Origin of the sequence: Candidatus Pantoea rara (assembly GCF_051136265.1) — a bacterium.
In the GTDB taxonomy this organism is placed as follows: Bacteria; Pseudomonadota; Gammaproteobacteria; order Enterobacterales; family Enterobacteriaceae; genus Pantoea; species Pantoea rara.
The window spans coordinates 342,272-456,324 of sequence record NZ_CP194943.1 but is presented as its reverse complement, the minus strand read 5'-3'; the positions used below and the strand labels follow the sequence as shown (position 1 = coordinate 456,324).

108 protein-coding genes, 5 pseudogenes and 1 riboswitch (2 of these 114 running past the window's edge) are annotated in these 114,053 nt (G+C 53.1%); of the genes and pseudogenes, 60 read left to right on the top strand and 53 right to left on the bottom strand.

From position 1 onward, the window contains the following. Nucleotides 1–1,004: the 3' portion of an alcohol dehydrogenase catalytic domain-containing protein gene (locus tag ACR8BF_RS20605; RefSeq protein WP_179898113.1), read on the top strand. 76 nt of this gene lie to the left of the window's left edge; 1,004 of the gene's 1,080 nt are visible here — the last part of the coding sequence; its start codon lies off the left edge, out of view; it ends in the stop codon at nucleotides 1,002–1,004. A 240-nt stretch (nucleotides 1,005–1,244) separates the two neighbouring features. On the opposite strand, the gene ACR8BF_RS20600 is transcribed toward ACR8BF_RS20605, so the two are convergent. Further along, complete coding sequence (locus ACR8BF_RS20600; RefSeq protein WP_434746063.1) at nucleotides 1,245–1,745, bottom strand: anti-virulence regulator CigR family protein; 501 nt, start codon at nucleotides 1,743–1,745, stop codon at nucleotides 1,245–1,247. A gap of 1,116 nt (nucleotides 1,746–2,861) precedes the next feature. On the opposite strand from ACR8BF_RS20600, the gene ACR8BF_RS20595 reads away from it, so the two are divergent. After that, nucleotides 2,862–3,431: a DUF4142 domain-containing protein gene (locus ACR8BF_RS20595; RefSeq protein WP_434746062.1), complete on the top strand. Its 570-nt coding sequence runs from the start codon at nucleotides 2,862–2,864 to the stop codon at nucleotides 3,429–3,431. Between the two features lie 281 nt (nucleotides 3,432–3,712). Here ACR8BF_RS20595 and eptA read toward each other — a convergent pair whose 3' ends face one another. From eptA to ACR8BF_RS20565, 6 genes are all read right to left on the bottom strand, one after another. Further along, on the bottom strand, nucleotides 3,713–5,362 hold the full coding sequence (gene eptA / locus ACR8BF_RS20590; RefSeq protein ID WP_434746061.1) for a phosphoethanolamine transferase EptA: 1,650 nt from the start codon (nucleotides 5,360–5,362) through the stop codon (nucleotides 3,713–3,715). 510 nt (nucleotides 5,363–5,872) lie between these two features. Next, entirely contained in the window at nucleotides 5,873–7,186 is a 1,314-nt protein-coding gene (locus tag ACR8BF_RS20585) for an NAD(P)/FAD-dependent oxidoreductase (protein ID WP_434746060.1), read from the bottom strand. Then, complete coding sequence (locus tag ACR8BF_RS20580; protein WP_434746222.1) at nucleotides 7,131–7,280, bottom strand: hypothetical protein; 150 nt, start codon at nucleotides 7,278–7,280, stop codon at nucleotides 7,131–7,133. The genes ACR8BF_RS20585 and ACR8BF_RS20580 overlap by 56 nt, the downstream gene beginning before the upstream one ends. Before the next feature lie 71 nt (nucleotides 7,281–7,351). Continuing rightward, entirely contained in the window at nucleotides 7,352–7,960 is a 609-nt protein-coding gene (locus tag ACR8BF_RS20575; RefSeq protein ID WP_434746059.1) for a dTMP kinase, read from the bottom strand. Nucleotides 7,961–8,652: 692 nt separating this feature from the next. Continuing rightward, entirely contained in the window at nucleotides 8,653–9,183 is a 531-nt protein-coding gene (locus tag ACR8BF_RS20570; RefSeq protein ID WP_434746058.1) for a GDYXXLXY domain-containing protein, read from the bottom strand. After that, nucleotides 9,176–11,383, bottom strand: a complete 2,208-nt coding sequence (locus ACR8BF_RS20565; protein ID WP_434746057.1) for a DUF4401 domain-containing protein — start codon at nucleotides 11,381–11,383, stop codon at nucleotides 9,176–9,178. The genes ACR8BF_RS20570 and ACR8BF_RS20565 overlap by 8 nt, the downstream gene beginning before the upstream one ends. Nucleotides 11,384–11,773: 390 nt before the next feature. Here ACR8BF_RS20565 and ACR8BF_RS20560 point away from each other — a divergent pair, with 390 nt between their 5' ends. The 4 genes from ACR8BF_RS20560 (at nucleotide 11,774) to ACR8BF_RS20545 (ending at nucleotide 18,392) form a co-directional block, all read left to right on the top strand. Further along, on the top strand, nucleotides 11,774–13,132 hold the full coding sequence (locus ACR8BF_RS20560; RefSeq protein ID WP_434746056.1) for an esterase-like activity of phytase family protein: 1,359 nt from the start codon (nucleotides 11,774–11,776) through the stop codon (nucleotides 13,130–13,132). A 604-nt stretch (nucleotides 13,133–13,736) separates the two neighbouring features. Then, nucleotides 13,737–15,395 (top strand): kdo(2)-lipid A phosphoethanolamine 7''-transferase, encoded by a 1,659-nt coding sequence (gene eptB / locus ACR8BF_RS20555; RefSeq protein WP_434746055.1) that lies wholly within the window; start codon nucleotides 13,737–13,739, stop codon nucleotides 15,393–15,395. Between the two features lie 326 nt (nucleotides 15,396–15,721). Beyond that, nucleotides 15,722–16,855 (top strand): glutathione-independent formaldehyde dehydrogenase, encoded by a 1,134-nt coding sequence (locus tag ACR8BF_RS20550; RefSeq protein ID WP_179898093.1) that lies wholly within the window; start codon nucleotides 15,722–15,724, stop codon nucleotides 16,853–16,855. Nucleotides 16,856–17,225: 370 nt separating this feature from the next. After that, a complete protein-coding gene (locus tag ACR8BF_RS20545; protein ID WP_179898091.1) occupies nucleotides 17,226–18,392 on the top strand; it encodes a PAS domain-containing protein in 1,167 nt (388 codons plus the stop codon). Nucleotides 18,393–18,632: 240 nt separating this feature from the next. Here the strand turns inward: ACR8BF_RS20545 and ACR8BF_RS20540 are convergent, their stop codons facing one another. The 3 genes from ACR8BF_RS20540 to ACR8BF_RS20530 all read right to left on the bottom strand — a co-directional run bounded on the left by ACR8BF_RS20540 (nucleotide 18,633) and on the right by ACR8BF_RS20530 (nucleotide 22,111). Then, nucleotides 18,633–19,259 (bottom strand): LysE family translocator, encoded by a 627-nt coding sequence (locus ACR8BF_RS20540; protein WP_292986051.1) that lies wholly within the window; start codon nucleotides 19,257–19,259, stop codon nucleotides 18,633–18,635. Between the two features lie 151 nt (nucleotides 19,260–19,410). Continuing rightward, nucleotides 19,411–20,655, bottom strand: a complete 1,245-nt coding sequence (locus tag ACR8BF_RS20535) for an aromatic amino acid transporter (RefSeq protein WP_434746054.1) — start codon at nucleotides 20,653–20,655, stop codon at nucleotides 19,411–19,413. Nucleotides 20,656–21,724: 1,069 nt separating this feature from the next. Then, a complete protein-coding gene (locus ACR8BF_RS20530; protein ID WP_179898378.1) occupies nucleotides 21,725–22,111 on the bottom strand; it encodes a nuclear transport factor 2 family protein in 387 nt (128 codons plus the stop codon). A gap of 27 nt (nucleotides 22,112–22,138) precedes the next feature. Between ACR8BF_RS20530 and ACR8BF_RS20525 the strand changes: the two genes are divergently transcribed. After that, nucleotides 22,139–22,981, top strand: a complete 843-nt coding sequence (locus ACR8BF_RS20525) for an AraC family transcriptional regulator (protein WP_179898085.1) — start codon at nucleotides 22,139–22,141, stop codon at nucleotides 22,979–22,981. Between the two features lie 148 nt (nucleotides 22,982–23,129). On the opposite strand, the gene ACR8BF_RS20520 is transcribed toward ACR8BF_RS20525, so the two are convergent. Together ACR8BF_RS20520 and ACR8BF_RS20515 are read right to left on the bottom strand one after the other, a co-directional pair. Next, complete coding sequence (locus tag ACR8BF_RS20520) at nucleotides 23,130–23,750, bottom strand: protein phosphatase CheZ (RefSeq protein ID WP_434746053.1); 621 nt, start codon at nucleotides 23,748–23,750, stop codon at nucleotides 23,130–23,132. A 166-nt stretch (nucleotides 23,751–23,916) separates the two neighbouring features. Beyond that, the gene (locus tag ACR8BF_RS20515; protein ID WP_434746052.1) at nucleotides 23,917–24,600 is read right to left on the bottom strand and encodes a hypothetical protein; all 684 of its coding nucleotides are present in this window, start codon (nucleotides 24,598–24,600) and stop codon (nucleotides 23,917–23,919) included. A gap of 209 nt (nucleotides 24,601–24,809) precedes the next feature. On the opposite strand from ACR8BF_RS20515, the gene ACR8BF_RS20510 reads away from it, so the two are divergent. Together ACR8BF_RS20510 and ACR8BF_RS20505 are read left to right on the top strand one after the other, a co-directional pair. Next, entirely contained in the window at nucleotides 24,810–25,121 is a 312-nt protein-coding gene (locus tag ACR8BF_RS20510) for a cupin (protein ID WP_179898079.1), read from the top strand. Between the two features lie 62 nt (nucleotides 25,122–25,183). Continuing rightward, nucleotides 25,184–25,309, top strand: a pseudogene (locus ACR8BF_RS20505) (LysR family transcriptional regulator); the annotation flags it as partial. A 35-nt stretch (nucleotides 25,310–25,344) separates the two neighbouring features. On the opposite strand, the gene ACR8BF_RS20500 reads toward ACR8BF_RS20505, so the two are convergent. From ACR8BF_RS20500 to ACR8BF_RS20485, 4 genes are all read right to left on the bottom strand, one after another. Continuing rightward, entirely contained in the window at nucleotides 25,345–26,862 is a 1,518-nt protein-coding gene (locus tag ACR8BF_RS20500; RefSeq protein WP_434746051.1) for a hypothetical protein, read from the bottom strand. A gap of 98 nt (nucleotides 26,863–26,960) precedes the next feature. Beyond that, on the bottom strand, nucleotides 26,961–27,965 hold the full coding sequence (locus ACR8BF_RS20495; RefSeq protein WP_370463474.1) for a YiiG family protein: 1,005 nt from the start codon (nucleotides 27,963–27,965) through the stop codon (nucleotides 26,961–26,963). Nucleotides 27,966–28,064: 99 nt separating this feature from the next. After that, the gene (locus ACR8BF_RS20490; protein ID WP_434746215.1) at nucleotides 28,065–29,942 is read right to left on the bottom strand and encodes a M48 family metallopeptidase; all 1,878 of its coding nucleotides are present in this window, start codon (nucleotides 29,940–29,942) and stop codon (nucleotides 28,065–28,067) included. 342 nt (nucleotides 29,943–30,284) lie between these two features. After that, nucleotides 30,285–30,722 carry a DUF2628 domain-containing protein gene (locus ACR8BF_RS20485; RefSeq protein WP_434746050.1) on the bottom strand — a complete coding sequence of 146 codons (438 nt, stop codon included), beginning with the start codon at nucleotides 30,720–30,722 and terminating at the stop codon, nucleotides 30,285–30,287. Between the two features lie 395 nt (nucleotides 30,723–31,117). Between ACR8BF_RS20485 and ACR8BF_RS20480 the strand changes: the two genes are divergently transcribed. Next, nucleotides 31,118–31,459, top strand: coding sequence for a hypothetical protein (locus ACR8BF_RS20480; protein WP_434746049.1), 342 nt, complete (start codon nucleotides 31,118–31,120; stop codon nucleotides 31,457–31,459). 71 nt (nucleotides 31,460–31,530) lie between these two features. Beyond that, nucleotides 31,531–32,088 carry a hypothetical protein gene (locus ACR8BF_RS20475; protein ID WP_179898072.1) on the top strand — a complete coding sequence of 186 codons (558 nt, stop codon included), beginning with the start codon at nucleotides 31,531–31,533 and terminating at the stop codon, nucleotides 32,086–32,088. A gap of 158 nt (nucleotides 32,089–32,246) precedes the next feature. Here ACR8BF_RS20475 and ACR8BF_RS20470 read toward each other — a convergent pair whose 3' ends face one another. Beyond that, complete coding sequence (locus tag ACR8BF_RS20470; RefSeq protein WP_434746048.1) at nucleotides 32,247–33,365, bottom strand: ABC transporter ATP-binding protein; 1,119 nt, start codon at nucleotides 33,363–33,365, stop codon at nucleotides 32,247–32,249. Between the two features lie 325 nt (nucleotides 33,366–33,690). Here ACR8BF_RS20470 and ACR8BF_RS20465 point away from each other — a divergent pair, with 325 nt between their 5' ends. From ACR8BF_RS20465 to ACR8BF_RS20440, 6 genes are all read left to right on the top strand, one after another. Continuing rightward, the gene (locus ACR8BF_RS20465; protein WP_292986042.1) at nucleotides 33,691–34,911 is read left to right on the top strand and encodes an extracellular solute-binding protein; all 1,221 of its coding nucleotides are present in this window, start codon (nucleotides 33,691–33,693) and stop codon (nucleotides 34,909–34,911) included. Next, nucleotides 34,911–36,260 (top strand): carbohydrate ABC transporter permease, encoded by a 1,350-nt coding sequence (locus ACR8BF_RS20460; protein ID WP_434746047.1) that lies wholly within the window; start codon nucleotides 34,911–34,913, stop codon nucleotides 36,258–36,260. Before ACR8BF_RS20465 ends, ACR8BF_RS20460 begins: the two co-directional genes overlap by 1 nt. Before the next feature lie 10 nt (nucleotides 36,261–36,270). After that, the gene (locus ACR8BF_RS20455) at nucleotides 36,271–37,122 is read left to right on the top strand and encodes a sugar ABC transporter permease (protein WP_140033818.1); all 852 of its coding nucleotides are present in this window, start codon (nucleotides 36,271–36,273) and stop codon (nucleotides 37,120–37,122) included. A gap of 3 nt (nucleotides 37,123–37,125) precedes the next feature. Continuing rightward, nucleotides 37,126–38,319, top strand: a complete 1,194-nt coding sequence (locus tag ACR8BF_RS20450) for a glycoside hydrolase family 53 protein (protein ID WP_434746046.1) — start codon at nucleotides 37,126–37,128, stop codon at nucleotides 38,317–38,319. Between the two features lie 41 nt (nucleotides 38,320–38,360). Beyond that, nucleotides 38,361–40,421: a beta-galactosidase gene (locus ACR8BF_RS20445; protein ID WP_434746045.1), complete on the top strand. Its 2,061-nt coding sequence runs from the start codon at nucleotides 38,361–38,363 to the stop codon at nucleotides 40,419–40,421. A gap of 234 nt (nucleotides 40,422–40,655) precedes the next feature. After that, complete coding sequence (locus ACR8BF_RS20440) at nucleotides 40,656–40,970, top strand: glucose PTS transporter subunit EIIB (protein WP_136198973.1); 315 nt, start codon at nucleotides 40,656–40,658, stop codon at nucleotides 40,968–40,970. A gap of 110 nt (nucleotides 40,971–41,080) precedes the next feature. Here ACR8BF_RS20440 and ACR8BF_RS20435 read toward each other — a convergent pair whose 3' ends face one another. Next, nucleotides 41,081–42,343 (bottom strand): maltoporin, encoded by a 1,263-nt coding sequence (locus ACR8BF_RS20435; protein WP_292986037.1) that lies wholly within the window; start codon nucleotides 42,341–42,343, stop codon nucleotides 41,081–41,083. A 265-nt stretch (nucleotides 42,344–42,608) separates the two neighbouring features. Here ACR8BF_RS20435 and ACR8BF_RS20430 point away from each other — a divergent pair, with 265 nt between their 5' ends. Then, nucleotides 42,609–43,679 carry a LacI family DNA-binding transcriptional regulator gene (locus ACR8BF_RS20430; protein WP_434746044.1) on the top strand — a complete coding sequence of 357 codons (1,071 nt, stop codon included), beginning with the start codon at nucleotides 42,609–42,611 and terminating at the stop codon, nucleotides 43,677–43,679. A 182-nt stretch (nucleotides 43,680–43,861) separates the two neighbouring features. Continuing rightward, the gene (locus ACR8BF_RS20425) at nucleotides 43,862–44,188 is read left to right on the top strand and encodes a hypothetical protein (RefSeq protein ID WP_179898056.1); all 327 of its coding nucleotides are present in this window, start codon (nucleotides 43,862–43,864) and stop codon (nucleotides 44,186–44,188) included. Nucleotides 44,189–44,298: 110 nt separating this feature from the next. Here the strand turns inward: ACR8BF_RS20425 and ACR8BF_RS20420 are convergent, their stop codons facing one another. After that, on the bottom strand, nucleotides 44,299–45,072 hold the full coding sequence (locus tag ACR8BF_RS20420; protein WP_292986035.1) for a COG4705 family protein: 774 nt from the start codon (nucleotides 45,070–45,072) through the stop codon (nucleotides 44,299–44,301). A 772-nt stretch (nucleotides 45,073–45,844) separates the two neighbouring features. On the opposite strand from ACR8BF_RS20420, the gene ACR8BF_RS20415 reads away from it, so the two are divergent. Further along, nucleotides 45,845–47,101, top strand: coding sequence for a diguanylate cyclase domain-containing protein (locus ACR8BF_RS20415; protein ID WP_434746043.1), 1,257 nt, complete (start codon nucleotides 45,845–45,847; stop codon nucleotides 47,099–47,101). Nucleotides 47,102–47,198: 97 nt separating this feature from the next. Here ACR8BF_RS20415 and ACR8BF_RS20410 read toward each other — a convergent pair whose 3' ends face one another. Further along, entirely contained in the window at nucleotides 47,199–47,579 is a 381-nt protein-coding gene (locus tag ACR8BF_RS20410) for a winged helix-turn-helix transcriptional regulator (RefSeq protein ID WP_434746042.1), read from the bottom strand. Between the two features lie 98 nt (nucleotides 47,580–47,677). On the opposite strand from ACR8BF_RS20410, the gene ACR8BF_RS20405 reads away from it, so the two are divergent. Further along, nucleotides 47,678–48,406, top strand: a complete 729-nt coding sequence (locus ACR8BF_RS20405; protein ID WP_434746041.1) for an SDR family NAD(P)-dependent oxidoreductase — start codon at nucleotides 47,678–47,680, stop codon at nucleotides 48,404–48,406. 148 nt (nucleotides 48,407–48,554) lie between these two features. On the opposite strand, the gene ACR8BF_RS20400 is transcribed toward ACR8BF_RS20405, so the two are convergent. After that, on the bottom strand, nucleotides 48,555–48,941 hold the full coding sequence (locus ACR8BF_RS20400) for a hypothetical protein (protein ID WP_434746214.1): 387 nt from the start codon (nucleotides 48,939–48,941) through the stop codon (nucleotides 48,555–48,557). Between the two features lie 346 nt (nucleotides 48,942–49,287). Continuing rightward, nucleotides 49,288–50,718, bottom strand: coding sequence for an amidase (locus ACR8BF_RS20395; protein ID WP_434746040.1), 1,431 nt, complete (start codon nucleotides 50,716–50,718; stop codon nucleotides 49,288–49,290). A 119-nt stretch (nucleotides 50,719–50,837) separates the two neighbouring features. Here ACR8BF_RS20395 and ACR8BF_RS20390 point away from each other — a divergent pair, with 119 nt between their 5' ends. Continuing rightward, nucleotides 50,838–51,416 carry a TetR/AcrR family transcriptional regulator gene (locus ACR8BF_RS20390; RefSeq protein ID WP_434746039.1) on the top strand — a complete coding sequence of 193 codons (579 nt, stop codon included), beginning with the start codon at nucleotides 50,838–50,840 and terminating at the stop codon, nucleotides 51,414–51,416. Between the two features lie 107 nt (nucleotides 51,417–51,523). Here the strand turns inward: ACR8BF_RS20390 and ACR8BF_RS20385 are convergent, their stop codons facing one another. From ACR8BF_RS20385 to ACR8BF_RS20360, 6 genes and pseudogenes are all read right to left on the bottom strand, one after another. Beyond that, the gene (locus ACR8BF_RS20385) at nucleotides 51,524–51,748 is read right to left on the bottom strand and encodes a hypothetical protein (RefSeq protein WP_434746038.1); all 225 of its coding nucleotides are present in this window, start codon (nucleotides 51,746–51,748) and stop codon (nucleotides 51,524–51,526) included. A gap of 261 nt (nucleotides 51,749–52,009) precedes the next feature. Continuing rightward, nucleotides 52,010–52,486, bottom strand: a complete 477-nt coding sequence (locus ACR8BF_RS20380; RefSeq protein WP_434746037.1) for a glutathione peroxidase — start codon at nucleotides 52,484–52,486, stop codon at nucleotides 52,010–52,012. 165 nt (nucleotides 52,487–52,651) lie between these two features. Beyond that, nucleotides 52,652–53,674 carry an NADP-dependent oxidoreductase gene (locus ACR8BF_RS20375; RefSeq protein WP_434746036.1) on the bottom strand — a complete coding sequence of 341 codons (1,023 nt, stop codon included), beginning with the start codon at nucleotides 53,672–53,674 and terminating at the stop codon, nucleotides 52,652–52,654. 2 nt (nucleotides 53,675–53,676) lie between these two features. Continuing rightward, a pseudogene (locus ACR8BF_RS20370) lies at nucleotides 53,677–53,799 on the bottom strand (oxidoreductase); the annotation flags it as partial. A 55-nt stretch (nucleotides 53,800–53,854) separates the two neighbouring features. Next, a complete protein-coding gene (locus ACR8BF_RS20365) occupies nucleotides 53,855–54,637 on the bottom strand; it encodes an SDR family NAD(P)-dependent oxidoreductase (RefSeq protein WP_434746035.1) in 783 nt (260 codons plus the stop codon). Nucleotides 54,638–54,712: 75 nt separating this feature from the next. After that, nucleotides 54,713–55,801 carry an alkene reductase gene (locus ACR8BF_RS20360; protein ID WP_434746034.1) on the bottom strand — a complete coding sequence of 363 codons (1,089 nt, stop codon included), beginning with the start codon at nucleotides 55,799–55,801 and terminating at the stop codon, nucleotides 54,713–54,715. 128 nt (nucleotides 55,802–55,929) lie between these two features. On the opposite strand from ACR8BF_RS20360, the gene ACR8BF_RS20355 reads away from it, so the two are divergent. Beyond that, entirely contained in the window at nucleotides 55,930–56,478 is a 549-nt protein-coding gene (locus tag ACR8BF_RS20355; protein WP_434746033.1) for a TetR/AcrR family transcriptional regulator, read from the top strand. Nucleotides 56,479–56,661: 183 nt separating this feature from the next. On the opposite strand, the gene ACR8BF_RS20350 is transcribed toward ACR8BF_RS20355, so the two are convergent. Continuing rightward, nucleotides 56,662–57,462 (bottom strand): SDR family oxidoreductase, encoded by an 801-nt coding sequence (locus tag ACR8BF_RS20350; RefSeq protein WP_434746032.1) that lies wholly within the window; start codon nucleotides 57,460–57,462, stop codon nucleotides 56,662–56,664. 272 nt (nucleotides 57,463–57,734) lie between these two features. Between ACR8BF_RS20350 and ACR8BF_RS20345 the strand changes: the two genes are divergently transcribed. From ACR8BF_RS20345 to ACR8BF_RS20330, 4 genes are all read left to right on the top strand, one after another. Then, complete coding sequence (locus tag ACR8BF_RS20345) at nucleotides 57,735–58,184, top strand: GNAT family N-acetyltransferase (RefSeq protein WP_434746213.1); 450 nt, start codon at nucleotides 57,735–57,737, stop codon at nucleotides 58,182–58,184. A 358-nt stretch (nucleotides 58,185–58,542) separates the two neighbouring features. Then, nucleotides 58,543–59,523, top strand: a complete 981-nt coding sequence (locus ACR8BF_RS20340) for a DUF1852 domain-containing protein (protein ID WP_179898018.1) — start codon at nucleotides 58,543–58,545, stop codon at nucleotides 59,521–59,523. A 26-nt stretch (nucleotides 59,524–59,549) separates the two neighbouring features. Continuing rightward, entirely contained in the window at nucleotides 59,550–60,581 is a 1,032-nt protein-coding gene (locus ACR8BF_RS20335; RefSeq protein ID WP_434746031.1) for a methionine synthase, read from the top strand. A 305-nt stretch (nucleotides 60,582–60,886) separates the two neighbouring features. After that, the gene (locus ACR8BF_RS20330; protein WP_434746212.1) at nucleotides 60,887–61,342 is read left to right on the top strand and encodes a GNAT family N-acetyltransferase; all 456 of its coding nucleotides are present in this window, start codon (nucleotides 60,887–60,889) and stop codon (nucleotides 61,340–61,342) included. A 94-nt stretch (nucleotides 61,343–61,436) separates the two neighbouring features. Here the strand turns inward: ACR8BF_RS20330 and ACR8BF_RS20325 are convergent, their stop codons facing one another. Continuing rightward, nucleotides 61,437–62,015, bottom strand: coding sequence for a helix-turn-helix domain-containing protein (locus ACR8BF_RS20325; RefSeq protein ID WP_434746030.1), 579 nt, complete (start codon nucleotides 62,013–62,015; stop codon nucleotides 61,437–61,439). 63 nt (nucleotides 62,016–62,078) lie between these two features. Here ACR8BF_RS20325 and ACR8BF_RS20320 point away from each other — a divergent pair, with 63 nt between their 5' ends. Then, on the top strand, nucleotides 62,079–62,588 hold the full coding sequence (locus ACR8BF_RS20320) for a GNAT family N-acetyltransferase (RefSeq protein ID WP_434746029.1): 510 nt from the start codon (nucleotides 62,079–62,081) through the stop codon (nucleotides 62,586–62,588). A gap of 137 nt (nucleotides 62,589–62,725) precedes the next feature. Then, nucleotides 62,726–63,355, top strand: a complete 630-nt coding sequence (locus tag ACR8BF_RS20315; RefSeq protein ID WP_434746211.1) for a LysE family translocator — start codon at nucleotides 62,726–62,728, stop codon at nucleotides 63,353–63,355. Between the two features lie 86 nt (nucleotides 63,356–63,441). On the opposite strand, the gene ACR8BF_RS20310 is transcribed toward ACR8BF_RS20315, so the two are convergent. Continuing rightward, nucleotides 63,442–63,975: an AAA family ATPase gene (locus ACR8BF_RS20310; RefSeq protein ID WP_434746028.1), complete on the bottom strand. Its 534-nt coding sequence runs from the start codon at nucleotides 63,973–63,975 to the stop codon at nucleotides 63,442–63,444. Nucleotides 63,976–64,124: 149 nt separating this feature from the next. Here ACR8BF_RS20310 and ACR8BF_RS20305 point away from each other — a divergent pair, with 149 nt between their 5' ends. From ACR8BF_RS20305 to ACR8BF_RS20270, 8 genes are all read left to right on the top strand, one after another. Continuing rightward, nucleotides 64,125–65,078, top strand: coding sequence for a hypothetical protein (locus tag ACR8BF_RS20305; RefSeq protein ID WP_255434230.1), 954 nt, complete (start codon nucleotides 64,125–64,127; stop codon nucleotides 65,076–65,078). Nucleotides 65,079–65,231: 153 nt separating this feature from the next. Continuing rightward, nucleotides 65,232–66,350 carry an alkene reductase gene (locus tag ACR8BF_RS20300; protein ID WP_434746027.1) on the top strand — a complete coding sequence of 373 codons (1,119 nt, stop codon included), beginning with the start codon at nucleotides 65,232–65,234 and terminating at the stop codon, nucleotides 66,348–66,350. 16 nt (nucleotides 66,351–66,366) lie between these two features. Next, on the top strand, nucleotides 66,367–66,681 hold the full coding sequence (locus ACR8BF_RS20295) for an ArsR/SmtB family transcription factor (RefSeq protein ID WP_010247494.1): 315 nt from the start codon (nucleotides 66,367–66,369) through the stop codon (nucleotides 66,679–66,681). A 245-nt stretch (nucleotides 66,682–66,926) separates the two neighbouring features. Then, complete coding sequence (locus tag ACR8BF_RS20290) at nucleotides 66,927–67,472, top strand: cysteine hydrolase family protein (protein ID WP_434746026.1); 546 nt, start codon at nucleotides 66,927–66,929, stop codon at nucleotides 67,470–67,472. A gap of 63 nt (nucleotides 67,473–67,535) precedes the next feature. Next, nucleotides 67,536–67,655, top strand: a riboswitch (TPP riboswitch). A 131-nt stretch (nucleotides 67,656–67,786) separates the two neighbouring features. Further along, nucleotides 67,787–68,731 (top strand): FAD-dependent oxidoreductase, encoded by a 945-nt coding sequence (locus tag ACR8BF_RS20285; protein ID WP_434746025.1) that lies wholly within the window; start codon nucleotides 67,787–67,789, stop codon nucleotides 68,729–68,731. Then, nucleotides 68,715–68,912, top strand: coding sequence for a sulfur carrier protein ThiS (thiS, locus tag ACR8BF_RS20280; protein ID WP_090964665.1), 198 nt, complete (start codon nucleotides 68,715–68,717; stop codon nucleotides 68,910–68,912). The genes ACR8BF_RS20285 and thiS overlap by 17 nt, the downstream gene beginning before the upstream one ends. Before the next feature lie 2 nt (nucleotides 68,913–68,914). Continuing rightward, entirely contained in the window at nucleotides 68,915–69,670 is a 756-nt protein-coding gene (locus ACR8BF_RS20275) for a thiazole synthase (RefSeq protein ID WP_434746024.1), read from the top strand. Nucleotides 69,671–69,679: 9 nt separating this feature from the next. Beyond that, a complete protein-coding gene (locus tag ACR8BF_RS20270) occupies nucleotides 69,680–70,648 on the top strand; it encodes a HesA/MoeB/ThiF family protein (protein ID WP_434746023.1) in 969 nt (322 codons plus the stop codon). A 9-nt stretch (nucleotides 70,649–70,657) separates the two neighbouring features. Here ACR8BF_RS20270 and ACR8BF_RS20265 read toward each other — a convergent pair whose 3' ends face one another. Together ACR8BF_RS20265 and ACR8BF_RS20260 are read right to left on the bottom strand one after the other, a co-directional pair. Beyond that, entirely contained in the window at nucleotides 70,658–71,071 is a 414-nt protein-coding gene (locus ACR8BF_RS20265) for an ASCH domain-containing protein (protein WP_434746022.1), read from the bottom strand. 222 nt (nucleotides 71,072–71,293) lie between these two features. After that, nucleotides 71,294–71,836: pseudogene (locus ACR8BF_RS20260) on the bottom strand (DsbA family protein). Nucleotides 71,837–72,152: 316 nt separating this feature from the next. Here ACR8BF_RS20260 and ACR8BF_RS20255 point away from each other — a divergent pair. Both ACR8BF_RS20255 and ACR8BF_RS20250 read left to right on the top strand, forming a co-directional pair. Then, complete coding sequence (locus ACR8BF_RS20255) at nucleotides 72,153–72,422, top strand: hypothetical protein (protein WP_292986013.1); 270 nt, start codon at nucleotides 72,153–72,155, stop codon at nucleotides 72,420–72,422. Nucleotides 72,423–72,569: 147 nt separating this feature from the next. Further along, entirely contained in the window at nucleotides 72,570–73,097 is a 528-nt protein-coding gene (locus ACR8BF_RS20250; protein ID WP_292986012.1) for a sterol desaturase family protein, read from the top strand. Here ACR8BF_RS20250 and crtB read toward each other — a convergent pair. The 6 genes from crtB to ACR8BF_RS20220 form a co-directional block, all read right to left on the bottom strand. Further along, nucleotides 73,036–73,965, bottom strand: a complete 930-nt coding sequence (gene crtB / locus ACR8BF_RS20245; RefSeq protein ID WP_179897994.1) for a 15-cis-phytoene synthase CrtB — start codon at nucleotides 73,963–73,965, stop codon at nucleotides 73,036–73,038. The genes ACR8BF_RS20250 and crtB overlap by 62 nt on opposite strands. Next, nucleotides 73,962–75,440 carry a phytoene desaturase gene (locus ACR8BF_RS20240; RefSeq protein WP_292986011.1) on the bottom strand — a complete coding sequence of 493 codons (1,479 nt, stop codon included), beginning with the start codon at nucleotides 75,438–75,440 and terminating at the stop codon, nucleotides 73,962–73,964. Before ACR8BF_RS20240 ends, crtB begins: the two co-directional genes overlap by 4 nt. Then, the gene (crtY, locus tag ACR8BF_RS20235) at nucleotides 75,437–76,597 is read right to left on the bottom strand and encodes a lycopene beta-cyclase CrtY (RefSeq protein ID WP_313698361.1); all 1,161 of its coding nucleotides are present in this window, start codon (nucleotides 76,595–76,597) and stop codon (nucleotides 75,437–75,439) included. Before crtY ends, ACR8BF_RS20240 begins: the two co-directional genes overlap by 4 nt. Further along, the gene (locus ACR8BF_RS20230; RefSeq protein ID WP_434746021.1) at nucleotides 76,584–77,879 is read right to left on the bottom strand and encodes a glycosyltransferase; all 1,296 of its coding nucleotides are present in this window, start codon (nucleotides 77,877–77,879) and stop codon (nucleotides 76,584–76,586) included. Before ACR8BF_RS20230 ends, crtY begins: the two co-directional genes overlap by 14 nt. 9 nt (nucleotides 77,880–77,888) lie before the next feature. Next, nucleotides 77,889–78,797, bottom strand: a complete 909-nt coding sequence (locus tag ACR8BF_RS20225) for a polyprenyl synthetase family protein (RefSeq protein ID WP_179898370.1) — start codon at nucleotides 78,795–78,797, stop codon at nucleotides 77,889–77,891. A gap of 209 nt (nucleotides 78,798–79,006) precedes the next feature. Further along, nucleotides 79,007–79,537, bottom strand: a complete 531-nt coding sequence (locus ACR8BF_RS20220; RefSeq protein WP_179898369.1) for a YtfJ family protein — start codon at nucleotides 79,535–79,537, stop codon at nucleotides 79,007–79,009. Between the two features lie 173 nt (nucleotides 79,538–79,710). Here ACR8BF_RS20220 and ACR8BF_RS20215 point away from each other — a divergent pair, with 173 nt between their 5' ends. Then, on the top strand, nucleotides 79,711–79,938 hold the full coding sequence (locus tag ACR8BF_RS20215) for a hypothetical protein (RefSeq protein WP_179897987.1): 228 nt from the start codon (nucleotides 79,711–79,713) through the stop codon (nucleotides 79,936–79,938). A gap of 42 nt (nucleotides 79,939–79,980) precedes the next feature. On the opposite strand, the gene ACR8BF_RS20210 is transcribed toward ACR8BF_RS20215, so the two are convergent. From ACR8BF_RS20210 to ACR8BF_RS20200, 3 genes are all read right to left on the bottom strand, one after another. Then, nucleotides 79,981–80,658 carry a pirin family protein gene (locus ACR8BF_RS20210; protein ID WP_434746020.1) on the bottom strand — a complete coding sequence of 226 codons (678 nt, stop codon included), beginning with the start codon at nucleotides 80,656–80,658 and terminating at the stop codon, nucleotides 79,981–79,983. A gap of 126 nt (nucleotides 80,659–80,784) precedes the next feature. Further along, complete coding sequence (locus ACR8BF_RS20205) at nucleotides 80,785–82,515, bottom strand: DUF2534 family protein (protein WP_434746019.1); 1,731 nt, start codon at nucleotides 82,513–82,515, stop codon at nucleotides 80,785–80,787. Nucleotides 82,516–82,572: 57 nt separating this feature from the next. After that, nucleotides 82,573–82,980, bottom strand: a complete 408-nt coding sequence (locus ACR8BF_RS20200; protein WP_434746018.1) for a DUF2946 domain-containing protein — start codon at nucleotides 82,978–82,980, stop codon at nucleotides 82,573–82,575. A 219-nt stretch (nucleotides 82,981–83,199) separates the two neighbouring features. Between ACR8BF_RS20200 and ACR8BF_RS20195 the strand changes: the two genes are divergently transcribed. From ACR8BF_RS20195 to ACR8BF_RS20180, 4 genes and pseudogenes are all read left to right on the top strand, one after another. Beyond that, nucleotides 83,200–84,138 (top strand): D-2-hydroxyacid dehydrogenase, encoded by a 939-nt coding sequence (locus ACR8BF_RS20195; RefSeq protein WP_434746017.1) that lies wholly within the window; start codon nucleotides 83,200–83,202, stop codon nucleotides 84,136–84,138. Between the two features lie 160 nt (nucleotides 84,139–84,298). Then, a pseudogene (locus ACR8BF_RS20190) lies at nucleotides 84,299–84,768 on the top strand (recombinase family protein); the annotation flags it as partial. A gap of 55 nt (nucleotides 84,769–84,823) precedes the next feature. Continuing rightward, nucleotides 84,824–86,704 carry a phospholipase effector Tle1 domain-containing protein gene (locus ACR8BF_RS20185; protein WP_434746016.1) on the top strand — a complete coding sequence of 627 codons (1,881 nt, stop codon included), beginning with the start codon at nucleotides 84,824–84,826 and terminating at the stop codon, nucleotides 86,702–86,704. Then, on the top strand, nucleotides 86,695–87,339 hold the full coding sequence (locus tag ACR8BF_RS20180; protein WP_434746015.1) for a DUF2931 family protein: 645 nt from the start codon (nucleotides 86,695–86,697) through the stop codon (nucleotides 87,337–87,339). Before ACR8BF_RS20185 ends, ACR8BF_RS20180 begins: the two co-directional genes overlap by 10 nt. Nucleotides 87,340–87,528: 189 nt before the next feature. Here ACR8BF_RS20180 and glsB read toward each other — a convergent pair whose 3' ends face one another. From glsB to fucO, 5 genes are all read right to left on the bottom strand, one after another. After that, nucleotides 87,529–88,482 (bottom strand): glutaminase B, encoded by a 954-nt coding sequence (gene glsB, locus ACR8BF_RS20175; protein ID WP_434746014.1) that lies wholly within the window; start codon nucleotides 88,480–88,482, stop codon nucleotides 87,529–87,531. A gap of 44 nt (nucleotides 88,483–88,526) precedes the next feature. Next, nucleotides 88,527–89,726: a CynX/NimT family MFS transporter gene (locus tag ACR8BF_RS20170; protein WP_434746013.1), complete on the bottom strand. Its 1,200-nt coding sequence runs from the start codon at nucleotides 89,724–89,726 to the stop codon at nucleotides 88,527–88,529. 174 nt (nucleotides 89,727–89,900) lie between these two features. Next, on the bottom strand, nucleotides 89,901–90,071 hold the full coding sequence (locus ACR8BF_RS20165) for a hypothetical protein (protein ID WP_434746012.1): 171 nt from the start codon (nucleotides 90,069–90,071) through the stop codon (nucleotides 89,901–89,903). Nucleotides 90,072–90,175: 104 nt separating this feature from the next. Continuing rightward, complete coding sequence (locus tag ACR8BF_RS20160; RefSeq protein ID WP_008924737.1) at nucleotides 90,176–90,349, bottom strand: GhoT/OrtT family toxin; 174 nt, start codon at nucleotides 90,347–90,349, stop codon at nucleotides 90,176–90,178. Nucleotides 90,350–90,657: 308 nt separating this feature from the next. Then, nucleotides 90,658–91,806 (bottom strand): lactaldehyde reductase, encoded by a 1,149-nt coding sequence (gene fucO / locus ACR8BF_RS20155; protein WP_179897969.1) that lies wholly within the window; start codon nucleotides 91,804–91,806, stop codon nucleotides 90,658–90,660. Nucleotides 91,807–92,063: 257 nt separating this feature from the next. On the opposite strand from fucO, the gene ACR8BF_RS20150 reads away from it, so the two are divergent. After that, nucleotides 92,064–93,701, top strand: a complete 1,638-nt coding sequence (locus ACR8BF_RS20150; protein ID WP_434746011.1) for a dihydroxyacetone kinase subunit DhaK — start codon at nucleotides 92,064–92,066, stop codon at nucleotides 93,699–93,701. Between the two features lie 14 nt (nucleotides 93,702–93,715). Here ACR8BF_RS20150 and ACR8BF_RS20145 read toward each other — a convergent pair whose 3' ends face one another. Beyond that, on the bottom strand, nucleotides 93,716–94,594 hold the full coding sequence (locus tag ACR8BF_RS20145; protein ID WP_313701923.1) for a LysR family transcriptional regulator: 879 nt from the start codon (nucleotides 94,592–94,594) through the stop codon (nucleotides 93,716–93,718). A 256-nt stretch (nucleotides 94,595–94,850) separates the two neighbouring features. Here ACR8BF_RS20145 and ACR8BF_RS20140 point away from each other — a divergent pair, with 256 nt between their 5' ends. The 5 genes and pseudogenes from ACR8BF_RS20140 to ACR8BF_RS20120 all read left to right on the top strand — a co-directional run bounded on the left by ACR8BF_RS20140 (nucleotide 94,851) and on the right by ACR8BF_RS20120 (nucleotide 98,797). Continuing rightward, complete coding sequence (locus tag ACR8BF_RS20140; RefSeq protein WP_434746010.1) at nucleotides 94,851–95,399, top strand: YbhB/YbcL family Raf kinase inhibitor-like protein; 549 nt, start codon at nucleotides 94,851–94,853, stop codon at nucleotides 95,397–95,399. Nucleotides 95,400–95,564: 165 nt separating this feature from the next. After that, entirely contained in the window at nucleotides 95,565–96,236 is a 672-nt protein-coding gene (locus tag ACR8BF_RS20135) for a class I SAM-dependent methyltransferase (RefSeq protein WP_434746009.1), read from the top strand. A gap of 1,059 nt (nucleotides 96,237–97,295) precedes the next feature. Beyond that, nucleotides 97,296–97,583: pseudogene (locus tag ACR8BF_RS20130) on the top strand (NAD(P)-dependent alcohol dehydrogenase); the annotation flags it as partial. A gap of 175 nt (nucleotides 97,584–97,758) precedes the next feature. After that, nucleotides 97,759–98,229, top strand: coding sequence for a cyclophilin-like fold protein (locus ACR8BF_RS20125; protein ID WP_434746008.1), 471 nt, complete (start codon nucleotides 97,759–97,761; stop codon nucleotides 98,227–98,229). A gap of 124 nt (nucleotides 98,230–98,353) precedes the next feature. Further along, nucleotides 98,354–98,797, top strand: a complete 444-nt coding sequence (locus ACR8BF_RS20120) for a cupin domain-containing protein (RefSeq protein WP_434746007.1) — start codon at nucleotides 98,354–98,356, stop codon at nucleotides 98,795–98,797. Nucleotides 98,798–99,228: 431 nt separating this feature from the next. On the opposite strand, the gene proP is transcribed toward ACR8BF_RS20120, so the two are convergent. Next, on the bottom strand, nucleotides 99,229–100,695 hold the full coding sequence (gene proP, locus ACR8BF_RS20115; RefSeq protein ID WP_179897960.1) for a glycine betaine/L-proline transporter ProP: 1,467 nt from the start codon (nucleotides 100,693–100,695) through the stop codon (nucleotides 99,229–99,231). Nucleotides 100,696–100,714: 19 nt separating this feature from the next. Here proP and ACR8BF_RS20110 point away from each other — a divergent pair, with 19 nt between their 5' ends. The 7 genes from ACR8BF_RS20110 (at nucleotide 100,715) to ACR8BF_RS20080 (ending at nucleotide 105,792) form a co-directional block, all read left to right on the top strand. Beyond that, nucleotides 100,715–100,837 (top strand): hypothetical protein, encoded by a 123-nt coding sequence (locus tag ACR8BF_RS20110; protein WP_255434225.1) that lies wholly within the window; start codon nucleotides 100,715–100,717, stop codon nucleotides 100,835–100,837. 335 nt (nucleotides 100,838–101,172) lie between these two features. Beyond that, entirely contained in the window at nucleotides 101,173–102,192 is a 1,020-nt protein-coding gene (locus ACR8BF_RS20105) for an isopenicillin N synthase family dioxygenase (RefSeq protein ID WP_434746210.1), read from the top strand. 22 nt (nucleotides 102,193–102,214) lie between these two features. Then, nucleotides 102,215–103,018: a MetQ/NlpA family ABC transporter substrate-binding protein gene (locus ACR8BF_RS20100; protein ID WP_434746209.1), complete on the top strand. Its 804-nt coding sequence runs from the start codon at nucleotides 102,215–102,217 to the stop codon at nucleotides 103,016–103,018. Further along, complete coding sequence (locus ACR8BF_RS20095) at nucleotides 103,011–103,799, top strand: methionine ABC transporter ATP-binding protein (RefSeq protein ID WP_434746006.1); 789 nt, start codon at nucleotides 103,011–103,013, stop codon at nucleotides 103,797–103,799. The genes ACR8BF_RS20100 and ACR8BF_RS20095 overlap by 8 nt, the downstream gene beginning before the upstream one ends. After that, a complete protein-coding gene (locus ACR8BF_RS20090) occupies nucleotides 103,787–104,455 on the top strand; it encodes a methionine ABC transporter permease (protein WP_313701901.1) in 669 nt (222 codons plus the stop codon). The genes ACR8BF_RS20095 and ACR8BF_RS20090 overlap by 13 nt, the downstream gene beginning before the upstream one ends. A 136-nt stretch (nucleotides 104,456–104,591) precedes the next feature. Further along, nucleotides 104,592–105,182, top strand: coding sequence for an NAD(P)H-dependent oxidoreductase (locus tag ACR8BF_RS20085; RefSeq protein WP_434746005.1), 591 nt, complete (start codon nucleotides 104,592–104,594; stop codon nucleotides 105,180–105,182). 1 nt (nucleotide 105,183) lies between these two features. After that, nucleotides 105,184–105,792 carry a TetR/AcrR family transcriptional regulator gene (locus ACR8BF_RS20080; protein ID WP_179897952.1) on the top strand — a complete coding sequence of 203 codons (609 nt, stop codon included), beginning with the start codon at nucleotides 105,184–105,186 and terminating at the stop codon, nucleotides 105,790–105,792. Between the two features lie 85 nt (nucleotides 105,793–105,877). Here ACR8BF_RS20080 and malG read toward each other — a convergent pair whose 3' ends face one another. From malG to malE, 3 genes are read right to left on the bottom strand one after another with little or no spacing between them, the layout of a single operon-like run. Next, nucleotides 105,878–106,768 (bottom strand): maltose ABC transporter permease MalG, encoded by an 891-nt coding sequence (malG, locus tag ACR8BF_RS20075; protein ID WP_090964585.1) that lies wholly within the window; start codon nucleotides 106,766–106,768, stop codon nucleotides 105,878–105,880. A gap of 9 nt (nucleotides 106,769–106,777) precedes the next feature. After that, the gene (gene malF / locus ACR8BF_RS20070) at nucleotides 106,778–108,304 is read right to left on the bottom strand and encodes a maltose ABC transporter permease MalF (protein WP_434746004.1); all 1,527 of its coding nucleotides are present in this window, start codon (nucleotides 108,302–108,304) and stop codon (nucleotides 106,778–106,780) included. 55 nt (nucleotides 108,305–108,359) lie between these two features. Then, nucleotides 108,360–109,550 (bottom strand): maltose/maltodextrin ABC transporter substrate-binding protein MalE, encoded by a 1,191-nt coding sequence (malE, locus tag ACR8BF_RS20065; protein ID WP_434746003.1) that lies wholly within the window; start codon nucleotides 109,548–109,550, stop codon nucleotides 108,360–108,362. Nucleotides 109,551–109,912: 362 nt separating this feature from the next. Between malE and malK the strand changes: the two genes are divergently transcribed. The 3 genes from malK (at nucleotide 109,913) to malM (ending at nucleotide 113,405) form a co-directional block, all read left to right on the top strand. Then, nucleotides 109,913–111,022: a maltose/maltodextrin ABC transporter ATP-binding protein MalK gene (malK, locus tag ACR8BF_RS20060; RefSeq protein WP_179897946.1), complete on the top strand. Its 1,110-nt coding sequence runs from the start codon at nucleotides 109,913–109,915 to the stop codon at nucleotides 111,020–111,022. 44 nt (nucleotides 111,023–111,066) lie between these two features. Continuing rightward, nucleotides 111,067–112,368, top strand: coding sequence for a maltoporin (locus ACR8BF_RS20055; RefSeq protein WP_313701891.1), 1,302 nt, complete (start codon nucleotides 111,067–111,069; stop codon nucleotides 112,366–112,368). A gap of 104 nt (nucleotides 112,369–112,472) precedes the next feature. Beyond that, nucleotides 112,473–113,405: a maltose operon protein MalM gene (gene malM, locus ACR8BF_RS20050; protein ID WP_434746002.1), complete on the top strand. Its 933-nt coding sequence runs from the start codon at nucleotides 112,473–112,475 to the stop codon at nucleotides 113,403–113,405. Nucleotides 113,406–113,636: 231 nt separating this feature from the next. On the opposite strand, the gene malQ is transcribed toward malM, so the two are convergent. Continuing rightward, on the bottom strand, nucleotides 113,637–114,053 hold the 3' end of the coding sequence (gene malQ / locus ACR8BF_RS20045; protein WP_434746001.1) for a 4-alpha-glucanotransferase. Its footprint extends 1,659 nt past the window's final position; the window shows 417 of its 2,076 coding nt (coding positions 1,660–2,076); its start codon lies off the right edge, out of view; its stop codon occupies nucleotides 113,637–113,639.

Genomic DNA, 114,053 nt, shown 5'->3' with positions numbered 1-114,053 from the left:
GGGAGGTGATCGTGGATGTTGTAGCCGCTCCCGTTCTTTCCTACGCCAGCGAAGTATTCAGTGGCGCCAGAAGATATCTTTTACCGCCACCGGTTATTCCTGGGTGTGGGGCCATTGGCCGGGTGCGCGAAACAGGGCCCGATGCTGCATGGCTTAAACCGGGTGACTGGGTTTTTTGCGATCCCACCGTCCGATCAAGAGATAACGCGCAGTCGCCTGAAATCGTGTTGCAGGGCTGGAGTGCACGGGGTGAAGGCGGACAAAAAATCCAGCAATACCATCTGAATGGCAGCTTCGCTGAACAGATTCGTGTGCCCACTGAAAATGCTGTGGCAATGGGTAATATCGATCCTGCTCAAGCCGCTGCATGGTGCGCCATCAATACGCTACTGGTGGCCTATGGTGGTTTGCTGGCAATGGAACTTAAAGCCGGTGAGAACTTACTGGTTAGTGGGGCCACCGGTAATTTTGGCAGTTCAGCCGTGCTGGCTGCCCTCGCCATGGGAGTCAATAAAGTCATCGCGCCCGGACGCAACCCGCGGGTTTTGCAGGAGCTCAGGAAACGGTTTGGCTCGCGGATTGAAACCGTCACGCTCAGCGGTGTCGCTGATGAAGATATTCCTGCAATGAAAAGTGCTGCGGAGGGTCCCATTGACGCCATGCTGGACTTGCTCCCGCCTTCAGCTCCGGCATCCGCGGCGCGCAATGCCATTATGTCGGTGAGGCCCTATGGTCGCGCGGTGCTGATGGGGGGCGTCGGCATGCTGGGTGGGGATGATCTGGCGCTGCCTTATCCGTGGATCATGCGCAATCTCATCACGATTAAAGGACAGTGGATGTATGAACCTCAGGCTGTGTACACGCTCGTGGGGCTGATCCGGGCAGGATTACTGGATCTCAGCCATTACGCGGTAACGGAATTTGCACTGAGTGATATTAATCGCGCCATCACGCATGCCGCTGAAAATAGCGGTCCCTTTAAGCTGACGGTGATCCGCCCGTAACGGTTTCAGAGAAAGCCTGTTGCTTACTTTTAGCTGCGCTATTCATTTACGCTCAATAACGACGCCTCATGGACTAACCCATTAAATGTCGAGTGATTTATAATTTCTGCGCAACTGAATGCGACAGGCAATCCCGGTAAATAACAGAGTTGTAATCGTGACTACCCATGGCAGCTAAATAACAGGAACAGGACATTCAGTCAGGTTCAGGCTTAATTACACTGAATCACTAAAATGTGGTTAGTCGAAGACACCATTGATGACGGCGGTTACGATAGCGGTGCTTAGAGCAATAAGCACCAGGTCATCTCCTACGGCTCGCCACTCGTAGCCAGGATAATAGGGCAGTTCATTTATCATTGATGGAGGCAACGTTTTTTTGGCAATACCCGGAGGCAAAGGTTTACCACGAGCAACTTTTTTTGCTATTCCTGGCGGAAGGGACTGATAGCCAACCAGTCCATGATTGACGGCAAGATTACGCGCAAGAGAGAAGTTGATATCTGACTCAACGTGATCGGGTTGCCCATCGTGCTTACGATTTCCGTGTTTGTCTTTTGCGCCGGGATTACCCTGTTCTTTATTTCCATGCTCTCTGTTTTTACCGCTATTGCCCTGGTTGCCATTGCCCTGGCCGCCATTACCGTTGCCGTTTCCAGGGGTTGCATAAACGGGCTCAGCAAAAATTGTAAAAAATATAACCAACGCGATTGCTGATTTTAAAACAAGAGGTTTTAGCATGCTCTCTTTCCTTAGTTTTTTTCAGTGCGTGTATGAAATAAAAAACGAGGCGGCGATATTAACAGTTTTGTCTTTTTTAGATAAAAAGATCGTCACTATGTTAACTGTGCTTCCACTCTACTGTTTCTGTAGCAGTAGGGAAGTGTAATCTTATACTTTTGTTGCCACGGAATGAACGCGGAGTTAAGCAGCATTGCATTGATTAAATTCTCATTTCTTCATAGACATAATCATTCATTTGAATAACTTTGATACAGTAAGCCACTTTAGCGATATCGCGGTCCACAGAACGTTAATGAAAGCTCTGAAGCGCTACTGCACGCACGCTGTAGCGGATTCCAGTCGTGTTCATCCAACTGCGAAGAAAAACCTGGGCTGAACTTTGTTGTATGAGTTTACTGTAGATAAACGCATTACAAAAAATTTAGCGGTCGAAAAACACAACCTTATTAAGAATAATCTTAAAAGGGTGCAAAGGCAAGCTGTACGATATTTTCATATTCTGCATAAATTTCGCCCTCAACTCTTTGCTTATCAAAGAAAAAAATTGCTCATTAAACGAGCCGAAAGGTTTGGGTCATTATTGGTGTGCAGCTGCAGTTTATTGTTTATATTTGCGATTATCTGACATTGCTACGACGCTTATCTGTAATGTAAGGATGCGTTAAACAAGCTATAAAACATGACCCGTCATCAAAGCGGAACGGGTATTTTTGCGGAAAACCCACGACGTGTTGCGCAAGCGGAAAGTAGCGTGAAGTAAAGGAGGGAAGTGCAGCAGCGTGAATTTCACAAACAATCCAGAAAGACAGGTTTAAGCCGGTCGTAAAAGCGTATCAGGCCGTAGCGGAGGCAAAGCGCACGAAGGGAATGTGTGAAACCCGTTATTCATGCACGGCATCATGTTTAATTGAAAGTTGCGCTGCCCAATATGTGGCGCCTGCAATTTTCATTTCTTTGTTACCCAAATTTCTGCCACCTTTTTTGGTATTGCAATCTGAGTGGCTGGTTCAATACGTTGAGTGATCAAATAGATTATTTCGTTTCTGAGTTCTATCTGAGGCCGGTCAGATTTTTTCTGATATGCGCCTTATCCATGACATTCAGGAGTACAAAATGCAAATGAATAAAACCTTGAAAGGGCTGCTGGCTCTGTCAGCCGTCGTCACTGTATTTAGCACTTTCAGCGTACAGGCCCAGACCCAGACAAGCGCCCCACAGGGCGGTAACGCAGAGCAGACCATAGCGAATAATAAGCTCAGCGCGGGCGACGAAAAAGCGCTGAAAGATATGGCTCAGGCTAATATCAATGAAATTGCTGCCGCTAAAATTGCGTTAAATAAGGCTCAAAGCGCTGAAGTCAAAACGTTTGCACAAAAAATGGCCGGAGACCATGGTGACGCTTTGACGAAAGTTAAGGCAGTCGCTAAGCAAAAAGGCGTGACGCTCCCTACCGAGCCGGACACCAAACACAAAGCCATGGCCACTAAACTTGAAAAACAGAGCGGCGGCGCTTTTGACCGGATGTATATGGAAAACGCCGGCGTCAAGGACCATAAAATGGTGCTATCGACGCTGAAGAGTGACGCGATGAAAATCAAAGATCCGGATGTCAGGGCGCTGGCTGAAGCGCACACCCCTGTTGTAGAGCAACACCTTAAGTCTGCCGAACATATGGCGATGTAAGGCAGTTCGCCAGTTGTTAAATGAAGAGGTTTTCCGGTTAACACCCAACCCTGCTGACCGGACCCCTTTTGTTCTGCCTGGCTCAACACACTGTTTCGCCTGACTTACGTGGCTTTCAGGCTCGATTGTGATGGTCTGCCTGATACACTGATCGATTCTTTTATAGCGTTAAGGCAAATTAAACGGCAACAGATCGTGGATCGCTTAGCGCAATGTCTGTGCTTAACGGTCAGACTCTGACAGGCGTTGCCGGTATTTAGCCACTGTGGGTTTTATCACGCTTATTTTTGACCAGGCTTATTCCTGCATGTCGCCAGTATATCGTCCGACGCAACATATTCCCGGGTCTGAACGCCGGTGATACCCAGCAGGGTTGAAAACAGATTGTCCTGAGAATATTTTTGCGTGGTTGCTTGCTGGTTCAGACATCCATAGTCCACCGCATAACGCTGTTGGTAGTCGGGCGACAGCCAGATCAGCAGCGGCACACGGGTCTGGAATTCTGGTGCGATAGCATAGGGCAGGCCATGCAGATAAATACCTTTCTCGCCAAGTGACTCACCATGATCCGAAAGGTAAACCAGGCTGGTGGTAAACTTCTCCTGATGGGCTTTGAGTAACTCAATCGCTTTATCGACGATGTAATCCGCATACAGGATAGTATTGTCATAGGTATTAATCAGCTGGTCCTGCGAACACTCCTGAATCTGATTGGTTTCACAGGTGGGCGTATATTTGCCGAATGTCGGGGGATACCGATGATTGTAGGTCGGGCCGTGACTGCCAATTGTGTGCAGTACGATAACGCCATTGCCCTGAAGCTGGTTGATATACGCCTCCAGGCCATGGAAAAGCACTTCGTCATAGCACTCGCCCTTAATGCACATTCCCGGAAGATTCAGGGCAGTCATATCCTGATTAGGTACCCGATCACAGGCCCCTTTGCATCCCGCATCATTTTCATGCCACAAAACGCTCAGACCTGCCCGCTGAATCACATCCAGCAATCCTTCCTGATGGCTGGCCAGAGCATCATCATAATGTCTGCGCGGCATGTTGGAGAACATGCAGGGAACAGAGACAGCCGTAGAGGTACCACAGGAGGAGACGTCATGAAAATAAACAACGTCTTCTTCTGCCAGTAAGGGGTTGGTCGGTCGTGGATATCCGCCCAGAGAAAAATTGGCGGCACGAGATGTTTCACCCACCACCAGAATGGTCAGATTCTTTTTGGGGCCATTAAGCATGATCGGAAGTTGACGGGCATCTTCGCCTATTTTCACCAGCGGAAGATTGGCCCGCTCGCGGTGATTGTAGTAAGAGAGCGAGGCGGCAATGAAATTCGACGGACTCAGGGATTTCACCAGCTCGTGATTGTTACGAAACAGTGAGGCGTAATCCTTATAAAACAACATGGCTATGATGGCTATCAGTGCAACAGAAATCAACAGACTCACCGCGCGCTGAATCACGCCTTTCCATACCGGAACCGACTTTTTAAACGCAGGCCAGAAGGCCAGAGCAGCCATAAAAATACCGGTAAAAAATATCACCGCAATCATCTTTGGTGTCAGCAGCGCCATACTTTCTGCTGGCGTGGTATCCACCATATTGGTGATCATTGAGCGATCAAGGACGATGCCATAATGCTGAATAAAGTACTGAGCCGCAGCGGAGACAATGACAAACAGTGCAATGGTTATCCTGTCCAGCCACAAAAATGAGGCAAGCGTCAGCACAATATTAATGACGCAGAAAGCGACGATTGGCATGGAGAGGAAAAAAAGATATTTGCTAAGCCCGTTTATCTCTATAAGCGAGTAAGCCTGGCGGTAAAAGGCGAAATTGAGAAAAACAGAAATATAGAGTGAGAATAACAGGATGAATGTAATGCGGGGCAATACAGGCTGACTCATTCTGAAGCGTACCATAAAGGTATTCCGTAACCTTGAAGAAGTGGATCCAAAAAGATTGTTTTTAAAATTGATTAGTAAAAATTAATAAAAACTATGTGCCATATACCACAGATAGATGAAGCTCAGCACAGTAAATACTGAAATAGCCAAAGAAAAACATTCGCTTAATGAAAATTTGAGCATGGCGGGTGCCTGAAAGTTTGCGTATTCACATTAGCTAATGTGAAGCTAAAATGAACTTATTGCTACAGTTTGTGCGGTATATCTTGGGTTTTTGTGATCTTTATCTCATTAATTAAACTGAGGTCCTGAAATTGATTAGTGTGGCTGGGGGATTACAGAACAATTTGAGAGACGCTGAACGTCTGGTATCTGACAGGAATCTATAAAATAAAAAGAGTCAGCGCCCGTTCAGTCTATCCTCTGTAATATTAGCCCTGCGTCATACGCAATCGGCTTCATCAGAAAAGACTCAATCCGGGTAGAAAGCGAACGGGTCTCCCCGTCTGTTTTTACCAGGAACAGTTACACCTCTTTTCGTCCAGAAAAACGCTCTTTCATCAGAGAAAACGCAATGCCGATATCCAGCGCCGGTGAGGGTGGCATAAAACTGGCTTTTCCCAGCGACAACATATCCGCAATATGCGGGTTATCCTGCTTCATAATGAAATCTGCCAGCAGACTGCCTGCTACGGTCTGTTTAGAAACGCCAGCACCGTTACAGCCACCCGCCGTGCAAACAAATTTGTTCAGCATGCCCCATTCAGGCGCGCCGTTCCGCGTAACGCTGATGGTACCGGACCATGTGTGAGATAGCTTGACACTGCTCAGGGTCGGATAGACTTTATTAAATAAACGCTGATGCAGTTGAGTCGCCTGGTAAGTCTCGGCGTTACTCACCTGACCTTTAAGCGCGGGTATTACATGCTGGCGAATCAGGAAGCGGCGATCTGTTGTGAAACGGAAGGTTGCTCCGGCAATGGCATTGACAGGCGTCAGCCCCCAACTCTGCATAGGAGGAAGGGTCGCGAGTTGTTCATCTGTCAGTGGATCGGTCATGCTGGCAAACGTGGCCATAGCGGCCTGACGCGAGAGTCCCGGACGCAGCTCTGGCGAGAGTGCATTGGTAGCCAGCATCACTTTTGGTGTTTTGATCACGCCAAATGGCGTCAGCACTTCAGCCACGCTGCCATAACGAATACCCAGTACTGGCGTATTATCGTAACGTTGAACATTTTCAGGTAAATAATGGTTCAGGCCGGCAATCAGCTGCGCCGGATTAACCAATACGCAACCTGGCGTGAATATTCCTTTGCTGTAAAAGCGCGTGCCGAGTTTAGGGTACAGCTCTTCGCTGCTTAACATCTGCCACGACTCATTCATTAAATCGAGATGGCTGGCGTACGCTTTCAAAACACGATCGTTGCTATTCGCGGCCTGACAGTGATATTTACCGACCTGTTCCCAGTCGCACTGAAGATCATGCTGTGAAATAATCTGCTCCAGCTGACGAATGCCTTCCTGTAGCAAATTCCGGTAGGCGTTAGCCTTTTTTAATTCAGCGGTAGAGCTGCCAATATTATGAGGCAGGCCGATAACGAAACCAGAATTCCGTGCCGATGCGCTTTCCCGCATGCAGTGCGCCTCTACGATGATGATTTTCAGGGTGGGATTAATTTCAGCCAGGCGGCGGGCAAAGGCAACACCGGCAAATCCCGCACCGACAATGACCCAGTCGGCAGTAATATCCCCCCGCAACATGGGCTGCGGCGGAAAACACCGCTCACCCGCAGGCCAGCCCAGTTGATTTTGATTGAATGGTATTGATGCGTAGCGCAATTCCCTGTGCCTTATCTGAAAAATAAAGCCATTTTATAAATGAAAGCAGGATGGCTTTACCAGCGGTAACCTGACCATTGTTGATTTCAGACAAGTATAATTCTGGTGGAGAATTATTACTCAACAGGTAAAGAGGGGCGGACGCGTAAAGATCTTTGCAGGGCGTCAAAGCATTCTGTTGATTTCAGGCACTATCTGCATTGTTGCTTCTTCGATACTTCCTTCATTGCGACATAAAAACCAGCCATGGCTGACAACTTCCTGCTCAAAAGCACGGGTACAGGCGACATGTTCTTCCAGGCGGTGGATCACCGTACTTCCCAGCCCCCGCGAACGTACTGCGGCTCGTTCCCATGAAACCTCTGGTGCCGTGACCACCCCGACATGCAGATCTGGTGCTCGCACGTTGTGCTCTATATTTAGCTGCACTATCTCCGCGAAAGGCACCATTCGTCGAAATGCGGCATCCGACGGATACCAGCGATCCATCAGAATAATGCAGTTCTCGGGCTGCTTAGTGAGTACGTTCTGTGAAATCCAGGCACGGCTTAAAGCAAAGCGTTCACAAATCTCCCGTTCCAGATCGACGGAGGGATCTCTGGCAAGTCGGTTGACCAGCGTCATGGATTCCGCCCTGAAGGGATCGCTTTTTTGCTCGCTAATTCGGATCACCTTCCTGTTATCTGCTCTTAGCACTTGCGTAATGGACTCCAGCAGGGTGGTTTTACCGGTTCCCTTGGGCCCATCCAGAGTCACAAAAAGCTGACGACTCATGATCCCGATGACAAGGGAGTCGGGGAGTTTATATAGCGGGTACTTGCCAAAAGCATGTTTTTTACCTGATAAAGCTGAGCTTACGTCGTTCGCTGAGGCCGTATAAGCGCATGGATTGAGATCAGTACGGTGTAGTTTAAGGGACGCGTCAATAAAACGGAAAAAATCCCGCGAGTGTCTGTCTCTGTTTTATCTATTCAAATCCACGCCTTCATTTGAAGTAACGCGATGTTAAAGGAAACCTCCAGCACAGGCTGGAGTCTGGTGAGCAATACACGTCTCGATTATGCTCATAGCGCCTCTTTAGATTGCTTCTATTAATCCTGTGAAAGGTGGCTTTGATGTCTGACGAAAAGTAAACCAAACTGGAGACCGCTTTAAAACTGGCGGCCGATCATCCAGCAGAACGACCTGAATTTTACCGGGTACTTTTGGCGTCATCGCTTTACCTCCCTTGTACTTCTGGACGGGAAGTGGGTGAGGGTAGGCCGAACTGAAGGCGGGTGAGAATATATCAATTCAGCGTTGGGAAAAACCTGATGGCACGCCAGTCAGTCCGGTATTCAGTTCGCAGCGAAGAGAGCCGGGGGTTTGGACTTCTGGTTAATGAATTGCCAGCGACGTACAGGATTTTAAATACCGCGCGCGGAACAAAGCAAAAATTCATTCAGACCCTTAAGCATCCCGTACCCTTAAGGCTGAATCACCTTACCCTGCTCATCAAGCAGATCCGTCAGGAGTGCCGTGCCATCGCTCCCCACCCGGAATGCTCCAAAACGGGCCTGCGCAAAACGCTCGCCATGACCTTCCTGAAAGAAATACGCGTTAGTGCCGACGGTCAGCGAACCATTATGTTGATGGTATTTCACCCGCAGCTGATTTGGTTGCAGAGGTTCACCCTGATCAAATCGGGCCTGAGTCGCATGACGCTGTGCATCGAGATCAACAATCAGTGTTCCGCTGGTGGGCAGGCATGGCGCTGACAGTATCGCACCGCAGGCCTCAGCCTGTTGATACAACGTCAACTCCAGAGGGCGGGTAAGGGCATAATTCAGTGCCATGTAGTCGCCCTGCATCAGGGATCGTGGGTCAACCGGGGCAAGAGGTAAAATCATGACCGCGCCTTGCTTCAGCAGCTGCTCTTTTTGCCAGATGCTGACATTGACGGCTATCAGCGCCAGCACTATTACCGCGGCTGCCAGCCATCGGCTCTGTTTACGCATTCTCACGGGCACCTCCAATCTGTGCAGGTAATACTTTTTTGACTTCCCATGCCAGCCCCAGTAAAACCAGACCGCCCACCAGCAGCAGCAGGGATTTCTGCAACAGCGTCACTTCCAGGAAGTAATACCAGCCAATGACATACAGCACCATAAAACCGCTACTGACCACCAGCAATCCCGGACTTCCCTGATAACGCGCCATCAGAATCAGCCACAAGCCCAGCCCGATACCCGGTGCGAAAAGAGCGGCAGCACCGCAGATCAGGGCCGCGGGCAGTGTGATTATCGAAAACAGCGGCTGGCCGTTCCTTCTCTGACTGAGCACACTCAGCATTAAACCTGCCGCGATCCCTGTGCCCATAGCAGACTGAAGCGTAGCAAACTGCGCAGCGGACCAGAACAAATCCGTGATAAACGCCGCGTTTATTCCCAGGAAACTCAGCATCATCAGACCAGCCGGAATGCCATACAGCAGGGGAGGTACCGCGTCAGCATACGGCCCAGCCTGTAACCTCAGTTGATGGCTGACAATCCCTAGCCACAGAAATATGACCGCCGCCACCAGTATGGAAACAGCAAGGTGACCCGCCGTCGGCGACAGGGTCAGCCGGGCCAGTGAATAGCCCGCCAGAACCAGAAAAAAGGTCATGGCCGTGATGGCCATAAAACGGTAGGTGCGGTCAGGCATCGACACGGCCATCACGGCAAGAATCGGCAAGGCACACAATGAACCTAGCATCATAAAGCTGAAGTCACTGCTCTGGATTTGCAGCAGAACGCCGAAGATTAGCCCGCACGTTGCCGCAATAGCCCACGCCAGCCCGAGGTGATGTTTACCATCACGCTCATTGCGTAACAGGCCTCGCGCAATGACGGCGAGCAGCAGTGAAGGAAGAATAAGTGTGGCAGAATTCGGATCGTCGAGTAAGTCAGCGGCATAGAGCACCAGCGCCATCAGTAACAGAATGATGATGGCTGCGATCCAGCCTCCGACACTCAGCGCGAGCCTCAGATACCAGGGCAGATCCGATGCGTGACCGCGTTGCTTAATTTCCTCAATCTGTGAGGCGCTCAGCAAACCCTGCTGACGCAAGGTGCTTGTCAGTGAGGTCAGCCTGGCAGAAACCAGATCGATTGGCCCCTTTTCAGCCAGTTTGCGTTGCCAGTTCAGCAGGATAGAACCATTTACCAATACCCAGAAAATCATCAGTGCACCGGTCAGAAACAGGTCACCCGTATCATAGACCAGCAGGAATAGCTGCATGATCAGCGCGCAGCCCACAACGGTCAGACTGGCAACACCCAGCGTCAGCATGCAAAGGTCCACGTAGCGATAACGGTACAGGTAATAGCCTGCCAGCAGGGTGATCATCCAGCTGACCGTAACAGACGTAACGTGGTTAGCCCCTTCCCAGTCAGAAAGATTTCCGGCCACGATGGTGGTCATCAGCAACAGTAAAAATCCTGCCATGACGCGTGAGAACCAGCGGCTTGCCAGCCAGTTCTCAGGGTGATGCGTAATCGCCCGCCAGGCCAGCGCTTCCCGGACAATCAGGCAGGCTGCCAGCAGCGCCAGATAGCTGTGAAGCACAGCCGTCGGGATCCGGGTAACGTTGTCAGAGACAGCGAGATCCAGCAGTGACGCGGGTAACGTGGTGTAATAGAGCTGAAACCCCAGGTTAGCGACCAGCCAGCTGCAAAACCACAGGCTGTTTTGCCGGGCAATCAGCGCCAGCGGCAAAAGAACGCATAACCAGGCCCTGAAGAGCTCCCAGCTGTCAGCTCCGGTCTGGTAAATCTGCCCGTAGAGTGCAAACAGGGCGCCGAACCCTAAACCTGCCGCCAGCAATGCGCTGCGAGCCAGCGTGCTATACCATCGCCACCAGACCAATACCGAGAGCGCGACGATCAGCAGTTCAGCCAGGGCAAATTTCGCCATCTTCGGCAGCCAGACCCAGTTCCAGGCAATAAAGAACACCGCGCCAGCAACCAGTGACAGTAAGCCCAGAAAGCAAAGCACCGGGATAAGAAACTGACGCCACTGATTATCTGACGGCCTGATACCACAGAAAGTATAGATACGCTGGCATGTCTCCGGTGTAAGGCTTCCGGCTTTCACCAGTTCAGCGATCTGACGGCAAAGATACGCTGCCGTCCGTGACGGCATTCCGGTTATGCCATCGGGTGCAATCTCCCTCATACTTTCCCTGCCTCTGTTTGCGGTGTGACTTTGATGATGACGTTAACCACTGCTTTTCCCTGTGATCAATCCATGAGTTGCTCTGCTGAGCAGCAGATAAGTTTGCTGCACAAATGTAAACATCTTTTCCGGGATATAACAGCGTAAATCAAAGGAGAGGGGGAACTCTGCGAGATCCATTGCATGCTTATGATCATGAGTATCGCTGACCAGAAACATCTGCGTTTACCGATGTAAGAATCCGGACCGTTGTGTCTGAACAGACTGTTTCACCCTGCTTCAGTCATGGCGAATTAATCCATCTCGTAGCAGCCCATGTTTCCCAAAGATTTCATTTTTCTGTCATTTTTATTCTTTACGCTCGTAGCTTCTCTTTATGGATATAAAAATATGAAAATAAAAACTATTTCTCTGGTTATTGGTTGCGCGCTCTCTTCATCAGCATTAGCGGCACAGCCAAAGGTCGAACACTATATCGTCAGTTTTCCAGAAGGAACGCACGTAAGCTACAACGGTGCCTTCGCCAGCGCGTTTCCCCAGGGTTTGCCAGTGGGTATTGGCTCGGGTTTGCTGTTTACCGGCAGGCAGGGAAATGCGCTGACCTTCGCGACTGTCACCGATCGCGGACCGAATGCCGACTCGCCTGGCGTTGGTAAACAGGAATCAAAAATCTTCGTCACGCCAGATTTCGCGCCACTGTTGATGAACATTCGGGTGCAGAACGGCAAAGCCGAGGCCACGGATGCCCGACCGTTGCATGACGATAAGGGCAACATTAACGGATTGCCGTTGCAGGATGGCGTCATTGGAGCAACCAATGAAATCGCATTAAGCGATACGCTGAAAGTCCTGCAGGGTGATAACCGCGGTCTGGATACAGAAGGTATTGCGCCGGATGGGAAGGGCGGATACTGGCTGTGCGATGAGTATGGCCCGTTCCTGATTAACGTTGATGAGCACGGTAAAATTCTGGCGATGCATGGGCCTCAGGCAGCCGACGGTGAAAAATCTATCGCGGGCGGTCTGCCGAACATACTTAAATGGCGTCAGCCTAATCGTGGCTTTGAGGGGATCACCCGGATGCCGGATGGGCGTATCATCGCTGCGGTGCAGAGCACGCTGGATATCGACGGTAAAAGTAAAAAGCAGGCGCGCTTTACACGGCTGGTTAGCTTCGATCCAGCGACCGGAAAAACCGCGATGTATGGCTATCCTGTTGACAGCGAGGCTTACAGTAAAAACAGTGACGCAAAAATTGGCGATATCGTGGCGCTCGACAATCAGCAACTCCTGCTGATAGAGCAGGGCACCGACAAAAACGACGCGATGCGCAACCTTATCTATAAGGTGAATCTGAGCGAGGCTACCGAGCTTTCCGCATTTGATAAGCCTGGCGAGTATCCGGAGTTTGACGACGAGAAAACGCTGGCGAAGCGCGGTATTAAGCTCGCAGCGAAATCGCTGGTGGTCGATTTACGTCAACTCGGCTGGCAGCAGGAAAAGGCCGAAGGGCTGGCATTGATCGACAATAAAATGCTGGCGGTCACCAATGATAACGACTTCGGTGTGAAAGCAGTCATTCAAAATCCGGTTGAAGGTAAGAAGCGCAAGGATTATCGGGTGACGGATCACGGAACACTGACGATAGATGATAAGCCAGTCCCAACGACTATTGGCCTGAAGCCGCTGAAGAAACCTGAGGTGGACAGCGAGTTGTGGGTAATAACACTGGCGGAACCGCTTAAATAAACGATCTCCCTAAACCGGGCTGTGTCCCTTAATTGCATCACCTGCTGTTAAAGAGCCGGATGCAGCAGCCCGAGTTTAACACCGGCAGATATTTCCCGGCTGTTTTGTCAAAGGTGTGGCAGTCCGCTACTCCTTTTACCCTCCAAACGTTTCTCTGATGCTTTACGGTGTTAATCTTCACGGGCGAATCCTGAGCGCTGGCCTAAACAGAGTAAGTTGCAATTGCGAGCGCACTACGGCCATCCGTGAACCTGATGGCACCAGAAAAGTGGTCGTTTGCTGATCGTGCATTTAGTCAGCTCAATTTCTCCTGTTAATGATGCTTCCTTCGTTATGTATCCCCCCGCTTATCAGCGTATGAAGATGAAAAATTTTGAAAACGGCGTTCGTTCAGAAATTTTCAAAAGGGTAATGCCTGCAATTGCCATTCTGGAAATAATGTTATTTTTCATTGAGTTGAACTGTAATCGTGATGGCTATTATTTATTGTTACATTATAACGTAACTAAAAATGTCGCATATTTGAACCCTTTCTTTAATCTGTCGTCTCAGGACCAGTGGGTAACTGACTGATTTTAAGAATTTAAGGACGAGGTGCATCATAATGTTTCAAAGGCAGTGGCTAAAGCAATTTTACATGCCAGCATTCATTTCTTTTTATATTGGTGTCTTATTAAACACGCCTGTTTTTATCCGCCGTTATAATCAACTGCATTTTGATAATAAACTTGCGTTAACTTTCGAAGTTATAGCCGCCTTCTTTTTTGTTATGTCATTAACGCTGCTGATTTCCCTGACAGGAAAAATTCTGACACGCGTACTCCTGACGTTACTTGTTATTTTTTCAAGTGCTGCCAGTTACTACATGATATTTTATAACGTTGATATTGGTTATGGCATTATTGCTGCCGTTTTAGCAACTGACTCCTTAGATCTTTCAAAAGAGTCTGTTGGATGGCATTTTATTATCTGGTTAATCTTAGTTAGCATCCCGCCCCTGTGGGCAGTCTGGCGCGGATCGCGTACGCTTCCTGCTTCAAAAAATACAAAAAAGCGCAACTGGTATTGCAGAAGTGCAGTATTTTTCATCGCCGCTTTATGCTTCTGGTTGCCCTTAAATGTCATGGGGAAACTTCAGAATGAACAGGATAAAAAAACCAATCGAATGATGGCGAGTTATGGCGGCATTGTTGCAGGTACTTATTCTCCCTCTAACTGGTTGTCAGGCATCGGATTGCTGGCATACAGCTCGATCAGTCAGGCTGAAGATAATCATAATCTTTTCGATCCTTCCGAACATTTTCGATATGTTGCACCCAAAAAATCAGATGACTTATATATTGTGTTCATTATTGGTGAGAGCGCACGGCGTGATCATATGGGGTTATACGGTTATGCCCGCGATAATACGCCTTATCTCGATCGTGAAAAAAATCTGGTTCACCTGCAGGGTTACTCATGTGATACCTCGACCAAGCTCTCGCTCCGCTGCATGTTTGTCAGAATGGGAGGCGCATCCGAAGCACCACAGCGCACCTTAAAAGAGATGAACGTATTTACGGTAATGAAAAAGCAAGGTTTCACTGAAGACTTATACTCTATGCAAAGTGAGGCATGGTTTTATAACAAGGTTATGGCGGACAGTTACTCGCTCAGGGAATCTATTCAGGCCGAGAAACGTCACACCGGTCAGCCGGTGGATGATATGGCTCTGGTGAGTGAATTAAAAGATTCAATACAGCAGCATCCCAAAGGAAAACATATCGTCATTCTGCATACGAAAGGCTCACACTACATGTATACAGAGCGTTATCCGCGCGAATTTGCACGTTTTAAACCTGAATGTCAGGGGATCGATGATGCCTGCAGTACACAGGAGATGGTGAATTCCTATGATAATAGTCTGCTATATATGGACTACTTTATTAAACAGACACTCGACACCCTGAGAGATAAAAATGCTATCGTTTTCTACGCATCGGACCACGGTGAGTCGATTTCTGAGAATATGCATTTTCATGGTACACCGCGCGATCACGCGCCCTTAGCCCAGCGCACTATTCCTGTGATGGTCTGGGCTTCTGACAAATTCCTTGAGGATAAAGATAACAACGCCTCTTTTGAAAAATTAAGACAATTGCAGAACAATAAAACACCGGTATTTCATGAAAAGCTATTTGACAGCATTTTAGGTTGCTCTGGATTTACATCACCTGATGGCGGTATTAATCCCTTAAGAAACTGGTGTTCCCATTCGCAGTAAAAGGGTGGTCAGCGCTTATAAGATTTGACTAGAAATGAAATCATCAGGAAAAGGTGAACTGAATACTTTCATTTCACCTTTTTTTTTACCTGCACTCACACTGTTCGGACTCCCGGTAATCACCGACTCCACCAGGATTCAGAAGCGTCATCTTTCTCAGACTGCCTTTGTCCGTCATCCCTGCATCAGCATGCTTCAACACAGCCAGCCAGGAAATATCCCGATTACTGTGCTGCCGATCGCGTTATCAGCCATGGCAGCTAAGCTTAGTTGACAATCACCCGGCCGGAAGAGAGTCCACTTCCGGACGCAAGCAGGAGAAGATCATGAAAGCAGTAATCTACAACGGTCCCTATGACGTAAAAGTTAAAGACGTACCTGATGCGAAAATTGTTCGTCCTACAGATGTCCTTGTCCGCATTACCACCACTAACATCTGTGGGTCTGACCTGCACATGTATGAGGGCCGGACCAGCTTTGAGCAGGGACGTATTCTGGGGCACGAAAACATGGGTGAGGTGGTTGAAATTGGCTCGGGTGTTGAGCGTATTAAGGTCGGTGACTATGTCTGTCTGCCGTTCAATATCGGATGCGGTTTTTGCGAGAATTGTGAAAAAGGTCTGACGGGATATTGCCTTACCGCCAATCCAGGTACCGCGGGAGCGGCCTATGGGTTTGCTGAAATGGGCTCCTGGGAAGGCGGCCAGGCGGAACTGCTTCGGGTTCCTTTTGCAGACTTTAACTGCCTCGTGCTACCGCCTGACGCAGCAGAAAAAGAAGATGACTATGTGATGCTCTCGGACATTTTCCCTACCGGCTGGCATGCAACAGAACTTGCCGGATTAAAGCCTGGCGAAAGCGTTGCCATTTATGGCGCGGGGCCGGTGGGTTTGATGGCTGCACACTCAGCCATCATAAAAGGGGCTTCACAGGTATTTGTTGTGGATACACATAAAGACCGTTTAGCGCTGGCAGAGAAACTGGGGGCAACGGCCATCAATGCCGTTGGTGATGAAGCCGTACAAAAAATTCTCGACCTGACGGACGGGCGTGGCACCGACTGTGGCTGTGAATGTGTAGGTTATCAGTGCTGTAACAAACATGGCCATGAAGACAATTCAGTCACCATGAACAGTCTCGTTACGTCAACGAAAGCAACCGGGGGAATCGGTGTCGTTGGCGTATTTGTCCCTCAGGATCCGGGAGCTTCTTCGGACCTTGCCAAAGAAGGTAAGATGCCCTTTGATTTCGGGAGTTTCTGGTTTAAAGGACAGGCAATCCGCACCGGTCAGGCTAATGTCAAAGCCTATAATCGTCAGTTGTCACGTCTGATTCATCAAGGTAAAGCCAGCCCGGGAGACATAATCTCACACCGTCTTTCGCTTGCAGAAGCGCCTGCGGGATATAAGCATTTTGACGACCGCGATGAAGGATGGACGAAGGTTATCCTGAAGCCATAACATAAGTTGGCCGGTAAGCAAAAACCGTAAAAATGCTCAAGTGCCGACGGGATACCATTGCGTATCCCGTCATTATATTTTTCTGCAGCAATCAGCCGCTCTGACTCTCGTAAGCCACTTATTAAACAGGCATTCCGTTCTGTTTTTTTATCATCACATCACATCGTGTAGCCCTGGAATGCTTCTGTTCTCTGTTTTAAAAGAGACCGGCTTCCCATAACCGCGTGCAGCGCCGGGCCTTGCATTAAATCATCTGCAGCCCATGCCGCTAAAACAAACAATAGAAAATTTAACGATTTATCTCGCTTATATAAGCTGTGATATGGCCGATAACATGACTGTTATTTATTTTTTCTCACCGGGAGCCGTCATGTTAGGTAAATTATTCAAAAAATCACCCTCCGCCGCAGAGGTCATTTCATCCACAGTGCCTGAAGTGTTAATTGAAGAGTTCCAGCCACGTAGTCAGCTACCCGAACGTCTGGACAGCTTTTTGGCCCTGCTGCCAGAAGTGTTATGGATATGTGAGGGTAAAGACATTAACGAGAGCACGCCGCTATGGATTTCATCGGCAGCGTCGTTAGGTTTGTCACGTGGAAGCAGTAATACCACGACGCTCTCAGCGCTCTGTTCCCTTGTTCATGAAGAAGATAAAAGCCATTTCAGGCATCTTTTACGAAACACGCAGGCCCCTGTTTCTCGCGACGTAAAGCAAAAATGCCGTTTTAAGACAGCGGGCGGAAGTTATGAGTGGTTTCAGGTGGCTGTAAAACGTGAGCGCAACCCGGACAGCCAGAGTCAAAGACTGACAGGAATGTTGCTGAACATTAACGATGATGTTGCGCACGAAAGTGAATACGACATTGCCATGACCCGTTTCAACCTGTCACGTGAAATGCTGAATGACGGCCTCTGGGATCTTCAGATTATTAATGGTGACCCCTTACATCCGAAAAATGTGTTCTGGTGGTCTCCACAGTTCAGGAAACTGCTCGGATTCGAAACTGTTGAAGAGTTTCCTGATGTGATAGACAGCTGGGCTTCGCGTCTACACCCGGACGACAGCCATCACACGCTGGATGCCTTTATAAAACACCTTAACGATCATTCAGGCGCAACAGGTTATGACGTTGACTACCGCGTTAAACTCAAAAACGGCAATTATCGATGGTTCCGGGCCCGCGGTCAGACCCGACGCGACAAAGACGGCGTACCTTTGCGGGCGGTCGGGGCCCTGATTGATATCCAGACACTGAAAGACCGGGAAGCCCAGGCTGAGCATGAACGTCAGCGAAGGCATGAGGCTGCGGCCTCTGTCAGTGAAATTGCTGATTTGGTCTCCGAAAATGCAAATATCGCTGCTCAAATCAAACTCATCTCATTGAACGCCAGCATTGAAGCCGCAAGAGCAGGGGTACAGGGGCGGGGCTTTTCCGTCATTGCCAGTGAAATTCGCGAACTGGCGGACAGAACCGCTGAGATAACTGAAAACATAAGCCGTCTGCAGGTCCGGCTGGATGCCTCCTCGCGCCTTTAACGATCATTATTGCGCTAGTCGGTTTAATAGCACATTGACTGGTCTGGTCCCGGAAGTGTGCTCTTTAATTAAACAGAAACCGAATTGTTGATGTGCAAAGCTCGCATCAGATCTGACCGCGTTTACCACATCAGCTTCTGGCAAACCGCTGACAGACACGCAGGGTTATCTGCGCTAAGAGTGATAAGCCGGCACAGGGCGAAAAAGCCGCCTGATGGCGGCTTTTATCTCGACAGAAGCTTAGGTGCCACTTTTACGATACAAAGCAACAGACCCGGCGAGGACTAACAGAAACGACCCGCTGATGCGGTTCATCCATCTGATGCCACGGGCTTTCAGAAGATGAAGGGATTTTTTACCCAGCATGGCATAACCCAGCATTACTGCCACATCAATTGAAACGATCACTGCCGCCAGGCTTGCATACTGCGGCAACGCTGGCTGTGCCGTACTGACGAACTGAGGAAGCAGTGCAGTCATGAAGATGTAATATTTAGGGTTGCTCATAGCGACAAAAAAGCTTTTAAAAAAAAGCCGTCTCCGCGCCGGAGCCGTGGCTTCCGAACCGTCTGGCAAAGCCGTTTCCGAAGAAAGCAACATCCGCAGGCCGATATAAGCAAGCCATGCAGCACCGACCCACTTCAGAGTGACAAAAAGCGTTTCCGAAGCCGCTAAAACAACACCAAGCCCCAGTCCGACCAGCGCAACCAGAAGGATATCCGCTGCTGCAGCGCCAATAATGCCCCAGCAGGCCCGCCTGATGCCAAAACGAGCCGCATTATTGAGAGCCAGCAGTACGGTTGGGCCGGGAGTTACGATACCGGCAGACATTATCAGGGCAAACGCCATGAGGGCAGATAAAGACATACAGTAAACCTCGCCAAAAATATCATTATACCAGGAGCAGCAGGTGAGGACTACACGCGACCTGACCGGCTGTTCAGAGGGTTCATATTAAACAGCATCCCCGGCTACTCTATATGCGAATTGATGATGCCAGTAATACATTCTGATGACGTCAAAACACAGGCAGTAAATCAAATTCACTAAGTGTCCATGACAGGGTATTCAGGGCTGCGAATGTCATTATCATGCCAAACTGTAGCCCATCCCATTGGCTGCTTTGATAGCCGGAAGAAAGGCGGGATTTCATTTTCAGATGTAGCAGCCCCGGCACAATGACTGCCCATATTGTTGCGAGTAACCCGGCATACCCAATTGCCGCGACAAACCCAGCGGGAAAAAGCAAAGATAAACTCAAGGGCGGCAGGAAGGTGATCGCTATGGCTTTGAGGCGTCCCATTCGGGTCGGGGCAATACCGAAGCGGTCGCTGATGTAGTCCACAAGGCCCGCCGTGACACCCACAAATGAACAGATAACGGCAAAATGTGAGAACGTCGAGAACAGCAGTGACATCCCGGGCGTATAACCACGCAGACTAAACGCGTGCATCAGCGCGGCAATGTCGCCACCCTGACTGGCAATCTCCGGAAAGGCTGAGCGGGGAAGGTTACCCATGGTGCATATTATCCAGAAGAGGTAGATAACAAGCGCCATAGCTGTGCCTGTGCACAGGCATCTTTTGACACGCTGGTGATTGCCACTGTAATAGCTAATCAGCCCGGAAATGTTTCCATGATAGCCGAATGACGCGAGGCAGAATGGCACGATGCCGAGCATATAGGGCCAGTACGATCCCGAAGAATTTTGACTGTCTGACAGGTAGTCCACATTCACGGTGGTTAATAATCCACCAAACAAAGTCAGCAACAAAATAATTTTTGTGACAAGCAGAACAGACATTATCCGGCCGATGCTGCTGGTACCTGACCAGACGATCGCGGCCACCGTCACGCTTAAAATAACTTTGGCTTCGGAAGATGACACCGTTTTGCCGGTCAGCTTGCTCAGAGAGTGGTCATAAACGGGTCCGATCGCTGATATATAAGCATACGTCAAAATGCCCAGTACAAAAATAAGGCTCAGGCCATTCACTTCAGCCCAGCTGCGGCCTAATAAATCACGTACGATTTTGTCGTAACCGGTTTCCAGAGGGAAATGCTGGCTCACGCGGTGAAACATCAGGCCACTAATCAACATACAGATCCAGCTGAAAGCCAGTATCAGTAACGACCAGCCAAACCATGCTCCCGCCATCACAACTGGCAGGATGAACATGCCAGCGCCAACCACCGTGCCGCAAATGATGGTCGCTCCCCAAAATACCGAGGGGGAACGTCTCAAAATTGCTGTTTCTGACATAGGGGTTTCCTGAAGGGTGAAATTTAGCGGTGAAGGATAGCGTTTATAGCAAGGGCGTGGCTAATTAACTGATGATTTTCTTTTGGTTAATCAGGGTCAAAGCCTCAAGCCAGATAAGACACGACATCTACTCAAGCGTTTATGGCAACGACACGAGGAGCTCGCTCTGACCTCCCTTAATCCTGCTGACAACACAGAACAACCGCTATCGCTTGTCATAACTTCAGGCCAGCATTGTGTATCAACGTACCTCATTATTTGTAACGTACGCTTCTGGCACAAAGCGGACGTACGGCAGGCTAAAGTCCGCTATGAGCGAAAAGCAGATGTTAACAGAACCTTTCCTGTGCCGGCGTTTTATGTTTTCCTTCGCTTAACCATCTGAACGAGAACTCCGCCATGAAAATCTACTGGACCTACAAAAGTATCCCCGAACTGAAAGACTTATCCAGGCGGGAGCGTGGAAGGCGTTGGCGGAGCGCGTATAAATCGGCTTTCCGGCACTGGCAGACCTGGGGTAGTCTCGTTCTCGGCGGAGTCCTCGCTGGCGCGGGAGCGTACGTTGGCGGCATAGTCGGCGCCGTAATATCAGGTGGGGTGGGCGGATTTATTTACAGTCAGATCGTGACACTCGTTGTCCTGAAACATTATCGTCACCGGCTGAACGTCGAAGCCAACTAATCTTTGAAGCGTTTAAGGCTGCCAGACTCAGCAAGTTACGCATGACGGGTCTTCATTCATGCGTCTCAATGTATGCCTCGTGTTAGGAAATCATCGTCAGCCCGCTGCGCCACACGGGTCCCCCACAGCGATGAGGGCAAAAGGTCTGCGGCACGCCAATAACGCTGGCACTGCTCAGTCGCAGTGTGTTTACGGTTGCTGAAGCGCGCAGTGATGTTGAAACGCGCACACCCTCTCTTTACGCTGACCGTGAGAAATCCTGGTTGTCAAAGCGGGTGCCTTATTGCGCTTACCGTATACAGGTAATCACGCGACTGGCATAAAGCAGGTCTGCAAATGCGTAGTCTGCTATGAGCGAAAAGCGGACATTAAAATCTTTATTACTTGATTACCTGGCGCTACCTAAGTCACGGTCACTTTCCAGACCTTTAAGCATAAGTGTCGCTTCTTCGATACGAATAAATCGCCCTGAATCATCTGTTTCAGCAAACATGTAAACCTCCATATCTACTTTTTCACCATTGCGCTTATTTAACAGAACACGATGGCGGGTTGCATAGAGATTCCCATTACGTAGTTCGTCGTGCACCTCAATTTTACCGGAAGCCAGAATTTCCCGAAGTTTACGTGCATGGCGGGCAAAGCTATCTAAGCCCTCCCACTTGTTATCAGTGCGCTGCCGATAACCGGGACTAAAATGGCGATTGAGTATCACCTCCAGTGCCATCTCCTGTTTGTTGATAATCTCATCCAATACGGTAGTAATAGAAATCATTGTCATGGTCAGTCCTCAGTAAAAGTTATGAGTACTCTACAATCGACTCAATGGCTTCGGTACGGTATAAAAGACAACAAATACCTCAAATATGCCAATATGACTGATTCATTGATTCCATTAGCCCAGGCTCTTTCTTCAGATGGACCCACTTTGATTGTCGCGGCTCGCAAGTCTGATGCAATTAGGGAAACATCAAGGCACCACCACATTCGCGGACAGTTACTCGGCGCTGAACATGGGCTGCTTACGATCGATGCCGAAAATTATCGCTGGGTTGTACCGGCAACGCATGCCGTATGGATACCTCCAAATGTTCCGCATGGTCTTCTCTCGCACGGCCCCTATTCAGGATGGAGTGTTTATATATCTGCCGCGGCCTGTGGCGAATTACCTGATAAGCCTGCTGTCCTCTCAGTCACAAATCTGCTGCGTGAGGCGATAACACGAGCAGCCTCATGGAAGAATGCAGAGCTTAATGCGCCTCAAAAACGCTTATCTGGCGTTATCCTCGATGAAATAGGAACTCTTCCTAAGGTTAATCTTGGGCTGCCAATGCCGCAGGATATTCGGCTCCTCAGAGTTGCACAGGCGCTGTCAGATAACCCAGACGATGGTCGGAGACTGGAGGAATGGGCATACTGGGCGGGAGTGTCATCACGCACACTTACACGTCGATTCAGTGCTGAAACCGGTTTTAGCTTTAATGAATGGCGACAGCGCATACGGTTACTCAAGGCTCTTGAACTTCTGGCTACGGGTAAGCAAGTGACGACAGTTGCACTGGAGCTTGGGTATGACAATGTAAGTGCCTTTATTGCGTTGTTTCGCAGGGTGTTTGGCACCACACCTGCGCGGTTTAAAGTTTAAATATCTAAGCCAGTAGTTAATGTCCGCTTCTGGCACAAAGCAGGCTTTCATTCCTGATATACCTGCTCATATTAAGACCGACGGGTTGCCCTGGCGCAAACCCTCTTCTTGTTAATCGTGAGTGTTCGCCAGGTCGCTTTCTGTCGACTTACATGCCCAGACTGGCCAGCAGGTCATCCACATCATCCTGACTGGCAGGCGTTTCTGATGAGGAAGCGGGTTTAGACGGCGCATTGCGCTCGGCGCTGCTATGTGAGCCTGTGTTATCACGAATGACCTGTATCAGCTGCTGCTCCGCCTGATTCAGCACGGCCATCATAGCCTGCACAATCTGTCCTGTAAGATCCTGGAACCCCTGCGACATCATAATTGCGTGCAACTGCTGTTGTGTCATACCCGTAATACGGGGAACTTCTTCCAGCAAAGCTGCAGTATCTGCCGCTAATGCCTGAGTTTGATGTTTGTCTAATGGTATCCCGGAAGTGGCATCCCAGCGTTTCGTGAGTTTTTCTGCTTTTTCGGCCAGCTCGCTTTGCAGAGGCTGCGTGATTTCCACGCTGTTGATTACGCCCTCTGCTGCTTCGCGGGTCATTGTAATGACATAACCCAGTCTTTCACGGGCGTTTGGGATGCTTCCCGCCACATCGGCAATGGTTTTATCAAGCCCCAGCTGTTGCAGACTGTCGCGAAGCTGCCGCAGGATGTAGCCAGCACGCGCCGTAATTTCGCCAATTTCCTGATGATTACTATGAATGTCGGATGGTGACATGGATGTTGTTTCCTGCGTACAGAGTTTCGATACCTGAGGTTATCGGCAGCTCTCGACAGATTTTTAAATTTCCCTGGAATTTTTCCTCAAGTAAAAGTGACATGATGTAAATAAGACGGCATTGGCTGAGCGCTATCAGGCTGGTGGACGCGAGAAATCGCCTCCGTTAAATCGTCAGCGGGTAGCACATCGTCCAGTTATAGTTGACCCTCGCCAGTTTTAATTCTCCTGCAACCTCGCCAAAATTAACGGCCTGGCGTTCAGAAATATACTGACGCAGAGGTGCGGGTAAAAAATCAGCGCTATAGCGCAGAACAGTGCTGTGCCAGAAGGGTGCCGGTAACGGGCTGCCGGTGTGACGCATTCGCAACTCATCTTTCCAGCGCGAATTCAGAACCTGTTCGCAAAATGATTTACGCATGGCAATTGCAGTACTGTCAGGAGTTCCCGCAAGCAACAACTGGCTGGGCAACGCAACCAGCCGAAGATCTCGTATAACGATTCTCTTTGCATCAAATTCGGTCCAGATCTTCGTCAATTCTGCCACTTTTTCTGGCAGTGGCTCGTTTTCGTTTATGAACGGCAGAGTCAGGGGCAGGAAGGTAAAATGGAAACCCTCCGTGGGAAGAACATCGGCAAGGGGATCATCTTTCGTGAGCTGCTGTAATCCACCAATAAGACGCGAGACATCAAGAGAAACAGGGGGCTGTATACCCGAGGCAAGAGCAAGTCTGACAGGATCGTAATAACTTCCCTGTTTAATATCCCCGATTCCTGCATTTTCCGCCCAGATGGAGGCAGTGTTTTCGTTTGTTGAACGATAGAGGTTTTGCAGACTCATCGATGACATGACAGACCTTTAGGAATGGGTATGAATACAGGCTTATTCCATCTTATTTCTGGCCGGTATTTTACGCTATTCGATTAATCCTTAAGTGACCATCTGCCCTTAAACGGACAACGCGGGGACAGATCAGGACAACAGAAGGCGGACGTATAGAATCCATCCCCACTCTTTGATATTGATGACGCTAAAGCACGTCTATTGAGGTTGAAAAGATGGATTTTTATAGCAGTAAAGAATTTACCGGCTCAAGAGCCTGGGACTCACAGCATATTGCCAGCTTCGACAATGTCAGCGTGAAACTTCACTGGACCGATCAGCCTTATAAGTGGCACATCAACGACGGACAGGAAGTTTTTGCTGTGATGGATGGATGCGTTGAAATGCAATATAAGGAACAGGGCGAAGTTAAAAGTCGGGTACTCAAAGCGGGAGATATCTTTTACGCCAGTGAAGGGACAGAGCACATTGCCCGTCCACACGGTATCGCCCGCGTGCTGGTGATTGAAAAAGAGGGTTCGGTTTAATTAGGGGGATTCATTGCCTGGCCTGATAACCCGTGACAAAACGGGATATCTCTTCTCCCGGACTGTCTGTGGTGCCGGTAACTCCTGCGATACACCGTGAATTCGGGCTGGTCTGCTCGGCCTCAGGAAAGGCTTCTGATGTGACCCAGGCACTGCTGAAAGGCGTGCGAACAGGGCAGGGTCAGTAAGCGGCATTCTGATCTGGCGGCACAAGCGTTATTGCTCAGAACTCGCGTAACTGGTCGAAAAGCTGGTAAAGACGCGGCTGATTCACAAGTGAAGCGCCTTGCTTACCCAGCGTCTGTTCCAGCGGATTCAGGACATTGAACAGCACACTGTAGATCTCTTCACGCTCCACCGTCTCGATCGCCTTTGAACGCCGGTCGATGAGGTTAAAGGCTTCGGTATAGGCGGTTACGGCGGCGGTTAACAGGGCTGCCACATCCATGCTGCTATCAATATTATGCGTCGCAGCCCGCAGATTTTTGTAAGCCAGCGCCGCTTTCCGGGCATACGTGCCTGAAATATGCTCACGACCATCCCAGTCCCGGAACGGATTATGCAGGTTCTCAGCCAGCCACTCCGGCTTGCGGGCTTTACTCAATGAGAGATCCAACCCCCGTGTTGTCGCCCGCTTATAGGCGGTTCTGAGGGAACTGACGACATCGAACGGAACGCTGGTCATCCACAGGCTGGAGAGGTTCGGCAACTGTTCTGGTGAAGGGAAATCGCTCGCGGCAAAACCAAAAATGTCAGAGAAGGTCAGCATCTGCAACTGTGGCAGAGCGGCAATACGCTGCACATGAGTGACCAGGCCAGGATTTCCCCAGATGCGCAGCTCAGTCAGACAAGGAAAACGCTCAACCACAGGGGCCAGATCGATCTCTTTAACGCCCGTCAGTGACAACGCCCCGAGCCGATCGAGACCCTGGAGTATCGGCAAACACTGTGAGCATTGCAGGCAGAGATTACGTCCTTCCTGATGCGCATCAACCTGAAACCCTGACGAGGGCATTGCGGTGAGTGACAGCAGGGAGAGATCAGGATTCAGCCGCACACGACTCACGCCTTCTGGATGGAGAATAAAGCGCGACAGGCGGGTGGCTTCAACATCGATCTCGCTGACCACAGCGGACTGCCAGTGCAGCTCGTTAATAAAGGGATGTTGCTGGATATAGGCTATCAGCTCGGGCGTGCCCTGCGAGGTTTCGAGGGTCATCAGGCAAGGCAGCCGATCCAGCTCTGAGAGGTCAGTCAGGCTTTGCAGGACGCTGTCATTAATACGGGTGGTATTCTCGCGCAGTGTCTGACCGCCAACCATGACGTTGCGCGCGCCCGAGGCGGCTTTAAACTGTGCACGTCTGACCGGGTCGATCTTCTCCCAGCTGCGCTGACGAACCAGGCTGTCTCCCACGTCCCAGCCGAATTTATAGGTGCTGACTTCGTTCTCTTCCAGTGGGGGCAGGTTAGCAATCAACACATGCCCCGGTGGCACGCAGGCGGGAACATAACCCTGATCGAGACGCTCTTTGAGAAAATAGTAGCTGCAACGCAAAGGCTGCATACGGCTGGCTTCCGCTCTGTCAGGCAGATGATCACCCGCCCAGTCGAGCTGGAGTATTGCTGCCAGAAGTTTGTCTTTAGAATTCGTGGGCTGCCGGAGGTGTGTGACCTGGCAGGCGACGTACTGCTGCAACTGCGGTGAAAACACGCTGTAGATATCGCCGACGTTTGCCTGCACGCTCACTCCTCTCAGGATAAAATTGACGGTCAAAAAACACGATGAGCGCTTTCCGGCTTCACCAGCCCGCCCCGGAACCTGTGGGGCGGGCTGTCGGCTTACATGCGGTTACTGGCCTCGACCAGTTCGTTATAAGATTTTAAAACGCGCATCGGAGAGCCCGATACCATCCAACCCGAACTGCCACTTCCTTTCAGCAGCATCTGATCTCCCGTGCTGTAAGGTGTTTTATCGCGGACCCGACGCATGCGATCTTTGCAGTCTTTCAGGAAGGTTCCGGCATTTTCCTGAAAGATGGACCAGGTTAATGGCTTGCCCGCTTCACTGGCTGTTGCTTTTCCTGCGTCAGCCAGAAGCGCACTGTAAGCCTCTATCGCTTTTGTCACCTCAGCCACATCGGGCGCGGGTACGGTAAGCTCTGTCGCCAGCTGTTTAGCCTGGGTTACTAACGCGAGACGGTAGTAGCGGCTATGGCGGCCCTCCGACTTTTCAATCTCAACCAGCTGCGCGGAAGTGAGCGCATTGTTCTCTTTTTCAACTTCGGCACCAAACTGGTCGCTGTCTTTCATGAAGCGGTCAAACGCCTTCATGAGCGGCTGATGCATCTGTTTGCCTTTCGCGAAGCCATCATCTTTATAATCTTCCTGACTGTAGTAAAGGTGAGCCTCAGAAACCAGTGGCTGCAGCGTCGTTAAATCCGCCAGATACTGGGTGGCTGCCGCGTCCAGCGCCGGCATGCTGGGGCTGGCCTTTGATGACTCATTGATAGCTTTAGTACATTTTTCCAGTTCGTAAGGTGTGACATCCCCCAGCACGTTCACGCTGCGCTCTTTGCCGGTGGGTCCCTTTTCAACATTCGCAATCCAGCTCACATAGCGCAGGGCACTGTCGCGAACAGATCCATCGGCGGTGTTAAAGCATCCCACGTAGGCATTTAATTTTGTGGTGAGTTGCGCGGTACTGTCCTGTGCAACGGCCTGAGGCTGGCTTTGCGGAGCCGGTTTTGCATCCGCTTTGTCACTGTTATCGCATGCGGCCAGAGGCAGTACGAGCGCGGTCACCAGCATCCCGGGTAATACAGCCCTGCTTGCTCTTTTAAACACAATCGTTCCTTTATTTAGGTGGTCAGAAAGACAGACTGGAAAGGGATGTTCGCATTGACTCCCTTATCAGCGGCGATGAGGGAGACGATGATAAACGGCTTATGCGCTTTGCGACGCTTCGGCCGATTCTTCTTTCCGTAACGCCCTGACTGTTTGATGGCGATGCCAGTAAAGGCCAAGGGTATTTTTAAAAGCGTCAATCTCTTTCTTCAGGCCCGGTAAGGGGATCTCACTGCGCTTTTTACCTTTAGTGTTCGGCTGCTCATGCTGCACGTAGAGCTTATCCCGACCGAAATTACGAATGACGTTGATGTTTTTAACGTTATCCCAATCCAGCAGTTCGCCGGTTTTCGGTGACACGATCCCCTGCCAGGTGATGACAATCTGCGAGCCATCTTTCAGCGTGTAAGGCGCATTGGGGAAATGCTTCAGTACCAGCGCGGTTTCCATTTCACCTTCAGGCTGATAACGCCAGGCCAGGCTCTCCTCATGCACGGAAGAGAAGTCGCGCTCATACTTCTGCCACAACTGCTGTTCGATCTCGTTGGCAACCGGCATCAGATCAACCCAGCTCTGGGCCGGAGAATCGGCGGCGACCGCGGCATAGTCGGCTTCGTCGATGTTGTACCCGACGTTGCGCATCCTTTCGGTCAACGGCGGGTGTGAATCAAACGGGTGCGGCACATTCTGTTCGCGGACAATGCTGATAAAGTCCGGAGAGGCGACATGCTCAGGCAGACCGGCAGCAATTGCTTTACTGATCCCCAGTTCATTTTCATGCAGCGTCCGGTTATTAAAGAAGTTTCGCTCAACTTCACTGCGGTAACTGGCATAGGCCGATACTTTGATCAGCGATTCGATAATCGCGGCGGGGGAGACCAGCGTTGACGCATTGCGATCCGCCACAAACTCACGTTCACGGCTGTTGCGCTGCCACGCCAGCTCAAACAACATGCGATAGAGATAGAGTGGATAATAGACGATCAGTGTTGCCAGATTCTGACCCATCAGCTGCATGTAGAGGTCAAAGCGATGTAGCTTCGGCCCCAGCAGTGCGCCGGAAGCGGTGTCGCCTTCATGAAGATGTGTCAGCTCATGGACCATCACCCCATCAGCCTGCGCAACGGTGAGCTGACGCAGCAGCGGAATACTGACATAGAGTTTACGACCGGTGAGCGGGTGCCCATTTACGCTCAGCGGGGCTTCCGTCACGTAAAAGTTGGTATCGATGCCCGCAACGATATGATCGGGTGGCGTGGTGCCTACTCTGGCGGCCAGCATATCAATTTGTGACCAGAGTGCCGGAGCGGCTTCACGTGTCACCACTTCACCTTCGATGCTCTCTTCCGGCGGAAGCTTTTTGAAGATGCCTTTGATCATGTAATACATGCCGGCCAGCACCAGCAGGCCTACTGCCATCACCAGCTTTGGATAGTAGGTTTGCGTAAAGAACGCGGTACCCCAGAATGAGAGCCAGACCAGCATGCCGCCCTGCACCATGACTTCCAGTGAACAGGCCAGCATCAGGAATTTGCGCGCCAAAGCCAGGCTGATGACCTGTCCCCGGCGGCTTTTAAAGGCGAGGGCGCTGAACAGCAATACCATCAGCAGGACAACGCCGCTGCCGATCAGCGTCCAGATTGCCACCTTATCCATCATGTAGAACTGCCACAGCTCGGATTGCGGTGCGCAGACGGCATTTTTGTAATCCTGCAGATTTTCATCGACCGGACCGCAGACGCTGGACGGCGGGTTCTGCTGCAAAAATGTCTGCAGTTTGCCGGTATCCTGACGTTGCTCCTGCGCATCGTTCATGAAGAACTGGGTGTACTGCTGGTCGAGTTGCGCATTGCCGTATTCAGCAAAAACCAGAGTAATAACGGGAACGAGAAACAGTGTGAACAGCAGCCAGAGAAATACCTTCAGATAACCCTTCTTCAATTCCGTTAATGATTTCAAAATAATAACATCCTGTATGTCAGTGAAAGGGGAAGCTGCTTTTCAGGAAATTCCTAAAAGAATGACCTTGACCCGATTATATTTCTCGGGGGTGTTTGCGAGCTTCAGCGATATGATAATTGATGCAAACTGCTATGAGCCAGTCAGCGCCTGTTCTTAAAAAGCACAGAGAAAGAGTTAATGGGCTTATCAGGTTGCCAGCAGGTTATTCTCCTGACCGGTCCCTCTTGTTGCGCGCGACAGCAATAATTTGAGTTAATATACATTATTTATTTTGGTCAGCCTCCGACATGAGGTTTAAAAGCTGCCTGACTACTGACGGTATACCAGATTTTATATTTTTCCAGTTGCGCTGGAAAATTACCAGCGCATACCTTTAAAGGGATTCCAGCCGTTATCGCCTTTTTTCTCTTTCAGGTAATAATTGTAATTCGTACTCATGCCGTACAGTGCATTAAAGCCATAGCCCAGGCCGACCTGAAGATACCGTGGGAACTCCATGCCTGCTATCGCTAAGGCGATGATCAAAATAGTATAAACAGCCATCATAATTAAAATCAGCATGATGTTCTTCTTCCACAGGCCGAGTACAAACAGATAAATCGGACCGAAAAGGAAGGCAATTAAATTCATGTTCACTTTCAGTTTTTGCCTGAAAGGCAGGTGCTTCAACGCCTGTCTGAAGCCGGGTGTACTGGGAGCACCATAACGGTCAAAAAAATCAAAGCGGGCCTGCCACTTCGCACTATATTCTTTAGTTCTGTTCTCTTTGCCATTATTTTCAGTGAGTTGTTCCATGTGAACCTCCATGCTTTACACATAATATGCCGATCACCTTACTGTTTCATCTGGATGAAAACGGCATAAATTTCTTCCACCAAAACAGCCAATGTGAATGTCAAAAAAAGCGATATCACAGCCGTGATTCATTCACACTAAAATAATATCGCAATGCAACGAACGGCGCTGCCGCACCCGGCGTGCACTATTAACGGCACACTGGATTCGGGATGAGCAACAACCTCAGAAAATAACCCTGGCGGCATCAGGCCTTTTATAATGAATCAGGCCGAAACGCCCTGAGCGGGGCAGAGAGAATATTAGCACCAAAGAAAATATCGCCACAATGATAAAAATATGTTAATTTTCAGAAAATAATTTCTCGGTCTTTACCCCCTGTAAAGGATATAAAAATGATCGCCTGGAGCGGAGTCGGGTTTTTTGTCGCGCTATTAATTTGTGCTGCTTATCTGCTGTGTAAATGGGTGCTGGATTTTTATTACTACGATGGTTTTTTTGTCGCGCATTTATGGGCGACAGGCGCAACGCTCATCGTTGCCGCCCTCTTTTGTGCGGTCTTCGTCTGGGCGCTCCGGCAGGAAAAATGGCTGGACTCCATCGCAACGGCGACCAAAAGTGAGCCGATGATGGCCCCCGAAAAAACCCACAACTTCTTTTTTATCCCCATTCTTTACTGGCCGATAATTTTGTTACTGCTCGGTTCAGGGATCTGTATTTACGACCTGACCCGATAATGCCTCTGCCTCGCCGACACCCGATTCGGTGTCAGTGAAATGGAAATAGCCACTACACGAAGGAGTTCACGGTGAAATTACGTCAATCATTAAACATTATGGGTGCGCTCTGCCTGACGGCTGCCCTTGGCAGCACCCCGATGATCGCATCAGCAGCCGAAGCGAAAACAGCACAGGCTGCAAACACGCAGACTCAGACCATCTCTTTGCTGGATGGCAAACAGACGTTCAAACTGCAGGGCTATGAAAAGCAGCCTGTTCCGGGCGGCGGACCAGGCACCATGTATGTGAACAAGCAGGAAAAACGCGTATTGATCATTGGCGAGGAAGAGATCCCGGTGATTGCACGCGGTGGCAGTGACGCCGATTTCCTTGAAGGCGGAAAGTCTATTAAAGACAAGCAGAAGCAGGCTTCACCTACTTATACGGTGATCAGTGAGAAAACTGAGAATGCCAATGGTCTGCCGGTCTATCATATTGAAGCCACCGACAAAATGGGTGGCAATGATGTGCAACAGGCGACGCTGCTGGCGGCTGCCAACAAGAAATTCACCGTTATTCAGGTGGTTTCAAATCACAAAGATAAAGCTGGCCACCTGAAAGCGGTTAACAACATTCTGGGTAAATAAGCCGGGATAGCGGGTCAGTGAGAGAAGGGATTGCGGGTGAGTCTATGTGTTTGCTCAGAACATGCCGGTAATGCCTTCTCTGCACCCACTATTAGTCCTGGCCTGAAAACATAAAAGGCCGTTTCCGGCCTCTCGTTATCTCCCCCCAGACACTCACTTCATGCCGCGCGCACCTGCGGCATCTCGATATCCGCGCTGATACGTGCGCCGTCGGCATCAAACACCATGCAATGGTGTGGATGGAAGGTGGGGCGCAGCGTCTGATAAGGACGGAAATGCACATCGCCAGGCAGCAGCATCTTGAAGCCGTCGTGGCCGTGGCTCTGACCAAACAGATACGTATTGTTGCCGAGTCGCTCAACCACCTCACAGTGGAAGTCGATATTCAGTAGTGCATCGCCATTTATCTGCAACTGCTCCGGCCGGATGCCCAGGGTGATCTCATCTCCTGGCTGCAACGGGCGGATTGGTGAGGGGAGGTGCAGCCGGTGTTCGCCATCGTTAATCACGGCGATCAGACCCGCTGGACCAGACTGCTCCACGCGTGCGGGCAGGAAGTTCATCTTAGGTGAGCCGATAAAACCCGCGACAAAGCGGTTGATCGGATTGTAGTAGAGTTCCATCGGAGAGCCGACCTGTTCCACCTTGCCATAGTTCATCACCACAATCTTATCGGCCAGCGTCATCGCTTCCGTCTGATCGTGCGTGACATAAACCATGGTGGTTTTCAGCTCCTGATGCAGCTTAGCAATGTGCAGCCGCATATCGACACGCAGCTCCGCATCCAGGTTCGACAGCGGCTCATCAAACATAAATACCCGAGGATTACGGACAATCGCGCGGCCAATCGCAACACGCTGACGCTGCCCACCGGAAAGCTGTTTAGGTTTACGATCCAGCAGTTGCCCCAGCTGTAGTGTTTTCGCCACCATCTCCACCTGATGCTGAATCTGCGCCTTTGGCAGACCGTTCACCTTCAGGCCATAGCCGATATTCTCCGCCACTGTCATATGAGGATAAAGCGCATAACTCTGGAACACCATCGCCACGCCACGGTGCGATGGCGCGACATCATTCATCACCTCATCACCAATCAAAATCTCGCCTTCACTGATCTCTTCCAGACCGGCAATCAGCCGCAGCAGCGTGGATTTACCGCAGCCTGACGGACCAACGAAAACCGCGAATTCACCGGCCTCAATATCGAGCGCAATATTTTTTAGCGTTTCTGTTTTACCAAATCGTTTGGTGACGTTTCTCAATCTGATACTGGACATGCTAATCCTCACGGCAGGAAATTTGGCGGCTAAAATGTATGACGTATAACAGTTCATCTTTTTTCACGTCAGCCCTGATGGTGCCTGCGTTGACTATAACGTTCCGTCGGAGTGCGCCCTATCGCTGTTTTTGATTTCTGTAATACCGATCACACATTGGTGCAAACGGGCTGGAGCGCAGCACCTGTTCCGCGTAGCGTATGGCTAAAATGCGATACGTTATTCACTCTTCACATGCCTGATAAATCCTTATTTTGTGTGTGTCTGAAAAAAGAACAACAGCAAATGACAGCTAAAAATGTCATACCTTCACACGAGGCCAGCTATGAAAATTAAAATCAGCGTTACGCTACTCCTGTCAGCATTGATGCTTAATCAATCCGTCTGGGCCGCTCAGCAACTTACCGTCTGGGAAGACATTAAAAAATCAGACGGCATCAAAACGGCGATTGCCGATTTTCAGAAACAGTTCGGCGTTGAAGTGAAAGTACAGGAGATGCCGTTTGCACAGCAGATCGAAAAGCTGCGCCTGGATGGTCCGGCGGGAATTGGCCCGGATGTGCTGGTGATCCCCAATGACCAGCTTGGCAGTGCAGTCGTGCAGGGCTTGCTGGCACCACTGAAAATCGACGCGGCACAACAGAACGCCTACACCCCGTCGGCGATGGCGGCTTTTAAACAGAACGACGTGGTCTACGGCGTCCCCAAGGCGGTTGAAACGCTGGTGCTGATTTACAACAAAGATCTGCTACCCGCGCCGCTGAAAACCCTGGATGAGTATCGCGCTTTCTCTCAGAAGCAGCGTGAGGCGAAACAGTATGGCCTGCTCGCCAAGTTTGACCAGATTTACTACAGCTGGGGCGTGATGGCACCGATGGGGTCTTACATCTTTGGCAAAGACGCCAAAGGCGCGATTAACACCAAAGATATCGGGCTTAACACGCCGGGCAGCGTGGAGGCGGTGACTTATCTTAAGCGTTTCTTCAGCGAAGGATTACTGCCGGGCGGCATCATGGGCGACAACGGCCTGAACGCCATCGACTCGCTGTTTACCGAGAAGAAAGCGGCGGCGGTGATCAACGGGCCATGGGCGTTCCAGCCCTATCAGGCCGCCGGGATCAACTACGGCGTGGCACCACTGCCATTGCTGCCAAACGGCAAGCCGATGAGCTCCTTCCTGGGTGTAAAAGGCTATGTGGTTTCGACCTGGAGCAAAGATCAGGCGCTGGCGCAGAAGTTCCTCACCTTTATCAACCAGCCGCAGTATGTGAAAGAGCGTTATCAGAAAACCCAGGAAATCCCGCCGGTGACTGCGCTGATGAACGATCCGATTATCAAAGATGATGAGAAGGCCAATGCGGTCGCGGTGCAGGCGGCACGTGCGTCAGCCATGCCAGGGGTACCAGAGATGCAGGAAGTGTGGGGACCGGCCAATGCGGCGCTGGAGCTGAGCGTTTCCGGCAAGCAGGAGCCAAAAGCGGCGCTGGATAACGCAGTGAAGCAGATCACCATGCAAATTGAAGCAATGCAGGCCAGCAACCAGTAATGCCGGTTCGCGGGATAACCGTACAGGATAAGGATCAGGGTGTGGCGATATCTTCCGATGAACATCTGGTGACGGCTCAGCGACCGCGTCGTCATGCGACGACCGGTGCGCTGCTGGCACTGTTGCCTGGCTTTGGCCAGTTTTATCACCGTCAGTGGGCGAAAGGGTTGTGCTTTCTGCTTCTGCTCAGCAGCTTTACCGGCGTCTTTCACGATTTTCTGCGTGAAGGATTCTGGGGGCTGTATACGCTGGGGGAATCGGTGCCGCGCGATAACTCCATTTTCCTGCTGGCGGAGGGAATTATCAGCGTGCTGATTGCCGCCTTCGGCGTGGCGGTCTGGGGTGTGTCGGTGCGCGACGCGTGGGTCAATGGCGCTAAGCGCGACAAGGGCCAGCAGCTTAACAGCGTGCGTCAGCAGTATCAGTTACTGCTGCGCGACGGCTTCCCCTACCTGATGATTTCGCCGGGCTTTATTCTGCTGGTGTTCGTGGTGGTGTTTCCGATTCTGTTTGGTTTTGCCATCGCCTTCACTAACTACAACCTCTATCACACGCCCCCGGCGAAGCTGGTGGACTGGGTGGGGTTCAAAAACTTCATCAACATTTTTACGCTGTCGATCTGGCGCTCCACGTTCTTTGACGTGCTGCAATGGACGGTGGTCTGGACATTGCTGGCGACGACGCTGCAGTGCACCGTGGGCGTGATGCTGGCGATTCTGGTGAATCAGAAAGACCTGCGCTTTAAGCCGCTGATCCGCACCATCTTTATCCTGCCGTGGGCGGTGCCGGGCTTTGTCACCATTCTGGTTTTCGCAGGGATGTTCAACGACAGCTTTGGGGTGATCAACAACGCCATTCTCGACTTCTTTGGCATCGCCCCTAAAGCCTGGATGACCGATCCGTTCTGGACCAAAACGGCGCTGATCATGATGCAGACCTGGCTGGGCTTCCCGTTTGTCTTTGCGATGACAACCGGTGTGCTGCAGGCGATTCCGCACGACCTTTATGAGGCGGCTATTATGGATGGTGCCAGCGCCTGGACACGGCTGAAAACCATTACGCTGCCGCTGGTGCTCTACGCCATTGCGCCGATCATCATCACGCAATACACCTTCAACTTTAATAATTTCAACATCATCTATCTGTTTAACAACGGCGGTCCGGCCGTGGCGGGATCGAATGCCGGAGGAACCGATATCCTGGTGTCGTGGATTTACAAGCTCACCATGTCGTCGTCGCAATATGCTATCGCCGCCACCATCACCATTCTGCTATCGATTTTCGTGGTAGGTCTGGCGCTGTGGCAGTTCCGCGCGACCCGGTCGTTTAAACAAGATGAGATGGCGTAAGGGAACAGTTATGGCGAAGTCCGGCAGTATTAAACGCGAAAGGTGGATACGCCTGTCGCTGACCTGGCTGGTAGTGCTGGTTGTCTCAACCATCATTATCTATCCGCTGGTCTGGACGGTTGGGGCATCACTGAATGCAGGCAACAGTCTGCTCAGCAGCTCGATCATTCCGGAGAATGCGTCGCTGCAGCACTACCGCGACCTGTTCAACGGCACGGTGCCGTATATGACGTGGTACTGGAACTCGATGAAAATCAGTTTCCTGACCATGGTGCTGACGCTGATCAGCGTCAGCTGTACCGCCTACGCCTTTTCCCGTTTTCGGTTTAAGGGACGTCAGAACGGCCTGATGCTGTTTCTGCTGTTGCAGATGATCCCGCAGTTTTCGGCGCTGATTGCGATTTTCGTGCTGTCGCAACTGCTGGGGCTGATTAACAGCCATCTGGCGCTGGTGCTGATCTACGTTGGCGGAATGATCCCGATGAACACGTACCTGATGAAGGGCTATCTCGACTCGATTCCCAAAGATCTGGATGAGTCGGCGCGCATGGATGGTGCAGGCAACTTCCGCATTTTTGTTGAGATCATCATGCCGCTGTCGAAACCGATTCTGGCGGTCGTGGCGTTGTTCTCTTTCACCGGGCCGCTGGGCGATTTCATTCTTTCCAGCACCATTCTGCGCACGCCGGAGCAGTTCACGCTGCCGATTGGCCTCTATAACCTGGTGTCGCAAAAAATGGGTGCCAGTTACACCACCTATGCAGCCGGTGCCGTGCTGATCGCCGTGCCGGTGGCGGTGTTCTATCTGGCCCTGCAGAAATACTTCGTTTCCGGCCTGGCCTCAGGCAGTACTAAAGGATAAATCATGACGCCAAAAACATTGATTCTCGCCCTGGCGCTGGCCTGGGCGACACCGCTGCTCGCCACCGATCAGCCTGTCATCGCTTCCGCCGGGCCATGGCCAGCTGATTTTATCAAGGGCGCAGATATCTCTTCGCTGGCTGAACTGGAGAAGCAGGGAGCGAAATTTTACAACGCAGACAACCAGCAGCAGGATGCCATCGCCATCCTGAAAGCCAGTGGTATCAACACCATCCGGCTACGGCTGTGGGTCGATCCCACCGACGGCAGTGGTCACACCTACGGCGGCGGCGATAACGATCTGGCGACCACACTGGCCCTGGCGAAGCGTGTAAAAGCGGCGGGACTCAAGTTGCTGCTGGATATTCATTACAGCGATTTCTGGACCGATCCCGGCAAGCAGTTCAAGCCTAAAGCCTGGCAGTCGCTGACCTTTCCGCAGCTGGAAACGCAGGTGCATGACTATACGCGTGACGCCATCGCCCGCTTTAAAGCAGAAGGAGTGATGCCGGATATCGTACAGATTGGCAACGAGCTTAATGGCGGCATGCTCTGGCCGGAAGGCAAGAGCTGGGGCCAGAACGGCGGCGAGTTTGATCGGCTGGCCGGTCTGCTGAAGGCGGGCATCAGCGGTTTACGCGAGAATCTCAGCGATCCCCATCAGGTAAAGATCATGCTGCATCTGGCCGAGGGCACGAAAAATGACACTTTCCGCTGGTGGTTCGACGAAATCGTGAAGCGCGATGTGCCGTTCGATGTGATTGGCCTGTCGATGTACACCTACTGGAACGGCCCCATCAGTGCCCTGAAAGCCAACATGGATGATATCTCCCGGCGCTATAACAAAGACGTGATGGTGGTGGAAGCCGCTTACGGCTACACGCTGGAAAACTGCGACAGCGCCGGGAACAGTTTCCAGGCCAAAGAGGAAAAAGCGGGCGGCTATCCTGGCACGGTCGCGGGCCAGGCGGCTTATCTACATGATCTGATTAAGGCCGTGCTGGCGGTGCCGGACCATCGCGGCAAGGGCGTAGTCTACTGGGAACCAGCGTGGATAACCGCGCCCGGTAATACCTGGGCCACACCCGCAGGCATGAAATATATCCACGACGAATGGAAACAGGGCAATGCCCGTGAAAACCAGGCGCTGTTTGACTGTCACGGCAAGGCACTGCCTTCGCTGCAGGTTTTTCATTAATTATTAGCGCTAACGCTGATGTCTTCCTCTGAGGAACAGGTATGAATAAATTTCCCCCGCTCAGCGCCCGGGTTAACCGGCTGCTGCATGGTGCTGACTACAATCCGGAACAGTGGGCGCACCAGTCGGGCATTATTGAAGATGACGTGGCAATGATGAAGCAGGCGAACTGTAACGTTATGTCGGTGGGTATTTTCAGCTGGGCAAAGCTGGAGCCGGAAGAGGGGCGCTATGAGTTTGGCTGGCTGGATGAGGTGATCGACACGCTGTGGCTTCAGGGGATTTCTGTGTTTCTGGCTACCCCAAGCGGGGCACGTCCGGCCTGGATGTCGCAGGCGTATCCGGAGGTGTTGCGGGTGGGACGCGATCGCGTGCCGGCTCTGCACGGCGGCCGTCATAACCACTGCATGACCTCGCCGATCTATCGCCAGAAAGTGCAGGCGATGAACAGCAGGCTGGCGGCGCGTTATGCGCATCATCCGGCGGTGATCGGCTGGCATATTTCCAATGAGTATGGCGGCGAGTGTCACTGCGATCGCTGTCAGGAGGCGTTTCGCGGCTGGTTACAGCGCCGCTATGAGACGCTGGAGAAGCTGAATCTTGCCTGGTGGAGCGATTTCTGGAGTCACACTTACAGCGACTGGTCACAGATTGTATCGCCAGCGCCACAGGGTGAGATGTCAATTCATGGTCTGAATCTGGACTGGCGGCGGTTTATGACCGATCAGGTGACTGACTTCTGTCGTGAGGAGATTAAACCGCTGAAGCAGGCCAATCCCGATCTGCCTGCTACCACCAATTTTATGGAGTATTTCTACGACTACGATTACTGGAAGCTGGCACCGGCGCTCGATTTTATCTCGTGGGATAGCTATCCGATGTGGCACAACGAGAAGGATGAGAGCACGCTCGCCTGTTATACGGCGATGTACCACGATTTGATGCGCACCCTGAAGCAGGGCAAGCCGTTTGTGCTGATGGAGTCGACGCCGGGCGCGACGAACTGGCAGCCGACCAGCAAGTTAAAGAAGCCGGGAATGCATATTTTGTCGTCGTTACAGGCGGTGGCGCATGGTGCGGACGCGGTGCAGTATTTCCAGTGGCGCAAGAGCCGGGGTTCAGTCGAGAAGTTTCACGGTGCAGTCGTCGATCATGTCGGTCATCTGGATACGCGCACCGGTCGCGAAGTCAGTGAGCTGGGCCGGATGCTGGCCGCGATGACGCCGGTGATGGGCAGTCGGGTTGAGGCGCGTGTGGCGATTATTTTCGACTGGGAGAGTCGCTGGGCGATGGATAACGCGCAGGGTCCGCGCAATCTCGGTCTGCATTATGAGCGTACGGTGAACGAGCATTATCGGGCGTTCTGGGAGCAGGGCGTTGCGGTAGATGTGATTAATGGCGACAGCGATTTCAGTGGTTACGATCTGGTGATTGCGCCAATGCTGTATATGGTGCGCGACGGTTTCACGGCGCGTGCAGAAGAGCATGTTGAGCGGGGCGGGCATTTCGTGGCCAGCTACTGGAGCGGCATCGTAAATGAGAGCGATCTTTGTTACCTCGGTGGCTTCCCGGGTCCATTGCGGCCGCTGCTCGGCATCTGGTCAGAAGAGATAGATAGTCTGACTGACGAGGAGTTGAACGGCGTGCGTGGGGTTCGCGGCAATGAGCTGGGGCTGAGCGGGCCATATCAGGCGCGGGAGCTTTGTGAGCATATTCATCTGGAGGGCGCGACGGCGCTGGCCAGTTACGAGAGTGATTTTTATGCCGGTACCCCGGCGGTGACAGTGAATCGGGTAGGTCAGGGAAAGGCCTGGTATATCGCGTCGCGTAATGATCTGTCTTTCCATCGGGATTTTTATGGTGCGCTGATTAAGCAGCTTGGATTACCGCGTGCGCTGGCAAGTGATATGCCGCCTGGCGTGGTGGTTCAGCGCCGTACTGATGGTGAGCAGGCGTTTCTGTTTGTTCAGAACTTTACGGCGCAGGGGCAGCAGGTGTCGTTGCCTGCCGGGCTGAGGGATTTAATCGATGGCAAAGATGTGGGGGAATCGCTCGCGCTGGGGCCGTGGGGATGTCGGGTGCTGAGTGGGCCAGTAGAGTAGGACTATTCAGGTCGAGGGTGCATCTGCCCCATCGCTTTTACGCATGAGCATTGTCTGTAGAAAGATCGGTCCGGCCTTGTTGACTGGGAGCAGGTTTTTAGAGGCCAATTGCAGGATAGAGGCAGGAAGCGTGTATATTCTGTAAGCGGTCCCGGGCATGATCCCCTCGTTTTCGTTTATCAGTCGTGAGTGGCGGGCAGCAGCCCGCCTTTTTATTATCTGAAGGAGAACAACATGGTGAGTCTGAAATCATTTAAGCAATATTTCAGTCGGCAGCCGCTGACAGTGGAAGAGCTTGAAGTAGACAGCGAGCTGCTGGAGCGTCTGGTGAACTGCTTTGGCGGACGTGAAAATATTCAGCAGGTGGACGCCTGTCTGACGCGGCTACGTGTGAAGGTGTCGTCGCTGAAGGCTGTCGATACGGCAGGATTGCAGAAGGCGGGGGCGATTGGCGTGGTGATTCTGGGGCATGAGGTTCATGCGATCTTTGGTAAGCAATCCGACCAGTTGCGTCAGCTGCTGGAAGCCCGTTTCTTTCAGCCAGAATAAAAAGCTACTGTAAAAAATACGAAGTAAAAAAAATGGATAACCGTCGCCGGTTATCCAAATAAGCCCCTGCATAAGAGCTTAACAATGATCACAATGAGGAGACTGCGCGGTTACCACCAGGCTTCGACCTGTACGCCGAAGTTCCAGGTGTTGTTACTGGTGTTGTCTTTAAAGCTGTGCCCGTCTTCTGAGTCATTCAGGTAAGAAGCAAACAGACGCAGTTCCGGACGTGACATAAATTCGGGACCGGCTGCCAGGCCCAGTGCCAACGTATATTTCTGACCCGCCTGTTTGTAGTCGCTGCCCACTTTGTTCTCATCTTTCTGCCAGAAGCTGCCGACTTCCCCGATGCCACGGACATACTGGGTGAACTGATACTGTCCACGACCCACCAGCGACAGCAGGGTACTTTTGCTGGTCTGCGCGGTCACATCATCCGCTGAACCCCAGGTAAAGACCTGATTCAGCGAGAACTTGTCGGTAATCGGCAGCAGGCCGGTGTTGATGACGCGGTAGCCGGTGGCGTTTTGAGTATCGTTCCACATGTCATACCAGCCACCGCCCTGCGAAATCATATTCTGCGCCAGACCTTTATTGGCATACTGGAACACCAGTTTCTGATAGCCACCCCACACGTCCTGACTGATTTCACTGGTGACCATTACGCCGTTATCTGCGTCATACAGGCCACCATATTCTTTCTGTTTTTTGGTGGTGTTCGGCATCGCGTAATCAATACCAAACTCAGTCCAGGCACCGCTCCAGGGTTTCCAGCCGGCATAGCGCAGATCGAGGTAATTGATGTTCACGTCGTTATCGCCATCGACGCGGTAATCTACGTCATTGGCATCGCCACGAATCCACGCAAACGAGATAGCGCCCGGACCCAGCGTATAGTTTTCGATACCGGCACCCGAGCCGGAGATATTCCAGTATTTAGTATCAATGATGTGCAGATCGTGACGCTGGTAATAGCGTTTACCGCCCCAGATCACGGCATCCTTGTCACCCGGCACCAGCCCTTTTATCTGCAGGTTCAACTGACGTAAACCAAACTGCGCATCGTCGCCGAGGGTGGTTTCGTTATCGTTAGAGCCGTCGGAGAACATGCTGACCATGGTATCGACGTAGAAACTGACATCATCCTTTTTGTAGACCTCGCTGCCCAGCTCAACCTCGCCATACGTATCAGCTTCGTTGCCGAGACGACCTACTTTGTTTTTTTGAAACTCTTCGATACCGCCATCCTGTGATACACCCACGCCACCACGCAGATAGCCATGGAAATCAATGTTGTCGATAGCCGCATAGAGCGTCGGGGAAGTCAGGGCCGCAGCAAGCGCCACAGCAGCAGTACGTAACCTTGTTTCCATGTTATCCTCAATTTTATTTGTAATACGTTCACATGACAGCGGCAGTAAACGCTTTATGTCAGGTTGGTGACAAACAAAATCGCGATAATGTGTGATGCGGTGCTAATAAAATGGCGGTATTTGTAAGGATTAGTGAATCGGATCACCAAATATTACTATGTGAAGGTATTACTTTTACTTTTTTATCGCGCAATGTGACTGCGGCAGTCTGGCTGGCACAGCGGCTGTGATACCATTCCGTTATCGGTTATCAGGGATGCGAATTATGAAATCAAAAAATGCCACCTTAGAGGATGTCGCCCGTCATGCTGGCGTGTCGTATCAGACGGTTTCGCGGGTTTTGAATAAGTCGGCAAACGTCTCAGAATCAACGCGGCGCAAGGTGGAGCAGTCAATTGAGACACTGCGTTACGTGCCTAACCGACTGGCGCAACAGCTGGTGGGTAAGCAGAGTACGACGCTGGGCCTGGTGACCACTTCACTGGCTTTGCATGCGCCATCACAGGTCGCTGCAGCGGTTAAACGTTATGCCAATGCAGCGGACTATCAGGTGCTGATCGCCATGATTGATGAGAACGTCAATCAAAGTCTGCAGAATTGTATCAATGAGCTGAAGTCGCAGCGGGTGGATAAGATGATTATTAACGTCCCGCTGGAGAGCATCGATGCCGAGAAGATCGTGCAGGAGAATGAAGACATTCTTTGCCTGTTCCTGGATGTCGATCCTTACAGTTCAGTGTTTAACGTTTCGTTTAACCCGGCTGACGGGACCCGCGCCAGCGTTAAATATCTCTATGAGCAGGGGCACCGTGAATTCGCGCTGCTGGCCGGGCCAGAGCTGTCGGTCTCCGCGAATCTGCGGTTAAAGAGCTGGCTGGATACGCTGGAGAGTTATCGTCTGAAGCCGGTCAGTGTCAGCCACGGTAACTGGGATGCGCAGAGTGGTTACAACAGCGTTCTGCAACTGCTGCGGGAAGCGCCGGAATTCAGCGCGCTACTGGTGGGCAATGACCAGATGGCACTGGGTGTGCTGAGCGCGCTGCATCAGCGCGGCGTGGCGGTGCCGGGGCAAATCTCAGTGATTGGCTACGACGACACCTATGAAAGCGCCTTCTTCCATCCGGCGCTCACGACGGTCTCACTGGATCTGGATTTGCAGGGCAAAGAGGCGGTTGCACGACTGTTGTTAGCCAGTGAGCAGGATGAGCAGCGTTCTTCATCGATTCTGCCCGCAAAACTGGTGGTGCGCAGTTCAACCGGTATCGCCGGGCAGCAGCAGCGGGATTTAAAGCAGATTGCCGAACAGCTGCGGCTGATCGCCAGCCGGCTTGAGTAGTATGCCAATTCCTGAAGATAAAAAAGCATAAGAACGCACCGCTGCTATGCTCAGATCAGGATAATTATTCTGAATGTCGGACAAATTACCCGACTATCTGATGCTGTCGTGACGTGCATTCAGATTCGCGGTAGGCCCCCGATACATTCAGCCCGATTTCATTGGCTTCAGGGAGTGACATTATGCTGTGGCTTGAGCAGGGACTTTACCTTCGGATTGAGGAGTTAGCGCATGGCCCCAGGCCGCTGCCGCTTTCAAGTGGTTTTACGCCCCAGACGGCTTATCGCGCGTTGGGCTGTTTTAACCCGTCTGAAACTTCAGATGCTTACTACATCCTTTCAAATGACCGCGATGAAATATGGTTTATCTGTAATCGTCATCTGAGAACCGTTTTTCTTGATGCCAGTAATACAGCCTTTCGGGTGAAGATGCAGGGGCCTGCAGAGAGTCTGCCAGTGCTCTCCGCCGCATCCGATGGTCATAACATCTCTCTTGAACGCTCAGTCTGATTTCACTGTCTGTGGACGCCAACGCTTCAGAAAATAAAAAAGCCGCCATTGCTGGCGGCCCTGATGCATTTTGATGTGAGCGTTGCCGGTAAATCTGCCGGTGACGCTTTTTAATTTGCAGCGACGGTTTTCATTGCCGGACGCTGTGGCAGCACCACCAGGCAGGCGATAATGATCAGTGCCAGCGTCAGCGAGGCACCGTAGCGACTCAGCGCCAGTCCACCTGCAGCTAGGGGTTTATCCAGGAAATCGCCGACGACGGCACCCAGCGGACGGGTCAGGATAAAGGCCGCCCAGAAGAGTGCCGTGCGTGAAAGTGACGTAAAGCGACTGGCCGCCCAGATGATCGCCAGCGCGCCAACAAACAACAGTATCCCGCCATCGTAGCCCAGACCTTCAGTGTCTGCCGTCCAGTCACCTAACGCCGTGCCCAGCGTCTGCGAAAACATAATGGTGACCCAGTAAAAACTCTCTGTGACCGCGTTGTTAACGGAGCTCACCGCGACCGTGCCACAGGTGATTTTCCACAGAAAGAGCGAGAGGATCAGCAGCGTACTCAGCAGCAGGGTACCGCCCAGATAACCAATATTGAGGGAGCGATCGGCAAAATCTGCCATCGTTGTGCCGACCGTGGTTGTCGCTACCACAGTGAACCAGTAAATCCATTTATTAAAGCTGTGGCGATTAATCTGCACTACCACCGCGATCAGAAAAATGATGGCGAAAATCAGCGTTCCGGTCAGGTAACCCAGATTCATCGACATGGTCACCGCATCACCGCCGGTTTCACCCAGGGTAGTAGCAGCAATTTTGGTTAACCAGAAAGCCGCGGTAACGGCCGGTACTTTACTCAGAGAATAAGAAGCTGTGTTGTTATTTTGCATGGGTGAGACTCCGGAACAGCCCAACATGGGCTAATACAACAGTGAGGCTATAAGAATATTCTTAAGGAAACATTAAGCGGAAGGAATGCGATGACGTTTTTTTGATCTGCTCTGCAAAAGCTAAATGAAGGGGAGAAGGCATGCATGCCGGAAGATTTCTTTCGGGTTTTTTAGTTTTATCACTTTGTGGTAAAAGGATTTTTATGCGGGTAAGCAGAAAGGCATCTCTCAGAGGCTCTCAGGGATTATCAGGCGTACTGAAAAGTATATCGCTGACAGCGCAATGCGTATGAGTAGCAAAATTAAAGAATAATGAGGGGGCCTCTATTGCCTGCACATGAACGCCTGACATTTATGCTGCCTCATTGAGCCACTAATTCTGATTGTCTGAACAGCAGAAATATCGTCAAGGTTGCCCATGGGCAGGCATTTACCCAGTCAGACAGGATCGAGCCGTTTAAAGCGCCCGCTGATGAGTTAACACGACGTGATTAAAGATTTAACCCTGATTAACCGATAAACATAAGCTCATACGGCTGAAGCTGCCTCCTGCAATTGACGTTTTACCTACCTCTCTGCAGTGAGAAACGTTTCGAAAACACGCCAGACAATCTGCCACGTCAGCCACCGTTCAGGACGGGTATTCCTGCAATAATAGCCCCGTCCCCGGAGCCCACTTCAGCTTCAGGCGGGCATTTATAGTTATAATCAGGTTAGTAATGACGCGTATTGAGCGTCATTAATATCGTCGGCAACGTCGGAGTCGGTCGCCATGTACACAATGATCAAACCCTCTTTTACCGCTGTCTGGTCTACAGACGCCCAGGGTATCTGCGTCGCCAGTCAGGAAAGCCCTGCGGGTTTTATGCCCGAACTCAGGGGCGTGACGCTGAGTTCATGGCTAAGACTGGCACAGGCTGACGACGATGCGAAAATCGCGCTGCAATTGACCGCAGCACTGGAATTGCTGACCCCTTTTCATATTGAAGTGCCGATCCTCTGTCTGGACGGCAAGACACGACGGGTTCTTCTTGCTGGCCTGCCGGATTGTCAGCCTGGTGCATCTCCTCTGCAATATAAAGGCTTCATTCTTGACGTGACCGGACAGCGTAAAGCGCTTGAGGATGCACTGCGCACCGCGGCAGAATATCGTCTGTTAATTGAAAACAGTACCGATCTGATTGCCCACTGCGACGCACAGGGCCGGTATGTTTCAATTTCGCCTTCCTATGGCGAAATAATGGGCTTTACCGCCGAAGAGGTCATAGGCCAGCTGGTGGTAGATTTCCTGCATCCCGACGATAAGGCGTTAGCAACTGAAGCACTGGAATGCCTTTTTAGCGGGGGCGTGTTGCCGGATGTGGTTGAGGTTCGCAAACTGCATCGTGACGGGCATTACATCACGCTGGGCACCAAAGCGTGTGGCGTCATCAACCCCAGTACAGGAAAAAACATCGGTGCCGTGCTGGTCTCACGCGACATCACGCGAGACAAAGAGCGGATGCGTGACCTTGAGAAGCTGGCAACGCTGGATACGCTGACCGGCCTGCATAATCGTGCCTGGATCATTGAGAAGGTGGGCTGCATGCTGTCGCAGGCGGACGACCTGGTCTTTACCACCGTGATGTTTATCGACCTGAACGGTTTCAAGGCGGTGAATGATCTGATGGGCCATGCAACGGGCGATGCGTTATTGCAACAGGTTAGCGAACGGCTACAACGCTGCATGCGTCCGGGCGATTCAGTGGCGCGACTGGGCGGAGATGAGTTCGTGGTGGCAGCGAAGTGCAGCAACCGTGAAACGGCATCCGCCATCGCTCAGCAGATTATTGACAGTCTGCATGAGCCGTTCGCCATTAATAATATGGATGTGCGTATCGGCGCGGCGATTGGCATCAGCCTGGCCCGCTTCGGGACGGCATCGGCCAAAATGCTTTTCGAAAACGCAGACAGGGCGATGTATCAGGCCAAAGCACGCCGTGATGGTTCATATCAGTTTTGCGCGTCGGCAGAGGAGTCATTGCCATAGAAGATGTTAGGTTTCCGCTTTCGGACCTGCTTATCCTGAACTTATTCGCATATCGACCCGACGCTATCGACATGCAGGCAGGCCGTCCGGGCTAATTTCATGCAGATTCTTCAATATCCCGCCCATCATAAGCCCCCTGTGCCAGTTCCATCGCTCCCCCATGTTGCTTCGCCCAGCTCACCAGCGCGATAAAAGGATCCTGCAATGTCCTGCCCAGCGGCGTGATCGCATACTCGACCGCCACAGGGGAGGAGGCAATCACGCGACGGCTCACCAGTCCATTGCGTTCCAGTCGGCGTAATGCTTCTGTCAGAGACTTATGGGTGATGGGATCGAGTCTGCGCTTGATGGCGTTAAAGCGTGACGGCTGAGAACACAAAACGGTCAGGATCAAAACTGACCACTTGTTTGCCACCTGTTCCAGAATAGGGCGCGTACTGTTGATCTCGGCCAGTACTGCGGTGATATCAGTGGTCATGAGGTTTCCTTGAGGATATCTGGTGTGTATCAGGTGCGTAATTGACACCAAATATAAGAAATATACTATCGGGTGTCTACCCTCTATCTGGAGTCGAAATGATGAAATTACGTGGAAAGATTGCCCTGGTCACGGGCGGTAGCAGCGGTATTGGCCTCGCAGTTACGCGTCGTTTTGTCCAGGAAGGCGCACGGGTTTTTATAACGGGCCGACGTGAAGCTCAACTGGCTGAGGCTGTGGCGCTGATTGGCGGTGACATCGAGGCGATTGCAGGTGACATTACCCGCACAAGCGACCTTGAGCGTCTGTTTGACACCCTCAAGGCGCGGGCAGGCCGGCTAGACATCCTGGTCAACTCGTCTGGCCTGTCTGAACCTGCGAGCCTGGAAGAGACCACCGAAGAGCACCTTGATCGCATCTTTAATCTGAATGTGCGTGCCATGGTGTTGACGGTGCAGCACGCGGTGCGACTCATGAGTGAGGGCAGCAGCATTGTGCTGGTGGGTTCGATTGCGGGAAGCATCGCGAATCCCGGCTATGCTGCCTATTCAGCCAGCAAGGCCGCAGTGCGATCCTTTGCCCGCACCTGGAACAGCGAACTGGCGCCACGTGGCATCAGAGTTAACACACTCAGCCCTGGCCCCACCGATACACCGATGTTTAGCCAGGCCAGCGATGAGATCAGGCAGACGCTGAGCGCACGGATACCGGCAAACCGGCTGGGTAATCCTGATGAAGTGGCGGCTGCAGCACTCTTTCTGGCGTCCGATGAAAGCAGTTACGTCAGCGGCACCGAACTGGTGATTGATGGCGGTATGACGGCCTAAAGGCGTCAGCGGCGAACGATGCGGGATAGCGCGGTGGTATGGCGGGGAGGGTTTTGACACATTAAGACGCTCTCGCCATGCTCTCCCACTAAGAACACTTCTCAGAGTGATATTTACCTGCCTTAGATTTGTTCTGGTCCAGCTGTATTCATTGTGCGGCGGAACGTCGGTCCATGATCTCTTTAACGTAATGCTCGATAACTATCTGATGTTCATGGCTTATTTCCGCAATAAATAACCGCAGGAAAGCAGGTGTTGAGTGAAGTGTTTTCACAACCAGGTTATCGAAGTCTTTCTGAATAAAACGGTCATAGCCTTTTAGCGTCGAACGCTGAAGGACGGTATGCGCAATAATTTCGAGAACAGCACGTCTGTAATCATCAGAAAGCAGAATATCCAGATCGTCCCGGCTGATCTCAAACGCAAAGTTATAGCTGATAAAACCAGAATCAACAGGCAAGGAGTAGGTCAGTTTCCCCTCCTCTTGTGTCACATGAGGTTCATATCCCTCACCCATGAGGTGTACTGACTGCATCATATTAATCTCCTTCTTTTTCAGCCCTGGGTGATGACTTCAGCGCTTAAAATCACCGAAATCGATGTTTTTCCGCTTATAACGATGATCGCGCGCATGCTCACGACCTCAGACCTTTTAATAGCCGAAGTTCCCGGTTGTTTACCTGGTCGCTAACAGCAAAACTGGCTAAGGGGTATGCCTGTAAAGGCGTGTCACGTCAACCCTGAGCAGTGAGCTGCTGGTATCCAGGCGCCTTTATAGGGTTGTCGCTTTTCCCCGCTATTTTAAAGACAAAAAATAGCAGGGAGGACGTTGATGCTTTCACCTTCTGGCAAAAACATCAGACGATGCTTCTGAACGGACTTTAGTGCCCAGCCCATACCGCCGGTTTTCTTGTCTGCCAAGGACAGGCGTTTTCAAGCTGCCCCGCCAGCGCCAGCAATAAATTCTCCTGATTAAAGCCTGCACAGAACTGCATGCCAATCGGCAGATTCAGGGAAGAATGAAAGCCCATAGGAACGGACATAGCGGGCGTTCCGCAAACGTTCGCCAGCGCAGTAAACGGTGACTGATTGAAAACGTGATGCATCCAGCCGCGCCCATCCACGTCATGCTGATGTTGATTGTACTCACCGAGCAGACCGGGCAGGGCGGGGAGAGTGGGTGTCAGCAGAATGTCGTAAGCCTGATAAAATTGCCCCATTGCTTGTGTGACGGCGTTTCGCATATGCATTGCACCGACCAGGTCAGTAGCCGTAAGAGAGTGGCCAAGTTTCCAGAGTGCGAGGCTTGCCGGTTCCAGCATCTCTTCATTAACGGGATTATTGGTTGCTGACGCTAGCGCATCGATCCAGGCTGCGGTATTGGCAGACCAGAAGCGGGTATTCAGTTCAACAAAATTGTCCCAACTGCCGATTTGGGGTGTCGCCTCCTCCACCTGATGACCCAGCGTGATAAGCAGTCCGATCGTTTTACTGAGCGCTTCGACGACTTCTGGCTGGCTGCGCTGACCGTTCAGCGGATGCGTCATTACACCGATTTTCAATGATCCTGGATTCTGAGATACGCAGTCATTCAGATTTGAATGGGATGCGGCGATGATAAAAGGATCACCTGCCTGATTACCCTGAACGGCGTTCAGTAGCGCAGCGGTGTCACGAACGGTTCGGCTGACGAATCCATGCACGGCAAGGCCAGACCAGACTTCATCGACATCAGGTCCCATGCTGATTCGTCCGCGGCCTGGCTTCAGCCCGAACAAACCATTCGCGGAAGCGGGCACCCGAATTGACCCGCCACCATCGGTAGCATGCGCGGCTGGCACCATGCCTGACGCTACAGCGGCAGCTGAACCTCCACTGGAACCTCCGGCACTGTGATCTGTATTCCACGGATTGCGCGTGCCACCGTTAAAGCGTGGCTCCGTGGTCGTGCTTGCAGCCAGTTCGGGGGTTGTCGTACGTCCCAGAAGCACAAGTCCTGCTTCTCGCATTTTACGGGTCAGATTGGAATCCTGCGGTGAAACGTAACCGGCTGCCAGCCGGCTCCCCAGTTCATTCCGACGGTTTTTTACCGATATTCCCAGGTCCTTAACCAGCATGGGTACGCCCTGAAGCACGCCTGAGCGCAGGCCACGCTCATCATCCCAGACCTCAATGACGGCGTTCACTTCATCGTTCACTTCTTCGATGGCGTTGATGGCAGCATCTCTGACTTCCTGCGCTGTTACTTCGCCCTGAGAGATGAGTTGAGCCAGGCCGGTGCCGTCGAACGAGGTATATTCTGTCAGTTTCATGGTTTCCGCTTAGGGTTGCTTGTGCTTTAAAGGCACGCTTAAGTATACTGGATAGTATCTATTGATACTTATCGGTATCGTACGATACTAATCGGTATCGTTGCAACAGAGAAAAACCTATGCACAGAACATCACAACCCCGGCTGCCTCCTCGCGAACGCATCCTGCAGGCGGCGGAAAGTCTGTTTTATCAGGAAGGAATTACCCGGGTCACCGTGGATGCAATCGCAGCGAAAGCGGAGTCGACAAAAATGACCCTTTATCGGCATTTCGCGTCCAAAGAGGCTCTGGTACAGGCCTGGATCACCTTACTGGTTGAGGATTACAACCGGGTATGGGAGGCGCTGGCGGAACGATACGGACAGCAACCGGATGCGCAGATTATGGGTTTTGCCCGTTATCTGAAGGACAATCTTGCGGGAACATTACAACGTGGATGTCCTTTCACAAACACCTTGGCAGAAACCACAGGTCAATTTCCTGAAATCAGGGAGCTGATCTTTGCCCATAAGAAGAAGCAGTTTAACAGGCTGGTTTCACTCTGCGGCGCAGCGGGCATTACCGATCCACACACGCTGGCGAAAGAGATAACGCTAATCCTGGAAGGCCTGCAGGTGGTGGCACAGAATGACGCGTTTGAGGGTGCTGCAGATTTCGTGCTGCAGCGTCTGGAAGCTAAACTCAGGCTGCCTGTGTGAAGGTGTAGCTCGGGAGTTGCCTGACGGGTTACGCTGAAAGAAGAGATAATGATCCGCTTTGAGCGCAAAGCGGATAGATCTTAGTGACTCTGACGTCTAAGCACCGCTCATCCCCGGAATTCCGTCCTGCCCTCCATGACTGCCACCACGACCTCCCAGACCGCCAGCGCCTGCGCTGCTGCCATTACTGCCGTTGCCACCTCTCCCGCCACTGCCTCCGTTGGCATCCATGTTGGTATTTCCAGCATGTTTGTGACGATGGTGTTGAGTGCCGGGGGTAGTCCCTGCGCCATTCCCACCATTCCCGCCGTTACCGCCATTTGATGCGCCATTCCCGCCATTTCCACCATTCAGGCAATCGGTGCCGGCTACGCCATTCCTGCCATTCTGGCCATCAGGGGAACCATTTTGCCCATCCCGGCCATTCTGGCCTTCGCAGGCAGCGGGTTGCGGAGTGTGAACAGACTGAGTATTCGCTGATACCGGCAGGCAACCTATCCCGAGCGAGAAGGGTACCAGGAATAATAAATGCTGGCTCCTGAACATCGTTAATTCATCCTCATCGTTGATGGTTATCAGCCACTGTCATGCCCTCAAAAGGCAGCAAGAATGGCGGCTTCCATTTTTTCCGGCGTGGTGGTCGGGGCAAATCGTTTGATCGGTTTGCCGTCGCGGCCGATCAGAAACTTCGTGAAGTTCCACTTAATACGACCACCCAGTACGCCAGGTAATTCACCTTGCAGGTAGTGAAAAATCGGGTGCGTTGAAGAGCCATTGACGTTCACTTTCCCAAACATCGGGAAACTCACTCCGTAATTGATGTGGCATGTCTGCGCGATCTCGTCGGCGTCGCCGGGTTCCTGCTTCCCGAACTGATTGCAGGGGAAGCCTAGTACGACCAGTCCCTGATCGGCATACTTTTTGTAAAGTGTTTCAAGACCGGCGTATTGAGGCGTAAACCCACAATGACTGGCGGTGTTAACCACCAGCACGACCTTCCCTGCGTAGTCGGCCATCGGGACAAGCTGACCATTCAGGCTGGAGGCAGTGAGTTGATAAAAGGGTGACATGTTGTAATCCTCAGAGCGGAACCTGTTTAGTGTCAACATTAGCACAGCGCGGACACCGGAGGGGATCAGGCGAAGCCGGTGCTCCTGACAGGACCGGTATCCCTGCTTCGGACCTTACCGCCAGCGTTATTGATTATTTTCCACTTCTGACGTGAACCCGGGTGGTTATTCCTGATGAATTTTCACCACAATTTTTCCCTTCGCATGCCCGCGTTGCAGCCAGTCAAGCGCCTCCTGAGTTTCTGCAAAGGGAAAAACCTTGTCGATTACCGGTTTGATTTTCTCAGCTTCGAGCAATTTGCCAATTTGGGTAAGCTGATCGCCATCAGGGCGAACAAAGAGAAAGGAATAATCCAGTCCGCGCTTTTTTGAAAGCCGTAAAATTTTGCGGCTCATCAGGCCAAATATTATCCGTAGTATGATATTCAGCTGTCGGGTTCGTGCGAAGGCAACATCTAATGGCCCAATGAGAGAGATTATCTTTCCGCCGGGTTTCAGAATATTCAGGGATTTCTCAATCAAATCTCCCCGGAGAGTACCAATGACGATATCGTAGCCACTCAGCACGTGTTCAAATGCCTGCTTTTTATAATCCACCACCTCATCTGCACCCAGTTGACGCACCCATCCTGCATTGGCTGAACTGGTTGTCGTTGCAACCTCTGCGCCCAGATGTTTCGCCAGCTGAATCGCAAAACTGCCTATTCCGCCGGAACCCGCCGGAATAAACACTTTTTGCCCAGGCTGTAAGTGGGCTCTTTCTGTGAACGCCTGCCATGAAGTAAGGCTAACCATAGGAAGAGAGGCCGCCTGCACGAAATCTAAGTTTTTAGGTTTCAGGGCCGCAAGACTTTCAGGGACAAGTGCAAACTCGGCCAGTGACCCTGTGCCTGTGTCGAAAATGCTGGCGAAGATTTCATCACCTGGACGGAATCGCGTTACACGACTCCCTGCCGCAATGACCACGCCTGATAAATCACTGCCGAGGGTAGCGGGAAGCTTAAAATGCAAAACCGGTTTGAACATCCCACCAGGAATCATGTTGTCTATGGGGTTCAGACCCACAGCATAAACTTTAACCAGGATTTCATCTTCAGCAGGAGAGGGGTAATCCACGTTTTCAAATCCCATATCAGGCGATTTTCCGTAGCGCTTAAACGTAAAAGCTTTCATTGTCCGATTTTTCATTATTAGTTTCTCGCATCAAGCTGAAGGCTATTCCGCACGACCTTATCCAGGATAAAGGCGGGCGCTAACCGGCGGACAAAATTCAGTGTTGTAGCCAGCGTTCCCGCCGTATAGCGCACCCTGGGTCATGGTTTATTTCTCAGCAGAACCCTGTAAAAGGGCTCCGCTGAGCAGAATTAACTACAGCGTTTTGTATCGCTCTGCGGCCTCTTCCTGTCTGATGTCCGACAGCAGACCCTGACGGGAGGCATCAAGAACATCCCAGCGCTCAGCCTGGTGTAATGGCGGAATGGTCACGAGCTCGCGGCGGTCAAAACCCGTCATAGCGGCGTCAACCAGTTCGCCCACGTCCATCATTTTAGAAGCATGAGTGATGTCGATGCCGGCACGTTCCCAGATTTCGGTGTAAGTCCCCGCCGGGAGCACCGCCTGAACATAGATACCCTTTGATGACAGCTCAACGTGCATTCCCTGCGACAGGAAAAGAACAAACGCTTTGGTTGCGCCGTAAACCGTCATAGCAAATTCCGGGGCAAGTCCGACGATGGAACTGATATTGACGATTGAGCCACCTCCGGCATCTGCAAAACGGGGAGCCACAGCACTGGCCAGCCTCGTCAGTGCTGTGACGTTAAGTGCGATGAGGCGTTCGATGGAACCAGGCGTCTGCCCGGTAAAACCGCCGGTCTGGGCGATACCGGCGTTATTGATAAGAATGCCTATCCGCGTGTCTTCCCGCAGGCGCGCTTCAACGGCGGCTAAATCACTCTTTACGGTGAGGTCGGCAGGCAGAACATCGACGGAAACAGGGTTTTCCTGTCGCAGCCGGGCCGCCAGCTCTTCTAATCTGTTCTGGTCGCGAGCAACCAGAATAAGATCATGTCCACGACGCGCAAAACGTTCAGCGTACACCGCACCAATGCCTGCTGATGCGCCCGTGATGAGAACCGAAGCTTTAGTCATAATTTTATCTTCTTCATTTAATTGATTGAAATTGCCGTCAGCGATGCACGCACAACTGCGATGCTCCTGGCGTTGTCAGGGGTTTTCGCTAAGCGCTGGATAATCGGTGTAACCCTGCGCACCCCCGCCATACAGCGTTTCAGGGTTAAGCGGGGCCAGTGGCGCTCCCGTCTTAAGTCTTTCGACTAAATCGGGGTTAGAAATGAAGGGGCGACCGAAGGCAAATAAATCGGCTTTGTCCTGTGAAAGATGGTCTGACGCCAGCGCCAGGTCATAACCATTGTTACCGATGTACGTATTTTTAAAGCGCCGACGCAGAGAAGCGTAATCGAACGGTGATGCATCACGTGGGCCACCCGTCGTGCCTTCAACGACATGCAGATAGGTGATACCTGAAGCGTTAAGCTGGTCTGCAAGGTAGTCATATTGTGGCTGTGGATCGCTGCATGAAATGGCATTAGCAGGCGAGACGGGTGAAATGCGCACGCCCGTGCGTTCTGCCCCAATCTCATCTTTAACGGCCTCCACGACGTCCAGCAGCAGACGAGCACGATTTTCAACAGAACCGCCATATTCATCGGTACGCTGGTTTGCGCCATCTTTCAGAAACTGTTCCAGCAGATACCCATTCGCGCCGTGGATCTCAACACCATCAAATCCGGCGGTAATGGCATTAGCCGATGCCTTTCTGAAATCGTCGACAATCCCTTTTATTTCATTATGTTCGAGCGCACGTGGCTCAGAGACGTCAGCAAAGCCGTTGTTCACAAAGGTTTTAGTCTCGGCACGGATAGCAGACGGTGCGACCGGGGCAGCGCCTCCTGGCTGTAAATCGACATGCGAAATTCGTCCCACGTGCCACAGTTGTACAAATATGCTTCCACCTCTGTCATGCACCGCGTCAGTGACTTTCCGCCAGCCCGCGATCTGATCCTGCGTGTAGATCCCCGGCGTATCCTGATATCCCTGCGCCTGTTCTGAGATCTGCGTGGCCTCGGTAATCAGCAACCCTGCAGTGGCTCGCTGCGCGTAATAGGTCGCAGCCAGTTCACCGGGGACAAGGCCTGCTCCGGCGCGGTTGCGCGTCAGCGGTGCCATCACAATACGATTCGCAAGTGTGATAGCCCCCAGTTCATAAGGTTGAAATAAAGAGTGATTGGTCATGGTTATTCCTCAGCGGATGAGCGGGTAAAAGCAACTTTTTAATGATGATGATCATAATCATTAAAGTCAACCGGTTTGATTATGATCATCATCAATGTATAATCAGGATCTGTTGCAGGAGAAATAAAATGAAAGTGTCTAAAGAGCAGGTACGCGAAAACCGGGTGCGGGTCGTGGAAACGGCGTCAGCGCTTTTTCGTCAGCGTGGTTACGATGGTGTAGGCGTCGCTGAGCTGATGTCAGCCGCTGGGTTAACACATGGCGGGTTCTACAAACATTTTGGGTCGAAAGAGGATTTGCTGGCTGAAGCGATGACCTGCGGTTTTGTGCAGTCGGCAGAAAAAACCGAAGGGGTGAGTCGGGACGCGTTTATTAAGTATTACCTTTCCCGGCAGCATCGCGATGACATGGGAAAGGGTTGCGTGATGTCGGCTCTGGGCACCGATGCTGCCCGGCAGTCTGAATCCATCCGGGAAACATTTGCGGCCGGGATTGAGCGACAAATCGCCGTCCTCGAATCCGAAAATGTCACGCGTGAAGAGCTTTTGACGACTATTGCGCAGCTTGTTGGTGCACTCATGCTTTCGCGCGCGTGTCCGGAAAGTTCCGGACTGGCAGACGAAATTCTTGAGGTCTCCCGTGCGCGTTTGCTCAGTCCGGACTCCAGTAAAGATTGAATGGGGGCTCCTGCCGTTCAACGGGAACAGGCCTGTGTGGCAAAGACTGAAACATCCGGTCTGCTGGCGTTTGATTAATCGCTGCGGTAATGCGCAATCCGGACGTCCCGTTCCGGGTAAAGTTGCCGCCAAAAAGTTATCAATCAATCAGTCAGCCACCAGCCTGTTTCAGTGATGCCTTACTCAACCGTTATCACGAAACCCTGGGTAAAGGCTCATTCCGCCATCAATAAACAGGGTGGTGCCATGAACGTAGTCAGAGAGATCGCTGGCAAGCCAGACGACGGCATTCGCCACGTCTTCAGCCGCACCGATGCGCCCGTAAGGGATGAGCCTTAACAGTTCTTTGCCTGCCTCGCCCGAGGTGCTTTCCTTGTTAATGGCAGTTGCAATAGCGCCAGGTGCCACAGCATTAACACGGATCCGATCTTCACCCACCTCCTGAGCCAGACTTTTCATCAGCAAATCGACGCCGCCTTTTGACGCCGCATAGTTGACGTGTCCGGCCCACGGGATGAGCTGATGAACCGAGCTCATATGAATAATCTTACCCACGGCTCTGCTGAGTTCCGGTCGATGCTCCTGACTGCGGAACTGACGCAACGCAGCACGTGCGCAGAGGAATTGTCCGGTAAGATTCACGTTAATAACGGTATTCCAGTCCTCCAGCGTCATATCGATGGAGGCGGCATCTTTCTGAAGCCCTGAGTTCGCTACCAGGATATCCAGTCTGCCAAATTCAGCCAGGGTCCGGGCGAAAAGATTTTCTACGTCAGTCTCTTTTGATACATCTCCTTTCACTGCGATGGCACGGCCACCGTCTGCACAGATTTTTTCAACCAGTTCTTCGGCGGGCTCCGCCTGGCTGTGGTAGTTGACCACCACACTGGCTCCTTCTTTAGCGAGTGCTTCTGCGCAGGCATAGCCAAGACCCGAGCTGGCACCGGTAACCAGCGCAACCTGATTTTTGAGAGAAAAGATCATGAGGCTTCCTTAGATTTTGTAAATGATGAGCGTCTTAACCCTGCAGGCATCATCCCGGGATTGAATATCGCTAACACTGCGAAGTCCAGATACTCCTACTCTGTTAAACGGCTCGCCAGAGTGAGTGCATGGGTCTGAGCCACTGAATTATAGATGCGAAGTGCGGGGTTAGCCGTCATTACGGGCGGGTCAGGAATAGGTGGAGAGTGCGCTAGATGCATTTTGCTTCATCTGCTTTTATCCTGACCGTCGTCATAAAAAAGGATATGAGCATGATAACAGTAGAAAAAGCAGATCCTCGTTCAGCAGCATCCCAGCTTCTGATAAGCAAACTGTCAGCAGAACTCGCGGCGATTACGGGTGATGATGGCAAAAGTAACTTCACCATGGACTCTTTAGAGGAGGAGAGATCGCTCTGGGTACTCGCCCGAAACCACAGGGGCGAGGCAGTAGGGTGCGGAGCAATCAGACCGTTAGCCGGGGATATTGCTGAACTCAAAAGAATGTTTTCAGATCGTAGCGTGCCGGGGATTGGTAATGCGTTACTCTCTTTCCTGGAAAAATCAGCCCTGAATATGGGGTATAGCCAAATCTGGCTTGAAACGCGATCTGTTAACCGTAAAGCGGTAAATTTCTATCAGAGAAAGGGTTATGAGCGTATTGAGAATTATGGTCCTTACATCAATCGCCAGGACGCAGTGTGCTTTGCAAAAATTCTGTAAAAGAACGCTAGCTTCAGCGGCATAAAGACAGATTAACCTCATGATCTCGTCTGTTACTCCGTGACGTCTTGCTGTCGTGGTCAGCAGGATCTCCCTGCTGCGAGGCGTTTCACACACGAATCTAAAAGATGGTGTTTTAAGACTCGATCGGCTCATGAAAAAAAAACCATTCTGCACGACCAACATGAATTTCCTTCACGTTCGTTGAAATTTAATCACTTTTTTTCAACTCATTGTTGAGGCATAAAGTAAGAATTGTTAATAACTTTGAGTCATATGAATGTGTGTAAAGGGATAGCAACGCTGGATAACCCCTTAACGCAACCCTTCATATCAGCGACCAGGATACCCGATAGCGATGAACAACTTAGCCTTTACCCTCAAGCGCATTCGTTTCGACGAAAACTATAACCCTTCGAAAAATACGCGGGCGACGACTAACTTCGCTAATTTAGCGCGCGGCGAAAAGCGTCAGGAAAATCTGCATAATGCCCTGGCGATGATCGACAACCGTTTCAATGCGCTGGCACACTGGGACAATCCAAAAAGCGATCGTTATTCTGTTGAACTTGAGATTATTTCTGCTGAGCTGAATCTTCGTCCCGAAAGTAACGACGAATTGTTCCCTGCGATTGAAATCTTAAAAACGCATATTGTGGATCATAAAACGGGTCAACGCATTGAAGGGATTGTCGGTAATAACTTCTCATCTTACGTGCGTGATTATGATTTCAGTGTCGTGCTGGCAGAGCACAATAAAGGCCAGACAGCCTTTAGTCTGCCGGATGATTTTGGTCAGCTGCACGGTAATATTTTCAAAAGCTTCGTTAACTCAGCGGCCTATAAAGAGAGCTTCAGTAAATCTCCGGTTATCTGCCTGAGCGTGTCGAGTAAAAACACTTACGTGCGCACCGGTAATCAGCATCCGGTACTGGGCATCGAATATCAGCAGGATGAGCCTTCCCTGACTGACTTTTACTTCGGAAAAATGGGCCTGAAAGTACGTTTCTTTATGCCGCAGGGCAGTGTCGCGCCTCTGGCCTTCTATTTCCACGGCGATCTGCTCAGTGATTACACCAACCTTGAGCTGATTAGCACCATCAGTACGATGGAAACCTTCCAGAAAATCTATCGTCCTGAAATTTATAACGCGAATTCTGCAGCCGGACAGTGCTACCAGCCCACGCTGCAGCATCAGGATTATTCGTTAACCCGCATTGTTTATGATCGCGAAGAGCGCAGCCGGCTGGCCGTCGAGCAGGGCAGGTTTACTGAGGCGCATTTCATTAAGCCTAATCAGACACTTCTCGCGCAATGGTCTGCTGAATTCGTTCTTTGATTAATTAAAATAGAAGGTCACCTGCTATGAAAACCTTATTACCGACATCCACTGCTGGCAGCCTGCCTAAACCTTCCTGGATTGCGCAGCCAGAAGTGCTCTGGTCACCCTGGAAATTGCAGGGTGATGAGTTAGTTGACGGCAAAAGAGATGCGCTGCGTCTGTGTCTGGACGATCAGGTTCGGGCCGGTATTGATATCGTCAGTGATGGCGAGCAGACCCGTCAGCACTTCGTGACGACCTTTATTGAACACCTCAGCGGCGTAGATTTTGAAAAGCGCGAAGTGGTTCGCATCCGTAATCGTTACGACGCAAGCGTCCCGACCGTGGTGGGTGAAGTCTCACGTCAGAAGCCCGTGTTCGTTGAAGATGCGAAAATCCTGCGTAAGCTGACCGATCGTCCTATTAAGTGGGCGCTGCCGGGTCCGATGACCATGATCGATACCCTTTATGACAATCACTACAAAAGTCGCGAAAAGCTGGCCTGGGAATTCGCCAAAATCCTGAATCAGGAAGCCAAAGAGTTAGAAGCGGCCGGTGTGGATATCATTCAGTTTGATGAGCCAGCGTTTAACGTCTTTTTCGATGAAGTGAATGACTGGGGTATCGCTGCGTTAGAGCGTGCCATTGAAGGTCTGAAGTGTGAAACCGCCGTTCACATCTGCTATGGCTACGGCATTAAAGCGAATACCGACTGGAAGAAGACGCTGGGTACCGAGTGGCGTCAGTATGAAGAAGTCTTCCCGAAGCTACAGCGTTCGGCTATCGATATCGTTTCACTGGAGTGTCAGAACTCGCGCGTTCCGATGGACCTGATCGAGCTGATTCGCGGTAAAAAAGTCATGGTCGGTGCTATCGATGTGGCAACCCATGAGATTGAGACGCCTGAAGCCGTGGCTGAGACGCTGCGCAAAGCGCTGCAGTTTGTGGATGCTGGAAATCTCTATCCTTCAACCAACTGCGGGATGATCCCGCTGCCGCGTCAGGTTGCGAATGGCAAACTTCACGCGTTGAGTGCGGGCGCAGAGATTGTCCGCAGAGAGATTCTGGGGAAATAATCTTTTCCTGAGCAGGCTCAGCCCGGCTGGCGATTTGATTGTAGAGAGATCAAAAGCCGGACTGAGTTTTCATCCCTGTGCCAGACGTGGGTTTGCACAAAGATGAGTGTCAGCATAAAAAACGCCATCATCCATCTCCATCACCTTCACTTTGCCCGCCATCCGCATCTTCAAAAAAATGTTTCACGCCGATATTCTGCCTACGGAGACAGGGTATATCTGATATGAGATAGGTGATGTCACTGCATGATCAGGCTAACCTGACGGCTGATGTTATGAATAAATCTTCAGGGAGAGGGGTGAAGATGAATACAGTATTTGAATGGCGAAATAGCTCATATCTCATCAGTACCGATAAGGAAAAATTAGACCAGAAGGCTATCCATCAATATCTGACGCGTTCAACCTGGGCGGCTGGCATCGACATGAATACTGTCGCCGTGTCGATAGAGAACAGCCTGACTTTTGGTGTCTATGATGATGAGTCACAAATAGGGTTTGCCCGGCTGGTTACCGATTATGCGACTTTCGCCTGGCTGAGTGATGTTTATATTCTGGAAGAGTATCAGGGCAAGGGGCTGGGCAGATGGCTCATGGCATCCATTCATGACCATCCGGTTTTCATAAAACTGCGCAGAATCCTGCTGTGTACCACAACGGCCCCCAGGCTTTATAAAAAGCTTGGTTATGAACCCGTTAACCAGGAAAACTTTATCTGGACGATTACCCGGCCTGATATCTATGCCGGAAATAATCGTTAAATAACCCTGGCTAAACAGTGCTATAGCGATAATGCTTTCAGAAACAGCGCGTTATAAATCCATCATCGCGGATGGATTTCTGCCACTAAACGGATCAGGCTGGCCGCAGGACGATCACAGCGTATCGACATGCCTTGCTGGTGTTATTTCTGAAGACACAATCAGCTGGATCGCCCAGTTCAAGACAGTCTCCAGCCGCCATTTCATAAGTGCTCGACCCGGCTTCGAACGTCAATGACCCTTCCAATACCCATATCAGCTGACGTCTTGAAATATAGGAGATAGCTGGCATCGGCACAGCGGTATTGGCCGGCAGTTCGACACTGACCAGATCGACCGGCATCTCACCCGGTGAAACGTGCCGACGCAAATAGCCGGTCTCAGGATCCTGCCATACCGGCTGATTTTCGTGCCTGACCAGCGTGCCTGTCTGAACTTCTGTCTGGGCCAGAAGCTGCGAGATGCTCATGTCAAAAGAGCCCGATAGCCGGGCTAACAGAACTGCCGTCGGGCTGCTCTCTCCACGCTCGATTTTGTGGATCATCGCCCGCGATACACCGGAGTGACCTGCCAGTTCAGTCAGTGACCAGCCGCGTTTTTCTCTTTCCTCTTTAACCTTTAATCCGATCCGGATATTCAGGTTATCTTCTTTACTGGACATTTCATCTAACATAATAGATAACTATCATTGTGTACAATTCATCTACTTTAGTGAGTGAGCAAAGGGGTGTCTACCATGATTATTCGTGCGGCTATTGAAAGTGATGCTGATGTGATTGCTGAGATTTACAACGATGCGGTGCTTAACACCACGGCCATCTGGAATGAAAGCAGGGTAGATGTCGCTAATCGTATCGCATGGATACACAGTCGTCAGCAGGCGGGTTTTCCTGTGATAGTGGCAGCGAACAATGATGATAGCGTGCTGGGATATGCTTCATACGGTGACTGGCGGCCCTGGGATGGATATCGTCACACCGTTGAGCATTCTGTTTACGTTCATAAAAACGCGCGGGGACAAGGCATAGGTGATGCCCTGATGCGGACGTTAATTCAGCTTGCCAGTAAGAGCAAAAAGCACGTGATGGTGGCGGGTATTGAATCGGAAAACAGAGCGTCAATCACGCTGCATAAAAAGCTGGGCTTCACTGAGGCGGGCACCATGAAAGAAGTCGGCAATAAATTTGGGCGCTGGCTGGATCTGACATTTATGCAGTTGCGTCTGGATGATCGCAATCATCCCTGACTGGCACTGCCTGAAAGTTAACGTGCGCATGCTTTAGCGGACATTCTTTGGAAGCTGAGCGGCAGCGTGTGAATGAATTGTAAATTCATACGACGACCGATATAACAGATGGATAACCACTCATCACCGAGGCAATGATGGCGCTTTCACACGAGGTAGTCCTGATCTTCACCACTTATCTTGTCGCTACGGCGAGTCCCGGGCCAAGCAATATGGCCATTATGGGCACGGCAATGAAAAAGGGCAGAGGTGCTGCACTGGCGCTGGCGGCGGGAGTCGTGAGTGGGTCGATGATCTGGGCGCTGCTGGCCGCCAGCGGTGTACTGACCGTGCTGGCAACCTTCGCACAGTTGCTGATTGCGTTGAAAATTGGCGGCGGGTTATATCTGCTCTGGCTGGCGTATAAAGCGGGTAAATCGGCTTTGCGGCGGACGGAAGCCGGTGACTTTACCGCCAGCGATGAGCGGGTCGCTTATGGCAGATTGTATCGTCAGGGCATTCTGATGCATATCGGCAATCCCAAAGCGATTCTTACCTGGGTGGCGATTATGTCATTTGCGCTGAAGCCGGATGGGAGTGCCTCAACATTGCCGATAATCCTCTGCGGTTGTGCAGCCATTTGCGTCCTGGTCTTCGGCGGTTATGCTCTGCTGTTCTCAACCTCTGTCATGGGCACCTTTTACCGACGCATTCGTCGCGGACTCGATGCTCTGTTAGCCTGCTGCTTTGCGCTGGCAGGCCTGAAAATGGTATTCAGCCGTAGCTAACCGGGCCAGGTGAATCGCTGAACGCGCTTTTGACGAGCCTGATGCCTGTTGATTAACAGAAGCGGGGCTGGGCAGTCACTTTTTAATTATAAGCCCCAGTATTCCAGACAGGCCTGAAAATCACCTGAAGAATTTAGCCGAAGTTTTGGCAGGCTGACCTGGTCATAAAGCGTCTTATGGCGCTTCCGATTCTTCGGCGCAGTAAGGATAATATATTTCAGCATCTCCAGGGTCACATGCTCTCTGCTCATCTTCAGGCCTCCAACGCGTGGTGTGGAGGAATAACATCTGCGAATATACCGAATTAGCGCCACAGGTACTTTTACATCCAGAAGAATGAATCCTGTGGCGCGCGCGAGACGTTCTTCAATACATTTTGTGTAATTCCCATCCATAACCCATTTTTCCTGACTCACCGCGTCAGCGTGTAAACGCATAAACTCAGCCGGTGCTCTGGGAATCCATTGAGTGCCCGGAGTATGGTGAAGCTGATCCAGATGAACGGCAGGCAAGGCTGTTTTGCGAGAAATAGCAGCAGCCAGAGTAGATTTCCCGCTGTTAGACGGCCCCATAATACAAATGCGTGGCCCAAGCGCGTCTAAAGAAAGTGTAGTGATCACAACGTTTCCTCTGAATGTTCCCTGTCTGGTTGCGCTGACCTGCTGAAGGTTCAACTTAATAATTCTGAACAGATGGTGAAGTAAAGTCCTGTCGTAATAGCGCTGATAGTTAAACCTGAAATAAGTCGCCTCACTCACGGATTGAATATATGCCTGTAAAGATGAGTTACATCCTGCCGATTAATTGTTCAACCAGACAAACCGTAGAGGGCATTATGGGGTTAATCAGTGGCATTAGCACAGACGTGGCAAGAGGATATTCAACCACGCTCATCACACCAAATACAGCATCGGACAGCATTAAAGAAAGTATCACCGCTAAAGAGTTACCGGCCAGTGTGGTGGTAATCTCCCCCGAGGCAAGAGCACGGCTTTTACACGCCCGCGATGAACCCATTGCGGCAGAGCAACAGGAAAAAAATCTCAAGGCACTGGCAGAGTTAAAGTCATCCGGCCAGGGGCCGTCCATTAACCTTGCGTATGCCTTGTTCAACGACCCCAACACCAGCTCAGATGCCAGCACACTGAGTCCACTCCTGAGTATGACCGCTGACAAAACGCAGAGCACGATGGATGACTTTGCTGCTGCCTTACATCAGGTGCTGGTTGAAGGTCAGGCGGGGCGTGGTCAGTACGATAACAGCGATACCGCTGAAGCCATGGCGCTGACCCTGACGCAGTCTAAGCTCCATAAACTGATTGAAAAATATGTCTCCGGAGATAACCAGAAACAGGCAACGGGCATCGCTGATCAGATGATAAACGTCAAAGTGGCTATTCGTAACAGTGCGATGTTATCGGGCGCTCAGGATACGCTGACGTTAGCTATGCGTTATGGCACTCGCCACATGCAGGAGAGTGCGCGTGATAATCTCAACAAGTTTGAAAGCGGCACCGCACGGCCTCAGGTTGAGCTGAACAGCATGATGGCAGCCATGAATTCAGGTGGTAATACAGACGCTGTATTCAGTGCCTTTGCGGCAATAATCAGTGCAACGCCCAACCCCGGCAACGCTGCGCAATCGTCTATTGATGGTGCGTTGAAACAGATGGATATCTATCGCCAGCAATGGCAGGCCTTCACTGAAAAATACGCTTCATAATGTCCTGATGAACCTGCAGCTGGCCTGAGTGCGATGTCTGCAGGATCCGCCCCATAATAAACAGCTCCGGAACAAAAAGCACAGATTACACATTTACAAATTTAAATGTGTAAATATAATATCGCCTCTTCACACATCAGAGGACTTTTTGTTATGCCGTCACTTTTTACCCCGCTGAACCTGGGCGATCTCACGCTTCGTAACCGCATTGTACTGCCGCCGCTGACGCGTTGCCGCAGTGAGCAGCCGGGCAACATTCCCGGCGAGATGATGGTGGAGTATTACCGCCAGCGCGCCAGTGCGGGACTGATGGTCACCGAAGGCACCCAGATTGAGCCCCGTGGACAGGGCTATGCATGGACGCCGGGGATCCACAGCGACGCGCAGATCGCGGGCTGGAAAAAGGTCACAGAAGCGGTACATCAGGAAGGCGCCACCCTTTTCTGCCAGCTCTGGCATGTTGGCCGCGTATCACATAATGAACTTCAGCCAGAGAAGCAGCCCCCGGTGGCGCCTTCAGCTATTGCAGCCGACAACGTCCGGGTCTTTATTGAGACAGGGCCAGGGGCGGGGATATTAACTGCACCCAGCGAGCCACGGGCACTGACCACAGCGGAAGTTAAAGAGATTGTGGCACTTTACCGTCGTGCGGCTGAGAATGCCAAAGCGGCCGGTTTTGACGGCGTGGAACTGCATTCCGCCAACGGTTATCTGATTAACCAGTTTATTTCAGAGCACACTAACTTCCGTACGGATGAATATGGTGGTTCAGCGGAGAATCGTCTGCGCTTCCTGCGCGAAGTCGTTGAGGCGGTCAGCTCGGTATTTGGCAGCCATCGTGTTGGCGTCAGATTTGCGCCACTGTTTTCAAGCACTGACGAAGAGCGCGTCTATCTTGGACTGGTTGAAAGCGATCCCCATACGACCTACATCCGCGCTGCGGAGATGCTGAATGCGCTGGAAGTCGGCTATCTCTCTATTGCCGAAGCCGACTGGGATAATAGCCCGGACATGCCAGAAAGTTTCCGCGTCGCACTGCGGGAAACATTCCGATCTCCGATCATCTATTCGGGTCGTTACACGGCTGAAAAAGCGCAGCATGTGCTGGAAAAAGGCTGGGGCGATCTGTTTGGTTTTGGCCGCTCGTTTATCGCCAATCCTGACCTGCCTGCGCGCATTAAATCAGGCTATCCGCTGAATGAGGTCGATCACGCCTCCCTGTATGGCGGCACTGAGAAAGGCTATACTGACTATCCTGTTTTTCAATCCTGATATTCTGTGAGGCGGCATGTCCCCCGAAAATGCCCTGAAGTTACTGTCTAACCCGACCAGAGTGGCAGTGCTGAAGTGGCTTAAAAATCCTGACGAAGCGTTTGCGGGCTATACCCAGCTCTATCCCTTCGATCAGTATGGCGTCTGCGCCAGCCTCATACAGGACAAGGCGGGCTTATCACAGCCCGCCACGTCGTTATGCCTGAAAGCACTTCACAATGCGGGCCTGGTCGAAGCCAGCAAAGTGGGCAAATGGACCTATTATCGCCGCGCCGAACCGCGTATTCGTGAAATCACCGACGCGGTGACGCAATCGCTGCAGGCGCTTTAAAAGCCACAGTGTTCAGGGTAATGTAAATTCCGGTCCCCTCCTGCCGGATGAGACTCCTCACGAATTCATCAACTCAGGATCGTAAAATGTTTATGTCAGTTCTGACTTTCACCACCGTCACCACCACCGCGCTCAGCGGCGGCGTAGGCGAGTCTGTGACGGGCACCTGACACAACAGATTCCCACTCCCCGCCGAACCGGACGGGGACCTGTTCCCCGTTCTTAAAACTGAATGGAGCCAGGTCATGAAGACATCTGAAAATGCACTTTTAATCATCGACATGCAGCAGGGCCTTTTTTATGGTCCAGCGGCGCCTTTTGCTGCAGACCGTATTCTGTCGAATATCACTCTGCTCATCACCAAAGCACGGCAGTCTGAAGTTCCCGTCTTTTTTGCGCGACACATCGGGCCTGATAATTCTCCTTTCAACGAGCAAAGTCCGCTGACTGGTCTGATACCGGCGTTGCAGGTTAACCCGCAGTCAGATGTCGTCTTCACAAAAAAATACCCCAGCTGTTTCAGGGATACCGGCCTGCAACTTCAGCTTAAGCAAAGAGGCATAAAACAACTGGTGATTGCCGGGATGAAAACGGAGTTCTGTGTTGATACCACCTGTCGGGCCGCACCGGAGCTGGGATTTAACGTTGTACTGATTTCCGATGCGCATACCACTGTCGATAATCCACATCTCTCTGCGGAAAGTATTATTGGTCATCACAATCAGACGCTGGCGGGACCCTTTGTGACGCTGGCAACCGCTGCTGACTGGTCGTCTGGTTCTGCCCGTTAATCACGATTTTCTGGTTTTGCACCCTGCCTGCTGCTTGACGAAGCTGCCCGCTTAACTTACAACTAAACCCGTCAGGGGAGTCTCGCCAGAGAGACTGAGAGGCTAATAGCGCATTGCGCGGCTTAGCGACCCTTAGAACCTGACCCAGTTGATACTGGCGTAGGAAGATGGGTATCGCATCAGATACTTGCCGCAGGGGCGCATTCGCGACGTCTCTGCCTTTTCCCTCCGTATCACGGGTCTTCGTTAACTGATAACGAGGCCAAAGTGAAACTTCTCATCCTGATTTTCTCTCATCCTCGCCGGTGGGCATCATGAGCTGCTGGTCGGTACTTGGCAGCGGTGTGGCCGGGTTGTGTGTCGCCACACTGCTTGTGGAGCGAGGAGAAAGCGTCGAAGTCATTACGCAGCCTGACTGTCGTGCCGCCTCACACTGGGCAGGCGGCATGCTCGCGCCCTGGTGCGAAGCAGAAAGCGCGCCGCCGCAGGTGATCGAATGGGGCCAGCACGCTGCGGGCTGGTGGGCGCAACGCGTGGAGGGTGTGGAACAGCAGGGCACGCTGGTGGTTACGCCACCGCGTGACAGCCGCGAACTGACACGTTTCGCCATCATGACGCAGCAGCATCAATGGGTCGCCCCCGGAGAGATCGAGCCGGCGCTGGAAAATCGCTTTGCCCGTGGTCTGTTTTTTGCGGCAGAGGCGCATCTTGATCCCCGCCGCGCGATGCAGCAACTGCGCGACAAACTGCAGCAGGCTGGCGTGCCCTTACACAGCGGTAAACCCACCGGCACAATCATTGACTGCCGTGGCATCCACGCTGCGGATCAGCAGCCCGCGCTGCGCGCTGTCAGGGGCGAAATGCTGATTCTCCAGACCCCCGATGTTCAGTTCTCCCGTCCTGTCCGGCTGCTGCACCCACGCTTTCCCTGCTATCTGGTGCCGCGTGCAGACGGGCACTTCATGCTGGGTGCCACGATGGTCGAAAGCCACGATAGCAGCCCGATCAGTGCCAGAGCGATGATGGAGCTGCTCAGTGCCGCTTATAGTCTGCATCCGGCGCTGGCCGAAGCGCGCATCGTGGAGAGCGGCACCGGTCTGCGCCCCGCTTATCGACAGAACCTGCCTGAAGTCCGCTATGAAAAGGGTCGTTTCTCGCTGAACGGGCTTTACCGTCACGGCTTTTTGCTGGCTCCGATTATGGCTGAAAAACTCATGCTGCAACTTACTCAGGAGATGACTCATGCGAGTTCAACTTAATGGGCACACGATTGAAACCGATGCAGACACGCTGGCAGAGCTTATGGCGGAGCAGCAGATTGACCCGCGCACCGTCGCCACCGCGCTGAACGGCGAATTTGTGCCGCGTAGCCGCTATGCCAGCCAGCCGCTTGAGGCGGGTAGCCAGCTGGAAATCCTGTCACCGATGCAGGGAGGGTAACCATGTTCTATCAATTCACTCCGCAATCTCGCTTTCTGCTCGGTACCGCCGGATATCCGTCCCCGGACATTCTGCATCAGGCGATAGACGCGTCAGGCGCGGAGATCATTACTGTCAGCCTGCGTCGTGAAGGCAGTGAAGGCGGTGCTTTCCGCTCGCTGCTGCAACAGCTTAACAAACGCATTCTGCCCAATACCGCAGGCTGCCACACGGTGAAAGAGGCGGTGACGACGGCGCAGATGGCGCGCGAACTGTTCGACACGCCGTGGATCAAGCTGGAGGTCATCGGTCATGCCGATACGCTGCAACCCGACCCCTTTGCGCTGGTTGAAGCCGCGCGGATCCTTTGCGCTGACGGCTTCCAGGTCTTTCCCTACACCACCGAAGATCTGATTGTCGGCGAGAAACTACTGGAAGCGGGCTGTGAAGTGCTGATGCCCTGGGGGGCGCCGATTGGCTCCGGTCAGGGGCTGCGCAATATCGAAGGGCTACGTGCCATGCGTGCGTGGTTTAAAGATGTGCCGCTGATTATTGATGCGGGCATTGGCGCGCCCGGTCAGGCGGCGCAGGCGATGGAAATGGGCTTTGACGCGGTGTTACTCAACACGGCGGTGGCAAAAGCGCGCGATCCAGTGCGGATGGCCGGGGCCTTCGCTGCCGCAATCCATGGCGGTCACGAAGCGTTTCAGGCGGGATTGATGGAGCAGCGCGACATGGCGTCAGCTTCAACGCCCATTTTTGGTCTGGCACAGTTTTAAGGAGCGGCGATGGAGCGTTATCAGCGACAGACTATGTTGCCGGAGATTGGCGAAGCGGGGCAGCAGCGGCTGAGCGAGGCACGTGTGCTGGTGGTGGGCGCGGGCGGGCTTAGCGCGACGCTGCTACCGTTGCTGGCTGGCGCGGGCGTCGGGTTTATTCGTCTTTATGATGGCGATCGGGTTGAGTTGCACAACCTCCACCGGCAGACGCTGTTTGGCGTCGACAATGTGGGTCAGCCCAAAGCAATCTGTGCTCAGCGCGCGCTGGCGCAGCGGAATCCTGACTGCCGCGTCGAGGCGCATCCATACAGGCTGAGTGCCAGTCATCTCCCGGAGGCGCTGAAGGGAATCGATCTGGTGGTGGATGCGGCGGATAACTTCGCGATCACTTATCAGCTCTCGGACACCTGCTATCCGCGCGATCTGCCGCTCATCTGCGCGTCGGTGTTAGGTCGCAAAGGCTATGTCGGTGGATTCTGCGGGGGTTCACCCGGCTATCGCGCGCTGTTCCCGCAGTTGCCTGTGACGTCGGGTAACTGCAACACGGCTGGCGTGATGGGGCCAGCCGTGGCAACGCTGGGCGCCATGCAGGCGCAGATGGCGCTGAGCGTATTACTGAAGCTGACGCCATCACCGCTCGGCTGCATGATTCACTGCGACTTTGTGAACTGGCATGTGCGGCAGTTCCGTTTCGACGATGCACCTGAGCCAGAAGCGCCGGGCACGCCGTTTATCGATCGACTCATGCTCACTGATGACGATTGCATAGTGGAATTGCGCAGCGTGGAGGAGGCACCGGTCAGTGTGGCCGGGCAGGTATTACGGATTCTGCCACAGCAGATAGCGGCCTGGCAGCCGCCATTGAATCAGCGCGTGGTGCTGGTGTGCGCCAGTGGTATGCGCGCGGCTCAGGCTGCTGAGACTCTCGCCGCGCGTGGTGTTAAGCGGCTGGCCCTGATGGCAGCCAACACGCTGTAAGCTGCCGGTTTAAATCACCTCGACCAGCTGGAAGGTCTCGAAGATCAGCTCCATTTCGCTGTGGAAATAGCCTGCACGCTCGAAGTAGCGCTGATGTTCCTGACGCCAGTGGTCGAGGCTGAGATCGCCTTCACCCTCCAGCATCGCCATTTCTGGCGTCACGCGGTCAAAGCGCGTCAGGAACAATCCGGTGGTACGAATCACGCAGACGGGCTGCTGTTCGCCGTTGAGAACAATGCTGTAACCGCCTGGCTGAGGCAAGGCTTCCTGCTCCTGCCAGCTGCGTAACGAACCGCAGGTGGCCACCTTCTTTCCGGCAATAATCAGCGTCGCGAGTTCGCTGGCTAATTCCGGGGAATCACCAAATGCATCTGTAAATGCACCCGGATATTTGTCCTGAATCTGTTCAAGCGTCATCGGCATCCGCAATTCCTCAATGAATCAGGCGCCTGACTGGCGTGAAAACAGGTCAGCGACGCCGTTAATATGATGTAGCAGCGGTGTAATGCTGCTGATAGCGGTACAGCTTACCCGGCCTGCTCACGGGAAAACAGGCATAATTATCAGGATATTGAGAATGCGTGTGTGCTGAATCGCAAAGGAGAGAAACCGTGTTGCGCGGCCTGCGGCAACCGCGCACAAAAACTAACCAGTCAGAACACTTGCCCAGCGCGCAATGTCGTCACCGCTGCTGAGCTCAGGCTGCACCAGTCCGTTAACCATAAAAGTTGGTGAAACATGGATACCGTTCTGGCGGGCATATTTGCAGTGCCATTTAATGGCGCTCTGCAGATCAGGCTGATCAAATGCGGCACTGGCATCCACGCCGCTGTATTCTTTCAGGCGGGCCAGAATCTGATTCGGCGTGGCATCACGGTTCGGGCCGGTACAGTGATCGGTGAACTCGAACTCTTCACGATGATCGGCCACGGCCTGCATTACCTTCTTCGCCGCGTCTTTACTTTTGCAGGCGGCGGCAAGAATGTAGCGCACAATCAGCCCGGAATAGAGGTGCCACGGCTGAGATTGCAGCCGGATCTTCACGGTGATGTTCTCTTCACCCGCGTGCGCCAGTAAGGCGTCTAATTTATTGAATGTACGAACCTAAAAAGGACAGGTGGGTTCCAGAAAGACTTCGAAGATCGCCGGGCCATGGCCCCAGACCAGCGCATCTGCATGCTGACTCATAAATAACTCCTTTAAGAGAAACGGAACGGTAAAGGTATTTACCCTGGCAAATCCTCTCTGCTTCAGCCAGCTAAGAATGAGCCGCAATTGTTACAAAAATCAGCAATCAGTCGCTGACCTGTGCGGAACAGGCGACAGGCAGGACCCTTTGTCGTTAAAATTATCGGCTTTGGCATTCTCAACAGCTGGCCTGCATCGCCGCTGAAGAGCCGCTATAGTTATCAGCAGAGTTTGCTCTCCTGTTTTACGAAGCCATTTCTGCTACTTCCCTGCTGCCTGTCTGCAGGAAGCCGATAAGCGTTAGAAGAGGTTAATTTTGTATACCGATCTCACCTGGAAAACTCTCCATCGCGTCATTAATCAGACGATCTCTGACATGCTGGATGCGCAGCAGACCATTGATGTGCTGTCACTGCGTGTCCGGCTACATGAGCTGGCTGAACAGGAAGAGGATGAGGTCATGGTGCTCTGTTACTGGCAGGCGAGTAAAATTCTGATGCGATTACCCACAACCGTGACAGCCAGTCAGTTGATGATCGCCGCACGCCATGCTTTTCGCACGCCGATGGATCACGAGTTGCTTTAAAGGTTCTGTCGCTGCCTCATGGGGAATGCTTTTCATTCATGCATACGTAATTTTTCCTCTTATTTTTCCCGTGAAGCCTGTTTCCTCCAATCTCTGTTAAAATTATCCCTCTGCGCCACTTTGCAGGATGCATGCTCGGGAGAAACTATGTTGTGGATTTGGAATGCCCTGATTGTTCTGGTCACTGTTATCGGTATGGAGATAACGGCTGCACTGGCGCACAAATATATTATGCATGGCTGGGGTTGGGGCTGGCATCTGTCACATCATGAACCGCATAAAGGCTGGTTTGAGGTTAACGATCTTTACGCTGTCGTCTTTGCCTGCCTGTCGATTTTGCTTATTTATCTGGGCAGCACAGGCGTCTGGCCGTTACAGTGGATCGGTGCAGGGATGACGTTGTATGGACTGCTCTATTTTATTGTTCATGACGGGCTGGTCCATCAGCGCTGGCCCTTCCGCTATGTTCCACGTCGGGGTTATCTGCGCCGACTCTATATGGCGCACCGCATGCATCATGCGGTACGGGGCAAAGAAGATTGTGTGTCGTTTGGTTTCCTCTATGCGCCGCCGCTGTCAAAACTGCAGGCGACGTTGCGGGAACGTCACGGCGTTAAACGGGGCGCTGCCAGAGGTAAGCAGGGCGCGGAGCATGACGCGCCATCCGGGAAGTAACCGCCTGACCGGATGCCGCCACCAGCATAGCCAGTTTCTCTGGCGTGCTGGTGGACTGACGTATGTCCCACGCCTGTGAGCCCGCCTGAACCACCTTCATACCAATCTTACGATAGACCTGTTTTGCAGTTGCAATCGCCCACGCTGAGCGCAGCGGTAAGCCCGGCAGGCCAGCCGAAGCCGAATGGTAATAAGGCTCTGCTGTCTCCACCAGACGACGGGCAACACGGCTGAGCGCCTGGCGATTTTCCGGGGCAGCCAGCGTCTCCCGCGTCAGTCCCTCTTCAGCAAGCCACTCTGCGGGCAGATAACAGCGTCCTGCTTCAGCATCCTCAACAATATCACGTGCAATGTTGGTCAGCTGAAACGCCAGACCGAGATCGCAGGCGCGATCCAGCGTGGGATTGTCGCGCACGCCCATAATCTGCGCCATCATCAGACCTACCACGCCCGCCACGTGATAGCAGTAGCGCAGCGTATCCTCAAGCGTCTGATAGCGGGTCTCCTGCACATCCATCGCAAAGCCCGCCAGATGATCAAACGCGTAAGCCGGCAGAATGTCGTGCGCCATCGCCACCTCCTGGAAGGCCGCAAAGGCAGGCTCATGCATCTGCGAACCGGCATAGGCCTGACGCGTTTTCATCTCCAGTTGCGCCAGGCGCTGTTCGGCGGATTGCAGCGATGGCGTATCGTTACTGAATCCCAGCACCTGATCGTCAATCACATCGTCACAGTGACGGCACCAGGAGTAGAGCATCAGCACACTGCGTCGGGTTTTGGCATCAAACAGCTTCGATGCAGTGGCGAAGCTTTTTGAACCCACCTCCATGGTTTCTACGGCATGATCGAGCAGTGACGGACTATTCAACCCAGATCCTCCAGCATCAATCCTGCGGTGGCCTTGGCCGACCCAATCACGCCGGGAATACCCGCGCCCGGATGGGTGCCAGCACCGACCAGGTAGAGATTGTTGATATTTTTATCGCGGTTATGAGGCCGGAACCAGGCGCTTTGCGTCAGGATCGGCTCTACTGAGAACGCAGACCCCTGATACGCATTCAACTCATCGCGGAAATCAAACGGCGTGAAGATGCGATGCGTCACCAGCTGGCTGCGCAGGCCCGGCATGTAATGCTCTTCCAGATAGTCAAAGATGCGATCGCGCAGGCGAGGACCTTCAACGGACCAGTCGATATCGGCGGTGCCGAGATGTGGCACCGGTGCCAGCACGTAATAGCTGCCGCAGCCTTCCGGCGCCAGTGACGGATCGGTCACGCAGGGCGCATGCAGATAGAGCGAGAAATCCTCAGCCAGGGCGTCTTTATTAAAGATCTCATCAATTAATTCGCGGTAGCGTGGGCCAAAGCAGACCGTGTGGTGCGCCAGCTGATCGTGATGATGATTGAGTCCAAAATAGATCACGAAGAGCGAGTTGCTCATACGCTTGTTCTGCAGAGATTTTCCCTGTGCCATAGAGGCCGGATGCTGGCTCAGCAGTTCGCGATAGGTGTGAACGACATCCGCGTTAGAGGCAACCGCGCGGGTCGGGAATACCCGGCCATCTTTCAGATGCACGGCGGTAATTTTATTTTTCTGCGTCTCCAGCCGGGCAACGCTGGCATTCAGCTCCACTTCGCCGCCCAGATCTTCAAACAGTTTGACCATGCCCCGCACCAGTGCGCCAGTGCCGCCGCGCGGGAACCAGACGCCCCATTCACGCTCCAGGGCATGTATCAGAGTATAGATTGACGAGGTGGCAAACGGATTTCCGCCTACGAGCAGCGAGTGGAAAGAGAACGCCTGACGCAGATGCTCATCTTCAATGTAGCTCGCCACTTTGCTGTAGACACTTCGCCACGCCTGTAATTTGGCCAGCTGCGGAGCGGCACGCAGCATGTCGCGGAACGACAGAAACGGTACGGTGCCGAGCTTCAGATAGCCTTCCGCAAACACCGCGCGCGAATAATCCAGGAAGCGACGATAGCCTTCAACATCGTGTGGATTAAACGCGGCAATCTGTGTTTCCAGCGCAGGCTGATCGTTGTCATAACTGAACACCTTGCCGGACTCCCAGCAGAGGCGATAAAACGGCCTGACTGGCAGCAGCTCAACATAGTCGGAGAGCTTTTTGCCCGCCAGGGTGAAAAGCTCTTCAATGGCGCTGGGATCGGTGATCACCGTCGGACCGGCATCAAAGGTGTAGCCCTGATCCTCGTAGACATAAGCCCGGCCGCCAGGCTTGTCACGCTGCTCCAGCAGTCGGGTGGGAATGCCTGACGCCTGAAGGCGAATTGCCAGAGCCAGACCACCAAAGCCTGCGCCAATTACTGTCGTTCTATTCATTGCATCGCCTGTTGACGGTGAGGAGTCATAATAGCCTGTAACGCCGCCAGTACGGGAACCGGTGGTTTGCCGCTTAAGATACGCAGCCGATCAGACAAAGTAAGTTTTCCCGCATAAAAACGGGCGATCAGACCTTCGGGAAGGCCGTAAAAACGTTGCATCACCTGCCAGCGCTGGTCAGCCGGACCCGCCATAAATAGCATGCGGTTAAGCATGCGGAAGAAGCGCTGCTGCTGCCAGGCCTGTGAGGCAAATTGCGCAATGCTGGCGTGCAGTGTTTCAGAGGTAAACGTCCGCATCTGTGCCAGCCGGTCAGCCATCGCGACCGCCAGCGGCAGAGAGTAGCCGGTGGTGGGATGGAATAACCCGGCACGCAGACCGCTGCAGGGTAAATCGCGTTTCTCCCAGAAGGCGGCAACGTCACCGGTCAGCGTAATCGGTAACGCGCCCTGCTCTTCGCGTAGCAGCCGGTTTAACGTCCAGCCCTGCTGCGCGGCATAGTGACGGATGTTCTGCCGGGCGTGATCGCCATCCAGCGTAGCGTTATCAATATAGTGCGTATCTTCAATCAGCAGCGTATCAGCCGAAAAGGGCAGACTGTAGACAAAGCGATAGCCTGCCTGCTGATCCACCGTTGCGTCCATGATGATCGGCACGGTCAGGCCGTGTGGTTCACTGAGCTGCCACTCCTGTCCGACAAACGACTGAAAGCCCATGCGCAGCGCCGAATCGGGCTGGTAGCCGCGACCATCGATCACCGCATCAGTTTTCAGTACCCGGCCATCCTCCAGTGTGACCGACCGTGAAGCAACGTTCGCCACTCTGGTGTTCAACAGCAGATCCGATGCAAATCTGTCACGGATGACCTGCGCGAAGCGTTCCGCGGTCACGCAAAAATAGCCACTGTTCAGGGATCGATTTCGTTGCGGAAAGCGCACTTCATAACCGGGCCAGTGATGAACCACCAGCGGGGCGACCCAGTGATGCTGCGTTTCGGTGAGATCTTCCGCATGAAACGACCAGGTATGATGCGCACCCGGTTCGCTCCCGGCGTCAATTATCAGAATGCGCAGGGCAGGCTGCTGCTGGCGCAGTCGCAGGGCAATCAGGCCGTTCGCCAGCCCCGCGCCCACCAGAATCAGATCAAACCGAGGCATAATCTCTCCTGGTGATGACGGGTTTGCGGGTCAGCATTGCCTGTTCGACGATATCTGCCGCCAGCGCTGTGCCGCCGGCCTGATGAAGGGCAGTGCGCAGCGTTTTCATCCGCTGGCCGTAGCGCTCATCAGCCAGTAAGGTCTGAAGCTGACGGGCCATTGAGTGGCTGGTGGTGAAACGTGACGCCCGACGCCCGATACCGTGCCAGACCACTCTGGCAGCGACACCCGGCTGATCGAAGGCCAGAGGGATTACCAGCAGTGGCGTCAGATGATTAACCGCGTCCAGCACCGTGTTCATACCGCCGTGGGTGATTGCCAGATCGGCCTGTGCCAGAGCAGCCGCCTGATCGGCAAAATCGACCACCTGAACATGGCTGGCCTGCGCGAGTTTCTCTGCCTGAAACGGTGACAGGCGACCACAATGCGCCAGCAATAACTGCGCGTCGATCTCCTGACAGGCGCGGACGATGGTTTTGAACAGACCGTAGCGATGGCCCTGCAGGGTGCCGAGGGAGGCAAAAATACGCGTTCTGTCGCCATGCGGGAAATAGCGCGATTGCGACACAGCCGCTGATGATTCCGCAGCGCGCAGCGGGCCCACGGAGTGGAAATGATCGGGCAGCGCCTGGCGGGGGAAATCGAGTTCCGGGAGCAGCTGACTGATCTGCGCCAGCGGTGAAAAACAGTGGTGCAGTTTTTCCCGTGGCGTTAACCCTAACGCATGGGCATTTCTGGCGATAACCCGATCGTGACGACGCATCAGCCAGTCATAGATTTTTTCGCTGGTGCGATAACGATCACGTGCCTGGTCGCTGCTGCCATACTCAAACGGCATCACAGCCAGCGGGAAATCCGCCTCACGATTAAGTGGCAACGCACAAGCCACCGAGACAAAAGGCAGGTTCAGCGATTCTGCCGCCAGTGCGCCGGCAGGCTCCATCTGATCGACGATCACGCCATCAATCGCCAGAGTGTTCAGGACCACGGGCAGTTCGCGACAGAGCATATCGGTGCTGCGGGCCATCTCATTAATCAGTTTCAGCATTGACGGGCCAAGAGGATGCGCCGCCAGCTGCAGAGTACGGGCCAGACTGCCCGCAGGATGTGAGGCTAAGCCTAGCGGGAAAAAGCCGATCCGCTTGTCGGTAAGTAGCGCGCTAACGTCCGTCTGCTGGATAAAAGTAATCTGGTGTCCACGTGTGATTAAGACCTGGCTAAGATGCGCGAGCGCCTGCACATGGCTATAGAAGGGCGGTGCAATGACCGCAAAGTGACTCATGCAGCATCCTTAACTGACGGCAGCGAGTTTTTTCTCAAACCAGGCCTGAACAAAATGATGAGTGGCATAACCGTCCTGGCAGGCCGAGAGCAGATGCTCGCTGGCGCAGCGCAGATGATCGCGCAGTCGCGTTTCCACCGCCTGTGGCCCCAGCAGATTCACCAGCGTCGATTTCCCCTCATCCTGATGGGCATCTTTGCCGGTATCAGCCATGCCGTCGGTGAGATCGTCCAGTAGCTGAAAAGCCTGACCGAGATTAAGTGAAAACCGGTGCAGCTGTTCGCGTGCCTCTTTCGGGACTTCTGCCACAATAGAGGCCATCTGCATGGAGGCACAGAACAGCGTGCTGGTTTTGTAGTGATTGGTCATCAGAATGGCGTCGGCGCTGCGGGGCTTATCACCTTCTGAGAGATCTTTAAACTGGCCCTGCACCAGACCCTGCATGCCAACCGCGTGAGATAACTCCGCGACCGCGTCTGCCCTGGCAGCGGCTGTTAAGCCTTCTGCCATGGCGACTACGCCAAATGCTTTACTCAGCAGGGCCACTGCGGCCAGAATCGCCACATGTTCGCCATATTGGCAGTGAATGGTCGGACGTCCACGGCGTAGCTGCGCATCATCCATGCAGGGCATGTCATCCAGAATCAGGGAGGCGGCATGGACCATCTCCACAGCACAGGCAAGATCAAGCAGCCCGGTGGGCGTGGCGTTGCAGCCGAGATCGCGCGCAGCCAGTAATAGCAGCAGCGGGCGAATGCGCTTTCCCGGTGCCAGCGCACCGTCGCGCATGGCAGCGCCCACCAGGTCACGTTCACTCTCAACCGGTAAAAGCTGATCAAGTCGTTGCTCAATGTCGTTTAACAGGCTGGCTGCATCACTGTGGTTGAAATTGACGTGTTGTTCTGCACAGACCGTCATCATGGCTGTCCTTATCTACAGAGGAAGTCGCAGCAGGTCGAAATTCTTCGATGCCATCTTCAATAATCGTCCCCGACTGCCACAGCATAGTTGGCAGGTTTTCAAAGAACGGCGGGTGATTCCATTACAACTAAGCGTAGTCCACAGTATCAAAAATGTCGGCAAATTCAGCAGCATTCCGCGTTTCGCAGTGGGTCATTCTGCCTGAATCAGCCCAGTAATGCGCGCAGCGCTTTCATCACGCTGGCAACATCCTCATCAGATAATGCGCCATCTTTAGCGAAGCGCACAATCCCCTCTGGATCAATGACCACAACGGAGGCACCTTCTGGCTGAAGATGCCAGCTATGGGCGGTCACACCGCTGCTGTCGATAATGAATTGCTGCCAGGGGTCAGCTTTTTTACTGGAAGCGATGCTGCGCACCACAAAAATGGCACTGCCCGGAAGGGCATCGTCAGTATTGACGATGGTGGTGGTCTGAAATCGGTCGCGTGGCAGACTGGCTCCCTGCAGGGCTTTAATTAAGGGTTCACTCTGATCTTTCGCAGAAAGACGCCCTGCCACATGAATCACCAGACGCACTTTTCCGGTCAGTGTCTGACTGTTCCAGCGTTGATAAGTGATGTCACCCTGATTCAGCATCATTTCGCCTTTATCGGCAACATAGACGGGCGGTACAGGCTGGCCTGGCGTCAGGGTGTGAGCAGTGGCAAAGCCGGAAAACAGCAGGGCAATCATCAATCCATAATGGCGCACGGGTTCCTCACTTCTTTTCTCGTTTTGCATCAGGCGAGGCGAGCTATCTCATTAGCAGGCAGAAGATTAGTACCACATCTATGTTTCAGATCAATAAAACCATTTAAGAACTGGGCTGAAAATACAGGGAATAATTTGTTAGCAGGAGGTGGAAAATGAGTACAGCACTGATGACGTTACCTGAATTTGCCCGTTATATCGGCATCGCCACCCCAACGCTGGCGCGCGCCTTTTGCTGCCGGGGATCGCTGGCAGGGGTGCCGCTGCCACAGGCGCTGGATAATGCACCGTTGACGCAACGCCATTGGCTCCGTGACGATGTCCGCCAGTTTGATCATGCTTACAAACGGGTTCAGGCGATGCAGCAACGTAAAACGCTTTAAGCGCGGAACAGAAGAATAGCGCGGGAACTTTCCCGCGCTTTGTTATGCAAAATTATCGGGTTTCACCAGGAAGCAGACCAGATTGGCATCGCGGTCGCCCACGATCTCAATGCTGGAATCCAGACTGCTGACGGCATCACCGCGACCCAGTCGCTGGTCGCCGATGCGAATAATCCCTTCAAGCACGGTGAGATAGGCGAAAAAGCCCGGCATCGATGGCACATTCAGCGTCTGGTTGCGTTCCAGCAGCGTGTCGTAGATATAGACTTCCTGGCGCAGTTCCAGCGGAGCGTCAGACTCTTCCGGTCCGGCCAGTTCGGTCCATCCATTCGTCATGATGCCCTGATCGCGCTCCAGCACCTGAGTCATCGCTTCACCGCCCGGTTGCGATGGCCGGATAACCGCCTGCAACAGCTCCGCTTCATACAACGGCACTGACTCTTCGTACTGAACGCCATCACCCGCATTCACCACCATTACCCGTTTGGCGGAGAGCTGGGTACGCTCGCCGTTGCTGTCCTGATGTTGCATCGACCCGCGCCACAGATAAGTAAACACTTCTTCATCCTGATGATGCTGCATCGGGATCCGGGCATCCAGTTTCAGTGACATCAGGTCAATACTGACCAGCGGGCTGAACGCCTCGCCAGGCCGCTGACGGCGGACGGTAAAAGGACCGTATTCAAAAAGTTGTTCAGGATTTGCTCGCACAATGTTCATGGTTAGCTCTTAAATAAAGTGACTCATAACACCGATCATAGACCTCAGGCGGAGAATGAGAAGCCGGGAGATTTGCCCGGCTTTGTCAGTTATTTTGATTAAAGCACAGTCTGCTGTGCTGGCAGCTTACTTGCCCTGTTCGTCACTTTCACCCAGAAAGAAATACCAGAGCGGAATCGACAACAGTCCGGTGAAAACCGTGGAGTAGAGCAGGATCATCATTGCCTGAGTGATATACATGGTCAGCGACCAGTGGCTGAAGGGGATCTGATACTGATCAATCACGCCGCCAATCATCGCATTCGCCATCACCGAAATGACGATCAGCGCCAGCACCGTCACGCTGCGCAGAAAATAACGCATCTCTTTGCGCTTACCGGCAAAGCGCGACTGAACAATGGCCAGTGGCGACTGCTTATCCGGCGCGATTTCTACCTGGACGACCGACGCGCGTTGCGCGCTGCGCCAGCGCTGAATATCCAGCAGTATCAGGACAAGCAGGCTGACACCCATGACGGGCAGGGCATAGCCCAGCGCCAGCATCACGATCAGGCTGGTGCCCTGCGCATAGCGCGGCAGTGCCAGCCAGGCGGCTAACAGCGTCTGCGATGGGCTGAGTTGCGGAACAGCCGGGCGGCGTATCCACCACATGCGATAGCCCAGCACAATCATCGTGCAGAGTCCAAAGCCGAACAGCGCCAGAATCAGCTGATTAGGCAAACCAAACAGCACACCCATATGGGCATCTACGCCCCAGCGGGTCAGTTTCGCCACCAGTGGGAAGCTGGCAAACTCAACACGATCGACCACGCTGAAATCAACCGGATTAATGGAAACCGCATCGACCTGGCTCGGCCAGCTGCGATCAATCTCTGAAACCGTCCATGCCTGTTCAGCGTTCTTAGGCTGGCGCAATTCCAGTTTCGTGGCATGCAGTCCGGCCTGACGTGCAGCAGCCAGTGCCTTATCCCAGCTGATATCAGGCTGATTCAGGATTACTGGCACAGCGGTTTTCGCTGGCATGGTCATTCCGGACATCGTCATCCCTTCCATCGTGCCACGGTGATCAGCATGCGGGTCAGCGGCTTCGGCAGGTGCGTCACCGTTAAGTGCAATATTGACCTGCGGCGTTGTCCAGCCAAAGTCGCTCCGCATCTTATCGATGTTGTTGCCTGCCCACTGTGACCAGGTCAGCCCCGTCACTGAGAAGAAGACCAGGCCGATAGCCAGCAGCAGGCCCAGCGTAACGTGCCAGTGACGCATTGCTGCAAAGCCGCTGCGCACTTTCTTACGGGGGCGGGGCGGACGGGAGCCCGCCCATAAAACGATCCCGCCCAGCGCGGCGACCCACAGCCACGAAGCCGCCAGTTCACTGTAGTTACGGCCAAAATCACCCAGCAACAGGCCGCGATGCAGCTGATCCAGCCACATGCGCAGGGGCAACACGCCGCTGGTGCCATACACCGTCATATCGCCTTTCACCTGCAGAGTGTAGGGATCGATAAACAACGAGCGTGACTCAGATGGGCCCAGCTGAGGCTCAGCAAACTGCACCCGGGTTGTATCCTGTGGACCCGGTGCGGGACGCACGGCGTAAATGCGTGCGGTTTCACCGGCTCGGGCACGAGCAGCGGCAATCTGCGCTGACAGCGGTTGTGCTAAACCTTGCGCGTCAGTAGTCAGGGCATCATGGTAAATCGCCTGTTCCAGTTGCGGCGTCAGAACGTAGAGCGTCCCAGTGAGGGCGGCGACAAAAATAAATGGCGCAATAAACAGGCCAATATAAAAATGCAGGCGGCGAAACAGGTTAAAAACGGTGCCGCGTGGTGCAGGGGACATTTCCCGATGAGAGGACATAGCATTCCACACTTTTTAAAAGACAAAGGCGATCAAGTGACACTGTCACGTAATCGATTAAGTTAACATTGAGTGTGACGCGAAACAGGGTGGTGCGCGTGGTCGATGAAGACGCAGCAGCCGTCGCCAGTGAGGCGGGTTAATGGCCGAAGGCGGCGGGGCGCGGCTGATCAGACACATCCACCAGATGAAAGGAATAAATACCCAAAGCATCAGTGGCACATGTACCAGTAAATCACAGTAGCCACAGGCAAAACCCGGACCCATCATCATCCCGTGGTCCGACATGACCATCTCGCTGTGATGATCCATCATTGGCATCTCTGCACTCATGACAGCGGCATCCTGCATTGAGGCACGATGTTCAGCCAGATTCTTTGAGATCATCGGGGCAACAAACAACAGCAGTACGGCCAGTATCGCAATACCGGCAGTAAGTTGTTGTGTGAAGGAGGATCTCTGCATTATTTGAACGCGTATAAGGGGCCATAATTCAGGGCGGCAGTGTAACGCGAAGGGGATAAAAGGGTTAAATAAAGTGGCATCTGTTCCGAAAAAATTCGCACTCTTTGAACATATTCACTTTAATTTCAGCATCATTTAACTTAGTTGTTACCCACGCAACACATACAAATAACATTAATGATTCGGCTGCGTTTAAACCGAATCGGTTAAGGACTGAGAATGAAAATTGTCATGCTGGATGGTGATACGCTGCCTTTATCGCTGCCGACCGGGCAGCAAGATGCGGACTGGGATATTCGCGCGCAGACCCCGGTCAGTGACATCGTGTCGGCGCTTACGGGTGCGAGTGTGGCTATCACCAACAAAGTGCCGCTGCGTGCTGAGACCCTCAAGCAGCTACCCGAACTGCGATTTATCTGTGTCGCCGCGACTGGTTATGACTGTATCGATCTTGATGCCTGTCGTGCCTGCCGCATCGTGGTCAGTAATGTTCCGGGCTACTCAACCCAGAGCGTTTCAGAGGCGGTGATCGCAGTGATTTTTTCCCTGCGCCGTCAGATAATGGCTTATGCCAGCACTACACGCATCGATTGGCCACAGGCTCAACACTTCTGTCTGCATCGACAGCCGATAGGCGATATTGGGGGCGCTACGCTGGGTATCGCGGGCAAAGGCGATATTGGTCAGGCTGTCGGCAGGCTGGCTCAGGCGCTGGGAATGCAGGTGCAGTACGCCGAGCGCAAAGGCAGTGACAGAGTGCGTGAGGGTTATGTCAGCTTTGAACAGATGCTGGCGACCAGCGACATTATTTCGCTGCACTGCCCGTTAAGTGACAGTACCCGTCAGATGATCGATCGCGAGGCGCTGGAAAAAATGCTACCGCATGCGCTGCTGATTAATACCGCTCGCGGCGGACTCATTAACGAGGCCGATCTTGCTGACGCGTTGAAAGAAGGTGTGATTGGGGGCGCGGCGCTGGATGTGCTGAGCAGCGAACCGCCCGCAATCGATAACCCGCTTCTGAGGGATTTACCCAATCTGCTGCTGACGCCTCACATCGCCTGGGCGAGTCGCAGCGGCGTCGGGAATCTGGTAGCTGGCGTAATGGGCAATATTGAGGCCTTTATTCAGGGCGAGCCAATTAATGTGGTCAGCTGAAACGGGCGGGATAGGTGTTATGCCCGACATGGCTTAAGGAAAAGAAAGGATTCTGGCCAGTGAAAAAGAACAGCACGCCTGTGCCTCATAAGGCGATATTCCGGCAATTTCTGACTTAGCCGGATAATGCCCGGGATGTTATGGCGCTGTACTTGCCACAAGAGTTCCGCTTTTGCTGGTTGAGCAGATAGACCACCTGACCCGCCTGAGCAACGGCGACTGGATGACACTGAAAAAGCAGATAGAACAACATGAGCTGCGGATTGTCAGCCTGGATGTCCCCACCTCATGGCAGTCGTTGTCAGATAAAGATCCTTCGCAGGCTGACCCAATCACCCGCGCCGTGATAACCGCCGCCAATCACATGCTTAGCGACCTGATGGCCGCGATGTCACATAAAGACTGGCTGAGCCGTCGCCAGCGCCAGAAGCAGAGAATTGAACGGGCCCATTCGCTGGGTAATTACCGGGGAAAACAGGCCGATCAGGAACGGCATCAGAAAGTCCTGTACTACCGGCAGGTAAAAAAATGAGTATCCGCGAAACCTCAGACGTAACGGGCTACAGCCTTTCGCAAATCTGCCGCATCCAGGCACTGTACCGGCAATCAGAAGCCGAAGATTCTGGTTAAGTCATGAGTAAGGTATGATGTGCTGATTTTATAACCACTTTGTTCATGAGGGATTATGGCAACGGGATTCTTTTTGTATCACCTGGACAGAACCACCTGCGGCGGGCGCATTCTGTCGGGGGCGGAGGATGATACTTATGAAATCGGCGGCATTGAGCGCCAGCGGGTCAGGGAGGGTGATCCGGTGACCTGCGGGAAGCATCCCGGGCGCTTCCAGGTCTGTGGCGGCATGGGGGATACCTATGAAGTCGGCGGCGTGCTGAAAGTGTGGGCGGGGTCTCTCGACAGCTACAGCTCCTGTCCCTGCCGGGCGAAGTTTATTCCTTCCGTCGAGACTCACACCTATGAGAGAGATTGCAACGCCGGGCTTGCGGCAGAGCGGACACAGGCTGCTGAGAGAAAGGCGCAGCAGTCCGTTGAGCCTGAGCAGTACGCGCAGGCGGCGAAGAAAAAGAAACGGGAAATTACGCTGACGATAGGAGTGTTCTTCGACGGCACCGGCAACAACGCGGATAACAGTGCAGACCGTCAAAAGGCCTGCACCGGTGAACATTTTGGGCTGAATGATGCCGATGCCCAGTCTGCTTTAATTCAGTGCACCCGGCTGAAACGGGGTTACAGTAGCACTGCTGCTGGCAGTTATCTCGGTTATTACACCAACGTGCACTGGCTCAATATGCTGTATACCACCGATTTTCCCGATGACGGAACGCAAGGGCAGCAGGCTGTTTATATCGAGGGGATCGGCACAGAACGTGGAGAAGGTGACAGCACTTACGGAATGGGTACCGGACGGGGCGACACCGGTGTGGTGAGAAAAACGGACAAGGCTGTTGCGGCACTGGCTACTGCTATCAAAGACTATTTAGCCAGGCCATCCGAAACTGATGTGGAACTCGTCAGGGAATTGCAGTTTGATATTTTCGGCTTCAGCCGGGGAGCGGCTGCGGCGCGACATTTTGCCAACCGGGTATTCAGTCAGGACAGCGCGATTATTGCGGCGATTAAAGCCGGACTGGCTGGCAATGAATTTTCCGGTACGCCCGGAGGTAAAACCCGCTTTCTGGGGATATTTGACACCGTGGCAGCTATCGGAACGCCGGTTAACGGCCTCAATCCGCACAGCGCGGACACCGGCGAGGTTAATCTGGTGCTGCACCCTGGCGTTGCGGAGAAGGTTTTTCATATCACCGCGCAGCACGAGTGCAGGTTTAACTTCGCGCTGAACAGCGTGAAGGCGGCGTGGCCGGAGCTGGCCCTGCCCGGTGTTCATTCCGACATTGGCGGCGGCTACAACCCTGACGAGCACGAAGCCTGTTTCCTGACCCGGCCGGAGTTTGAAACGGTGCCGCTTTCCACCCCGGATACGGAAACGCGAATTTACCGGCAGATCCGCACGCAGCTTAAAGCGATGGATAGTTATCCGGCGATATCACCGCTGCTGAATGCGGTGGTGGTAGATGCGGACACCTGGTATGACGACAGGCTGGCCACTGACCGCTACGGCACGCAGCAAAAGCGCAGCGGTGCCGCGCTGGTGATTGACCGCCCCACGCGTAATGACTGGTCGAAGGTAGTGCTGCGGGTGATGCTCGATGCGGCGCAGGATGCGGGAGCGGTATTTGATCCTATTCGAGATACAAATGCAGAATTAAAACTTCGACGAGAACTCAATAGTTTGTGTGAAAAAGCGATAGTGATGGGCCGTGCCATAAGAAGTGGTAAGTCTGCACCCGGCTTCACTACATCAGAAATCCTGATGCTGGCCGAAAAATATATTCACTGCTCAGCCAACTGGAACAGCGTGGTGCGGGGCGGTCAGGGGATGATCAGCGGAGCGGTCAAACCGGCGAAGCTGGTGACGTTCACCAACCGGCCGGACGAGCGCTGGCAGCGGACGGTCTACGATATGGACGGGAATAAAATATGGAAATAATTCGTCTGGCCGGTCTGATCCTGGTGCTTGTGCTGACGGCCTGCCACGGAACTGACCAGCCCAATACCTCAGTCAAAAATGATATTCCGACTGAGTGGAAATTTAACTTTTTCACGCCAAAAGCACTGCCCGCGGTGGTAACGTTCGCCGTTGTCCAGGGAACTGACGGAACGATTTATAGGTTTAATACTCTCGATAGCACGAAGGCTCTGAATGGCGTGATTGGTGAATGGAACGATAGTACTCGCGCCCTCAATGGGCACTGGAATCACGTTGATAACGCCCCAAAGCATATTCTTTTTTGTTGGGACTCAGTGATAGACAAAAAGGTGTATGAAACCCACTTGACTCTTCCTGAGAGCGTTGTGGAAAAAATGCAGAATCCTTATGGGGAACATGATTCACATAATACTGTGCAAATTGGGTTGGCTCCTGAGGGGAAGGTTGCTGTCTGGTTAAGCGGGGTAGCTCGGGGGGAAATTAGTTATCGCGTAACGCCATCAGTTATGAAAACAGTGTCTGGAGATAAACTGGATATTTGCAGAGGGGTAACCAAGAGCGATTTTTCTTATGGATATGACAAAGATATAAAAGATTTCATCAAAAGGAAAAACTACCCTTACGGAAACTGGTAACCCACCAATTACCCTCGAAGGACCTTCTTAAGATCCTTTGGGTTTAATGGTCAATTTTTAGCCTTAACGTACAATATTTTCCATTTCCCAAACGAAGCCCCATAAGGATAATTCAAATCAGCTTGCAGGAATAATGGGACTCCATTGCATTTCATCATGGCGAGCCTGTTACTTCCGCCCTCAGCAAAGTCAAAATATCGAACGGCCCAGCTTGTCGGTCAGTAACTCCAGCACAGCGGTCCCGGCCAGTGAATTACCGGCGCTGTCCAGCCCAGGCGACCAGACGGCAATACTCATCTCGCCTGGAATAATAGCGATAATCCCGCCCCCTACACCTGACTTAGCCGGCATCCCGACCCGCCATGCGAATTCGCCTGCGCCATCATACATCCCGCTGGTAATCATCAGCGCGTTGATCTGCCGCGCCTGGCGCGGTGTAATCATCTGGCTGCCATCCAGCGTTTTGCCCTGATTTGCCAGATAGATAAATGTGCGAGCCAGCTCAACGCAGTTCATCGACAGCGAACAATAATGGAAATAGGTCTGCATCACGCTGGTGACATCGTTATCGAAATTGCCAAACGACTTCATCAGCCAGGCGATGGCGGCATTGCGGGCAGAATGTTCAAATTCAGAGCGGGCAACGTGGCGATCATAGTTTATATCGGGCTGCTGGCTAAGCTGGCGCACAATTTCCAGCATTCGCTGACGCGGGGCGGTCAGTCGGGTTTCAAGCAGATCGCAGATCACCAGCGCACCGGCATTAATAAATGGGTTGCGCGGCTTGCCCTGTTCCAGCTCTAGTTGCACCAGCGAATTAAAGGGCTGGCCTGACGGCTCTTTACCGACACGCTGCCAGATTTCACTGTCCTCATAGCGGGTCAGCGCCACAGTCAGTGACAGCGCTTTGGAGATCGACTGAATCGAAAAGCGTGTCTCAGCATCACCTGCCTGAAAGAGTGTGCCGTCACGCAGACAAACCGCGATCGCCAGATTGTCAGCAGCCACATCCGCCAGCGCAGGAATGTAGTTAGCCACGTTTCCCTGACGGACCAGCGGGCGCACCTGATCCAGGATTTCCTGCAGCAGAGCATTATTCAGTTCAGACACGCAACTTCTCCCATCGATTTTCGCTGACCGCATCCGCGATCATCAAGGCGTTAATTGTTAACGGCTAAGCCGCATTTTTAGCTGATAGGTTTTGACTGCGCAGCCAGCGGAGACAGCAGCATCTGGCTCAGGCTCAGCAGTGTCAGCACGCTAAAGGGCAGCGTCCAGTTACCGCTCAGCTCATGCAGTATGCCAAAGAACAGTGGCCCGAGCGCCGCCAGCGCATAACCCACACACTGCGCCATGCCCGACAGCTGCGAGGCCTGGCGATGATTGGTGGCGCGCAGATTAAACAGCGAGAGACAGAGCACCAGCGATGCCCCTGCGCCCAGTCCGGCCAGTGTCAGCCACACGGCAGCCCACTGCGGATTAAGCAGCAAACCCAGCATGCCGAGGAAAATACCTGATGAAGCGATGAATGCAGTGAGCCGGGCATCTTTGACCCGCTTCAGCGCCACCATACAGCCCAGGTTAGCGACAATTGCTATCGCCTGATACCAGAACAGCAGCCAGCCTGCGCTGGCCTGACTGAAACCATTATCCTGCGCAAATACGGTAAACCAGTCGATCAGGGTATAAAACGCCAGCGATTGCAGCGCCATAAAAAACGCGATTTGCCAGCCGCCAGCCGATCGCCACGGATGACGATGTGCAACGGGCGCGCCAGTTGGCGCTAAGGTTGATTGCCGCTGACGTAACAGCGGCAGCCAGGCGAGCAGCGCAATCAGCCCTGGCAGCGCCCACACGACCAGCGAGAGTCGCCAGCCCGCTGTGGATAGCTGGCTCAGCGGCACAGCAATGCCGGAAGCCAGACTGGCGGTAATCGACATGGTGGCGGCATACAGGCCAATATATTTGGCGGTATGGGCGGTAAAATCGCGTTTAATCAGTGGCGGTAGCAGCACGTTGGCGGCGGCAATGCCTGCGCTAAGCAGCAGTGTTCCACCCCACAACGCGGCTTCAGCGGGGTGCCAGCGTAACAGGGAACCGGCCGTGATCAGGCACAGCGCGCCCCATAGACTGCGCTCCAGCCCAAGGTGATTTCCCAGCCAGGCGGCGGGTGGGGCGAGCAGAGCAAACAGCATCAGGGGAATAAAATTAAACAGGCCCGCTTCACCGGCGCTGAGTCCAAAGGTCTCGCGGATATCCTGAAGTACCGGGCCCGCGACGGTAATCGGTGCACGAAGATTAGCCGCAGTGAGCAGCAGGACGAACAAAAAAAATGTGGCGCTGGAAAACGCAGCGAGCGGTTTAGCAGGGTGTCGTACAGGCTTCATGGCAGGAATCATCACAGGCAGCAGTACTGCGGGGGCGTTGCTTGACGTTAACGCTTACGCATCAGAATTGATGTCTGGGCGCTACTTTACTGACCGGTCAGAGGAGTGTAAAGCCTTGTTATGCGATGAAATAGCGCAAATGCGATCTCGCAGCACTGTTGGCCATTATATCAATCAGTGGAATTCAGGTTCAGGGAAGTGACCGCAGTCATTCTGGCTGGGATTGGTTCCGGGCTGGCAGGTCTGCTGACGGGTTTCGGTCGCCGGGACCGGTTTTTCAGCGTGCCACGGAGCACTGCAGGCACTGAGAAGAGACACCAGAATCATCACACTGACAACGCGCATAGCCTCTCCTTATTAACCGTCATGAATAAGGTCACGTCGGAGATCGGCGGTTTACAGGTCAGAGACGTCTTACCTGAGTGTGGCTGCTAAGGGGATTCTGTCAACTAAAACAGCGCAAACATCAGCGCGACAGGAAAACTCATCGGCCAGGTCGCACCCACTAAAAAGGCGCTCAGCAGTTTGATACTCAGCTTATCTTTGGCGATGAAGAACGTGATCAGCGTAGCGACCAGTGCAACAACGGCATAGAAAATGAGCATACCCTGGTACAGTGTCATCGTGATCTCCGCAGCGTCATAAAGGCTTTCGCTGCGCATGATGCGGATTTTTGTGATCCAGATCAAGGGGGGAAGGGTTTAGCATCTAAAGAAATCATGGGTTAACTTCCTGTATGTTCTCTGAGCGGCATTATTACTGCGGGCGATTTCAGGCTGAAACCAGACCGCAAAAAGCCGCTGAAACCTTTGCTGCTAGCGCGTGTGCCTCGTTACACCCGATGGCGAATACTCCGGGGTTAATCTTTCGCAGGACGTAAAAAAGCCCGCAAGCCGCGGGCAAGATATGAAAGCGCAAAGAAGGGGGTGACTTAACTCTGGCGGTACAGCGCCATCACCTCCTCAAGGTCCGGAGTCCGAGGGTTGCCGCCGGTGCAGACATCATCCAGCGCCGCCTGGGCCAGTGCAGGGATATCCGCCTCCTGTAAGCCCACTTCACGCAGAGAGCGCGGAATACCCACATCGCGACAGAGCTGACGAACCGCGGCCACCGCCGCTTCCCGCGCCTGATCCAGCGACATGGACGCGACCTGTTTCACCCCCATTGCGCGGGCGATATCGCGATATTTTTCGCCCGTACTGGCGGCATTCCATGCCATCACCTGTGGCAGCAGAATAGCGTTCGCTACACCGTGCGGCACGTTATAAAAGGCACCCAGCGGATGTGCCATGCCATGCACCAGACCGAGACCGACATTGGAGAAGCCCATTCCGGCGACATACTGTCCCAGCGCCATCTGCTCAACCGCCATAATGTTACCCGCCACCGATTCGCGCAGCGACTGGCTGATAATTTCAATGGCTTTGAGGTGCAGCATGTCGGTCAGCGTCCATGCACCGCGCGTGATGTAGCCCTCAATCGCATGGGTTAACGCATCTATGCCGGTCGCGGCTTTCAGCGAAGCGGGCATACTCGCCATCATTTCCGCATCAATAATCGCTACTTTCGGAATGTCATGCGGATCGACACAGACAAACTTACGACGATTCTCTTCATCGGTAATGACGTAATTAATCGTCACTTCTGCGGCCGTGCCTGCGGTGGTCGGGATTGCGATGATAGGCACACACGGATGGCGGGTAGGCGTGACGCCTTCCAGACTGCGCACGTCTTCAAATTCAGGATTATTAATAATAATGCCGATTGCCTTGCTGGTATCCTGGGGTGAACCACCGCCAATCGCGATCAGGTAGTCGGCACCTGAGTCTCTGAACACCGCAACGCCCTGTTGCACAACCCGGATGGTGGGATTGGGCACCACTTCATCATAAACCGACCACTCAAGCTGGTGCTTATCCAGCAGATCGGTCACCTTCTTCAGCGCACCCGCAGCGACCAACGCTTTGTCAGTGACGATCAGCGCTTTTCGCATCCCACGACGCGCGACTTCTTCCGGTAAATGACGTAAAGCACCTGCGCCAAACCAGGCGGTTTCGTTGAGAATCATACGTTGGGTCATTAAAACATCCTCTGTTAACAAATGAATTTTTACCATGCGTGATTCCCGGTTCTGCTTCTGAGCAGAACCTCTCAGTTCCGGGTAAAGACAGTTGATATAAATCAATCAATTAGTAAAAAATAGTGTGCCTGGGTCAGCCACTTTTGTGCGTGATGTCTCACATCAGACGCATCGCCCATTCGGGGGTTTCTCACTATCAGCCGAGGTATGTAACACTGATTCACCAGCAACCCCGCACGCCTATGAGGAATGAAGACATGACCCGATTCGTAATGAATAAAAAGGATGATCTCGTCAACAGCGCGCTGGATGGCATGATTTATGCCAGTCCGTGGCGCAATCTGGCACAGCTGAAGGTCGATCCACACATTCGCATCGTGATGCGCAAGGACTGGAAAAAACAGCAGGTCGCGCTCATTTCCGGTGGGGGATCCGGCCATGAACCGGCGCATGTCGGCTTCATTGGCAAAGGGATGCTGACGGCAGCAGTCTGTGGGGATGTGTTTGCCTCTCCCAGTGTTGACGCGGTGTATAACGCTATCATCAACATTACCGGTGAGGCGGGATGTCTGCTGATTGTGAAAAACTACACCGGTGATCGCCTCAACTTTGGGCTGGCGGCTGAAAAGGCCCGTAAAGCGGGATTCAGCGTCAATATGGTGATTGTCGGTGACGATGTTGCGTTGCCCGATAATCCCCAGCCACGCGGCGTAGCAGGCACGTTGCTGGTGCATAAGGTGGCGGGTTTCGTCGCTGAACGCGGTGATGATCTTTCGACGGTGACCGGGGCGGCAGAGGCCGCCAGTCGTGCAGTCGCAACGATGGGCGTTGCACTCTCAAGCTGCCATCTGCCGGATGAACAGACCGGCCAGCGTATTCCTGACGGCAGCGTTGAAATGGGACTGGGGATCCACGGTGAGCCGGGTGTTGACGTGATGCAAACCCAGAACAGTCAGCAGATTGTGCAGCATCTGCTGGAGAAGGTGATGCCGGGCAACGACCAGCCACGCGCGATGCTGGTGAATAATCTTGGCGGTATGTCCGCGCTGGAGATGAGTCTGGTTACACGGGACCTGATTGAGTCGCCACTCAGCCGCGGCAGCGATTATCTGATCGGCCCCGCTCCGCTGATGACCGCGCTTGATATGAAAGGCTTTTCCGTCACCTGCATGACACTCACGCCGCAGTTTGAAGAGGCGATCTGCGCGCCGGTTGAGGTTAGCGGCTGGGTTCCGGCGGTTAAGATAACGCCGTTGCAGCCAGTTGATGCGACAAAAGAGGCAACAGCGCATCCGCAGGAACCTTCCGATAACCCGACAGTCGCGGCGATTGTAAACCGCATTTGTGAAACGCTAATCGCCAGCGAAAGCGAGCTGAACAAACTGGATGCCCAGGTCGGTGATGGCGATACCGGCTCAACCTTTGCTGCTGGCGCGCGCCAGATCCAGCGTGAATGTGCAGACAAAAAGCTACCGTTGAATGTTTTGCCCGATCTGCTCGCGGTGACGGGTGAGCGACTTGCGACAGTGATGGGCGGCTCCAGCGGCGTGCTGATGGCGATCTTTTTCACCGCTGCCGCGCAGCAACTGTCCGAAGGTGGGGCGCTTCCCGAAGCCCTGCAGCAGGGTCTGGAAAAGATGAAGCAGTATGGCGGGGCACAGCCCGGCGATCGTACGCTGATTGATGCGCTGCAACCCGCAATCGAGGCGCTGGTGGCGGGTAAACCGCTTGCTGATGCAGCTGATGCGGCGCAACAGGGCAGTGACGCGACCGCCAGCATGGGGAAAGCAAAGGCAGGACGATCATCTTATCTTAATAGTGCCAACCTCAACGGCGTGCCCGATCCAGGTGCCGTTGCGGTTGCCAGAGTCTTTGCGGCATTAAAACAGCTTTAGGCTTTCCGGCTCTCTCACGGCGTTAAACGCGCCTGCAGAAAGGCCAGCAACTGACGGTTTACTTCGCTGCGCTGCCTGTGTTGCGGGTAAACCGCATTCAGGGAGAGGGGGGGCGGCTGGCAGCCGTCCAGTACCGTTACCAGCTCACCACGTTGCAGGGCGGTCTCAACGATAAAGGCGGGTAACAACACCAGTCCCAGGCCTGCCAGGGCCGCATCACGCAGCACTTCGCCGTTGTTACTCACCATCGGCCCCTGAACCGCCAGCCATTTTGCTTTGCCGCTAACCTGCAATTCCCAGCCATTCTGACCTTCACGTCCGTAGCGCAGACAGGCGTGTTGCAGTAACTCTTCTGGCTGCTGCGGGGTGCCAGCCCGTTTCAGGTAGTCGGGACTGCAGCAGATCACGCGTTTTAACTCGCCCAGCGGGCGGGCAATCAGGGTGGAGTCTGCCAGGGTGCCGATTCGAATGGCCATGTCCACCCCCTCACCAATCACATCGACATAACGGTCCGCCAGCTCAATCTGAAATTGCAGCGCCGGATGGTGCGTCAGGAATTCGGCGAACAGCGGCGACAGGTGGCTCATACCAAAGGACATAGGCAGATTAATGCGGAAGGTGCCGCGCAGTGCCTGCTGCTGCTCCGACACTGCCAGTTCCGCTTCCTGAATCTCATCCAGGATACGCTGAGCATGCTGCGCAAACAGCAGTCCCGCATCGGTTACTGACAGCTTGCGTGTATTACGGATTAGCAGGCGAACGCCTAATGACGCTTCCAGGGCGGCCATGCGGCGGCTGACATACTGTTTCGATAACATCAATTGTTCAGCCGCTGCAGTAAAGTTGCCAGCATGCATCACGGCGACGTAAATCCGGAGATCTTCAATCTGCATAATGTCCACTTATCGGTGACAGTGACGGGGATTCAGGCGAAATTTCAGCCGCAGGCGTTAACTTATATCGGGTAATGCGTCACAGGGCAACGCGTCAACTGCCCGTGTCTGCGCGACGGAGATCAAAGATTTGCCGTTCCGCTGGCACTAAACAGGCAGGCTGCCGGGTCAACTGCGCTAAAGCCGTTATAGTAAGCAGGCAGTGTCGTTATACGTCTGGAAACTTTCCAGGATAATCTGATAAAAGGAGTGGCTGGTGAAAAAATTACTCTGCGCAACGGTGCTGGCCGTTTTGCCTGTGACCACGCTGGCGGCGTCGGTGTTTACGCTGCAATCCCAGGACTTCAGCGATAATGCGCTACTGGATAAAAAGTTCGCCGGTGCTAATAAAAGTAATCCTTCCTGCACTGGTGAGAATATCTCTCCCGAATTGAACTGGTCTGCGACACCGACAGGCACCCGCAGTCTGGTGCTGCTGATGACCGATCCGGTTGGGGCGAAAGGGCTGGGTGTTACCCACATGGTGGCCTATAACATTGCGGCCAGCCGGAAGTCCTTTGCGCAGGGTGCGCTGACGCAGGGCAAAGAGTACACCGGCGGAAAAAATACGCCCGGCACCCAACACTATTACGGGCCTTGCCCGCCAGCAGGCAGTGGTCTGCATCACTATAACTTTGTGCTGATTGCCACCGATTTACCGTTGGGGCAGCTGAAAGCCGGATTAACGCAGGCAGAGCTGTTGGCGCAGCTTAAAGGCCATGCGCTGGGCGCGGCCAGCACGGTAGGCCGCTTCAGCAATGAGTAATCTGCATGTTTGCAGAGTGCAGCTGGGCCGTGGTTTCTGGCCGATCATCCTGCTCAATGCAAACCTGCATTAAAATGTCTGTTTGTGAGCGATGCAGACTCTGTTCCTCAGGAGCGGCTCTGACGTATAAAGCAGAGTGGGTATTATCGGAAAGGTGTTTCTGGCATGAATCCCTATGAGAGACATTACAGGCAACTCATGGCAAATGGCGCTCTCGCCTGGGCTGGTGAGGGTTATCCCAGAGCCAAAAAACAGCAGGAGGAAATATTCCGGTGGCTTCACACACACCAGTATTTACCACACCCTGGTACACCGATACTTGAGATGGGATGTGGGAATGGAGCAATGGCAGCGCAGTCACTTGCTGAGCTGGGATATTCTGTCTGGGGAGTTGACTGGTCAGAAACGGCTATCAGGTGGGCAGAAGATCGTTTTAAGCAAGCCGGACTTCCCGCAAGATTTATTGTCGGCGATGTCTGCAATATTCATCAATGCCGGGACGCAATGTTTGAGCTGATTATTGATGGCAGTTGTTTACATTGCCTTATAGATGACGCGCGCAACCTCTTCTTTGCAGAGGTAAGGAGACTGCTCCGACCCGGAGGGCGATTTGTCATCGGTTCCATGTGCGGAACTCCCCGTCAATTCGAAGATATTGAAGCGTATGATCCACTCAGGCATCATTTACTGAAAGAAGGCCGACCCTGGAGGACGCTGATTCCGCTTACGGGTTTAATTGATGAAGCACAAAAAGCACATTTTAATGTGGAGGCGTTCAGAGTTAATAAAAATAAATGGTGGGATCATGCCACAATCGTCTGTTCGGTGAAGCAGTAACGTGCTGTGTCATCCGCAGAACGCTCCAGATAGTGGTTTACATCTACTGGTTAAACTCACCGTACAAAGCAGAAATGCAGAGATCATCGAAGTTTTGGTGACGATGAGCTGCACTGATACCTGTGCTGTCATCACAGCGGCTAAAAACATCCCGACAACGTCCGAATATTCAGGGTCGGGTTGGCTGGCAATTCAGTGACTCAGCAGTGAGGTTGAGTTAAATAGGTCCGTCCAAATACTCTTCCCGGGCACCTCTTATCAATATTTTGAATTCCTTTGTTTCAAAAGGTAGCCTTTTTATCAGCGTAGCGCTCTTTTTATATACATTCATTCTTATTACGGTTTATGTAAACATGAGGGCATGATTATGAAATCAGTGATTCAGAAGAAGGCGCTTACCTTGTTTTTGTGTGTCGTGATTACCGCTGTAATCGTTAAATTCATTTCGAGAAGTGCTTTCTATATTTCACACCCTTCTTTATCCCTTTCGTTAACAGTTGGTGTAGCAGTAATTATTTCGAACGTGGTAGTAACAAAAATAGTTTCCAAAAGAGGATAAATGACATGCTTAGAGAACTGACTGAAAGTGAAATCAATAATGTCTCTGGCGGTAATGCTAACTCAGAATAGCTTCAGTGGCCCATTCACCTGCTTCATAGCAGGAAATGTCAACTTACCCTCACGCTCCCCCCATTCTCTCAGTGATCCCCCGTCAGATTAATAGGCTCCCGGGCCAGTGGAAACAGGTGTAACAACAATTACCCATTGAGCTTCAGGTCATTCTTTTTCAAAAGATTAAGGGCCTTTTTATGTAAGCACTATTCCACAACGTGTTCGCGCAAATGAGCAGCGTAAGCCCATTTGAGCGGTAACTCAGCTCGTTCCATTCTTTCGCCTGAACGATGCATGAAGACCGCTCTGGAAAATGCATTCCGGTGACTGTCTGTGATTCATTTATTTTCCTTATTTATAATATAAAAAATGAGGATAGTTATTATTTTCTATCTCGTGATTTTGTCATCATTATTTAGCCGCAGGAGCTTTGATTTCGACACCATCACTCCGCCGTTAGATATTGATGGCTCGTTGGTCATCGTCGGTCAGATTGGGCTGATGGAGGAAACGTTGACGATCCCTCTGGTCATGGGACGTCGCCGTGTTGCAGGTTCGCTGAGCGAGGGCATGGCGGAAACCCAGGAAGTTCTGGATTTCTGTGCAACGCATAATGTCTATCCAGAGTGCGAAATGATTAATATCGAGCAGATTAACGATGCTTGGGCCCGTCCCGAACAGGGGGATAGGGCACACCGTTTCGTTATTGATATGGCATCACTCAGCGCAGAATAAGTGCATATCCTGAAGCGGTAGGATAGGTTTGCTACCGTTTACCCGACACAAAATGGCAGTGGTCACCGAAACAATTAATGAATTTTTTTCATTTTTCTATTCTGATAATCGCTATTAACAAGCTGTTTTATTCTGTTAAAAATAGCTGAAAACACTCTATGAGCGGGGCCTGGTCATGCTTATTAATTCTAAAACGCAATCGGTACTACCCGGCCTGCTCGGGGGGGTAGTGCTGGCCTTGATCACGATATTTCCGGCTGCGGCAGTTACACGTTATACACAGGAAAATCCGATGAAATTACGCATCATTTTCGACGACAAAACGATTACCGCGACCCTCAATGACAGTCAGGCAAGCCGTGAGTTTGCAGCACTTTTACCGCTTACATTGAATCTGAAAGATTATGCCGGGGAGGAGAAAATAAGCGATTTACCCGGCCGTTTGTCTACCGCGGGTTCCCCGGCAGGCACGGCCGCGAAAAAAGGGGATATCGCGCTTTATGCTCCATGGGGAAATCTGGCTATTTTCTATAAACCACATGGCTATGCCAGCGGCTTAATTAAATTAGGCCAGTTAGATGAGCCGGACGCATTGCCCGTTCACCCTGACGTATATAGCGCCAGATTTGAACTGCTGACTGAGTAATCTTCACCCCCGAATACGCTTTTACCAGCATCGCCGTCGCTCTGTTCTGCCCGTTTTTATTTATCGGGTGACTACATTTTCTGTTCCAGTACTGAATCAGCCATTTCATTCACAAAAGGAGAATATGATGATCCGTTTCACCTATGTAGCCGCATCACTCTTGTTCTTCACAGGTATGTCCGCATACGGTGAAACCGCCACTTCAGCTCAAATGAAACTGTCGCAAACCGGCAGTCGGGCAACGATTGCCGAACCCGCCGATCACTTTACCGGACGTGCTTATATTGACCCGCTCTTTTCTCCGGTAGCCCCGCAAAGAGCAGGGGCGGCCAATGTCAGCTTTGTACCCGGCGCGCGTTCTGACTGGCATACTCACCCGTCTGGACAGACACTGGTTATTACCTCCGGTACCGGTTGGGTCCAGGAGTGGGGTGGAGAACGGAAAACCGTGCACGCAGGGGATGTCATTCAATGCCCGCCAGGGGTTAAACACTGGCTTGGTGATGCCGTAAAGCACTTTAACCCTGAATTTGTACGTGGTTGTCTTGGCGTGAAAATTCATGATTGATCGTGTTATGTTCAGGCAAATAGAGTGGTGAGAGCAATAATGTCTAAGCATTCCATCCCCCATTAAACGCGTGGTGGGATGGAATGATAATTGTGGCGATTATGACTGCGCGGGTAATCAGGTCCGCCTGCGAAAGATCTTTATCTGATACAAAAATAACCTTACGTACAATATCTTCCGTTAAACGTAGCCCATGATAGCCACCATACGCGTGACGCCTGACCACGGCAGCGTATTACCCAGCAGCAGGTGATCCAGAATAGCCGTGATGACCGGCATCAGCTAAAACAGGATAATTTCAGACCCATCCCGGCTCTGCTTTGAACATACAAGGACATGGATAGTCACGCGTTTAAGGGCGGCTGAATCAGCCAGCTAAAGTGATTGTCGGCAGATAAAAAAACACCCTGCAGAGCAGGGTGTCAGAACACTTATTTACTCGCTGTCGCGGCAGGCTTAGGCCGTTTACGCAGCTTATCAATCAGGCGATGCGCTTCCGCTTTAGTTGCTACCGCAGGTGATGAACCGGTCAGCGGTTGACGGGCCGTTTCACGTACTGTCAGGATAGTCAGCAGGCCAATCACGCCCGCGCCCATCATGTAGTAGGCCGGCATCATGTTGTTTTTAGTGGTATCCACCAGCCACGCGGTAATCAGCGGTGTTGTACCACCAAACAGCGAAACCGACAGGTTGAAGCCGATGGCCAGCGCACTGTAACGGATATCCGTAGTAAACAGCGCGGGCAGCGTCGAAGGCATAGTGCCGCTGAAGCAGGTGTGCAACACACCCAGAATCATCAGACCGCCAAATACCGCCCACATATTACCGGACCCGATCAGCATAAAGCTTGGGATAGCGAGGAGGATCAGACCCACTGCACCAAAGGCAATGACCGGACGACGACCGATACGGTCAGTCCAGCGACCCCACAGCAGCGTCAGCGGCATCATCACAAACATCGCCACCATTACCAGAAGCAGGCCACTTAACTCTGGCAGACCCAGTACACCGGTCAGGTAGCTCGGCATGTACGACGTCAGCATGTAGTTAGAAACGTTAAACAGCAGCACCAGACCGATACATTTCATCATCGGTGCGCGGTATTTGCTCAGCATCTGCATCAGCGTCAGACGCGGTTTGCTTTGCTCCAGCGCTTCCTGTTTTTCCATATGCTGCTGGAAGGCGGGTGTCTCTTCCAGTTTCAGTCGCACATAGAGACCAAACAGGCCCAGTGGCGCGGCGATAAAGAACGGCACGCGCCAGCCCCAGGACATCATGGCCTCATTAGACATCACGGTCGTCATCACCGTTACCAGACTGGCACCCATCAGATAACCCCCGATGGTGCCGAACTCCAGGAAGCTGCCCATAAAACCACGGCGCTTATCGGTGGAGTACTCCGCGATAAAGGTCGCGGCACCGCCATACTCACCACCGGTCGAGAAGCCCTGAATCAGACGTGCTACCAGCAGCAGAATCGGTGCCATGATCCCAATCGAAGAGTATGCCGGGATCAGACCGATACAGAAGGTCCCGATCGACATCATGATCATTGTCATCGCCAGAACTTTCTGTCGGCCGATGCGGTCACCCAGCGGGCCAAACACCAGGCCGCCAATAGGACGTACCAGGAAGGCCGCCGCGAAGGTACCAAAGGTGGCAATCAGTTGCACCGCGTTGTTGGCATCCGGGAAAAAGACTTTGCCGATGATGACGGCGAGATAGCTGTACACACCAAAGTCGAACCATTCCATCGCATTACCTAACGCCGCTGCGCCTACCGCACGTTTCAGCATATCGTTATCGATCACGGTAATGTCGTCGACAGTCAGCTCTTTAGGCTTCCTGTTCCAGAAATGTTTCTTTGGGTGTTCAGATGATGAGTTTCTGGTGTCCATATTCTCCTCAGGTGCATCAATGAAGGAGTCTTATAGCTTTCGCAGCCGCAAACAATGTTCAGGAGAAACCGTGGAAATGAAAGCTATAAGAAGCCGAAAAATTTTAAGTGAAGCGGCAAAAGCCGCAGCCGGTAAACCATAGACCACGATTGTAAGGTTTTGCAAGTTTTCAGCCGAAATAACTAACTTTAATGACAAATTCAGCACGGTGCTCTAACTCATGACTGCTTACTCTCACAAACATTTGGAAATATTACGTGTTAGCAGCTCTTTTTAAGTGTGGATCTGTTTTTTGCTGTTTTCGCCATCATTACCGCCAAAAAAGAGGATCTACCGCGCAGAGTAATCTGTGGCTGGAAAAGCTAAGAACAGGTGAGATATTCCCATCTGCCGCATATACATAGCAGGATTAGTTGGTAGTTAACGCATAAATGAAGTGGCAGTGTAACGCTATTCGATGCCAACAGAGTGTTAATGATGAGTGCGTTAAGCCCCGCAGAATTACCGGTAATTGATTTCTCGTTATTGTCAGGTAATCAACAGCAGCAGCAACAAATCCTGGAAAAACTCAGCCAGGCCGCGCGTGATGTCGGTTTCTTCTATTTAATCAATCACGGCATTGACCGTGAATTATCAGATGAGGTTCAGGACGTCGCGCGGAAATTTTTTGCCCTGCCACAGGCGGAAAAATCCGCGGTAGCGATGGCTAACTCCCCGCATTTTCGTGGCTATAACCAGGCAGGTGTGGAAATAACCCGCAGCCAGCCTGACTATCGCGAGCAGTTTGATATTGGTGCGGAACGGGAAGCATTGCCCGTGACTGCCGATTCACCCACCTGGCAACGGATGCAGGGGCCGAATCAGTGGCCTGAAGCCCTGCCTGAACTACAGACCGTGGTCACCCGCTGGCAGCAGCAGATGACGGCGGTGGCGCTGGCGTTACTGCGTGCCTTTGCCGAAGCGCTAACGCTGCCGCGCAACGCGTTCGACAACCTCTATGGCGACTACCCCAACGAACATATCAAGCTGATTCGCTATCCGGGCCGCACCGAAGGCGAATCACGCCAGGGTGTTGGCGCGCATAAAGATTCGGGTTTCCTGACCATGTTATTGCAGGACGACCAGCCGGGCTTACAGGTTGAAGTGACACCGGACAACTGGATCGATGCATCGCCGCTGCCAGGCGCCTTTGTGGTGAACATTGGCGAACTACTGGAGCTGGCGACTAACGGCTATCTGCGCGCGACGGTGCATCGCGTGGTCTCGCCACCGCAGAGCAGTGAGCGCCTGTCCATCGCCTTTTTCCTGGGCGCCCAGCTGGACGCGGTAGTGCCAATCTATCAACTGCCTGCCCAACTGGCTCATCTGGCGCAGGGACCGAGCAGCGATCCGCTTAACCCGCTACTGCGTGAAGTCGGCTGGAATTACCTCAAGGGCCGGTTGCGTTCGCATCCGGAAGTCGCCCGGCGTTTCTACCCTGAACATAACACTCACTGATAACAACAAAAGAGAAATGATGATGATTAAAAAACGCTTTCTGGTTCTTGCCGGTCTTTCACTGCTGATTGCTCAAAGCCTGCAGGCCGCACCGCTTCGTGTGGCAGCCGATCCGTTGCCGCACGCGGAGATCCTGGAGTATGTCAAAACCCTGGATCCGAAACTGGATATCAAAATTGTTGAGCTGAGCGGCGGCGTGAATGCCAATGAGTTGCTGGCCGCCGGGGATGTGGATGCCAACTACTTTCAGCATCTGCCCTACTTAAAAGATCAGGAGAAGGCGCTGGGGAAATCCTTTGCGGTGGTCGCCAGCGTGCACATTGAGCCGCTGGGGATTTACTCGCGCAAGGTGAAATCGCTGTCAGGGCTGCCAGAGGGTGCCAGCATTGCGGTACCGAACAATACCACCAACCTGAGCCGTGCGCTGTGGCTGTTGCAGGACAAAGGGGTGATCAAACTTAATGCGAAGGGCGAAACGGGCTCAACGCTGGTGACGCCGAAAGATATCAGTGAGAACCCGAAAAAAATCAAGATTGTTGAGATTGAGTCGCCGCAGCTGCCGCGCTCGCTGGATGATGTGGATGCCGCCGTAATAAATGGTAACTACGCGCTTGAAGCCGGGCTGACGCCAGCGAAAGATGCGCTGGGTCTGGAGTCGGCGGTGCATAATCCTTACGCCAACCTGCTGGTGACCACGCCAGAACGGGCGAAAGATCCGCGCGTGTTGCAGCTGGCAAAAGATCTGCGCTCGCCGCAGGTGGCGGAATTTATTCATAAAAACTATCAGGGCTCTGTGATTCCGGTCGCGGACCAGCAGCATGATTAAAATCAGCCATCTCAGCAAACATTACGCTGGCGCCTCTGCGCCAGCGTTAGACGACATCTCGCTCACCATTGAGGAGGGGACCATCTTTGGCATCCTCGGCCGGAGCGGGGCAGGCAAAAGCACGCTGCTGCGCTGCCTGAACCGGCTGGAAAATCCTTCCAGTGGGCGAATCGAGATTGATGGCCAGGATCTCGCCGCGATGAGTCTGGCGCAACTGCGCCAGCAGCGACAGCAGATGGGAATGATCTTTCAGCACTTCAATCTGCTGCATTCGCGCAACGTGCAGGACAACGTCGATCTGGCGCTGGAGATTGCTGGCGTCTCAAAACCTGAACGCCGCGTGCGGGTTGTGTCTCTGCTGAAGCTGGTGGGGCTGGAGTCCTTCGCTAAAGCCTGGCCATCGCAGCTCTCGGGTGGGCAGAAACAGCGCGTCGGCATTGCCCGTGCGCTGGCTGCCCGACCCCGTTATCTGTTGTGCGATGAGGCGACCAGCGCGCTGGACCCTGAAACTACCACCTCGATTCTCGATCTGCTGGCAGACATTCAGCAACAGCTCAATATCACCATTGTGCTGATCACGCATGAAATGGCGGTGGTAAAGCGCATTTGTGACGGCGCAGCGTTGCTCGAAAATGGCCAGCTGGTTGAGAGCGGCAGCCTGAGCCAGATCATGGGACGTGAAGAGGGACGCCTGCGCAAAATGCTGCTGAAGGATGGCGAAGCAGATCGGGCGTTTATCGAAAAATATCAGCATGAGGCATTAACACGATGCGTAGCATGAGTAGTGATCGATTTCAGGAACTGCTGCTGAACGCCACGGGTGAAACCCTCTACATGGTGCTGCTGGCGGCCCTTTTTACGGTGGCGATAGGATTGCCGGTCGGCGTGCTGCTGTTTCTGACCCGGCCGACAGGTATTCTGCCTAATCGCGCGATTTCACTGCTGCTGAATACGCTGGTGAACACCGGACGCGCCTTGCCGTTTGTGGTGCTGCTGATTGCATTGATCCCCTTTACCCGTTTGCTGGTCGGCACCACGCTGGGGAGTACGGCGGCGATTGTGCCGATTACGCTGGGGGCGTTTCCTTTCTTTGCCCGCATCGTCCAGAACGCCCTGGATGAGGTCGATCGCGGCCGGATTGAAGCGGTAGTGTCGATGGGCGGCACGCTTTGGCATATCGTCAGCCGCGTGCTGCTGCCGGAAGCGCTGCCCGCGCTGGTGGCGGGTGTTACCCTGACGATTGTCATGCTGATTGGTTTCTCGGCAATGGCAGGCGTGGTGGGCGGTGGTGGGCTGGGGGATCTGGCGATTCGCTACGGTTATCAGCGCTTCGATAATCAGATCATGGCGGCTACGATTGTGGTGCTGCTGGCGCTGGTGATGCTGATTCAGAAACTCGGTGATCGACTGGTACGCGTGCTGGCTTATCGTCGCTAGACGCAGGCCTTTCTGATGACAGGGACGTTTTAACAGCACATGCGGTCAGCGAATAGACCTGACGTTGCCACTTGCTAACCTACCAATAGTAACTTACCTTTAGTAGCTTAATGGCTGAACAGGTAAGGTGACGACAATGCATGCATTAATAGTGACTTCCCATCCCAATCAGGATGCGCATACCCACCGCGTGGCAGATCGGCTGGTGCAGGGCATTATCTCGACAGGCCACCATACGGCTGAACAAGCCGATCTGGCAGCAGAAGGGTTTGATCCCCGTTTTACGCTCAGCGATCACCAGCATTTCAACGGCCTGGCGACCGTTTCGCAGGATGTGCTGGCCGAACAGCAGCGACTGGACCGCGCCGATGCGCTGGTGCTGGTCTATCCGGTCTACTGGTGGTCGTTTCCCGCCCAGCTTAAAGGCTGGATCGACCGCGTCTTCATTGCGGGTTGGGCCTTTGATGAGCAGGATGGCCGGATTGTTAAACGCCTCAGCCATCTTACCGTTCATCTGGTGGCGATTGGCGCGGCGGACACCCGCACTTATCTGCGGCGCGGCTATTTCGCCAGCATGCGGAATCAGATCGATCAGGGCATCTTTGATTATTGTGGTGCGCCGGTGGTGACCAGTGAGTTGTTGCTCAGCGGCGATGAAGGTTATCCTGAGTCACATTATCTGCTGGCGCAGCAACTGGGCCAGCGTGTATTCGCGCATCAGGAATAACATGACCGTTGAAAAAACGCCCCGTAAGCGTCTGTCACGCGAGGCCCGACGCAGGCAATTGTCGGACGTCGCGTGGCAGATAATGCAGACCGAGGGCAGCGAGGCGCTGACCCTGGCGCGGGTCGGCGACGCGGCGGGGGTGAGTAAGCCGGTAGTTTATGATCACTTCACTACCCGTCATGGGTTGCTGGCGGCATTGTATGACGATTTTGATTGCCGCCAGACCGAACGGATGGAAGCGGCGATGAATGCTGCGCCGAGGGTGATGCAACAAAGAGCGGACGTGCTCGCGACCTGTTATGTCGACTGTGTGATGACAGAGGGGCGCGAGATTCCGGAATTGCTGTCAGCACTCAGCACCTCACCGGAACTGGCCGCCGTCAAACGCCACTATCAGCTCGACTTTATTGCCCGCTGCCAGCGCTGGTTTGCGCCGTTCACGGGCAGCAGCGGGATCCCTGAAGCAGGAATGTGGGGCTTACTGGGGGGCGCGGATGCCATCGCAGGCGCGGTGGCACGCGGCGATGTCAGCCAACCGGAAGGAGAGCAGGCGATATCGGCCATGGTCGTGGCGCTGGTGGCAGGCAGCCGTGCGTTGGAATCGGATTAGCATAAAAAAGGCGGCCCCCAGGCCGCCGAATCATTCAACCACAACAGGCGTTGTGTAAGCAGTGGCAACGTACAATGATGATCGTTTAGCCTTTCACCCCGCCCGCGGTTAACCCGCTTACCAGCCAGCGCTGAGCCAGCAGGAACACCAGAGTAATCGGAATCGCGGAGAGCACCGCCGCCGCGGCAAAATCTCCCCATAAATAGTTTTGCGGATTGAGATACTGCTGCATCCCGACTGCCAGGGTGTAGCTGTTGACGTCGCGCAGTAACAGCGACGCAACCGGCACTTCAGTGACCGCGGCGATAAACGCCAGGATAAACACTACCGCCAGAATCGGCACCGACAGTGGCAGCAGCACCAGCCGGAACGCCTGCCACGGTGTTGCACCATCCAGCGCGGCGGCTTCTTCCAGGGATCCGTCAATCGTTTCGAAATAGCCTTTGATGGTCCAGACATGCAGCGCAATGCCGCCCATATAGGCGAAGATCACCCCACCGTGAGTATTCAGCCCGATAAAAGGCAGATACTGGCCGAGACGATCAAACAGCGCATAGAGCGCCACCAGCGACAACACCGCCGGGAACATCTGGAAAATCAGCATTCCCTTTAGCAGGCTGGCGCGACCGGTAAAGCGCATGCGGGCAAACGCATAGGCGCAGGTAGTCGAGAGTGCCACAATCCCCAGCGCACTAATGGCTGCAATTTTGATCGAGTTCCATAACCACAGCAGCACCGGAAAAGGCGGCGGGGTGACCCGTCCATCTGCATGTTCCACGCTGAAACCCAGCGCCAGCCGCCAGTGCTCCCAGGAGATCTGCTCCGGGATCAGGCTGCCAGTGGCGAAGTTACCGGCGCGCAGGGAAATCGCGATCACCATCAGCAGCGGGAAAAGAATCGCTGCGATAAATAACAGCAGCAGCAGATGCGTGGTGAACAGACGCAGCCGTTGTGATTTGGGTTGTACCATAGCCATAACAACTCCTTAGTCGAACTTCATCCGCGAGGCTTTCAGGTTAATGACCGCCAGCGCACCCACCAGCAGGAAGATCAGCGTGGCGATGGCGGCTGCCAGACCAAAGTCCTGCCCGCCGCCGCCCTCAAAGGCGATACGCCAGGTATAGTTCACCAGCAAATCGGTATAACCAGCTGGCGTGGTGGTGCCGAGTCGATCCGGTCCGCCGTTGGTCAGTAACTGCACCAGCACAAAGTTATTAAAATTGAAGGCAAAGCTGGCAATCATCAGCGGCATCAAAGGCTTCAGCAGCAGCGGCAGGGTGATCAGGAAGAAGTTCTGCAGCGGGCCTGCTCCGTCCATCGCCGAGGCTTCATAGAGATCGTCGGGAATGGCTTTCAGCAGTCCCATGCAGAGGATCATCATGTAGGGATAACCGAGCCAGGTGTTGACGATAATCAGCATGGTGCGCGCCAGCGTCGGATCGCTGAACCACGCGGGCTTCACGCCAAATAGCGCGCTAAGCATCACGTTGATCTCACCAAAGCTCTGGTTAAACAAGCCTTTGAAAATCAGGATCGAGATAAACGCCGGAACGGCATAGGGCAGAATCAGCATCACCCGATAAACGGCTTTGCCGCGCAGCGCCTCCCATTGCACCAGACAGGCCAGCACCATGCCTACGGCGACGGTCAGCACCACGGTGATCAGCGAGAAGAGCAGCGTCCAGCCAAATATCGCCAGGAACGGCTTCTGAATTCCTTCGTCAGTAAACACCCGCACAAAGTTTTTCCAGCCGGTATTCACGGTAAAGCCGGGGCTTAAGGTTTCGTTATTCCACGTATTGTTCGCGTTCACGGCCTGATAGAAGCCGGTCTGCGGATTGGCGCGGTAATGCGTGCCGCTTTGCTGATTAATCAGCTCATCCTGCGCGCCAACCCGATAGAGTGGCTGGGTACCGGAGAACTGACGCAGTGAACTCATCCGCAACTGACGGCCATCCGGCAGTTCGGCACGGATCTGGCTCAGCGCCTGACGGTTAGTGGTGATCACTCTTAAGGTCGCGCGTTCGCCAGCGGGTGGCGTCGCGGGAGCCATTTTCAGCGTCTGTTCCGGGCCAAACGTAAACGGCGGCGAGACAACGTCTGCTTTACCATCGTTCAGCACCAGCTGCCAGCGATCGCCAGCCGGGAACAGTGAGAAACTGACTGCTTCACCCGACTGGAATGTGCGGCCCAGCAGTACCTGCTGCGCCCGCTCAAAGGTGAGCTGGTTGGTGCTGCTGTAGTTGGTAAAGGCGATAGCGATGGTGCAGGCGAGGGGGAACAATACAAACAGCGCCATTCCGGCCACGCCGGGATAGACATAACGCCACGCATAGGCGCGACGATTTGCAAAAATCCACAGCCCGGTCGCACTGAGGATGAGCGTCAGCAGCGCAAACAGATATTCGCCCTGCGCATACATCAGCACCAGCAGATAGCCGACCAGCAGACAGCCGATCCCGATGAGAACGCTTTTTAGCAGCAGACTGCGCGTTTTCGGTTTTCCTGACATGATGCGGTTTTCCTTAACGGTCACTCAAGCCGGGGATGACCCCGGCATAGAAGGATTACTTCTTCAGACGGGCCTGGGCATCTTTCAGTGCGGCGTCAACGCTCTGACGACCGCCCAGCGCATTCAGGGTGGCGGTACGCATCGCGTACCAGAAGGCCGCCATCTGCGGGATATTAGGCATGATGTCGCCCTGTTTGGCGTTGCTCATGGTGGCGGCAATTCGCGGATCTTTTTCCAGCGTCTGCTGGTAGGATTTCAGCGCCACGGCACCCAGCGGCTTGTCTTTATTGACCATTTCCAGTCCGGAATCGGTCAGCAGATAGTTCTCCAGGAACTCTTTCGCCAGCTCTTTGTTTGGACTGGCGGCGTTGATCCCGGCGCTCAGCACGCCGACAAAGGCTTTCGACGGTTTACCCTTCAGCGTGGGCAGTTCAGTGACGCCATAGTCGATGCCGCTCTTGTCGAGGTTGCCCCACGCCCAAGGACCATTAATGGTCATGGCGGTTTCGCCTTTGTTAAAGGCGGCTTCAGCAATGGAGTAATCGGTGTCGGCATTCAGGGTTTTGGCTTTAACCTGATCGACCAGGAACTGCATGCCCGCTTTCGCTCCGGCGTTATCGACGCCAACATCCTTCACATCATAATGACCGTCGGTGAGCTTAAAGGCGTAAGCCCCGCCTGCGGCCAGCAATGGCCAGGTGAAGTAGGGTTCCTGCAGGTTAAACATGATGGCGCTTTTGCCTTTAGCGCGCAGTTGCTTGTCGAGTCCGGCAATCTCTTCCCAGGTTTTCGGCGGGTTCGGCAGCAGCTTTTTGTTGTAAATCAGTGACAGCGCCTCAACCGAAATCGGATAGCCAATCAGCTTGCCATCGAAACGTACCGCGTCCCACGTGAACGGGAAGATCTTCTCGCGGAAGCTGGCGTCCGGCGTCACCTCCGCCAGCAGGCCCGACTGTGCGTAGCCGCCAAAACGGTCATGTGCCCAGAAGATAATATCCGGGCCATCGCCGGTCGCCGCAACCTGCGGATACTTCTCTTCCATTTTGTCAGGATGTTCGACCGTGACTTTAATGCCGGTCTCCTTCTCAAATTTCTTACCCACGTCGGCAAGGCCGTTGTAGCCCTTGTCACCGTTGATCCAGATGACCAGTTTACCTTCCTCAATTTTTGCCATCGCGCTGGCTGAAAAGAGCACAGCAGAGAGGGCAGAAAGGGCCAGAATTCGTGTTCCGGTTTTCATCGTCATAAATCCATCCTGTTAGCGGAAGTGGTGAATGCTTTGTCGGCATCATTGTGCGTATCCGCCAGGGCTTCTCATCCTCCTCCGCTCTACGCCCCAGGCGCAATCGCTGTGATCGCGCTGGCAAAAAGCACCTGAAGCGGGCGCTTACGCGGCAAAAAATCCCTCGGGTCTGCGTTAGCGATCACAAAAAAGCGCGGCAGCCCCTGGGCCGGGGCGTCAGCCCGCGTTTCTCCTCCTCCCGCCTCCTCCCCCAGTAGTTTGCGTTATGGCGGAGGATGTTACCGATTGTTTCCTCTCGCATAGTGAGCCCCGGAACCCGTCTGCCGCTGAGCAGACACGACTATGCAGCTAAGAGGGAAGGGATCATGGCGAGCGTTGTGTTACGCAATGTCACGAAAGCCTGGGGCGATACGGTGGTGTCGAAAGATATCGATCTCACCATTCGTGAAGGGGAATTTGTAGTTTTCGTCGGCCCATCAGGCTGTGGCAAATCGACGCTGCTGCGCATGATTGCCGGACTGGAGACCATCACCAGCGGCGAGCTGTTAATCGGCGACCAGCGCATGAATGACGTACCACCTGCTGAACGCGGCATTGGCATGGTGTTTCAGTCCTATGCGCTTTATCCCCATCTGTCGGTGGCGGAGAACATGTCCTTTGGCCTGAAGCTGGCCGGAGTGAAAAAAGCGGAAATTCATCAGCGCGTTAATCAGGTGGCAGAAATTCTGCAACTGGCGCACCTGCTCGATCGCCGCCCCAAAGCCCTGTCTGGGGGGCAGCGTCAGCGCGTGGCGATTGGCCGCACGCTGGTGGCGGAACCGCGCGTATTTCTGCTGGATGAACCGCTGTCGAACCTCGATGCCGCGCTGCGCGTCCAGATGCGGATCGAGATCTCCCGTCTCCATAAGCGCCTGAAGCGCACCATGATTTATGTCACCCACGATCAGATCGAAGCGATGACGCTGGCTGACAAGATCGTGGTGCTGGATGCCGGGCGTATTGCGCAGGTCGGCAAGCCGCTTGAACTCTACCACTATCCCGCCAACCGCTTTGTTGCCGGGTTTATCGGATCACCAAAAATGAATTTCCTGCCGGTCAAAGTGACCGCCACCGCCATCGACCAGGTTCAGGTGCGGTTGCCTAATCAGCAACTGGTGTGGCTGCCGGTTGACAGTGCCGGGGTTCAGGTTGGCAGCAATATGTCACTGGGCATTCGCCCGGAACATCTGCTCTCCAGCGATATCGCCGACGTCACCCTTGAAGGGGAAGTGCAGGTGGTGGAACAGCTGGGGCATGAAACACAGATCCACATCGAGATTCCCGCTATCCGTCAGAACCTGGTCTACCGCCAGGAAGACGTCGTGCTGGTAAAAGAGGGCGCCATCCTCGGTATTGGCCTGCCGCCAGAGCGTTGTCACCTGTTCCGCGAGGACGGGAGCGCGTGCCGCAGGCTGTATCAGGAGCCGGGTGTATAGCCCTGCCAAAAAACAATAAAAGCAATGACCTCAGGAGATAGAAAATGTTAACTCTGCGCAAACTTCCCATCGCCGTTGCCGTCGCGGTGGGAACCCTCTCCGCCCCGACGATGGCGGTTGATTTTACCGGTTACGCCCGTTCCGGCATTGGCTGGACCGGTAGCGGTGGCGAACAGCAATGTTTCCAGGCCACTGGCGCCCAAAGTAAGTACCGTCTGGGCAACGAATGTGAAACCTATGCCGAATTGAAATTAGGCCAGGAAGTGTGGAAAGAGGGCGACAAAAGCTTCTATTTCGACACCAACGTAGCTTACTCCGTGGCGCAGCAGAATGACTGGGAGGCAACCTCACCCGCGTTCCGTGAAGCCAACGTCAAAGGTAAAAATCTGATCGATGCACTGCCAGGTTCAACCATCTGGGCCGGTAAGCGTTTCTATCAGCGTCATGACGTTCACATGATCGACTTCTACTACTGGGATATCTCGGGTCCGGGCGCGGGTCTGGAAGATGTGGATCTCGGCTTCGGTAAGCTCTCTTTCGCCGCAACCCGTTCGTCTGAAGCGGGCGGCTCTTATACCTTCTCCAGCGATCGTATCCGTGACTTCGCCACCAGCACCGCCAACGACGTGTTTGATGTGCGTCTGGCTGGAATGGAAACCAACCCGAACGGCGTGCTCGAGCTGGGTGTCGATTATGGTCGTGCTAATGCCCGTGATGGCTACCGTATTGAAGATGGCGCCTCTAAAGATGGCTGGATGTTCACGGCTGAACATACCCAGAGCATGCTGAAAGGCTACAACAAATTTGTGCTGCAATACGCCACCGACGCGATGACCTCGCAGGGCAAAGGCGTACCGCAGGGCACCAATATCAATAACAACGGTGACATGTACCGCGTTCTCGATCACGGCGCCATCTCGCTGGCGGAACGCTGGGACCTGATGTACGTCGCCATGTATCAGAACATCGATCTGGACAACAACCGTGGCACCGAGTGGTACACCGTGGGTGTCCGACCAATGTACAAATGGACGCCAATCATGAGCACCCTGCTGGAGCTGGGCTACGACAACGTCAAATCGCAGCAGGCAAACGAGCGCAACGGCCAGTACAAAGTGACGCTGGCACAGCAGTGGCAGGCCGGTGACAGCATCTGGTCACGTCCGGCGCTGCGTTTGTTCGCAACCTACGCCAAATGGGATGAGAAGTGGGGCTACAGCAAAGATAACGCCGGCGATCTCACCTCCTTCGCCTCGGCGGACTCCACCGGCAACGGCATCCTGACCAACAGCCGTGGCAACGATGACGAAGTGACCTTCGGCGCGCAGATGGAAATCTGGTGGTAAGCCAGAACCTTTTCTGACGGGCGCGGAATCGCGCCTGATGGATCTCTTTGGTCGCGGTGTGCCATTGCCTGGTTCACGCCGCGACCTGCAATAAGGTACACATAATGAAAATGAAAAAACTGGCTGCACTCTGCCTGACGGCGGCGTTACTGACAGGACACACGCTTCCCGCCCTGGCGGAGGTCAATCTGGTGCCGCAGGATCTCTCTTCCGCACCGGTCGTCGCACCTGAATCTCTGCAACGCCTGAGCTGGCAGCCGCTGGCGGCCTCTCAGACGCAGACCACAAAACTCGCCAACAGCGGACAGACGCTGAATGCACCCCACATTGCCGGGCCGGTCGCGGCTTACAGTCTGCCAGCGAATATCGGCGAACTGACGCTGACGCTGAGTAGTGAAGTGGCGAACGGTCAGGTTTTCGCACCTAACGTGCTGGTGCTGGACGAAAACCTGCGCCCAGCGGCCTGGTTCCCGAGCCGCTACTTTACCTATCAGAAGCCGGGCGTGATGGCGGCAGATCGGCTGGAAGGGGTGATGAAATTAACCCCGGCGCTGGGCCAGCAAAAAATTTACCTGCTGGTGTTCACCACCGACAGCGATCTGACCCAGACCACCACGTTGCTTGATCCGGCCAAGGCTTACGCCCAGGGCACCGGCCATGCGGTACCGGATATTCCCGATCCGGTCGCCAGCCACAGCCGCGAAGGCACCATTAAGCTGAAGATGCAGACCAGTTCCGGCTCCTCGATCCTGGTCGGGCCGCTGTTTGGTTCATCCGGTGCGAGTGCAGTCACCGTCGGCAATACCGCACCAGCGGCAGCGTACAGCGCAGCACCGGCACCGTCCGCCGTGCCCGCGCCAAAAGCCCGTGCGGAACCGATCATGAGCGACACCGAGAGTTACTTTAACCAGAAGATTACCCAGGCGGTGAACAGCGGCAATATTGACAAGGCGCTGAAACTGCTGGATGAAGCCGAGCGGCTGGGGTCTACCTCTGCACGGCAAACCTTTATCAGTAGTGTTAAAGGCAAGGGGTGAAGCTGCCCCGACACTGTTGATGTTGTTCCATCTGGTGCGCTCTGGCGCACCTTTTTTTGGCGTGTAAATCATGGATGTAATGGGTTGAGACCTTAACCGATCTTACTTAACGTTGCCGGTCAGGAGAACGTTGAGGGGTGAGCGTTGTCATGCTAACCAGGTTAGCTAACGGATTCTAAAACCCTGGAATAGTTCCAGGGTTTATACTTCCTGAGTTCTGAACGTCAGTGCTTAATTCCGCACTGACCCCTTCCGTCGTGCCGTCAAATCGCGCAACAACCCTTCGGTCTGCGAATCACTGAATAGCGCCTCCAGCGGCACGCTCAACTTGCGTCGCCAGTTCGGATATTCATCACTGGTGCCGGGAATGTTCACCGGCGCGGCCATGTCCAGCCAGTCCTCTGGTTGCAGGCCCAGCAGGGCGCTGTGACTGTCTGCCAGATAGCGCTGCATCGCCCGGTTTAACGCTTTGCTCATGCCGGTGTGGCGTGCATCGCGTCCGGCACGTTTCGGCAGCGCGCCGACCCGATGCAGACTGTTCAGCAGCGCCTGCTTAGCCCGAAGCCGATCCTGATACAGCCCGGCCAGCACCACCTTGTCCGGATAGAGACCGAGTTGTGCGCCGGTTGTCAGATCGTTACTTTGCCA

Coding starts and splice junctions, on each gene's coding strand:
- ACR8BF_RS20600 (WP_434746063.1), bottom strand. CDS start 1,745: ATGCTAAAACCTCTTGTTTTAAAATCAGCAATCGCGTTGGTTATATTT.
- ACR8BF_RS20595 (WP_434746062.1), top strand. CDS start 2,862: ATGCAAATGAATAAAACCTTGAAAGGGCTGCTGGCTCTGTCAGCCGTC.
- eptA (WP_434746061.1), bottom strand. CDS start 5,362: ATGGTACGCTTCAGAATGAGTCAGCCTGTATTGCCCCGCATTACATTC.
- ACR8BF_RS20575 (WP_434746059.1), bottom strand. CDS start 7,960: ATGAGTCGTCAGCTTTTTGTGACTCTGGATGGGCCCAAGGGAACCGGT.
- ACR8BF_RS20570 (WP_434746058.1), bottom strand. CDS start 9,183: ATGCGTAAACAGAGCCGATGGCTGGCAGCCGCGGTAATAGTGCTGGCG.
- ACR8BF_RS20565 (WP_434746057.1), bottom strand. CDS start 11,383: ATGAGGGAGATTGCACCCGATGGCATAACCGGAATGCCGTCACGGACG.
- ACR8BF_RS20560 (WP_434746056.1), top strand. CDS start 11,774: ATGAAAATAAAAACTATTTCTCTGGTTATTGGTTGCGCGCTCTCTTCA.
- eptB (WP_434746055.1), top strand. CDS start 13,737: ATGTTTCAAAGGCAGTGGCTAAAGCAATTTTACATGCCAGCATTCATT.
- ACR8BF_RS20550 (WP_179898093.1), top strand. CDS start 15,722: ATGAAAGCAGTAATCTACAACGGTCCCTATGACGTAAAAGTTAAAGAC.
- ACR8BF_RS20545 (WP_179898091.1), top strand. CDS start 17,226: ATGTTAGGTAAATTATTCAAAAAATCACCCTCCGCCGCAGAGGTCATT.
- ACR8BF_RS20540 (WP_292986051.1), bottom strand. CDS start 19,259: ATGTCTTTATCTGCCCTCATGGCGTTTGCCCTGATAATGTCTGCCGGT.
- ACR8BF_RS20535 (WP_434746054.1), bottom strand. CDS start 20,655: ATGTCAGAAACAGCAATTTTGAGACGTTCCCCCTCGGTATTTTGGGGA.
- ACR8BF_RS20530 (WP_179898378.1), bottom strand. CDS start 22,111: ATGATTTCTATTACTACCGTATTGGATGAGATTATCAACAAACAGGAG.
- ACR8BF_RS20525 (WP_179898085.1), top strand. CDS start 22,139: ATGAGTACTCTACAATCGACTCAATGGCTTCGGTACGGTATAAAAGAC.
- ACR8BF_RS20520 (WP_434746053.1), bottom strand. CDS start 23,750: ATGTCACCATCCGACATTCATAGTAATCATCAGGAAATTGGCGAAATT.
- ACR8BF_RS20515 (WP_434746052.1), bottom strand. CDS start 24,600: ATGTCATCGATGAGTCTGCAAAACCTCTATCGTTCAACAAACGAAAAC.
- ACR8BF_RS20510 (WP_179898079.1), top strand. CDS start 24,810: ATGGATTTTTATAGCAGTAAAGAATTTACCGGCTCAAGAGCCTGGGAC.
- ACR8BF_RS20485 (WP_434746050.1), bottom strand. CDS start 30,722: ATGGAACAACTCACTGAAAATAATGGCAAAGAGAACAGAACTAAAGAA.
- ACR8BF_RS20480 (WP_434746049.1), top strand. CDS start 31,118: ATGATCGCCTGGAGCGGAGTCGGGTTTTTTGTCGCGCTATTAATTTGT.
- ACR8BF_RS20470 (WP_434746048.1), bottom strand. CDS start 33,365: ATGTCCAGTATCAGATTGAGAAACGTCACCAAACGATTTGGTAAAACA.
- ACR8BF_RS20465 (WP_292986042.1), top strand. CDS start 33,691: ATGAAAATTAAAATCAGCGTTACGCTACTCCTGTCAGCATTGATGCTT.
- ACR8BF_RS20460 (WP_434746047.1), top strand. CDS start 34,911: ATGCCGGTTCGCGGGATAACCGTACAGGATAAGGATCAGGGTGTGGCG.
- ACR8BF_RS20455 (WP_140033818.1), top strand. CDS start 36,271: ATGGCGAAGTCCGGCAGTATTAAACGCGAAAGGTGGATACGCCTGTCG.
- ACR8BF_RS20450 (WP_434746046.1), top strand. CDS start 37,126: ATGACGCCAAAAACATTGATTCTCGCCCTGGCGCTGGCCTGGGCGACA.
- ACR8BF_RS20445 (WP_434746045.1), top strand. CDS start 38,361: ATGAATAAATTTCCCCCGCTCAGCGCCCGGGTTAACCGGCTGCTGCAT.
- ACR8BF_RS20440 (WP_136198973.1), top strand. CDS start 40,656: ATGGTGAGTCTGAAATCATTTAAGCAATATTTCAGTCGGCAGCCGCTG.
- ACR8BF_RS20435 (WP_292986037.1), bottom strand. CDS start 42,343: ATGGAAACAAGGTTACGTACTGCTGCTGTGGCGCTTGCTGCGGCCCTG.
- ACR8BF_RS20430 (WP_434746044.1), top strand. CDS start 42,609: ATGAAATCAAAAAATGCCACCTTAGAGGATGTCGCCCGTCATGCTGGC.
- ACR8BF_RS20425 (WP_179898056.1), top strand. CDS start 43,862: ATGCTGTGGCTTGAGCAGGGACTTTACCTTCGGATTGAGGAGTTAGCG.
- ACR8BF_RS20420 (WP_292986035.1), bottom strand. CDS start 45,072: ATGCAAAATAACAACACAGCTTCTTATTCTCTGAGTAAAGTACCGGCC.
- ACR8BF_RS20415 (WP_434746043.1), top strand. CDS start 45,845: ATGTACACAATGATCAAACCCTCTTTTACCGCTGTCTGGTCTACAGAC.
- ACR8BF_RS20410 (WP_434746042.1), bottom strand. CDS start 47,579: ATGACCACTGATATCACCGCAGTACTGGCCGAGATCAACAGTACGCGC.
- ACR8BF_RS20405 (WP_434746041.1), top strand. CDS start 47,678: ATGATGAAATTACGTGGAAAGATTGCCCTGGTCACGGGCGGTAGCAGC.
- ACR8BF_RS20400 (WP_434746214.1), bottom strand. CDS start 48,941: ATGCAGTCAGTACACCTCATGGGTGAGGGATATGAACCTCATGTGACA.
- ACR8BF_RS20395 (WP_434746040.1), bottom strand. CDS start 50,718: ATGAAACTGACAGAATATACCTCGTTCGACGGCACCGGCCTGGCTCAA.
- ACR8BF_RS20390 (WP_434746039.1), top strand. CDS start 50,838: ATGCACAGAACATCACAACCCCGGCTGCCTCCTCGCGAACGCATCCTG.
- ACR8BF_RS20385 (WP_434746038.1), bottom strand. CDS start 51,748: ATGGCGCATCAAATGGCGGTAACGGCGGGAATGGTGGGAATGGCGCAG.
- ACR8BF_RS20380 (WP_434746037.1), bottom strand. CDS start 52,486: ATGTCACCCTTTTATCAACTCACTGCCTCCAGCCTGAATGGTCAGCTT.
- ACR8BF_RS20375 (WP_434746036.1), bottom strand. CDS start 53,674: ATGAAAAATCGGACAATGAAAGCTTTTACGTTTAAGCGCTACGGAAAA.
- ACR8BF_RS20365 (WP_434746035.1), bottom strand. CDS start 54,637: ATGACTAAAGCTTCGGTTCTCATCACGGGCGCATCAGCAGGCATTGGT.
- ACR8BF_RS20360 (WP_434746034.1), bottom strand. CDS start 55,801: ATGACCAATCACTCTTTATTTCAACCTTATGAACTGGGGGCTATCACA.
- ACR8BF_RS20355 (WP_434746033.1), top strand. CDS start 55,930: ATGAAAGTGTCTAAAGAGCAGGTACGCGAAAACCGGGTGCGGGTCGTG.
- ACR8BF_RS20350 (WP_434746032.1), bottom strand. CDS start 57,462: ATGATCTTTTCTCTCAAAAATCAGGTTGCGCTGGTTACCGGTGCCAGC.
- ACR8BF_RS20345 (WP_434746213.1), top strand. CDS start 57,735: ATGATAACAGTAGAAAAAGCAGATCCTCGTTCAGCAGCATCCCAGCTT.
- ACR8BF_RS20340 (WP_179898018.1), top strand. CDS start 58,543: ATGAACAACTTAGCCTTTACCCTCAAGCGCATTCGTTTCGACGAAAAC.
- ACR8BF_RS20335 (WP_434746031.1), top strand. CDS start 59,550: ATGAAAACCTTATTACCGACATCCACTGCTGGCAGCCTGCCTAAACCT.
- ACR8BF_RS20330 (WP_434746212.1), top strand. CDS start 60,887: ATGAATACAGTATTTGAATGGCGAAATAGCTCATATCTCATCAGTACC.
- ACR8BF_RS20325 (WP_434746030.1), bottom strand. CDS start 62,015: ATGTTAGATGAAATGTCCAGTAAAGAAGATAACCTGAATATCCGGATC.
- ACR8BF_RS20320 (WP_434746029.1), top strand. CDS start 62,079: ATGATTATTCGTGCGGCTATTGAAAGTGATGCTGATGTGATTGCTGAG.
- ACR8BF_RS20315 (WP_434746211.1), top strand. CDS start 62,726: ATGGCGCTTTCACACGAGGTAGTCCTGATCTTCACCACTTATCTTGTC.
- ACR8BF_RS20305 (WP_255434230.1), top strand. CDS start 64,125: ATGCCTGTAAAGATGAGTTACATCCTGCCGATTAATTGTTCAACCAGA.
- ACR8BF_RS20300 (WP_434746027.1), top strand. CDS start 65,232: ATGCCGTCACTTTTTACCCCGCTGAACCTGGGCGATCTCACGCTTCGT.
- ACR8BF_RS20295 (WP_010247494.1), top strand. CDS start 66,367: ATGTCCCCCGAAAATGCCCTGAAGTTACTGTCTAACCCGACCAGAGTG.
- ACR8BF_RS20290 (WP_434746026.1), top strand. CDS start 66,927: ATGAAGACATCTGAAAATGCACTTTTAATCATCGACATGCAGCAGGGC.
- ACR8BF_RS20285 (WP_434746025.1), top strand. CDS start 67,787: ATGAGCTGCTGGTCGGTACTTGGCAGCGGTGTGGCCGGGTTGTGTGTC.
- thiS (WP_090964665.1), top strand. CDS start 68,715: ATGCGAGTTCAACTTAATGGGCACACGATTGAAACCGATGCAGACACG.
- ACR8BF_RS20275 (WP_434746024.1), top strand. CDS start 68,915: ATGTTCTATCAATTCACTCCGCAATCTCGCTTTCTGCTCGGTACCGCC.
- ACR8BF_RS20270 (WP_434746023.1), top strand. CDS start 69,680: ATGGAGCGTTATCAGCGACAGACTATGTTGCCGGAGATTGGCGAAGCG.
- ACR8BF_RS20265 (WP_434746022.1), bottom strand. CDS start 71,071: ATGCCGATGACGCTTGAACAGATTCAGGACAAATATCCGGGTGCATTT.
- ACR8BF_RS20250 (WP_292986012.1), top strand. CDS start 72,570: ATGTTGTGGATTTGGAATGCCCTGATTGTTCTGGTCACTGTTATCGGT.
- ACR8BF_RS20240 (WP_292986011.1), bottom strand. CDS start 75,440: ATGAATAGAACGACAGTAATTGGCGCAGGCTTTGGTGGTCTGGCTCTG.
- crtY (WP_313698361.1), bottom strand. CDS start 76,597: ATGCCTCGGTTTGATCTGATTCTGGTGGGCGCGGGGCTGGCGAACGGC.
- ACR8BF_RS20230 (WP_434746021.1), bottom strand. CDS start 77,879: ATGAGTCACTTTGCGGTCATTGCACCGCCCTTCTATAGCCATGTGCAG.
- ACR8BF_RS20225 (WP_179898370.1), bottom strand. CDS start 78,797: ATGACGGTCTGTGCAGAACAACACGTCAATTTCAACCACAGTGATGCA.
- ACR8BF_RS20220 (WP_179898369.1), bottom strand. CDS start 79,537: ATGATTGCCCTGCTGTTTTCCGGCTTTGCCACTGCTCACACCCTGACG.
- ACR8BF_RS20215 (WP_179897987.1), top strand. CDS start 79,711: ATGAGTACAGCACTGATGACGTTACCTGAATTTGCCCGTTATATCGGC.
- ACR8BF_RS20210 (WP_434746020.1), bottom strand. CDS start 80,658: ATGAACATTGTGCGAGCAAATCCTGAACAACTTTTTGAATACGGTCCT.
- ACR8BF_RS20205 (WP_434746019.1), bottom strand. CDS start 82,515: ATGTCCTCTCATCGGGAAATGTCCCCTGCACCACGCGGCACCGTTTTT.
- ACR8BF_RS20200 (WP_434746018.1), bottom strand. CDS start 82,980: ATGCAGAGATCCTCCTTCACACAACAACTTACTGCCGGTATTGCGATA.
- ACR8BF_RS20195 (WP_434746017.1), top strand. CDS start 83,200: ATGAAAATTGTCATGCTGGATGGTGATACGCTGCCTTTATCGCTGCCG.
- ACR8BF_RS20185 (WP_434746016.1), top strand. CDS start 84,824: ATGGCAACGGGATTCTTTTTGTATCACCTGGACAGAACCACCTGCGGC.
- ACR8BF_RS20180 (WP_434746015.1), top strand. CDS start 86,695: ATGGAAATAATTCGTCTGGCCGGTCTGATCCTGGTGCTTGTGCTGACG.
- glsB (WP_434746014.1), bottom strand. CDS start 88,482: ATGCGGTCAGCGAAAATCGATGGGAGAAGTTGCGTGTCTGAACTGAAT.
- ACR8BF_RS20170 (WP_434746013.1), bottom strand. CDS start 89,726: ATGAAGCCTGTACGACACCCTGCTAAACCGCTCGCTGCGTTTTCCAGC.
- ACR8BF_RS20165 (WP_434746012.1), bottom strand. CDS start 90,071: ATGCGCGTTGTCAGTGTGATGATTCTGGTGTCTCTTCTCAGTGCCTGC.
- ACR8BF_RS20160 (WP_008924737.1), bottom strand. CDS start 90,349: ATGACACTGTACCAGGGTATGCTCATTTTCTATGCCGTTGTTGCACTG.
- fucO (WP_179897969.1), bottom strand. CDS start 91,806: ATGACCCAACGTATGATTCTCAACGAAACCGCCTGGTTTGGCGCAGGT.
- ACR8BF_RS20150 (WP_434746011.1), top strand. CDS start 92,064: ATGACCCGATTCGTAATGAATAAAAAGGATGATCTCGTCAACAGCGCG.
- ACR8BF_RS20145 (WP_313701923.1), bottom strand. CDS start 94,594: ATGCAGATTGAAGATCTCCGGATTTACGTCGCCGTGATGCATGCTGGC.
- ACR8BF_RS20135 (WP_434746009.1), top strand. CDS start 95,565: ATGAATCCCTATGAGAGACATTACAGGCAACTCATGGCAAATGGCGCT.
- ACR8BF_RS20125 (WP_434746008.1), top strand. CDS start 97,759: ATGCTTATTAATTCTAAAACGCAATCGGTACTACCCGGCCTGCTCGGG.
- ACR8BF_RS20120 (WP_434746007.1), top strand. CDS start 98,354: ATGATGATCCGTTTCACCTATGTAGCCGCATCACTCTTGTTCTTCACA.
- proP (WP_179897960.1), bottom strand. CDS start 100,695: ATGGACACCAGAAACTCATCATCTGAACACCCAAAGAAACATTTCTGG.
- ACR8BF_RS20110 (WP_255434225.1), top strand. CDS start 100,715: ATGAAGGAGTCTTATAGCTTTCGCAGCCGCAAACAATGTTCAGGAGAA.
- ACR8BF_RS20105 (WP_434746210.1), top strand. CDS start 101,173: ATGAGTGCGTTAAGCCCCGCAGAATTACCGGTAATTGATTTCTCGTTA.
- ACR8BF_RS20100 (WP_434746209.1), top strand. CDS start 102,215: ATGATTAAAAAACGCTTTCTGGTTCTTGCCGGTCTTTCACTGCTGATT.
- ACR8BF_RS20095 (WP_434746006.1), top strand. CDS start 103,011: ATGATTAAAATCAGCCATCTCAGCAAACATTACGCTGGCGCCTCTGCG.
- ACR8BF_RS20090 (WP_313701901.1), top strand. CDS start 103,787: ATGCGTAGCATGAGTAGTGATCGATTTCAGGAACTGCTGCTGAACGCC.
- ACR8BF_RS20085 (WP_434746005.1), top strand. CDS start 104,592: ATGCATGCATTAATAGTGACTTCCCATCCCAATCAGGATGCGCATACC.
- ACR8BF_RS20080 (WP_179897952.1), top strand. CDS start 105,184: ATGACCGTTGAAAAAACGCCCCGTAAGCGTCTGTCACGCGAGGCCCGA.
- malG (WP_090964585.1), bottom strand. CDS start 106,768: ATGGCTATGGTACAACCCAAATCACAACGGCTGCGTCTGTTCACCACG.
- malF (WP_434746004.1), bottom strand. CDS start 108,304: ATGTCAGGAAAACCGAAAACGCGCAGTCTGCTGCTAAAAAGCGTTCTC.
- malE (WP_434746003.1), bottom strand. CDS start 109,550: ATGACGATGAAAACCGGAACACGAATTCTGGCCCTTTCTGCCCTCTCT.
- malK (WP_179897946.1), top strand. CDS start 109,913: ATGGCGAGCGTTGTGTTACGCAATGTCACGAAAGCCTGGGGCGATACG.
- ACR8BF_RS20055 (WP_313701891.1), top strand. CDS start 111,067: ATGTTAACTCTGCGCAAACTTCCCATCGCCGTTGCCGTCGCGGTGGGA.
- malM (WP_434746002.1), top strand. CDS start 112,473: ATGAAAATGAAAAAACTGGCTGCACTCTGCCTGACGGCGGCGTTACTG.